Genomic DNA, 113,776 nt, shown 5'->3' with positions numbered 1-113,776 from the left:
GGGACAGCCGGCGGTTACGGCGTGAAAACCTGACCTGCTGACCGCGCGCGGTCCTGGGCCGCTGTGCGGTCGAGTTCCGGCCGATCCCGGGAAGGGAACCGGCCGCAACGCGTCTTCAGCCCTTTTGCTTTCAGCCCTTTTGCTGCGTGCCGAAGATGCGGTCGCCCGCGTCGCCCAGGCCCGGCATGATGTAGCCGTGCTCGTTCAGGCCGTCGTCGATGGACGCGGTGTAGATGTGCACGTCCGGGTGCTTGGCCAGCACGGCGTCAATGCCCACCGGCGCGGCCACCAGCACCAGCGCGCGGATTTCCTTGCAGCCGGCGCGCTTGAGCAGGTCGATGGCGGCGACCATCGAGCCGCCCGTCGCCAGCATGGGGTCAACGATCAGCGCCAGGCGCTGGTCCAGTTCGCCGACCAGGCGTTCCAGATACGTGTGGGCTTCCAGCGTCTCTTCGTTGCGGGCCACGCCCACGACGCTGACCTTGGCGCCCGGAATCAGGCTCAGCACGCCGTCCAGCATGCCGATGCCCGCGCGCAGGATCGGCACGACGGTGACTTTCTTGCCGGCGATCTTCTCGACCTCGACCTGGCCACACCAGCCCTCGACGGTGGCGGGGGCCAGCGGCAGGTCCTTGGACGCTTCATACGTCAGCAACGCGCCCACTTCCTGCGACAGTTCACGGAAGCTCTTGGTACTGAGGTCGGCGCGCCGCATGATCCCGAGCTTATGGCGGATCAGCGGATGGCGGATTTCGTGCACGGGCATGTGCGTAACTCTCCAGAGTATTTGTTGGTCAGAATTCTTTTGGCCTCAGGCGGACCGGGCACGGCGCGGCGCGTCTGCGCCAGCCGGTGGCGGGCCATACGGGAGGATCGTAATCGTTTTAAGCCCGCCCCGCCGCCGGGCCGCCCCAAGGCGGGGCAGCCCCCTCGGGGGGCAGCTAGCGCACAACGTGCGCGCGGCGTGGGGGCCTACATTCATTGTTCGGCGAGCCAGGAGATCAAGGCGTCGTCGAAGGCTCGGACCGCGCCAGCCTGTTCGTGGTTGACGATGCTGACGACGACATAGCGCTTGCCGCTCGCCCCCAGCACGTAACCGGCGATCGAGCGCACGTCGCGCAACGAGCCGGTCTTCAGATGCGCCATGCCGAGCGTGCCGTTGCCCTTCAGGCGGCGGCGCACCGTTCCGTCCACGCCGGCGATGGCAAAGGACGAAATGTATTCCGGCATCACCGGCGAATTCCAGGCCACGGTCAGCATCGACGCCAGGCTATCCGCGGACACACGGGCCTCGCGCGACAGGCCGGCGCCGTTGTCGATGACCAGCTCCGGCATGTCCAGCCCCTGCTTGGCCAGGAGTTGCTTGGCAACCTCTTCGCTGCTGGCCACGGTGGCCGGCCGGCGGCCGCGCTCGGCGCCCAGCGTCAGCAGCAGGGTGCGCGCCATGACGTTGTTGCTGCGCTTGTTGATCTGGCGGATGGCCTCGGCCAGCGTCGGCGAATCATGCGAGGCCAGCACCACCGCGTCCGCCGGCACCATGCCGGACCGGACCTGTCCCTTGAACGTGCCGCCCAGTTCCTTCCAGAGCATGCGGAAGACCTCGGTGGCGTACTCGGGCTGGGACAGCGCCAGGCGATACAGGCTGAACTCCCCGCACGAACCCGCCACCTTGCCGTTGACGCGAATGGTCACGCCCTGCTGGGTAATGACGGGATCGGTCGTGACCACCGGCGGACCCGGGCAGCGGACGTCGCTCCACTCCACCTGGCCTTCGATCTTCAGGCCGGGGAGCGGCGGGTCGATCAGCGGCACCCACTTATTGGCGACCGGGTCCGGCGTGAACAGGAGCCGCAGCGCGCCAAACCCCACCATCAGCGCGTCAGGACTGGCGTTGTAGGCCCGGTCGGGCGCGCCATCGAACGCGCCGGGGTCGATCGACACCTGGCCGAAGATGCTGCGGTCGATCACCAGGTCATTGATCTGCTTGACGCCGCGCAGCCGCAGCTCGCGCAGCAGTGTCCACAGATCCTGCATGAGGAATTGCGGATCGCCCCCGGCCCGCAGGTACAGCGGACCGGTCAGCACGCCCTTGGCGTCGGGGCGCGAGCCGGGCGCCGTCATGAATTCGGTGCGCCAGACGTAATTGGGCCCCAGCTCGGACAGCGCCGCCCAGGTCGTGACCAGTTTCATCACGGACGCGGGATTGCGGCCCTCCTTGGCGTTCAGCGCCACCAGCCGCGGGCCGCCCACCTCCTGCACCACCAGCGACAGCGAACTGTCTGGCAGCTTGCTGGCTTTCCAGGCCTTCACCACGTCGGGCGGCAACCCGGGAACCTGCGCAAAGGCAGCGCACGCGGCCAAGGCCAGGACACCGCCGGCCAGCCACTGCTTCAGTCCGCCCACCCGCCTGATCACTTGTCCCGTCATGCCTCGCCCACCTGGTTGCTCGTCCAGCAAAACCGAGAGCATACAAAACCTGGAACGGTTACGGGCGGCGCGGGACGGCCCTCGGGGCCTTTTGGCGGCGTATTTATCTGAGCGGGACGCCGATCCGCCCCTATTAACCGTCCCCTTTACAATATGGGGTTGCCCCAAGCCCGCCCAACCGGCATGGCTCGTCATTTGCAGGGCCGATCCCATTGCTCCAGATACCCGCGTGACCCAGTCCTTCACCGTTTCCGATTTCGACTACGAACTGCCGCCCGAGCTCATTGCGCAGACGCCGGCCGCCGAGCGCACGGGCAGCCGCCTGCTGCACCTGGACGCCGCCAGCCAGCTGCATGACCGCCAGTTCGCCGACCTGACCTCCCTCTTGCGGCCCAACGATCTGCTGGTGTTCAACGACACCCGCGTCATCAAGGCGCGTCTGCCGGGCCACAAGATCACCGGCGGCAAGATCGAGGTGCTGGTCGAACGCATCACCGAACCCGACCGCGTCCTGGCGCACGTGCGCGCCAGCAAGCCGCCCGGCCCGGGCATGGTGCTGCGCCTGGCCGACGCATTCGAGGCCACGGTGCTGGGCCGCGAAGGCGAACTCTTCGACATCCGCTTCCCCGGCCCCGTGCTCGACCTGCTGGACGCCCACGGCGCGACGCCCCTGCCGCCGTACATCACGCACGCCGCGGACGCGGGCGACGACGACCGCTACCAGACCGTCTACGCGCGCGAACCCGGCGCCGTCGCCGCCCCCACGGCCGGCCTGCATTTCGACCAGCCCACGCTGGAGCGCCTGGAGGGCCTGGGCGTGGCCCGCGCCTTCGTCACCCTGCACGTGGGCGCCGGCACCTTCCAGCCCGTGCGCGTGGACAACCTGGCCGACCACGTCATGCACGCCGAATGGTTCACCGTTCCCCAGGCCACCGTGGACGCGATTGCCGCGGCCCGGGCCAAGGGCGGACGCGTGATCGCTGTCGGCACCACCAGCGTGCGCGCGCTGGAATCGGCCGCCGCGCAGACCGAGGGCCGCACCGCCCCCGGCGTCCCGCTGGCCCCCGCCCAGGGCGACACGCGTCTGTTCATCACCCCCGGTTACCAGTACCGGGTAGTGGACGCGCTGGTCACCAACTTCCATCTGCCCCAGTCGACCCTGCTGATGCTGGTGTCGGCGCTGGCCGGCGTCGAGCCCATCCGCCGCGCCTACGCCCACGCCGTCGCCGCGCGCTACCGCTTCTTCAGCTACGGCGACGCCATGTTCATCGAAACCCCTGCCTCATGACCGGACTCAACTTCGAACTGCTCGCCACCGACGGCGGCGCCCGCCGCGGCCGCATCACGCTGAATCACGGCGTGGTCGAGACCCCCATCTTCATGCCGGTGGGCACCTACGGCAGCGTCAAGGCGATGATGCCGCACGAGCTCAAGGAAATCGGCTCGCAGATCGTGCTGGGCAACACCTTCCACCTGTGGCTGCGCCCCGGCACCGAAATCATGGAAAAGCATGGCGGCCTGCACGGCTTCATGCAGTGGGACAAGCCCATCCTGACCGACTCCGGCGGCTTTCAGGTGTTCAGCCTGCAGGGCATGCGCAAGATCACCGAGGAAGGCGTGAAGTTCGCCTCGCCCATCGACGGCGCGCGTCTGTTCCTGACCCCCGAAGAGTCGATGCGCATCCAGCGCTCGCTCAACTCCGACATCGTCATGGTGTTCGACGAGTGCACGCCCTACGAAATCGACGGGCGCCCCGCCACGGTGGAGGAAGCCGCCCGCTCCATGCGCATGTCGCTGCGCTGGGCGCGCCGCTCGCGCGACGAATTCGATCGCCTGGGCAACCCCAATGCGCTATTCGGCATCGTGCAGGGCGGCATGTACGAGTCGCTGCGCGACGAATCCCTGGCCGGACTGCAGGACATCGGCTTTCATGGCTACGCGATCGGCGGGCTGTCGGTGGGCGAGCCCAAGGAAGACATGATGCGCATCCTGGCGCACGTGACGCCCAAGCTGCCCGTCCAGGCCCCGCGCTACCTGATGGGCGTGGGCACCCCCGAAGACCTGGTCGAGGGCGTGAGCCGCGGCGTCGACATGTTCGACTGCGTCATGCCCACCCGCAACGCCCGCAACGGCTGGCTGTTCACGCGCTTTGGCGACGTGAAGATCCGCAACGCCAAGTACCGCGACGACACCCGCCCGTTGGACCCGAGCTGCAGCTGTCACACCTGCGGCAATTTCTCGCGCGCCTACCTGCACCACCTGCAGCGCGCCAACGAAATCACCGGCGCGCGCCTGAACACGCTTCACAACCTGCACTTCTATCTGACTATCATGCAAGAAATGCGCGAGGCCATTGCGGAAGGCCGCTTTGACGCCTGGCGCGCCCAGTTCGCCGCGGACCGCGCCCGCGGCATCGAGTAGCCGGTTAAAAAAGCCCCGCCAGGGGCTTTTACCGGCAGGTTTCGCCCCCATTTGTCCGGGCAGGTCGGCGCTGCAAGCGGAAGCCGCCTTGACGCCCGGGATGACATCCTGGTTAAAGGCGGGCGATAACCTCTATACAATAGTCGGCTTGCCCTATCCATGGCTCGCGCGGGGATGGGCGCATTAAAAACATAGCGATAAACCCAAACAGACTCAAACGCAGGAGAATTCAATGTCCGTTATCGATACCGCCAGCCTCGTCGTGGCCCAGGCCGCCGCCCCCGAAGGCAATGCGCTGATGGGCATGCTGCCCATCATCCTGATGTTCGTGATCCTCTATTTCCTGATGATCCGTCCGCAGATGAAGCGCCAGAAGGAACACCGCAACCTGATCGCGGCCCTGGCCAAGGGTGACGAAGTCGTCACCGCCGGCGGCCTGCTCGGCAAGGTCACCAAGGTCAACGACAGCTACGTCACCGTCGAAGTCTCCGAACTGGCCGACAAGCCCGTCGAAGTCATCATGCAGAAGTCGTCGGTCTCGACCGTTCTGCCCAAGGGAACCATCAAGGCCCTGTAAGCGTCCCAGAAGAGCCCCAACGGGGCTCTTGTCCTTGAAGGCGCCTACCGCCGCCCGCCGCGCTCACCCGCTCGGGCGGCCCTTTCATCTCTTTACATGAAGTAGCCGGCAATGAACCGCTATCCCCTCTGGAAGTACATTACGGTCCTGGTCGCGGTCCTCATTGGCCTGCTGTACACGCTTCCCAATTTCTACGGCGAATCCCCCGCCGTACAGGTGTCCAGCGCCAAAGCCACGGTCAAGGTCGACACCGCCGTGCTGGCCCGCGTGGAACAGATCCTGGCCGACGCCAAGATCCCCAACGAAGGCGCCTATTTCGAATTGAACGGCACGCTCGGCACCGTGCGCGCCCGCTTCCCGTCGACCGACGTGCAGCTGCAGGCCCGCGACCTGATCGAAAAATCGCTCAATACCGTTCCCGGCGACCCGCAATACACCGTGGCGCTGAACCTGCTGCCGGCCTCGCCGCCCTGGATGCGCGCGCTGGGCTGGTTCGCGCCCAAGCCCATGTACCTGGGTCTGGACCTGCGCGGCGGCGTGCACTTCCTGCTGCAGGTCGACATGCAGGGCGCCCTGACCGCCCGCTACGACTCGTTGTCCGCCGACGTGCGCTCGGTGCTGCGCGACCAGAAGATCCCTGTGGCCGGCGTTGAACGCTCCGGCCAGAGCATCGCCGCCACCTTCGCCAACACCGACGACCGCGACCGCGCCATCTCGACGCTGCGCTCGCGCCTGCCGGACCTGGAGTTCACCGAACGCGAAGAAGGCGGCAAGCAATTGCTGCTGGCCTCCCTGAACCCGGCCGCCGTCACCCGCGTGCAGGATTCCGCGCTCAAGCAGAACATCAACACGCTGCACAACCGCATCAACGAACTGGGCGTGGCCGAACCGGTCATCCAGCAACAGGGTTCGGACCGCATCGTGGTGCAACTGCCTGGCGTGCAGGACGTGGCCAAGGCCAAGGAACTGCTGGGCCGCACCGCCACGCTCGAAATCCGTATGGTCGACGACTCCCCCGCCGCGCAGGCCGCGCTGCTGGGCGGCAGCGTCCCGTTCGGTCTCGAGCGCTACAACGACCGCGACGGCCGTCCCATCCTGGTCCGCCGCCAAGTCATCCTGACCGGCGAAAACCTGCAGGACGCCCAGCCCGGCCGCGATTCGCAGACCCAGCAGGCCGCCGTCCACCTGACGCTGGATTCCAAGGGCGCCCGCATCTTCCGCGACGTCACCCGCGACAACATCAACAAGCGCATGGCCATCCTGCTGTTTGAAAACGGCAAGGGCGAAGTGGTCACCGCGCCTGTCATCCGCGGCGAAATCGCGGGCGGCCAAGTGCAGATCTCGGGCAGCATGTCGTCCGAAGAAGCCGCCGACACCGCACTGCTGCTGCGCGCCGGCGCGCTGGCCGCTCCGATGTCCATCATCGAGGAACGCACCATCGGCCCGAGCCTGGGCGCCGACAACATCTCGAAGGGCTTCTACTCGACGCTGTACGGGTTCCTGGCCATCGCCGCGTTCATCATCATCTACTACCACCTGTTCGGCGTGTTCTCCACGATCGGCCTGACCTTCAACGTGCTGCTGCTGCTGGCCTTGCTGTCCATGCTGCAGGCAACGTTGACGCTGCCCGGTATCGCGGCTATCGCACTGACGCTGGGCATGGCCATTGACTCGAACGTGCTGATCAACGAGCGCATACGGGAAGAGCTGCGCGCGGGGGCCACACCCCAGCAGGCCATCCATCACGGCTTCGAACGCGCGTGGGGCACCATTCTTGACTCGAACCTCACCACGCTGATCGTGGGCCTGGCGCTGCTGGCGTTCGGTTCGGGCCCGATCCGGGGCTTCGCGGTGGTTCACTGCCTGGGCATCCTGACCTCGATGTTCTCGTCTGTCGTGGGCGTGCGCGCGCTGGCCAACCTGTACTACGGCCGCAAGAAGAAGCTCACCTCGATCTCCATCGGCGAAGTCTGGAAGCCGAAGGCAAACTGAAAATAGGGCGGACGGCCCGGGCCGTCCGCCACAGAAAAGAACCGAAGGCGAAAAATGGAATTTTTCCGGATTCACCGCACCATCCCGTTTATGCGCCATGCGCTGGTGCTGAACATCATCAGTCTCGTCACCTTCCTGCTGGCGGTCTTCTTCATCGTCACGCGCGGCTTTCACCTGTCGATCGAGTTCACCGGCGGCACGGTCATGGAAGTCAACTACGCCCAGACCGCACAGCTTGAAAACGTGCGCGGCGTGGTGTCCAAGCTGGGCTACACCGACTTCCAGGTCCAGAACTTCGGCACCTCGCACGACGTCATGATCCGCCTGCCCCTGCAGGAAGGCCAGACGTCCGCCACGCAGAGCGAGACCGTCATGGCCGCACTGAAGGCCGCCGACTCGGGCGTGGAACTGCGCCGCGTCGAGTTCGTGGGCCCGCAGGTCGGGCAAGAACTGCTGCACAACGGTCTGATGGCCCTGCTGGTCGTCGTGATCGGCATCATGATCTATCTCGGCTTCCGCTTCGAATGGAAGTTCGCGGTCGCCGGCGTCATCGCCAACCTGCACGACGTGGTCATCATCCTGGGCTTCTTTGCGTTCTTCCAGTGGGAGTTCTCGCTGGCGGTGCTGGCAGGCGTGCTGGCCGTGCTGGGCTACTCCGTGAACGAATCGGTGGTCATCATGGACCGGATCCGTGAAAACTTCCGCAAATACCGCAAGGCGGACGTGCACGAAGTCATCAACAGCGCCATCACGCAGACCATCTCGCGGACCATCATCACCCACGGTTCGACCCAGATGATGGTGCTGGCCATGCTGTTCTTCGGCGGCCCCACCCTGCACTACTTCGCCATGGCCCTGACCATCGGCATCTGGTTCGGCATCTACTCGTCGGTGTTCGTCGCCGCCGCGCTGGCCATGTGGATGGGCGTCAAGCGCGAAGACCTGGTCAAGCCGGTCAAGAAGGAAGGCGAGGAAGGCGAAGTCGCCTGATTGCCGGCCTGCTGACATGCAAAACCCGTCGCTTGCGACGGGTTTTTCTTTTTGCGTGGGCAGCTGCGTTCAATACTAATAGCCTCGCGCACCTTTGCTGGTTAGCTCGTCTGATTCCCTTGCGGACAGTTGATTTGTGCATCCGAACAGACATCTTGATTTGGCCTGCCAAATTTCGCCTCCATTCGGCGGAATTGAGCCATTGCGTGCTGGCACCAGACTCGGAACTCAACATGACTCGCACTACTACTGTTGGCACGCAGAACGTGCTTTATGACCTTGGCTTTGACGACGCAGCAGAGCTGACGGCCAAGGTCCAATTGGCCATCCGATTGAACGACTTGATCGACGCACGCGCCCTGAACCAGCGGGAGGTCGCCGCGCTGACATGGATGACGCAGCCCAAGGTGTCTCAAATCCGGAGGTACAAGCTCCAGAACATTTCTCTGGAACGGGTCATTAAGGCGCTGGTTGCGCTCAACCAACGCATACAGACGCGCGCGCATTCGTTACCATGCCCCTCATGAAACTCTCCATCGACCACCTCGTCATCGCCGCCGCGGACCTCGCCAGCGGCACCGAATATGTTGCCGGCCTGCTCGGCATCGCGCCGCAGGGCGGCGGGGCGCATCCGCGCATGGGCACCCATAACCGGGTGCTGGGCATGGCGGACGGCGTGTACCTGGAAGTCATTGCCATCGATCCCGACGCGCCGGCGCCTGATCGCCCCCGCTGGTTTGGACTGGACCAGGGTGACGTGCGCGCACGCATCGAACAAGGGCCATTCCTGGCCCATTGGGCCGCGCGCGTGGAGGCGCCGCTGGATCTGACGCGCATGCAGGCCGATCACCCCGACCGGCTGCCGCCCGCCATCGCCATGACGCGCGGCGACCTGCGCTGGCGCCTGACCGTGCCGGATGACGGCAGCCTGCCGGCATGGCGCGAAGCCGGTTACGAGGCCGGCGAAGGCCTGCTTCCCACGCTGATCCAATGGGACGTGGAAAACACGCCGGGCGCGACGCTGCCGCGCCAGCCGCTGCGGCTGCTGCGTCTGACCGGCTGCCACCCCCGCGCCTCGCTGCTGCGCCAGGGGCTCGCCTGGATGGGTGCGGATAGCCTGATCGACGTCGAGCAGGCCGATGGCCCGGCCCGCCTGCGCGCGCAGATCGAAACGCCGTCCGGAATCAAGCTGCTGACGTGACGCCTGCGGTGTAGCCGTGACCTGACGCGCGTTGGGTGCATCCGGGGCCGGACGCCTAGGTTTCATCCATAGCCTGCCGCCATGGAGTATCCGTCCCTGCACGCCATGCCTCGCGACGACGCCTTTCAACGACCGAAAAAAAACCGCGGGGTGATCTGCCTCCCGCGGTCTTCTCTGGCGTCCAGGTGCTGCCTTAGCCTTTCTTCCACCAGCGCCACGGCGCGCGCAGCGGCCATTGATACTTGCTGCACAGCACGCGGGGGGCCAGATAGTGCCCGACCAGCACGGCGATGCCGGCAGCCGTCATCACGTCCGACAGGTAGTGATCAAGGTTCACCAGCCGGCTAATCGCCACCAGCGCCGCCAGCAGCAGGAACACCCAGCGCCAACGGGGCGCCAGAATGCCCAACACCACCGCCACGGAGAAGGCCGCGTAGGTGTGGCTGGACGGAAACGAATTGAACTGCTGAGCGCGCGAAAACGATTCGCCCAGCCCGTAAATGCCTTGCTCGAAGAACAACTCGGGCCGCGCCCGGGCCACGGTGCGTTTTAGCACCAGCACCACCAGCCCGCCGACCGCCATGGTCGACAGCATCAGCAAGCTGCCGCGCGCCATGGCAGCATAGCTGACGCGCAGCGGATTGCGCCATCCGCGCGCCAGGCCCACCAGGCCGGTCACGTAGAACGCCAGCGCCATGACGATGTAATGGCCGCTTTCGCCCAGCTCGCCCACCCACTCAAAGGATTGGTCGACGCCTTCCGACACCGATTTCTGGATCCAGATGGCCAGCGGCAGATCGACCCACAGCGCGCACGCCGCGGCGGCTAGCGCCAGCGCGCCCGCCAGCAGCGCCCACACGGACGCGGGGTACGGATTACGGTATTCGTCCTGGACTGCGGAACCGGTCCCGCCAGCGAGGGACGGAGCGGCTGCCGGAGGCGTAAGGCGATTGGAATTCATCGGTGCCGCTCGGGAGAAAAAAGGGATTTTACCGGCGCCTGCGGGCGCGCGGACCGCTATCGTAACGGCCAACGCGCGCGCGTCCAAGAAACAATTCTTGGGCAAGGGTTAAAATCCGCCCTTTCCCCCTTTCCAGCCCCCGGGATCTACACCCGTCACGGCGACCATCATGCAAGAAACCTCTCTCAAGCGCGCGGGCAATCCCCGCGACGGCGTCTCCGCCGCCCTGCCTTCGGCCACTCCCGGCGCCGGCTCCCCCCGCAAGCTGTACATCCGCACCTTCGGCTGCCAGATGAACGAGTACGACTCGGACAAGATGGCCGACGTGCTGCGCGAGGACCAGGGCGGGCTCGAACTGACCGACAATCCGGAAGAGGCGGACGTCATCCTGTTCAACACCTGTTCCGTGCGCGAAAAGGCGCAGGAAAAGGTGTTTTCGGATCTGGGCCGCGTGCAGCACCTGAAGAAGACCAATCCGAACCTCGTCATCGGCGTGGGCGGCTGTGTCGCCAGCCAGGAAGGCGAGGCCATCGTCAAACGCGCGCCGTATGTCGACGTGGTGTTCGGACCGCAGACCCTGCACCGCCTGCCGGACCTCATCAAGCGCCGCCGCGACGAAGGCCGTTCGCAGGTCGACATCAGCTTTCCCGAGATCGAAAAGTTCGACAACATGCCGCCGCCGCGCGTCGAAGGCGCCACGGCCTTTGTCTCGATCATGGAAGGCTGTAGCAAATACTGCAGCTTCTGCGTCGTGCCCTACACGCGCGGCGAAGAGGTCTCGCGTCCGTTCGACGACGTCCTGATCGAAGTGGCCGACCTGGCGGACCAGGGCGTCAAGGAAGTGACGCTGCTGGGCCAGAACGTGAACGCCTACCGCGGCCGCATGACGGACTCCGACGAGATCGCCGACTTTGCGATGCTGCTGGAATACGTGCATGAAATTCCCGGCATCGAGCGCATCCGCTACACGACCTCGCACCCCAAGGAAATGACCCAGCGCATGGTGGACGCCTACGCCCGCCTGCCCAAGCTGGTGTCGTTCCTGCACCTGCCCGTGCAAGCCGGCAGCGACCGCGTGCTGGCCGGCATGAAGCGCGGCTACACCACGCTGGAATTCAAGTCGGTCGTGCGCCGCCTGCGTGCCGCCCGCCCGAATCTGACGCTGTCCTCGGACTTCATCGTGGGCTTTCCCGGCGAGACCGAGGAAGACTTCGAAAAGACGCTCAAGCTGATCGAGGACGTCGGCTTCGACACCTCGTTCTCGTTCGTGTATTCGCGCCGCCCGGGCACGCCCGCCGCGGACCTCACCGACGACACCCCGCAGGACGTGAAGCTGCGCCGTCTGCAGCGCCTGCAGGCGCTCATCAACGACCAGGCGGCAACGATCGCCCGCAACATGGTGGGCACGCGTCAGCGCCTGCTGGTCGAAGGCCCCTCGCGCCGCGACCCGAACGAACTCATGGGCCGCACCGAGAACAACCGCATCGTCAATTTCCCCGCGCCCGCGCGGCTCATCGGACAAATGGTCGACGTCGTCATCACCGAGGCGCACACGAATTCGCTGCGTGCCCGCGTGGCCGACGTGGACCGCACTTCGCAAGAGGCTGAATGACCACACCCCGCCCCCGCGCGCGTCGCAGCATGCCCGTCATCGTCAACCTGGACGGCGACAACACCCACCTGGCCAATCTCTGCGGCCCCCTGGACGAAAACCTGCGGCAACTGGCCGACGGCATGACCGTCAAGCTGTCGCGCCGCGGCAGCCGCGTCACCATCGAAGGCGAGCGGGCCGAACTGGCGGGCCGCATCCTGCGCCGCTTCCACGAACAGGCCGTGCACCGCGCCCTGTCGATCGACGACATCCAGCTTGGACTGGTCGAGATCGGCGTGGGGCGCCAGGAAGACAAGCTCAAGGAAGAGCAGGCCCGGGAACTGGACGCCCTGCCCGCCCTGGACGATGAAAGCGACGGCATCGCGCTGCGCACCAAGCGCAGCGACCTGCGCCCGCGCACGCCGCGCCAGCGCGACTACCTGAACAACATCCTCAAGCACGACATCACGTTCGGCGTCGGCCCCGCCGGCACGGGCAAGACCTGGCTGGCCGTGGCCTGCGCCATCGACGCCATGGAACGCGACACGGTGCAACGCCTGGTGCTGACCCGCCCCGCCGTCGAAGCCGGCGAACGCCTGGGCTTTCTGCCCGGCGACCTGGCGCAAAAGGTCGACCCGTACCTGCGCCCGCTGTATGACGCGCTGTACGACCTGATGGGCTTCGAAAAGGTCCAGCGCCTGTTCGAGAAGCAGACCATCGAGATCGCCCCGCTGGCCTACATGCGCGGCCGCACGCTGAACCACGCCTTTGTCATCCTCGACGAGGCGCAGAACACGACGCCCGAGCAGATGAAGATGTTCCTGACGCGGATCGGCTTCGGCAGCAAGGCGGTCATCACCGGCGACCCGTCGCAGGTCGACCTGCCGCGCGGCCAGGAAAGCGGGCTGGCGCATGCGGTCAAGGTGCTGCATGACGTGCAGGGCATCGCCACCACCAAGTTCACCAGCCGCGATGTCGTGCGCCACCCCCTGGTCGCCCGCATTGTCGACGCTTACGACCGCGCCGCCGAAGATGAAGCCTGAGCTGTCCCTGTCCGTGCAGTACGGCGTCGAAGAGGCCCGCCTGCCCCGCTGGCGCCTGCGCCGCTGGGCAGAGCGCGCGCTGGGCGCCGCCTTTGAAGACGGTCTGGTCGAATTTTCGGCCGCTGAACTGAGCCTTCGGCTGGTCGGCGCGGCCGAGGGCCGCCGCCTGAACCGCGACTTCCGCGGCCGCGACTACGCCACCAACGTGCTGACCTTCGAGTACGGCGTGGATCCCGTGGGCGTGGCGCGCGGCGACATCGTCATGTGCGTGCCCGTGCTGGTGCGCGAGGCCCGCGAGCAGCGCAAGACGCTTTTGGACCACGCCGCGCACCTCACCATCCACGGCGTGCTGCACTCGCTGGGCTACGACCACATCAAGGCGCGCGAAGCCAAGCGCATGGAAGCGTTGGAAACCGCGACGCTTGCGCAGATGGGCATTGCCGATCCGTACGTGGCCGACTGACCGCCGCCACCCGCGTGCCGGTAGCCTCGGGACAACCCTGAGAAAATGCCGGCAAATGGCGTGCAGCAAGGCGCAGATCGCGTCCATTGCAGCCATTTTCCGGGCCGGCGTTACAAACGATGGGCCAGTATCGGTTATGCTGGCTCCTCCCTAACTTGTCCTCCCGGACGATGTCTGACCCTTACCCTGCTCCCGAAGCGACGCCTGCTCGCTCTACCAAACCCGCCACCAAATCCCTCCTAGACCGCCTGCTTTCCCTTGTGCGCAAAGAGCCCGAGGACCGCGAAGGCATCAAGGCCGTCCTCGAAGCCGCGCACGAACGCCAGTTGCTCGACGCGGAGTCGTACAAGATGATCAAGGGCGCGCTCGCCGTGTCCGAGGGCACTGTCGGCGACATCATGGTCCCGCGCTCGCGCATGGATCTGCTCGATGTCACGCAGCCCATCCCGTACCTGGTGGCTTCGGTGATCGAAACCGCGCATTCGCGGTTCCCCGTCTACGAGGGCGATCGCGACAACATCATCGGCATCCTGCTGGCCAAGGATCTGCTGCGCTGCATGCTCGAGCCCAACATCGAAATGCGCACGCTGGTCCGCCCCGCCGTCTTCATTCCCGAATCCAAACGCTTGAACGTGCTGCTGCACGAGTTCCGCGCCAGCCGCAACCACCAGGCCATCGTCATTGACGAGCATGGCGGCATTTCGGGCCTGGTGACGATGGAAGACGTGCTGGAACAGATCGTCGGCGACATCGAAGACGAGTTCGACGAAACCGAAGAAGATTCCATCTTCCCCGAAGGCGAGAACCAGTGGCGCGTGCTCGCGGCCACCGACATCTCGCACTTCAACGAAGTGTTCGGCTGCCAACTGCCCGACGACGAGTACGACAGCGTGGGCGGCTGGATGGGCGGCCAATTGGGCCGTATTCCGCGCCGCGGCGACCACGCCGATTTCGACGGCCTGCGCCTTGAAGTGGCGCGCGGCGACGCCCGCCGGGCCATCTGGCTGCGCGTCAAGCGCCTGGCCACACCCCAGACCGAAGCACCCGCCACCGACGCATGACCAGCACCCCGCGCGGCCGACTCCTGCGTGGCGCCGCCGGCCTCGTGCTGGCGGGCGCCGTCCACGCCCTGACCTTTGCCCCCGGCCCGCTGCCCGGATGGGCGCTGGCGTTCACCCAGATCGCCGCGCTGGCCGTGCTGGCGCGCGTCACGCTGTATGCGCCGTCGGCGCGTCAGGCGTGGCTACGCGGCTGGCTGTTCAACTTTGCCAGCTACGCGCTCGGGTTGTACTGGATCTTCATCAGCCTGCACCGCTACGGCGATCTTGCCGCACCGCTGGCTGTCGCGGCCGTGCTGGCGCTGTCAGCATTCCTGGCCCTGTTTCCCGCGACCGCCAATGCACTGGCGCGCCGCTACGCGCCGCTGTCCGCCGATTCCGCCCCGTCCCGCATCCTGGCCGCCACGGCGGCCTGGGCTGCGATGTGGGGCGCGTTCGAATGGCTTCGTTCGGTGCTGCTCACCGGCTTTCCGTGGCTGAACATCGGCTATGCGCAGGTCGACAGCCCCATTGCAGGCTGGGCGCCGCTGCTCGGCGTGCACGGCATGGCATTCCTGGCCGCATTCGTCGCGGCGGCGGCCGCAAGCCTGTGGCAGCCTTCGCGCACGGCCGGCATGGGTCCGCGCCACGCGCTGGCCGCTGGCGTCGCGGTGGCGCTTGCTGCGGCGGGCTGGCCACTGTCCCGCATCGACTGGTCGGCGCCGGTTGGCGACCCGCTCAACGTGCGGCTCGTGCAGGGCAACATCGGGCAATCCCAGAAATTCGATCCTGCGCTCCTCGAGCAAAGCCTGCGGCGCCATCTGGAGCTGACAGCCCTGCCCGGGGCGCCCGGCGTGCCCGCGCCGCAATTGGTGATCCTGCCGGAAACCGTGGTGCCCATCTTCCAGGACCAGCTCGATCCGCGCGTCTGGGAAGTCTGGCGCGACCTGGCCGGCCAACGCAACACCGTCATCGCGATGGGCGTGCCGCTGCATGACCGCGTCAACGGCCGCGAGCGCTATACCAACAGTGTCATCGGTTTTGACGGCGCCACGCCCGTTGAACAGCTGGTGCGCGGCAACACCGCCATGCGCTACGACAAGCGCCACCTGGTGCCGTGGGGCGAATACGTGCCGCCCGGCTTTCACTGGTTTGTCGAAATGCTGAACATCCCGCTGGGCGACTTCGATCGCGGCGGCGAACGCCAGACCCCGTTTGCCGTCGGCGGCCAGCACATCGCGTTCAACATCTGCTACGAAGACCTCTTCGGTCCCGACCTGCTGCCCGCCTTGCAGCCCGGCCCCAACGGCGAGCCCGGCGCGACCATCCTGGTCAACGTCAGCAACCTGGGCTGGTTCGGCGATAGCTGGGCGCTGCGGCAACATCTGCAGATCGGCCGGCTGCGCACCATCGAGACCGCACGCCCGATGCTGACCGCCACCAACACCGGCATCACCGCCGCCATCGACGCAAAGGGCCAGGTTGCCGCCCAACTCGCGCCGCTGCAGGCGGGTGTGCTGCCGGTATCGGTGCAGGGCATGACTGGGCTCACGCCCTACGCGCGTTTTGGGGACAAGACCGCGCTGGCGCTGATCGGTCTGGCGCTGATCGCGGCCGTGGGCAGCGCCCGCCGCCCGCGCCGCGGCTGATTCCACGGTTCGGCTGATTCCACGCAGCACCGACGTCCCCGCGCAACTCATTTCCCGGCGCGGCTGACTTCCTTCAGGCAAACAGGTTCGCGGGCAGCGAGCCTGTTTCGTCGGGCGGGCGCAGCGGGCCGTTGCCCGCTCCCGTGACTTCAATCGCGTCTGCAATCGCCTGCATGTCGTCGGCATCCAGCTCCAGCTCGGCCGCGCCGATCAGCCCGTCCACCTGCGATGCGCTGCGCGCCCCCAAAATGGCGCCCGTCACACCCGGCCACGCCAGCGTCCATGCCGCTGCGGCAGCGGCCACGGTGGCGCCGTGCCGCTCCGCAATCGGCTTGAAGGCATCGGCCAGCGCCAGGTTGCGCTCCAGCTCGGGCGACCGGAAATCCGCGTGCCGCGCCCGCCAATCGTCCGGCGGCAAGGCCCGTGCACGCTCGGCGCTGAACTTGCCGGTCAGCAAGCCCGAATTCATGGGGCTATAGACAATCACGCCCGTGCCATTGGCCGCGCACCAGGGAATGAGGTCGATAGCCGCGGCGCGCTGGATCGCCGAGAACGGCGGCTGAAGGGTGTCTACATGCCCCAGGTGTTCCGCGGCCTGCAACTGCGCAAGGTTGTGGTTCGACAATCCCACCGCGCGGACTTTCCCGGCCTGCTTCAGATCCAGCAATTCCTGCCAGTACGCCTCCAGCGGCGTGCCGTCTCCCGCAGGCCAGTGCATCTGATAGAGGTCGATGCGCTCGACGCCTAACCGCCGCAACGACCCTTCAAGCTCTCGGCGAATGCTGGACGGCGCGCCGGTGCGCCGCGGCATCGCCTGTGGCTGCTCGGGCGACCAGGTCAGGCCGCATTTGGTGAACACGTACGGACGCTCGCTGGCGGGCATCTGGCCCAACGCCTGCCGCACGATGTCCTCGGAATGGCCCAGGCCGTAGACCGCGGCGGTGTCGATCCAGTTGATGCCGCGGTCAATCGCGTGCCGGATCGCCTTGATGGATTCGGCGTCGTCCTGCGGCCCCCAGCCCACCGCCCACCCGTTGCCGCCCATGGCCCAAGCGCCCAGGCCGATGCGCGTGATGTTCATGTCCGTGCGCCCCAGAGCGACGGTGGGAAAGCCTGTGCTGCTCATGGAGAAGTGCTCATGTGTCGATTTCCTTGCCGATCCGCGTCAACTTTCCGCGCTGCCTTCGCGTGGAAATTTCCACACGCCGAAAAAATTTTTCCCATCCACGATAGCACCTGCACAAGTCTTTGATTTCATTGATTTCCGCATCAATCGAAGGCTTGCTCGGCAACCTATACAGCGCTAAATCCGCCCTCAGAATGCCCATCCAACCCTCTTTTTTCGCAACTTTTTGCTTTTTGCCATGAAGCGACTTGCACGCCCAATTTAGTTCGTGCATAATCTCGTTTCTTCGCCAACGGCACTAAACAAAACCGGCAACGAAACAGCAAAAAACGCGCTCTAACCGGCGCGTTTCAAGCGAAAACGTTGAAGGAATTGATTAGAGAAACGGGGGTATAGCTCAGCTGGGAGAGCGCTTGCATGGCATGCAAGAGGTCAGCGGTTCGATCCCGCTTACCTCCACCAGTCCAAAGCGAAGAGCAGTACAGCAAGTCCAAGTCCCCTTCGTCTAGAGGCCTAGGACATCACCCTTTCACGGTGAGTACAGGGGTTCGAATCCCCTAGGGGACGCCAGTCTACTGGCATGCAGTATTAGTGATGCAGTTGAAGTGATTATGTAGTTGAGTTAAGCCGCTGCGGAGCGGTAGTTCAGTTGGTTAGAATACCGGCCTGTCACGCCGGGGGTCGCGGGTTCGAGCCCCGTCCGCTCCGCCAAAAGCTCTCTCGCTCAGAGTCTTTCAAGAGCTCCGTTTTCGGGGCTTTTTTGTTTTATAAGTGTGAGACCTTGTTGTTTGAAGTTTGGAACAGCAGGACGCCCTGGGGGTATAGCTCAGCTGGGAGAGCGCTTGCATGGCATGCAAGAGGTCAGCGGTTCGATCCCGCTTACCTCCACCAGTGCAGTTCAGTAGTGACGCAGTACAGTAGTAACGCAGTTCAGTAGTAAACTTGTTGGTTCCAGGTCCCCTTCGTCTAGAGGCCTAGGACATCACCCTTTCACGGTGAGTACAGGGGTTCGAATCCCCTAGGGGACGCCAGCTTCATCTGGCATGTAGTAAAAGCTGTCTTGACACCACAGCCGCAGTAAAGAAGTTGCACTAAAGAAGTTGAAGTCATCAGTAAGCCGCTGCGGAGCGGTAGTTCAGTTGGTTAGAATACCGGCCTGTCACGCCGGGGGTCGCGGGTTCGAGCCCCGTCCGCTCCGCCAAGCACTTTGCGCTTACCGAACGCTGCTCGCAGCACGCATTTGAAGTACACGCATCTCAAGCTCCGGATTCCGGAGCTTTTTGCTTTTGTGCTTTTGATTTCTGCAATTTTGATTTTGCTTTCGCATATGCTTTTGCATGGGCTGTCCGGCGCCGCCATTCGCGCGGTGCAATCCCCTCTCGTTGTACCCCTTCCGCGAGACTCCTCCCTTTTGACCTCTGGACAGCACCGGCGCGCGGCTTCATGCTTGCGCGTACACGCCATGCGAAGAAAAAAGAGGCCTACGTGACCCCCAACGACGCCGCACCCCAAGCACATCGCCAACACCTGCAGAGCATCATCGCGGGCCTCAACGAGGGCATCATCCTGCTTGAGGCCGATGGCTCGATAGCCTGGGCCAACGCCAGCGCACTTGCGCTGCACGGCGCCGAATCAATGGAAGACCTGGGCGGCACGCCCGCGGGCTTTCGCAAGCGATATACGCTCACCTATCGCAACCATCATCGCGTGCCGGCGCGACAGTATCCCTTGGACCGGCTGGCGGCGGGCGAAGAATTCGAAGACCTGCTGCTCGATCTGACCCGTAAAGACGACGACGAATTCACGCGCAACCTGCTTGCGCGCGGCCTCAATCTGGACGATGGCGGCCCCATGCCCTATCGCGTCCTGATCCTGCACGACCAGACCGCGCAGATCAACGCCGAGGAACGCTTTGAACGCACCTTCTCGGCCAATCCGGCTCCCGCGTTGATCTGCCGGCTGTCGGACCTGCGCTACGTCAAGGTGAACCAGGGGTTCCTGGAAATGACCGGCTACTCGCGCGACGCGGTGCTGGGCAAGTCGGCCTATGAAATCGATGTGCTGGACGGGAGCGACGACAAAGAAACGGCGGTGGTTCGGCTCAATGAAGGCGAGACCATTCCGCAGCGCGAGGGCGTGCTGAAGCTGCCCGATGGCACCTCCAAGTTCGTGGTGGTGGCAGGCCAGCCCATCGACATGCACGACGAGCCCTGCATGCTTTTCACGTTCATCGACCTGGAGGGCCGCAAGCGCACCGAAGAGGCCCTGCGCGAAAGCGAAGAGCGCTTCTCCAAAGCCTTCCAGCTTGCCCCTGTGCCGATGGCCGTCTGCGACGGCGTCACCTTGAACGTGCTGAACCTCAATGATGCCTTTGCCGCCGCCACGGGTCTGACGTTGGACGACAAGGCAGAGCAGGACCTCGTCGAACTGGGATTGCGGCCGTACGAAGGCATGCTGGCCGCCCTGAAGCGCGGCGAAAGCGTGCGCAACCGCGAAGCCGTGATGATTGCGCGCGACGGCGGCGAGCTCGACTGCCTGGTGTCCGCCGAGCCCGTCATGATCGGCGGGCTGCGCCGCGTGTTGATCGTGATGCAGGACATCACCGAGCGCAAGCGCTCCGAGACCGAACTGCTGACGGCCATCGAGGCGGTCATGCAGGACACCTCGTGGTTCAGCCGCGGCATCATCGAAAAGCTGGCGCAACTGCGCCAGCCCGCCCCCGCGACGCGCGACGTGGCGGAACTGGCGCAGCTTACGTCGCGCGAGCGCGAGGTGCTGGGCCTGCTCTGCCAGGGTCACGATGACGACGGCATTGCCAAGGCGCTCAAGCTGTCGCGCAACACCGTGCGCAATCACGTGGCCACGATCTACAGCAAGATCGGCGTGCACCGGCGCAGCGCCGCCATCGTGTGGGCTCGTGACCGCGGCATCACCGGTCACGAAAGCGCGCGCAACCGGGACAAGCAGGGCAAGTCCTGAACGGCTTGCTACGTTTTTACAATTTGAATCAAAATATCCTGGATCTTCGCGTCGCCGAAGATGCCGCCGCGTTAGGACGACTGGCCGCTCAAAAGCGGCCATTTTCTTTGAATCGGTTTCCAACCGTGCGCTAAATCCGGCGATGTCGAACGCATTGCGCGAATAGGCCGCCCCTTCTTACGATCCGCCGATCCAGCCCAGGCCATCAGGCCAGCGGCGAGATCCCCGGCACGAACGAAGGAGCCACCGACCATGCAGACTGCGTATATTCCCGTCCCGACATCGCCCAAGCGCCTGCCGGCCTCGGCCTGGAGCGCCGACGCCATCATGGCGCTCTACGAGCTGCCGTTCATGGACTTGATGCACCGGGCGCAGCAGACACATCGCGCCCATTTCGATCCGAACGTCATCCAGTTGTCGAGCCTGCTGTCGATCAAGACTGGCGGCTGTCCCGAAGACTGCGCGTATTGTCCGCAGTCCTCGCACTACGACACCGGCGTGGACGCCGACAAGCTGATGCCGCTGGAAGACGTGGTCGCCGCGGCCTGCGCGGCGCAGGCCGGCGGCGCGCAGCGCTTCTGCATGGGCGCCGCGTGGCGCAGTCCCAAGCCGCATCACCTGGACGCCGTGGCCGAGATGGTCAGCGCGGTCAAGGCGCTGGGCCTGGAGACCTGCGTGACGCTGGGCATGTTGCGGGACGGCCAGGCCGAGCAATTGAAGAACGCGGGCCTGGACTACTACAACCACAACCTGGATACCTCGCCGGAGTTCTACGGCAAGATCATCTCCACGCGCACGTACCAGGACCGCCTGGACACGCTGGACCGCGTGCGCGACGCCGGCATCAGCGTGTGCTGCGGCGGCATCGTGGGCATGGGCGAATCGCGCCGCGAACGCGCCGGCCTGATCGCCCAGCTCGCCAGCATGGAGCCTTATCCCGAGTCCGTGCCGATCAACAACCTGGTGCAGGTGGAAGGCACGCCGTTGTCCGATGTCGAAGCCCTCGATCCCTTCGAGTTCGTGCGCACCATCGCCGTGGCGCGCATTGCAATGCCGCGCGCCGCCGTTCGGCTGTCGGCCGGGCGCGAGACGATGGACGATGCGATGCAGGCGCTGTGCTTTCTGGCGGGCGCCAATTCCATGTTCTACGGCGACGCGCTGCTGACCACCGCCAATCCGCAGATGGCGGCCGACCAGCGCCTGCTCGACCGATTGGGCATGCGGGTCGACGCCGCCGCGCACGACCGCCATGAGGAGGCGGCATGCCGTTGACGCCCGGTCTTCTGTATCTGGCGGCCAGCGTAGCCTGCAGCGTCACGGTCGCCGTGATGCTCAAGCTGGCGCGGCGTTGGCAGATCGACGTGCGCCAGGCGATCGCCATGAACTACGCCGTGGCCGCCCTGCTCTGCTGGCTGGTACTGCGCCCCGATCCGGCGCGCCTGCTGGCGCCGCAAACGCCCTGGCTGGTGCTGGCCGCGCTGGGCGTGCTGCTGCCGAGCGTCTTTTTGGCGATGGCGGCAGCGTTGCGGCATGCCGGCATCGTGCGCAGCGACGCCGCGCAGCGCCTGTCGCTGTTCATTCCGCTGCTGGCCGCGTTCGCGCTGTTCGGCGAACCGGTCACGGGACGCAAATTGGCGGCCATCGCGCTGGCCTTCGCCGCCCTCTTCTGCCTGCTACGCCAACCGCCGCGCATTCGTTTATCCGAAGCCACGGCGGCCGAGGACCGGCGCGCGATGTGGATGTGGCCGCTGGTGGTCTGGGCGGGGTATGGCGTGATCGACATCCTGTTCAAGCAGGTTGCCCGCACGGGGACTGCATTTGCGGGCAGCCTGTTGCTGACGTTCCTGATGGCGGGCGCGCTGATGCTTGCGTATCTGTTGTGGCGCCGCGTGCGCTGGCAGGCGCGGCATCTGGCCGCGGGCGTGGCGCTGGGGCTGGCCAACTTCGGCAATATCCTGACCTACGTGCGCGCGCACCAGTCGCTGCCCGAACACCCCGCGCTGGTTTTCGCGTCGATGAACATGGGAGTGATCACGCTGGGCACCCTGGTGGGCGCCCTGGCGTTCCGTGAACCGCTCACGCGTGTGAACGTGCTGGGCATTGCGCTGGCGTTGTCCGCCATTTTGCTGATGACGCCCTGGTAGGGGCGCTTCAGGTGCCGGTGCGGCGCTGGCGTTCGGGGTGCGCGTCTGATGCGGCGTCCGATGTGGAGTCCGATGTGGCGGTCGATGCGACGGTTGATGCTGCGGTCGATGCAGCGTCCAATGCGGCAGTCGATGCGGAGCCCGATACACGGTCTGGTGTCTGGTCCAACATCGAATCCGGCATCGCGCCTCCCGCTCCCGCAGCCGTATCCGCCGTCTCATCCATTCCGCCCTGCCCCGCCGCCGAATCCACCGATGCGGCCTCGGCCACCGGCTCCGGCGGCGCGGGCGCCGCGGAAGGATCCGGCTGCACCATTTCCATGGCGATGTCGTTCTCGGGATCCACCCGCGGATCCAGCACCGCCGCCGCGGGCGAGCTTTGCAGCGTGTCGGGCATCGGTACGAAATGCGTCGGCGCCTCGTCGACCTGGTGCGCGCCGGTGACGCGTGTGGGCCGCACCTGCCAGACCAGAATCACGGCGCACGCCGAGATGAACACGTAATACATGGCGGGTCCGCCCAGCGACATCATGAAGCCCGCGATCATCGGCCCCACACAGGCGCCCAGGCCATAGGTCATCAGCAACACCGCCGACAGGCTGACACGCCTTTCTGATTCGACGTGGTCATTGGCAAAGGCCGCGCCCAACGGGTACAGCGTGAACTGCAGGATGCCGAAGACGCAGGACATGGCGACCAGCGCCCAGAACGGCAACGCGATCCAGCCCCACATGACGGCAGGCAGCAGGACCAGCAACAACGCGTTGAAGCGGATGAGGCCGGCGCGGTTGATGCGGTCGGACAGCCAGCCCATCGGCCACTGCGACAACAGACCCGCCGTCACGGCGGCGGCGACGAAGATGGCGGCCTGCGATGTGGACAGGCCATTCTTGGCGCCATACACCGCGGCCAGGCCGTAGAACGCGCCGGACAGATTGCCCGCCACGAAGAGCACGGTCATGGACAGCGGCACGCGCCGCATGAAGAACTTTACGTCCAGCGGCGCGGGCAGCGGCGTCGGCGGGTGGGACCGGGCCGTGACGGCAAGCGGCACCAGGCACAGCACGAGGCACATCGCGACCAGGGTAAGCGGGCGCAGGTCCAGCGTGGCGTAGGCAGTGAGGGCCAACTGGCCAAGCACGGTGCCCAGGCCGGAGACGACCATGTAGACGGAGAAAACGCGGCCGCGCTGGTGGTTTTCGGTCTGTTCGTTGAGCCAGCTTTCGATGACCATGAACTCGGTCACCATGACGATGCCGGAGACGATGCGGAACACCAGCCACAGGGGCATGGATTCGACCAGCGTTTGCGCCAGGATCATGCTGGTGGCAATGGCCGCGCAGGCGACGAACGCGCGGATGTGGCCGACGCGGATGATGAGCTTGTGCCCAAGCCGCGCGCCGCACACGAGCCCGAGGTAGTAGCCGGCGATCAAGGTGCCGATCCACACTTCGCTAACGGACTGGGCGGTCAGCCGCAGGCCCATGTAGGTGTTGAAGAGACCCGTGCCGATAAGCATCAGCAAGGTCGCAAAATAAAGCGACGAAAACGATGAGATCGTGGAGAGCATGGCGTCGACAACCGCTGCTGGCTTTCAGCGCCGCGGGCCGCCTGGGCGGCCCGCAACACTGGGGGTAAAACAGGAACCTGCGGGGATCAGGCTTGCGAGAGCATGGTGGCCGCGTCGCTGACTTCAAACTTGCCAGGCGCTTCCACGTTCAGTTGCTTCACAACGCCGTCGACGATCAGGGCGGAGTAGCGCTGCGAGCGCACGCCCATGCCGCGCTGGACGAGGTCCAGTTCCAGGCCGAGTTCCTTGGTCCACAGCGCGGAGCCGTCGGCCAGCATGCGGACTTTGCCGTCGGTCTTCTGTTCGCGTCCCCAGGCGCCCATGACGAAGGCGTCGTTGACGGACACGCACCAGATTTCGTCGATGCCCTTGGCCTTGAGGGCAGCGGCCTGTTCGACGTAGCCGGGCAGATGCTTGGCCGAGCAGGTGGGCGTGAAGGCGCCCGGCACGGCAAACAGCGCAATGGTCTTGCCGCGGGTCAGGTCGGCGACCTGGAACGCGTTGGGACCGAGCGAGCAGCCGGCGGTTTCGGTTTCGATGAATTCGGTCAACGTGCCATCGGGCACGCGGTCGCCGACTTTGATCGTCATGTAGATCTCCAGAATGAAAGGGGGCAATGCATTGAGGCAGGACTGCCTCACAGCCCCCATCATAGTTCGAGCGCGCCCGGCTTGCTGCCTTTGGCGGAAGGCGAAAAGAAGATGAACAGTTCGAAACGACTCCACACGGCGAGTACACGGCGAGGAAACGCGCGATTGCCATAATGCCGTGGTAGACAACGCCCGCCGCAGCCGCGAGAGGCTGACCGCTGCGGAGGGCTTCACCGGGAGACTTTCGATGCGCAAATTCCTTACCGGGCTGGCATTGACGCTAGCCGCTGCTGCCCCGGCGTGGGCGGCTCCCGATGCGGCTGAGCAGGCCCAATACGACTCTTTCGTTATCGCCGCTGGCGCGTCCAATGGCGCGGCGCGTGCTTGCGGGGCTTCAGAGCCTGACCTGGCGCAGCATCAGGAGACGGCTCGGAAGAATCTCACACGCTATGCCGAGGAATATGGATTCCCGACGGGCGGCTTCGATTCTGCGTTTGCAAAGGGGCAGGCCGATGGGACGACGATGATGGAGGAGATGAAGCGGTCTGGGGTGGATGGGTGCCGGGGGGTGCTGGGCGGGTTTCAGAGCGAGCGGGTGATGAAGTATGAGGACATGAAACGGGCGCTGGCGGAGGTTAGTGATGGGCTGCCGGGGGAGAAGGCACGGTAGGGCTTTGGTTCTTGTGCGGCGTGATTTGAGTTCTTTAGACGCCCGGCGCGCCGGCCACCTGGGGTGCGCGGGGCCACGATTGCGGTCCGGAGCCTTCGCTCCGGACTGCCCCGTCGTCATCTTCGTCACCGCCTTCGGCGATTCCTTCAGATTCCCTCGGGCTTATCGACGCCCCGCGCACCCCAGGCGGCCGGCACACCAGGCTGCATCTTTGAATCTTTGCGGTCGTCGGGCCGGGTTGGGTTCTTGAGGTTCTTCTCACGGGTGGTGCGTGATGGAAGATCTTACGGTGCCCGCCCCCGGTCGGCCGCGCGGGCGGCCTTCGGGGGCTTACGCAGTGTCTTGCGTCGGCGTGTTGCCGCTGCGCGTGTAGGGAGCTTTGCCCGCGGGCTTGGGTCTTTTACAGCCCGTTTTGCTTGAACCAGTCCAGCATCCGCGTCCACGCCTGTTCGGCTTCCGCCTTGCGGTACGAAGGACGATAGTCGGCGTGGAACGCATGACCGGCTTCGGGGTAGATGTCGATGCGAGACGCCTTGGCGGCCGCGGAGCCCTTGGCGAGTTCGACGCGCATGCGGTCGACGTCGGCTTGGGAGATGCCGGCGTCCTTGCCGCCGTAGGCGCCAAGCACCGGGGCCTTCAGGTCGTTGACGATGGCCAGGGCCGACTTGGGTTTCAGTTCGGTGGGGTCACCCGCCAACTGGCCGTACCAGGCGGCGCCGGCCTTGAGTTTGGGGTTGTGGGCTGCGTAGAGCCAGACCTGGCGGCCGCCCCAGCAGAAGCCCAGGATGCCCAGACGGTCGGGGTTGCCGCCGTTGGCGGCGGCCCAGGCGGCGGTGGCGTCCAGGTCGGCGATGACCTGTTTGTCGGGGACCTTGCTGACGATTTCGGCCTGCAGTTTGGGGATTTCGGTGTACTTGGACGGGTCGCCCTGGCGCGCATAGAGTTCCGGCGCGATGGCGAGGTAGCCCTGGTGGGCGAGGCGCCGGCAGACGTCCTGGATGTATTCGTGCACGCCGAAGATTTCCTGGACGACGATGATCGTGGGCAGGTTCTTCTTGCCATCCGGCGCGGCGCGGAACGCGGGGATCTTGCCGTCGGAGGTGGGGATTTCGATCCTGCCGGCCACGAGGCCCTTGGCGTCCGTGGTGATGGCGGTTTGCGCCACCACGGGGCCTGCTGCCAGCGAGAAACCTGCCGCCGCGGTGGTGGCAAGGAAGCCTCGCCGGTCCAGCCGCAAGGGCGGGAGCAGGCTGTCGAAATGCGCGTCGTCCTGGTCTTTCATCGAAAATCTCCTGGTAAAAGACGGGCACGGCGGGACGCGCCTCGCGTCCCTGCCCTGGCCTGCCGAGTTCACTTCAGGGAGAAGTCCACGCGTGAGGGTTGCCCCTCGTCCTTGATGTCATCGGCGTCCAGCTGCGGCGCAACGATGAACACGCGATCCGCGAGTCCTTCCTGGGCTTGCAACTTCTCATATACCGCCTGCGCCCGGGCATCAGCCAGTTGGCGCAGTTGATCCTCGCCGACCGGGGCGGCCGCGCGGAGCATTGCTTCCATCTGTGCGGCCGGCACCGACTTGGCCATGCCGATGAAATTGCGCGGTTTGTCCTTGAGGTCTGCGTCATCGTAGACGTCTTCGAGGTACTTGGCACGTTCGGCGGCGGAGACCGTGACACCCTTGGGGTCGGGCTTCTTGCCGCGCGGGGCGACGTCGGCGGCCTTGGCGGCGCGGATCTGGGCGTCGACCCAGGCCTGGCGCAGGCCTTCCGAGTCGGTCTTGGGGTCGGCGCGGCCGCTGATGTCCATCTTGAGGGCCGGGCGGTCGGTGAGCGCCTTGGTAAGGGTATCGATGCGCTGGATCGTGTCTTTGGTGAGAACGGCGCTGCCGGGCGCGAATTCGACGTAGGACAGTTCTTCGCCCCCGCCGAACGCGGACGCGAGCAGGCTGAAGGGCGAGGTCACGGCTTTGACGACCAGGTTCATCAGCACGCGCACGACGATGCCGCCGACCGAGAACTCGGGGTCGTCGAGCGAGCCGGAGATAGGCAGGTTGATGTCGATGTTGCCGCGCGAGTCCTTGAGCAGCGCGACGGCCAGCAGCACGGGTAGCTTGGTGGCGTCGGGGCTGTTGGTCTTGTCGCCGAAGGTGAGCTGGTTGAGCACGACGTGGTTGGTGGCCTGCAAGGCGCGGTTCTTGATCTTGTATTCCAGGTCTACCGAGAGCTTGCCGCGCTTGATGGGGTAGCCGACGTACTTGGCCGAATAAGTGTTGAAGCGTGGCAGGTCGACGCCCTTGGCGGACGCCTTGAGGTCCAGGGTCAGGTATTGGGCGAAGGGCTGCACGACGCCGCTGATGGAGAGCGGCGCGGTGGTGTAGACCCGCCCCGTGACCTTGACCTTGGCGGGCTGCGGGTTGGTGGAAGAGACGGCGGTGATGCCGCCTTCGATGCTGGACAGCTCGGCGACGTAGTTGGGTTTGACGAAGCGGTCGGTGAAGGTCATGCGTCCGCGAGTCAGCGTGACGCTGTTGACCGAGATGTCCGGCATGGCGCTTGCCCGGCTGCCCTTGGCGGACGGCGCAGGCGCCGCGGGTGCAGGCGGCGCGGCGGGTGTATCGGCGCTGCGGCCTGGGGTCTGCGTGTCCTGCGTGATGGAGCCGCCGGCCTGTCCAGGCGCGGCCACCAGGTCCATGACGTTGAGCCGGCCTTGCGCATTGAGCAGGATGCGGCCGTAGAAGTCTTCGAGCGCGATGTCGCCCAGTTTGGCGCCGATCTTGTCGCCCGCCACGGAGATGTCCATGCCGGTGAAGCCCAGGCGCTTCCAGTTCAGGAAGTCGTCCTTGTTGACGCGGTCTTGCAGATCCAGGTCGGTGACGTCGACGGCGCCCTTCCAGACGGCCTTCATCGGGGCGTTGCCGGCGGCGGCGATGAATTCGGCGTTGCCCTTGGCGCCCAGCGTGACGGCGCGGACGGTGGCGTTCAGGCTGGAGGCGAAGTACGGCGCGAAGCTGGCGACGTTCAGGCCGGAGAGGTCGACGGCGGTCTTGAGGGTAAGCGGCTGTGGGGTGAAGACGCCTTTGAGGTCCAGCTTGCCGTCGCCCTGGATGCCTGCAGCGGCCAGGGTGAAGTTGCTTTGGCCGGGGCCCATGGCGAGGCGGTCGGCGGTGATGCGCAAGGACTGCATTGCGATGTCGAGCGCGGGCTTGAGCGATTCGTCACGGGCCTTGAACTGTGTCAGGTCGGCTTGCACGGTGGTGGCGGATGCGTCGATCGCGCCGCCTTTTTCGCGCACGTGGACCTGCGCGGTGGCGCCCAGTCGGCCGTCAAGCAGGCTGATCGGCGCAGCGCTGCGCACGGCGGGCGCCAACGGCGCGAGCGCCACATTGCCCAGGCGCACGTTCATGTCGAGCGACAGCGGATTGATGACGAGCGGCCCTTTGGCGCGCAGCCAGCCGCCATCGGTGCTGTTGTCCATGGTCAGCCACAGGTTGATGGGCCGGTCCGGCTGCTGCGGCAGTTCGACGCCTTCAACAGTGGCGGCCAAGCCGGTCATCACGTAGTCGAGCTTGCTGACCGCGTCGGTGACGTAGACCTCGCCTTCGTGGAGGTTGAAGGCGTCGAGGGTGACTTGCCATTCGGCCGGTGCGGGGGTGGGCGCGCTAGCGGCGGCAGTGTCGGCGGCCGGGGCAGCGCCAGCCGTCGGGGTAGCGCCAGCCGTCGGGGCAGTGCCGGCCGGGTCAGCGGGGCGTGGCGCGCCTGACGCTGGTCCGGTGGGCGCTTGCGCCGTTGACCCCGTCCCCGCGTCTGCCTTGGCGACGGGGGCCGGGGTCGAAGGCGATTGCGTACCCGGCGCCTGCGCACCTGCCGCGGCAGGTGTCCCCGCCGACGCGGGCGCCCCGCCCGCAGCCAGCGGCTTCAGCCCGCTGGCCTTGCGCATTTCATCGCGGACAGGCGTGGCGGTCGGCTCCACGCCGCCCAGCGCCTTCAGCCCGGCGACGACATCCTGCCAGTTCAAGTGCTCATTCGCATGACGCCGCACATGGATCTGCGGCGCCCACAGCCCGACCTCGCCGATATACACCTGCCGCGCGATCGGCTCCAGTTCCAGCCGGCTGACGGTCAGGGCGCTCCATGCGGCCAGATTGCCGCCGGACGGATCGCGCACGTCCAGACGGCGCAGTCCCAGGTCGCCAACGACGCGGATCTTGGGCGGCGCGTCCTTGGGTTGTTCGAAAACGACCTGCAGGTTCGAATCCAGCAGCGCGCTCTCGACCTTGAACGGCAGCGGCATGGGCCAGACGTCCGCCCACTTTTCCAGTTGCAGGCCGTCAAAGGCCACGCGCAAGGTGGATGAAGGCACCACGTCGAACGGACGCGCCACGCCGGTCAGGTCGAACGGACTGCCATTGATGCGCAGGTGCAGGCGCGGCTGCACGTCGATGTCGGTGGCATAGCCGAAGGTCGAGATGAACGGGATGCCGATGGCGAACTCGTCGACAACCTGCTTGCGGCCGGTAACCTTGTCGTCCAGCGTGATCGTGCCGTTCTCGATCACCATGTTGTTCAGTGAAAAACGCGGCAGGCCTTCGTCCGGCTTGGGCGGCTCGTCAGGCTTGGCGGCGGCCAATTCGGCGACGCGTTGTTCTATGTCAGAGAAATTGAAGCGCAGGACGTCTTCGCGAACGATGGCGATGGTAGGCTGCCGCAGCGTCAGACGATCGACCACCGGTGCAAACCAGAACAGCGATGTCCACGATGCGCTGGCATCCAGTTCGGCCAAGGTCAGCAACGGCGTCTGCGCGCCGGGCTGCGCCACGGCCAGGTCTTGCGCGCGGACGGTCAGCGTGAAGGGATTGAAGGTGATCTTGCCGACGGAAACGTCGCGGCCGATCATCTTCGAGACATCGTCAGTCAGGACGCCGTGCAGCACCTTTGGCACTTGCCAGGCCGCAACGCCAAACAGAATCAGCACGAACGCCACAATACCCAGGAGAATCTTGCCGGCGCGTCGGGTGAACCGTAGCTTGGGCATCCGCACGGGCATTGAAAGTCTCCTGATACATATTGAAGGCGATCCAACCTTCCACTGACTGCAGGCGCGATTATCGCGCCCCCTTTACTGCTCGTCTATCATAGGCGGAACAGCGGACCCGGCCGGCTTGCCCGGCCCCGCTCTTTTCATTCATTAACAATTCTTGATCCCGATTTCCATGTCCGAGACCACCCCCACCTTGAGTCACCTGGACGAAGCCGGCCAGGTCCGCATGGTCGACGTCATCGCCAAGACGGACACCGAGCGCGTGGCGGTCGCCGCCGCCAGCATCCGCATGAACGCCGTGGCCTATGGCCTGCTGACCCAGCCGGGCCAAGGCAAGGGAGAGGTCCTGAACACGGCGCGCGTGGCCGCCATCCTGGCCGCCAAACGCTGCGCCGACATGATCCCTCTGTGTCACAGCCTGCCGCTGTCGTTCGTCGGCGTGGAATTCGCCCTGAACGACGCCGAGCATCGCATCGACATCCTGTCCACCTGCCGCACCAGCTACAAGACGGGCGTCGAGATGGAAGCCATGATGGCGTGCAGCGTGGCCGCGCTGACCATCTACGACATGTGCAAGGCGGCCGACAAAGGCATCGTGATCGAACAAGTTCGCCTTAAGTACAAGGCGGGAGGTAAAAGCGGTGAATGGCGCAACGATTAATCTGCTGTACTTCGCGCGCGTGGCCGAACTGGTCGGCAAGCGCACCGAAACCTGGCCCGTGCAGGGCGAATCCACCGGCGCGCAATTGCTGGCCGAGCTGGGCCAACGCTATCCCCAGCTGGAACCGGCCACGCGCCTGAAGCTGGCCATCAACCAGACGCACGCCAAGCCCACCGCCGCTATCCGCGCCGGCGACGAAGTCGCGGTGTTCGAACCGGTCACCGGAGGCTGACGCCATGATCCGCGTCCAGGAAGCCGACTTTGACAGCGCGGCGCTTACCGCCGCGCTGCGGGAATCCGCCGGCCCCGGCGTGGGCGGCATCGTCACATTCGTGGGCTACGTGCGCGACTATGCGCCGGACACGCCCACCGACACGCTGTTTCTTGAACACTATCCGGGCATGTGCGAGCGCGAGCTCGAAGACATTGCCGCCACCGCCCGCGCGCGCTGGAATCTGGCCGGCACGGTCATCGTCCACCGCGTCGGCGCGCTGCACCGCAACGCGCAGATCGTGTACGTGGCGGCGGCCAGCGCCCATCGCGGCGACGCCTTCCGCGGCTGCGAATTCATCATCGACGCGCTCAAGACGCGCGCACCCTTCTGGAAGCGCGAAACCCTGGCGGGCGGCGACAGCTTCTGGGTGGAACAGCGCCAATCCGACCAGGACCGCACGGACGCCTGGGACGAAGACACTCCCGACAAAAAGGAGAATCCATGAGCGAAGCCATCCCGGTCCCGTTGGGCTGCGGCGTACTGACGATCAGCGACACCCGCAGCGCGGGCGATGACACGTCCGGCAACCTGCTGGCGAACAGCCTGGCGCAGGCCGGTCATCAGTGCGTGCGGCGCGACATCGTGCGCGACGACATCTACCAGATCCGCCGCGTCATCAGCGACTGGATCGCCGACCCGGAAGTGCAGGTCATTCTGACCACCGGCGGCACGGGCTTTTCGCATCGCGATCACACGCCGCAGGCCATCCTGCCGCTGCTGGACCGCGAGATTCCGGGTTTCGGCGAACTCTTCCGCCAGATCTCCTACACCGAGATCGGCAGCTCCACGATCCAGTCGCGCGCGTTCGCGGGGTCGGCCAACCAGACGCTGATCTTCTGCCTGCCCGGCTCGAACAACGCTTGCGAGACCGCCTGGACGAAGATCCTGCGCGAGCAGCTCGACAGTGGCCACCGCCCCTGCAATTTCGCCTCGCAATTCAAGAATCACGAAGAAGAAGCCTGACACCCATGCTGGATTTCGATCAAGCTCAGACCCTGCTGGCCAACGCCGCCGCCCCCCTCCAACGCACCGAGCACGTCGACCTGGCGAATGCCAGCGGCCGGGTGCTCGCCACCCATCTTGACGCCACGGTGGACATTCCGCCGGCCGACAACAGCGCCATGGACGGCTATGCGCTGCGCCTGGCCGACTGGAGTCCGGAAGCGCGACTGCCGATCCAGCAGCGCTGCTACGCCGGCGACGTGCCCGAGCCGCTCAAGCCCGGCCAAGCCATTCGCCTGTTCACCGGCAGCGTGATTCCCGCGGGCGCCGATGTAGTCGTCATGCAGGAAGACACGACCGAAGCCGACAACCATGTGCAGATTTCGCGCGAGCCGCGCCCGGGCCAGCACATCCGCCGCCGCGGCGAGGACACGATGGCAGGCGCCGCGTTGCTGCCGGCAGGTACGCTGCTGCAGGCCGCGCACGTTGCACTGCTGGCCTCGCAAGGCATGGCCACCGTGCCCGTTTACGGTCAGCTTCGCGTCGGCATCCTGACCACCGGCGACGAACTCGTCCTGCCGGGGCAGCCGCGCGCCACGGAACAGATCTACAACTCCAACGGCCCCATGCTGGCGGCGATGGTGCGCGGCATGAGCGCGCTGCCCGTCCACGTGCTGCATGCGCGCGATACCGAGGCCGACCTGCTGGCCGCTTTCAAGACGCTGCTGGCCGATTGCGATCTGGTGCTGAGCGTGGGCGGCGTGTCGGTTGGCGAGCGCGATCTGGTCAAGCCGGCGCTGGCCGCGCTGGGCGGCGAGCTGTCGTTGTGGAAGGTGCGCATGAAGCCCGGCAAACCGGTGGCGCTGGCGCAAATCGACGGCAAGCCCGTGGTCAGCCTGCCGGGCAATCCGGTGTCGGCCTATGCCGTCTTTGCCACGCTGGTGACGCCGCTGATGCGCCGCATGCAGGGCCGCGAAGAAATCTTCCCGCCGGTCAGCCAACTGCCGCTGCGCACCGCGCAGCCGCGCCAGGATGGCCGCGAGGAATTCCTGCGCGTGCAGTGCCGCGTGGCGGACGAAGGCGGCAGCGAGCTCGTGCCTTACGGCCATCAGGGGTCGGGCGTGATCAGCTCATTGCCGTGGTCCACTGGCTTGGCGCGCCTCCCGGCGGATGTGCTCGTGCAGGACAGGGATACGGTCTCGTACTACGACCTGCGTCACTGGCTGGCGTAGCGTTCCGCCAGCGCCAGATCTTCTGGCGTGTTGACGTTCATGAAGGCATGCGGCGGCGCGTCGTCGAAATTCGCTTCAACCGCGCCCGCCCTCGCCTGCCACAGCCCGACCTTGCGGTCACCACCGCGCAGGTAGGTCAGCAATTCAGGTAGCAGCGCCGTGCGCAGCGCCATGCAGGCGGAATGCCGCTGGCCGTGGGCGACGGCATAGGCCATTGGCGCATCTGCGGCGAGTGCCGTGCCGATCAGGCGCTGTGCCAGATCGGCTGGCACGAAAGGGGTGTCGCACGGAGATACGACCAGCCACTGCGGCGCGGCCGTATCTTGCACGGAAACCGACGACAGCGCCGCCGCAATTCCCATCAACGGCCCTTGCCAGTCGCCCAGTTCAGACGCACCGTCCGCCACCACCTCGCCGTATTGCGCATACGCCGGCGCATGCCGGTTTGCGCTGATGATCAAGCGTCCGACCTGCGGCGCCAGACGACGCGCCACGTGAGCCGCCATCGGATCGCCGCGCAAGATGACCAACCCCTTGTCCTGCCCGTTCATGCGGGAGCCCTGGCCGCCAGCCAGGATCAATCCGGCCACGTCGTCACGCGCCATTGACGATTCAGCCACCGATGTAGCTCATCTCGATCTTGCGCGACGGGTCAGCCATGTTCTGGCCGCGCAGTTCGGAATAGTTGTCGCCGCGCGCGGACCAGATGCCCGCCAGGATGCGCGCCATTTCCTCGTCCGACGCGCCGTCGCGCAACGGGGCGCGCAGGTCGTGGCCTTCGTGGGCGAAGAGGCACATGTAGAGCTTGCCTTCGGGTGACAGGCGGGCCCGCGTACAGCCGCCACAGAAGGCGTGCGTGACGCTGGAGATGACCCCGACCTCGCCGCCACCGTCCACGTAGCGCCAGCGTTCGGCCACGCGGCCCATTTCGACGGATTCCACGGGTTCCAGCGGATAGACCGCGCCGATGCGGTCCAGGACTTCGCGCGACGGCACCACTTCGTCGAGGTTCCAGCCGTTGCTGTTGCCCACGTCCATGTATTCGATGAAGCGCAGGATGTGGCCGCTGTGGCGGAAGCGCTCGGCCATCGGCAGGATCTGCCCGTCGTTCAGCCCCTTGCGCACCACCATGTTGACCTTGACGGGCGCCAAGCCCGCCTCTGCCGCGGCATCGATGCCGCGCAGCACGTCGTCCGGCGTGAAGCCGCTGTCGCTCATGCCCTGGAACATGGCCGCATCCAGCGCATCCAGGCTGACCGTCACGCGGGTGAGTCCGGCGCTTTTCAGTGCGGCGGCCTTGCGCGCGAGGACGCTGCCGTTGGTGGTGAGCGTCAGGTCCAGCGGCCGGCCCTGCGGCGTGCGCAGGTCGGCCAGCATGCCAACCAGGTTTTCGATGTGCTTGCGCAGCAGCGGCTCGCCGCCGGTCAGGCGGATTTTTTCGACGCCCAACTGCGTGAAGATGCCGGCCAGCCGGCTGATTTCCTCGAAGGACAGCAGCGCCGAATGCGGCATGAAGCTGTAGCTGCTGTCGAAGACCTCGCGCGGCATGCAGTAGGTGCAGCGGAAGTTGCAGCGGTCGGTGACGGAAATGCGCAGGTCGCGCAGCGGACGCGCGCGCTGGTCCAACGCGGGCTGTCCGGGCGGCGGCAGTTCCCCGGGCGGCACGGAAAGCGGCGCGCCGCGGTGATCGGCAAGGAAAATCACTTTGCTCATTGGCACATCATATCCCGGCGGATCGCGGTGCGCGTTCACGGGGGAACGCCTCGTCCAGGGTCTGCAGCCGGCCGGTATCGCGGGCGTCGTAACCGATGAGCTGGCCCACGTAACCGACATAGTCCGGCCCGCGCATGATGGATAGCAGATCCTGCATGGCCGGCGTGTCCAACGACGCCTTGCGGATGGCGAAGAAATACCGCTCGCGCACCAAGGGGATGAAGTCCAGTCCGAATCGGCAGGCCGCCGTCTCCACGCCGACCCCGGTGTCGGCCATGCCGCTGGCAATGTGCGCGGCGATCGCCATGTGGGTGAATTCGTTGGTTTCGTAGCCCTGCACTTCGCCGATCGATACGCCGGCGCGCTGCAGCATCAGGCCGACCAGATAGCGCGTGCTGGAACCGATCTGCCGGTTCACGAAGCGCACGTCGCGGCGCGCCAGGTCCGCCATGCCGCGTATTTGCTTGGGATTGCCGGCGGTGACGAACAGCCCCGTGTTGCGCACGGCCAGATGGATCAGCATGTAATCGTCCGCATGCAGCCACTGCGCGTAGCGTTCCATGATGGGGGATTCGAAATCGCCCAGCGGCACCTGGAAACCCGCCAGGTCGCATTCGTGCCGTTCCAGCGACGCCAGCGCCTCGATCGCAGTGCGATAGCGCAGCTCCAGCCCGGGCGTGCGGCCGCTCATGTGCTGCATCAGCGATTCCACTGCAAAGCCGTGGCTGGCATGCAGGCGCAGGTGAGGACCGCTTTCGGGCAGCAGGCGTTCAAGTTCCTCTTGCAGTTCGGACGCCATGCTGTCCAGCGTGGGCATCAGCCGCGCCTCGATCCGCCGGTTGGCCCACAGCAGGCGCTCCGCAAAGGGCGACAACTGCGTGCCCTGGCGGCGATTGGTGATGAGAAGTTGCGTGCCAAAGAGCGTCTCGAAGCGCCGCAACACGCCCCAGGCGTGCCGGTACGACAGCCCGCACGCGCGACAGGCGCCGGCGATGTTGCCAGTGGCGTCGATGGCCGCCAGCAGCGCAAGCATGTCCTGCAACGGCACGGGGGTCGCCTCGTCGTCTCCGCCCAATGTCCATTGCGGCCGCAGGCCGATTCGGAACTTATATGTCATTTATTTCTTATTGAAGGCGTTCAAGTACCTCGTTAGAGTACACAAATAACGCGGCGGATGGATGTTTTATATGTTTTTTTAAACATATTAATTTGCTTTTGTCCGACCGCCACATAAGCCCCCGTTGACGGGGTCACGCAACACAGGAGGAGACCGACGTGCACCTGCGCGAGGCAAAATCCGATCTGGCATCCAGCGGTGGGGCCCGGGGCGGCAAGCTGGCCCTGGACGCCGCCCAGGCATCCACCACCCCGGCCATCGCGGCCACGGCCCGCATCCTTGCCCGGCTGCAAGACCAGCCCGGCCCGCTGCTCCCGGTGCTGCACGCGGTCCAGCACGAACTGGGCTGTATTCCGGCCGAGGCGGTGCAAACCATCGCCGAGGCCCTGAACCTCTCCCGCGCCGAAGTCCACGGCGTCATCACGTTCTACCCCCATTTCCGCACCGAGCCGGCCGCGCGCCACACGCTCGAGGTCTGCCGCGCCGAAGCCTGTCAGTCCATGGGCGGCGAACGCCTGGCCGCCCACGCGCGCACCGCGCTGGGCTGTGACTTCCACGGCAGCACGTCAGACGGCAACTTCACGCTGGAGCCGGTGTATTGCCTGGGCCTGTGTGCGCAGTCGCCCGCCGTCATGATCGACGGCCAGCCCCACGCCCGCGTCACCGAAGCCAAGCTTGATCGCCTGCTGGCCCGCACGCTGGAGGACACGCCATGAGCGCCCCGGTCGTCATCTACGTGCCGCGCGACGCCGCGGCGCTGGCCATGGACGCCGACACCGTGGCCCGCGACATCGAACGCATGGCCGACCAGCGCGGCCTGTCCGTGCAGGTGGTGCGCAACGGCTCGCGCGGCCTGCTGTGGCTGGAACCGCTGGTCGAAATCGCCACGCCGCAAGGCCGCGTCGCCTACGGCCCGGTGCAGCCGGAAGACGTGGCGTCGCTGTTCGACGCCGGCTGGCTCACGGGCGGCGACCACGCGCTGCGCCTGGGATTGACCGAGGAAATTCCCTACCTCAAGCATCAAGAGCGCCTGACGTTCGCCCGCGTCGGCGTGATCGATCCGCTGTCCTTGCAGGACTACGCCGCGCATGGCGGGCTGCAAGGCCTGAAGCGCGCGCTGGCCATGGCGCCCGCCCAGATCGTCGACGAAATGGTCGAATCCGGTCTGCGCGGCCGCGGCGGCGCAGCGTTCCCCACCGGCATCAAATGGAAGACCGTGGCGGGCACGCCCGGCGACACCAAGTACATCGTCTGCAACGCCGACGAAGGCGACTCGGGCACGTTTGCCGACCGCCTGCTGATGGAAGGCGATCCGTACGTCCTGATCGAAGGCATGACCATCGCCGGGCTGGCGGTGGGTGCGACATACGGCTACATCTACGTCCGGTCCGAATACCCGCACGCCATCGCCACGCTCGAAGCCGCCATCGAACGCGCCCGCAGCGTCGGCTGGCTGGGCAACGACGTGCATGGCAGCGGCCGCCGCTTCGACCTGGAAGTGCGCAAGGGCGCCGGCGCCTACATCTGCGGCGAAGAAACCTCGCTGCTGGAAAGCCTGGAAGGCAAGCGCGGCGTGGTGCGAGCCAAACCGCCGCTACCGGCCATTTCCGGTCTGTTCGGCAAGCCCACCGTCATCAACAACGTGATTTCGCTGGCCACCGTGCCGATCATCCTGGCCAAAGGCGCGGCGTACTACCGCGACTATGGCGTGGGCCGTTCGCACGGCACGCTGCCGTTCCAGTTGGCGGGCAACCTGAAGCAAGGCGGGCTGGTGGAAAAGGCATTTGGCCTCAGCCTGCGCGATCTGCTGTATGAATTCGGCGGCGGCAGCGCGTCCGGCAGGCCGCTGCGGGCGGTGCAGGTGGGCGGTCCGCTGGGGGCCTATCTGCCCGAATCGCAATGGGACGTGCCGCTGGACTACGAAGCCTATATCCAGATCTCGGCCATGATCGGCCACGGCGGCCTCGTCGCCTTCGACGACACCGTGGACATGGCGCGCATGGCGCGCTACGCCATGGAGTTCTGCGCCATCGAGTCCTGTGGCAAGTGCACGCCCTGTCGCATCGGTTCGACGCGCGGCATGGAAACCATCGACAAGATCGCCGCTGGCGGTCAAAGCCGCGACCAGCGCGAGCAGCAGGTGCATCTGCTTCGCGACCTGTGCGACACGATGCTTGGCGGTTCGCTGTGCGCGCTGGGGGGCATGGCGCCCTACCCGGTGCTGTCCGCGCTGAACCATTTTCCGCAGGACTTCGGCATCGAGTCCTCCCAGTCTGCCGCCCACGCGGCCTGAACCCGAGACCGCCATGCTAGAAACCGTCATCAAGCGCGATCGCGACATGGGCACGCCGGCGCGCGTGTCCGAAAAGACCGTCACCCTGACCATCGACGGCCAGGAGATCACCGTCCCCGAAGGCACGTCGCTGATGCGCGCGGCCGCGGATGCGGGCATCAACATCCCCAAGCTCTGCGCCACCGACAGCCTTGAACCTTTCGGCTCCTGCCGCCTGTGCCTGGTGCAGATCGAAGGCCGCCGCGGCTATCCGGCGTCCTGTACGACGCCCGCCGAGAACGGCATGGTGGTCTTTACCGAAACCCCCAAGCTGCACGACCTGCGGCGCGGCGTGATGGAACTGTACATTTCGGACCATCCGCTCGACTGCCTGACCTGTCCGGCCAACGGCGACTGCGAACTGCAGGACATGGCGGGCGTGGTGGGCCTGCGCAATGTGCGCTACGGCTACGAGGGCACCAACCACCTGAAGGCCGAAAAAGACGAATCCAACCCGTACTTCACCTTCGACGCGTCCAAATGCATCGTCTGCAACCGCTGCGTGCGCGCCTGCGAAGAAACCCAGGGCACCTTCGCGCTCACGATCTCCGGCAAGGGGTTCGATTCGCATGTGTCGGCCGGGCAGGACCAGCCCTTCCTCGATAGCGAATGCGTGTCCTGCGGCGCCTGCGTGCAGGCCTGCCCCACGTCCACCCTGCAGGAAAAGACCGTCATCATGATGGGCCAGGCCGAGCACTCGGTCGTCACCACCTGCGCCTACTGCGGCGTGGGTTGCGGCTTCAAGGCCGAAATGAAGGGCCAGGAAGTCGTGCGCATGGTCCCCTGGAAGGACGGCCAGGCCAACCGCGGCCATTCCTGCGTGAAGGGACGATTTGCCTGGGGCTACGCCACGCACAAGGAACGCGTGCTCAAGCCCATGATCCGCAAGCACATCACGGATTCCTGGAAGGAAGTGTCCTGGGACGAAGCCATCAACTACGCGGCCTCGGAGTTCCGCCGCATCCAGAGCCAGTACGGACGCGACGCGGTGGGCGGCATCACGTCCTCGCGCTGCACCAACGAAGAAACGTGGCTGGTGCAAAAGCTGGTGCGCGCCGCCTTCGGCACGAACAACGTCGACACCTGCGCGCGCGTTTGCCATTCGCCCACCGGCTACGGCCTGAAGCAGACGCTGGGCGAATCGGCGGGCACGCAGACCTTTGACTCCGTCATGCATACCGACGTGGTCATCGTCATGGGCGCCAACCCCAGCAGCGGGCACCCGGTGTTCGCCTCGCGCCTGAAGCGGCGGCTGCGCGAAGGCGCGCGGCTCATCGTCATCGATCCGCGCCGCATCGAGCTGGTCAGCTCGCCTCACATCAAGGCCGACTTCCACCTGCAGGTGCGGCCCGGCACCAACACCGCGTTGCTGTCCTCGCTGGCGCACGTCATCGACACCGAGGGCCTGATCGCCGAAGACTTTGTCGCCGAGCGCTGCGAGGAAAAGGCATTCCGGGAATGGCGCGATTTCGTCTCGCTGCCCGAGAACTCGCCGGAAGCCATGGAAGAAATCACCGGCGTGCCGGCGCAGGCGGTGCGCGGCGCGGCGCGCCTGTTTGCCACCGGCGGCAACGGCTCCATCTATTACGGCCTGGGCGTCACGGAGCACAGCCAGGGTTCGACCACCGTCATGGCGATCGCCAACCTGGCGATGGCCACCGGCAACATCGGCCGCGAAGGTGTGGGGGTCAATCCGCTGCGCGGCCAGAACAACGTGCAGGGCTCGTGCGACATGGGCTCGTTCCCGCACGAACTGCCCGGCTACCGCCACATCTCCGACAACACCGTGCGCGCGCAATTCGAAAAGGACTGGGGCGTCACGCTGCAGCCCGAGCCCGGCCTGCGCATCCCCAACATGTTCGAAGCCGCGCTGGGCGGGTCGTTCAAGGGCCTGTACTGCCAGGGCGAGGACATCGTGCAGTCCGATCCCAACACGCAGCACGTGGCGGCGTCGCTGGCGGCGATGGAGTGCATCGTCGTGCAGGACCTGTTCCTGAACGAGACCGCGAAGTACGCGCACGTGTTCCTGCCGGGTTCCTCGTTCCTGGAAAAGGACGGCACCTTCACCAATGCCGAGCGCCGCATTTCCCGGGTGCGCAAGGTGATGGAACCCAAGAACGGCAAGTCCGACTGGGAAGTGACCGTGGCGCTGTCCAACGCGCTGGGTTACCCCATGAACTACAAGCACCCGCGCGAGATCATGGAAGAGATCGCGCGGCTGACGCCCACGTTCGCCGGCGTCACGTACGACAAGCTCGACAAGCTGGGCAGCCTGCAATGGCCGTGCAACGACGACGCGCCGGACGGCACGCCCATCATGCACATCGACCAGTTCGTGCGCGGCAAGGGCCGCTTCATGATCACCAAGTACGTGCCCACCGATGAACGCAGCACGCGCCGCTTCCCGCTGCTGTTGACCACCGGCCGCATCCTGTCGCAGTACAACGTGGGCGCGCAGACCCGCCGCACGCCCAATGTCATGTGGCACGGCGAGGACGTGCTGGAAATCCATCCGCAGGACGCCGAAGACAGAGGCGTGGCCGAGGGCGACTGGGTCGGCATCCAGAGCCGCGCGGGTGAAACCGTGCTGCGCGCCACGCTGACCGACCGCGTGCAGCCGGGCGTGGTATACACCACGTTCCACTTTCCCGAGTCCGGCGCCAACGTCGTCACCACCGACAGCTCCGACTGGGCGACCAACTGCCCCGAGTACAAGGTCACGGCCGTGCAGGTGACGCGCGTGTCGCAGCCGTCGGAATGGCAGCGGCAATGGTCGCGATTTGCGGATATCCAGCAAAAGCTCCTGCGCGAACGCTCGCGCGAGTCCGAGGCGGCGCTGACCGGGAAGTAACCGACAGCCAGCACGCCAGGGATCCCATGCCTACGCCGACCACCGCCCGCCCCGACTGCACGCCGACCCAGGTCATCCGCGTGCGGTCGGGGGCCATCGCCCCCGACGCCGAGACTGACTACGTCGCCGAGGAAACGCCGGTGGCGCTGGAATACAACGGCATCAGCCACGCCACCATGCTGGCCACGCCGGCGGACCTGGAAGACTTTGCCGTGGGGTTCTCGCTGTCCGAAGGCATCATCGGCAGCGTCAGCGACGTGCGCGGCATCGACCTGCTGCCGCAATGCGGCGGCATCGTCGTGCAGCTGGAGATCTCGTCCGCCTGTGAAATGCAGCTGAAGACGCGGCGCCGCGCCATGGCCGGACGCACCGGCTGCGGCCTGTGCGGTGTCGAAACCCTGCCCGAAGTGCTGCGGCCGGTGGCCCCGGTGACCAACGGCGCACCCGTGCGCATCGAGGCCGTGCTGGCCGCCATGCGCGACATGCGCGCGCGCCAGACGCTGCACGACATCACCGGCGCCACGCACGCGGCGGGCTGGGCGGGCGCTGATGGCGCCGTCGCTCTTGTACGCGAAGACGTGGGCCGCCACAACGCGCTGGACAAGCTGGCCGGCGCGTTGGCGCGCCAGGCGGTCAACGGCAGCGACGGCATCGTCGTGGTGTCCAGCCGGGCCAGCTTCGAGATGGTGCAGAAAACCGCTGCCGCCGGCGTCGCCGTGCTGGCCTCGGTCTCCGCCCCCACCGCCCTGGCCATCCGCCTGGCCACTGACGCCAACGTGACGCTCTTGGGCTTCACGCGCGATGGCGACGCCGCCATCTACACCCACCCCGAACGCATTCTTACCTGAACCGGACGGCAGACAGCATGGAAATCGTCAACCTGATCCGCATGGCCAACCGCATCGGCCAGTTCTTCGACGCCATGCCGGACCGGCCCGAGGCGCTGGAAGGCGTCACCAATCACATTCAGAAATTCTGGGAACCGCGCATGCGCAACGAGTTGCTGGACTTCCTGGCGCGCAGCCCCGACGGCGACGCCGGCGAAGAACAGCTGCATCCGCTGGTGCTGCAGGCGGTCACCCAGCATCGCGAGCGTCTCACCCCGCTTGCGCGCGTCGCATAGCGCACCCCGGGCCGCCGCATGACGGCCCGTCCCGAAGTGGCAGGACAGCAACAGATCCATAAAAGAGGCGGCGTCTCCGGGCTTTTCCGGGCTACGCACGCTATAAAGCCGCACCCCTGAGGAGACATCATGGAAAGTAGCGCCACCCTGGACCTGCCCGGCTCAAGGCCGGGTTTTTTCGACAAAGAACGCACCATCGCGGGGCCGGGCTTCTCGCGCTGGCTGGTGCCGCCGGCCGCCCTGGCCATCCACCTGTGCATCGGCATGGCCTACGGCTTTTCCGTGTTCTGGCTGCCGTTGTCCAAGGTGGTGGGCGGCGCGAAGCCGCTGGCCTGCCCGCCGGACATGAGCCTCGTGGCCGAGCTCTTCACCACGAGCTGTGACTGGAAGATCTCGACGATGGGGTGGATGTACACCCTGTTCTTCGTGCTGCTGGGATGTTCGGCCGCGCTGTGGGGCGGCTGGCTGGAACGCGCGGGCCCGCGCAAGGCAGGCGTCGTGTCGGCGCTGTGCTGGTGCGGCGGCCTGGTCATTTCGGCCATCGGCATCTACCTGCACCAGATGTGGATGCTGTGGCTGGGGTCGGGCGTGATCGGGGGCATCGGGCTGGGGCTGGGGTATATCTCGCCGGTGAGCACGCTGATCAAGTGGTTCCCGGACCGCCGCGGCATGGCGACCGGCATGGCCATCATGGGCTTTGGCGGCGGCGCCATGATCGGCGCGCCGCTGGCCGACCTGCTGATGCGTCACTTCGCCACGCCGACCTCGCCGGGCGTCTGGCAGACATTCCTGACCATGGCGCTGGTGTACTTCATCTTCATGATGTCGGGCGCCCTGGGCTACCGCGTGCCGCCCACCGGCTGGAAACCCGCCGGCTGGACGCCGCCCGCCAAGCAGGTCAATAACGTGATGATCACGCAGCGTCACGTCCACGTGAAGCGCGTGTGGGGCGTGCCGCAGTTCTGGCTGGTCTGGTGGGCGCTGTGCCTGAACGTCACCGCGGGCATCGGCATTCTGGGGATGGCCTCGCCGCTGCTGCAAGAAGTGTTCGGCGGCGGGCTCATCGACAAGCCTGAACTGGGGTTTGGCCAGCTCGACAAGGACCAGCTCGCGGCCATCGCCGCCATTGCCGCCGGTTTCACGGGCCTGCTCAGCCTCTTCAACATCGGCGGCCGCTTCTTCTGGGCCAGCCTGTCGGACAAGCTGGGCCGCAAGATGACGTACTTCGTCTTCTTCGTGCTGGGCTTCTTTTTGTACGCCGCCATCCCCTGGACCGCGCACATCGGCGCCCTGGCGCTCTTCGTGGCGGCCTTCTGCGTCATCCTGTCGATGTACGGCGGCGGCTTTGCCACGGTCCCGGCCTACCTGGCCGACCTGTTCGGCACCCAGATGGTGGGCGCCATCCACGGCCGGCTGCTGACCGCGTGGTCGGCGGCGGGCATCTTCGGCCCGGTTCTCGTCAACTACATCCGCGAGTACCAGTTGTCCATCGGCGTGCCGCGCGCCCAGGTGTACGACATCACCATGTACATCCTGGCCGGTATGCTGGTTGTGGGCTTTTTGTGCAACCTGGCCATCCGCCCGGTCAACGCCAAGTACTTCATGACCGACGAGGAACTGGCCAAGGAAAAGGCGCTGGCGCACGAGCGCGCCGTCGCCTCCGAAACCCACGGCGTGGGCAAGTCCAACTTCCGCACGCCGCCCGCGCTGATCGCCTTTGCGTGGGCGTGCGTCGGCATCCCGCTCGCCTGGGGCATCTGGATCACGCTGCAAAAGGCCGTCGTCCTGTTCCATTGACCCCATCCTGCCGCGGCGCCGCATGCGCCGCGCGGCAGTTCCAGGGCGCGAAGCTGCTACATTGGCAGCCCGCGCCCTTATCTTTTATGTGCCATTTCCCATGATCCTGCCCTTCCCCCTTTTCCCCACCGGAGCGACCTCTTGAACGCGCCTGAACTGCATTGGGAAGAAAACGGCGTCGCCCGCTCGGCCCGCTGGCACTCGGAAACCGGCGCCACGCCGCCCAAGCGCGTCATCGTCGCCGACGACACGCTGACCGCCGACATGGCCTACCGCCACGCCTGCGAAGGCGTCGGCCTGCTGTGGCGCGGCGACTTCCAGAACGCGCGCCAGCTGTTGCAGGCCATCACGCGCCGCGTCGACAAGCGCCCGCGCAAGCCGGTCGAAACCCAGCTCGAAGCCTTCAACCAGCATCGGCAGGTCCAGTCGCAGCGCGCCCGCATCCTGGGCATGCTGCTGATTCCCTTCGATGCCGGCCACACGATCCCCCTGCGCCGCGCGCCCGACGCGCATCCGGCCTGCGAAGCCGCGAACGTGCCGGGCGATGCGCCATTCGTGGCGTCGCTGCGAGAGCTGCTGGGCCTGATCGGCGCCTATGAATGGCGCAGGAAGGGCGTGGAGATTGCCGCGCTGAACAACCGCATCCACCCGCACTACGGCGTGTTCTCGCCCGTGCGCGGCGAATACGTGGACCTGGTCGCCAACACCCCCATGCCGCGCGGCAGCGTGGCGTTTGATATCGGCACGGGCACCGGTGTTCTGGCCGCAGTGATTGCCCGCCGTGGCGGCAAGCGCGTCATCGCCACTGACACGGATGCCCGCGCCATCGCCTGCGCGCACGAGAACCTGGAACGTCTGGGCCTGTCGGGACAGGTCGAGGTCGAACAGACCGACCTGTTCCCCGAAGGCCGCGTGTCGCTGATCGTCTGCAACCCGCCGTGGCTGCCCGCGCGGCCCAGCTCGCCGCTGGAACATGCTGTGTATGACCCGGACAACCGCATGCTGCGCGGGTTTCTGAATGGATTGAAGGATCATCTGACACCGAACGGCGAAGGCTGGTTGATTCTGTCGGACCTGGCCGAGCACCTGGGGTTGCGCACGCGCGAGCAGTTGCTGGAGATGATCGAAACCGCCGGGCTGCGCGTGATCGACAAGCTGGATACGCGGCCGGTGCACGGCAAGGCGCGGGACGCGTCGGATCCGCTGTTTGCGGCGCGGTCTAAGGAAATGACGTCGCTGTGGAGATTGGGCGCAGCCGACGCCTGAAGGGCTTGAGGGTGCGGGGCTTTCGACGCCGGGCGGGAGCCCCTTTCAACCCCAGATAGCGGAAGGCCGCGACCGCGGCTTGGGCGCAGCGGGAATGGGCGGGCGTGAAAAGAAATAGCCACGCGCCGCTGATTGGCTACAATTAGCAATCATTCCCATTAGCATCTGACCAGCAGACCCGTGCCGCCCGCCCCTTTTGCGTCCTCCGCCGAATTCGTCAGTCTGTACCGCGAGCACCATGGCTGGCTTGTGCAGATGCTGCGCCGCCGGCTTGCCGGCAATGCCGACAATGCCGCCGATCTGGCGCACGACACGTTCGAACGCGTCATGCGCAGCGAGTCTCGCGCCGCGTTTGCCGAGCCGCGCGGCTTTTTGACCACGGTCGCCAAGCGTCTGCTGATCGACCAATCGCGCCGCCGGGCGATCGAACAAGCCTATCTTGAGACGCTCGCCGCGCGCAGCGAAGACGTGGCGCCCAGTCCCGAGACGCATGCGTTGGTGGTCGAGGCGCTGGATGCCGTGTGCCGCATGATGGAGCAGTTGCCGGCGCGGGTGCGCCGGGTTTTCGTGCTGGCACAGGTGGAAGGCCTGCCCTATCTGGACGTGGCGCGCGAACTGGGCATTTCGGTGGCGGCCGTGCAGCGCGACATGATCAAGGCGTGGGAACACTGCTACACGGTGCTGTACGCATGAGCGCCGCGCACACCGAGCGGGTGCATCCCGACATCATCCGGCAGGCGGCGCAGTGGATGATGCGCGCCGGCGACACCCCGGACGCCGCCACGCAGGCCGCCTGTACGCAATGGCGCGAAGCAGACGCGCGCCACGAACTGGCCTGGCAGCGCCTGCAGGGCATCAGCCAGGATCTGAAGGCTGCCACCACCGGCAACGTGTCGACCGCCGCCGCGGGGCAGACCATCCTGCGCTATTGCGACCAACGCTCGCGCCGCGGCGCCCTCAAATGGATGGCGGCCGGCGTCGGCCTGGGCGCGCTGGGCTGGATGGGCGCGCGCGAAGGGTTGTGGGACGGCAGCACGGTCTATCGCACCGCGACGGGCGAGCAGCGCGTCGTGCACCTGCCCGACGGCACCGTGCTGACCCTGAACACCGATTCGGCCGTGGCGATGCGCTATGACGCGCACCAGCGCCGCATCGAACTGCGCAGCGGCGAGATCCTGATCGCTACAGGCACCGACGACGCAGGCCGGCCTTTCGGCGTAAGAACGCCAAACGGCCTGCTGACACCGCTGGGCACGCGCTTTTCCGTGCGCCAGATGGACGACAGCCGGGGCGCCACGCACGTCGCGGTATTCGAAGGCGCCGTGCAGGTGGAGCCGGACGCGCAAGTGCAGGCGCGCCGGGTCGTGCATGCGGGCGAGCAGGCCGAGTTCGACCGCCGCAGCCTGTCGCCCGTGACCGCGGTGGACGAAACGGCGCCGGCCTGGACCGGCGGCATGCTGGTCGCGAACCGCATGCGGCTGGACCGGTTTGTGGCCGAGCTGGGCCGCTATCGCACCGGCATCGTGCGCTGCGACGCCGACGTGGCGCACCGCGAAGTCACCGGCGCGTTCCGGATCGACGACACCGACAAGGCGCTCGAGGTGCTTGCCGGCGTATTGGACCTGAGGCTGCGCTATCGCACGCGCTACTGGGTCAGCGTGGGCCGAGCATGAAGGCGCTGATTCGCGCCGATTCGTCGCCCGATTTCCCGCCCGATTTCGCCGCCCACCCACGGCGCATCCCGACTATTTTGTAACAACGCCGCAGATTTTCATTTCTGGTTCGTTAGACCAAGAGAAGGCCCCGAGGCGCCCGCGGGCCGCGCTTTTCAATCGACGAATCAGGAACCCCCAGCCATGGCACGACGCCATTCCCCTTCTCCCATCGCCTTGTCATCGTCCCCGCGCATGCGCTTGCGCCTTGCCGTCCACCTTGCCCTGACGGCGGCCGCCACATTCGCCGTCCCCGCCGCGTCGTGGGCGCAGGCCGCGTCGTCCGGCGAAGTCGCCTTTGCCATCGCACCCACCACGCTGGATGTGGCGCTGGGCCAGTTCGGCGTGGCCGCCAAGGTCACAGTGGCCGCTTCGCCCGCCCTGACGCGCGGCGTGCAGACGCAAGGCTTGTCGGGCCGGTACACGGCGGAACAGGGCCTGTCCCGGTTGCTGGCCGGCACCGGCCTGCAGGCGGTCCCCAACGCCAACGGCGAGGGTTATCACCTGCGGCGCATCCCGCAGGACACGCCGGGCGTGTCCACGCTGGCGCCGGTGACGGTGACCGGCATGACCAACGATCCCGTCACCGAAGGCACCGGCAGCTACACCAGCCGTGTCGTCACCATCGGCAAGGGCCGCCAGACGCTGAAGGAAATTCCCCAGTCGGTCACCGTTGTGACCCGCCAGCGCATGGACGACCAGAACGCCAACACGCTGGACGAGGTGCTGGCCAACAGCACCGGCATGACGCTCTACAAGAGCCCGATGGGCGGCAGCTACGTGTATTCGCGCGGCTTTCGCGTGGACAGCTACCAGTTCGACGGCGTGAACCGCGCCTTCTACTATCCCCAGGCCGACAGCTTCACCACCGAAACCGTGACGCTGGACCGCGTGGAGATCATCCGCGGCGCCACCGGGCTGCTGCAAGGCGCCGGCTCGCCAAGCGCGGCCGTCAACCTGGTGCGCAAGCGCCCGCTGGCCGAGACCCAGGTGCAGATGCTGGCCAGCGGCGGCTCGTGGAACAACTATCGCGCCGACATCGACGCCAGCGCGCCGCTCAACGAAGCCGGCACGCTGCGCGCCCGCGGCGTGGCCAGCTACAACGACCGCGAATACTTCTACGACAGCGCGAAAAGCCGCACCGGCGTGCTGTACGGCGTGCTGAGCTATGACTTCACACCGGACACCACCCTGACCGGCGGCGTCAGCTACGAGGAACTGCGCTCCACGCCCTTCTTCCACGGCCTGCCGCATTACAGCAACGGCGACGACATCGGTTTGAAGCGGTCAACCTCGCTGGGCCAGGACTGGAACCGCTGGAACGGCAAGCAGACCACCGTCTTTGCCGAGCTGGCGCATCGCTTCAACAAGGACTGGTCGCTCAAGCTGACCGGCACGTCCACCCAGGAATCCAACGATTCGAAGTACGCGTTCACGGAAGGCGCCGTAAATCCCGTGACCGGCCTGGGGCCCATGCTGTACGCGGGCCTGTTCGACATGTCCACGCACAACAAGGCGTTGAACCTGGATGTGGACGGCGCCTTCGAGGCGCTGGGCCGCAAGCACTCGGTGACCTTCGGCGCCAGCATCAACGAACTGACCAGCAAAAACGATTTCGCGCTGAACCGCCTGAACCGCGCCGTGAACGTGTGGAGCCCGGATCACCATGTGCCGGAACCCACCGACGACTGGATGCGCGAGAACGCCTACCGCAGCGCCGCGACCATCGTGAAGATGAAGCAGACCGGCGTGTACGGCGTCGGCCGCTTCAGCCTGGCCGACCCGCTGACGCTGGTGGCCGGCGCGCGGGTGAGCTGGTACGAGAACACCAGCCGCTACCGCGACAGCGGCGAGCAGTACGTCGATCCCTACAAGGACAACGGCGTCGTCACGCCCTATGGCGGCCTGATCTACGCGTTCAATCCGCAGTGGTCCGGTTATGTCAGCTACGCGCAGATCTTCGAACCGCAGAACGCGGTGGACGCATCGGGCAAGGTGCTGGACCCCATCGTGGGCAAGAACTACGAGATCGGCCTGAAGGGCGAACTGATGGATGGGCGCCTGAACACGTCCATCGCGCTCTTCCGCGTCGATCAGAAGAACCGCGCGCAAGAGGATCTGACCAGCGTGTGCTCGACGGGCGACATCTGCTACCTGGCGAGCGGCAAGGTGCGCAGCCAGGGTCTGGACGCCGAGATCAGCGGCGAAGTGGCCCCGGGCTGGCAACTGTTTGCGGGCTACACGTTCAACACGCTGAAGTTCCTGGACGACACCTCGGTCACCAACACCAACTTCGCGCGCACCGTTACGCCCAAGCACATCCTGCGCCTGTGGTCCGACTACCGGCTGCCGGGTGAATTGTCGGCATGGTCGCTGGGCGGCGGCGTGAACTACCAGACGGGCAGCTACACGGAAACGCGCTCGGTGCGGGTCTCGCAGGGGTCTTACGCGGTGTGGAATGCGCGCGTCGCGTACCAGATCAACAAGAACTGGTCGGCGGCGTTGAATGTGAACAACATCTTCGACAAGACCTACTACCAGACCATCGGCGCGCCGGGCTGGGGCAGCTTCTATGGCGATCCGCGCAACGCGACGCTGACGGTCCGCGGCACGTTCTGACGCGGGACCGGAAAGGCGCGCGGCGCGCTGGCCATCGCCAGGCCGGCGCCGCGCGCCGCGTCAATTCAAGACGTGCGGCGTCAACTGAAGACGTGCAGCGCGCCCAACGCCAGAATCAACGCAGGCGGCATTACCAAGACGCCCAGCCGCAGAAAGCTCAGCGCGCTGATGTGCATGCCTTCGCGGCGGACGGCCAGCAGCCACAGCAAGGTGGCGAGCGAGCCGCTGACCGACAGATTGGGACCCAGGTCGATACCGATCAGCAGCGCGGCATTAGCCGTGCTGGACAGGTCGGCCATGCGCGCCAGCGTGCCCGCCATCAACCCCGCGGGCAGATTGTTGATGACGTTGCCCGACAGCGCGGCGCCCACGCCGCCAGCCCAAAGCGCGGCGTCCGCAGACAGGCCGCGCATCAGGTCCGCCAGATCCTGCAGCACGCCGCTGGCGGCCATGCCTTCGACCAATACGAACAGCCCGGCCACCAGGGGCAGCACGCCCCACGCGACACCCTTGATGAGCCGCAGCGGCCCCGACCGCGTCACCGCCAGCACCAGCGCCGCCGACACGCAGCCGGCGATCAGCGTCGGCAAGCCCAGGCGATGGCCGAGCGCCGACGTGATCAGCAGCGTCCCCGCCGTGATGGCCACGCCCAGCGCGGCCATGCGTAGCGGCCATGTCATGGGCGGCAACGGCGGCGAAGCTTTCAACGGCTGTCGCAGATCATCCCGAAACACCAGCCGAAGCGTCACGTATGTGGAGCCGATGGCCAAGACGGAAGGCAGCGCAAAGTGCGCCAGCCATGGCCCCAGCGCGGGCATGCGGTCGCCGAACACGACCAGATTGGCCGGATTGGAGATCGGCAGGACGAAGCTGGCCGCGTTGGCGATGAAGGCGCAGACGTACAGGTACGGCAACGGCGGCGCGCCGACCACCCGCGCCACCGCATAGACGGCGGGCGTCAGCACGACCGCGGTGGCATCGTTGGACAGCAGCACGGTGACCGCCGTGCCCACCAGGAACACCAGATCGAAGAGCCGCCGGGCGGACCCGGCCGCGTGATCGGCAGCCGCCACCGCCACCCAGTCGAACAGGCCTGCCTGCCGGGCGACCTCGGCCACCAGCATCATGCCGATCAGGAACAGATAGACGTCGGTGCCTTCCAGAATGGCGCTGCCCGCCTTGGCGGCCGGCAGCAAGCCCAGCGCCACCAGCGCGACCGCGCCGGCGGTGGCCCAAACGTACTCGGGGAGCCGCCACGGACGAAAAAGGATGGCCATGGTGGTCGCGGCGGCAATCAACCAGATCACGGCGTTGGATAGCGACATGCTTTCAGAAGAGGATCAAGGAAGGGAATTGGAAGCCGACGCGGCGGTCGCCGGAGCGGCCACGCGCGTTTCCGGCAACACCAGCAAGGTCATGCAAGCCAGGCCGGCAATGCCTGCCAGCGCCAGAAACGCTGCACTGTAACCCGCGTGCTGCACGATCAGGCCGGCGAGCCCGTTGCTGAGCGCCGCGCCGATACCGAACACCGTGGTGACGGCGCCCAGGCTGGCGTTGAACCGGCCGCTGCCCTGGGTCAGGTCCAGCACCATCAGGGGCAGGACAGCGCCGAAGATGCCCGCGCCGATGCCGTCGAGCAACTGCACGCCCACCAGCCACGCCGTGTCATCCGAAAACGTGTAGAGCACGCCGCGCAGCGGCAGGATGAGGAAACCGAACAGCAGCAGCGGTTTGCGCCCCCACTGGTCCGCATAGCGCCCCACGGCCATGGCGGCGGGAATCATGACGAACTGCGCGGCGACGATGCAGACCGCCGTCAGCGGCGTGGCGAGCGCGGGGTTCGCCAGGGCAAGCTTCTGCCCGACCAGCGGCAGCATGGCCGCGTTGGCCAGGTGGAACAGCGCGCAGCTCAGCGCCAGCAGCACGAGCGGCCGGTTGGACAGCAACTGGCGCAGCGGCACGGGCTGCGCATGCGCGGCGGCATCGTGGCCGGGCTCCAACCCGCGCGCCTTGTCCAGATCGATATGCGCGGGAAGACGCATCGTGGCGGCCAGGCTGGCCAGCGCCATCGCCGCCATCAGGTAGAACACCGCGACCGGCCCCCACACATACGCCAGCCCGCCCGCGAGCAGCGCCGCGAAACCGTTGCCCGCGTGGTTGAACGACTCGTTGCGCGCGATGCGTGCCGTGAAGGCGTGCGCAGTGGTCAGTCCCAAGGTGATGCCCGCAATTGCGGGCGCGAACACCGATGACGCGACGCCTGCCACCGCCTGCGTCAGCGTGACCCAGACAAAGTTCGGGCTGGCCAGGACCGCCATGCACGCCACCGTCACGAGCACGGCGGCGGCGATCAGCAACGCGCGCTTGTTGGAGGCGCGGTCCACCAGCGCGCCGGCCGGCGTCTGGGCTGCCAGCGCCGCCAGCCCGGATATCGTCATGACGAGCCCGATGCTGTCAGGGCGCCAGTGATGGACGGCAAGCAGATAGATGGCGAGATAGGGGCCAAGCCCGTCCCGCACATCGGCCACGAAGAAGTTCAGCCAATCGAGAGGACGCGTTGCGGGCGATGGAGAGTGCAAGGCAGACGTGGAAAGCGTGGATGTCGATCGGTGTCGGCCTGAAATCGGCGCGAGGCTTGCCTCGATGTGCCGGATTCGCCGGGGCCGCGCCAGGCATGCGCCAGCGTTCGGATGGCGCATCTTAGATCACAACGATCCGAGCGTCAGCGACAATGCGCTACAGCGGCGCGGCGTTCAACGCCCTGTCAGTTTCAGGTCTGCAATGAGGCGTCATGCGCCGGCAGGTTGCACCCCGCGCCTCACTTCGCTTGGGGGCTGGCCGTACGCGCGCAGGAACGCCCGCCGCATGCGATTGCGGTCCGCGAAGCCGGTATCGCGCGCCACGACATCCAGGGAATGCCGCCCTTCTTCCAGCATCGCGCGGGCCGCTTCCAGCCGCAGCAGTTCCACCACCTTGGCGGGGGAATGCCCGGTCTCGTCACGGAACACCCGGCTGAACTGGCGTGGGGACAAGCTGGCCGCCTCGGCCAGTTCCTCCACTGTCAACGGATTGCGCAGATGCTCCTTGGCATAGACCAGCGCCCGTTGCACGCGGTCGGAGCGCGGTTCCAGTTCGAGCAAGGCGGAGAACTGCGATTGGCCGCCCGGCCTGCGGTGATAGACCACCAGCCGGCGCGCGACGTCGCGGGCCAGTGCCGCGCCGTGGTCGTCTTCGATCAAGGCAAGCGCCAGGTCGATGGCGGCCGACATGCCGGCCGACGTCCAGATGTTGCCGTCGCGCACGAAGATGCGGTCAGGGTCGACGCGCACTTCGGGAAAGCGTTCCTGCAGGCTGCGTGCATGTGCCCAGTGGGTCGTGGCGGTGCGGCCGTTCAACAGGCCGGCCTGCGCGAGGACGAACGCGCCCGTGCAGACGCCTGCGACACGGCGCGCTTCGGTGGCGGCGCGCGCCACGTAGCGGGCAAGGCCGGGCGAGATTGGCCCTGGCATCAGTTCGCCCGCCACGATCAGGGTGTCAGGCATCACGCCGAGAGCAACCGTCTCGATGCCGGCGTTCATGGTGGACCGGATGAGGCCGCCGCCTTCCGACAGGATGGTGACGCGGTAGCCGTCGCGGTCCAAGGCGATGTTGGCGAATTCGAATGCCGCCAGCGCAGCCAGGCCCATCACCTGGAAACCGTCTTCGAGAATGAGGCCGATCTGGCGCATGTTTAAAACCCGTGTCTGTAAATGACGCGTACAGGCTATTGAAGCCATTGGCGATAGTCAACGGAAATTCGCGTCCTCCTCCAGAAAGACGCACCTATCCGCCGGATTTTGCGCACCCATCCTGTCGACTCCGGCAGGACATGGAAAAGCCAATGTCCTAAAACGACGCTTTATTGGCATTTGAGACAAACTCGAACTGCCTCATAGTGACCACACCGCGATCTGAAACGAACCCAGACGCTTACAACCGACCGAGGCACCGACATGCAACTGACCCAAAACACCATCTTCATCACCGGCGGCACTTCCGGCATCGGCCGCGCGCTGGCCGTTGCTTTCCACGACCTGGGCAACAAGGTCATCATCGCCGGCCGCCGGCAGGCGCTGCTGGACGAAATCGCCGCGGCGCATCCGGGCATCGAAGGCATCCAGCTCGACATCTCAGACGCTCAGGACATCGACCGCGTCGCCAAGACCCTGATCGCCAAGTACCCGTCGCTGAACGTGCTGATCAACAATGCGGGCATCATGCCGTTCGATGACCCGTCGGCCACGATCGACGACGCCGTGTCGCAGCAGATCCTGGAAACGAACCTGCTGGGTCCGATCCGCCTCACGTCCGCCTTGATCGGTCATTTGAAGGCGCAGCCTCGCGCGACGATCATCCATAACACGTCGATCCTTGCCTACGTGCCGATCGCCTCGAACGCCGTCTATTCCGCATCCAAGGCCGCACTGCATTCGTACGCGTTGTCGCAGCGGTTCATGCTGCGCGACACCAACGTGACGGTCCAGGAAATCGCGCCGCCGTGGGTCGACACGGACCTCATCAAGAAAAGCGGCGATCCGCGCGCCATGCCGCTGGATGCGTTCATCGCCGAGACGATGCAGAAGCTGGCGACGGACGCGCCCGAGGTGCTGGTCGACGCCATCCGCGATCTGCGCGACAACCCCGGCTCGAACGAGCATGGGTTCGTGAATGCCTTCAATCAAAGCCTGGTCGACAATCCGATCCCGGTCTGAGGCAACGAAAACGCGGCGCCCTGCGGGCGCCGTCTCACTTTGGATAGACGTCATGACAACGAACGCTGACACGGCAGGCGCGGCGCCTGCCCGTGCATCCACGGCGGCAAGCGGTGACGCCGGACTGCTGCCCGCCGGCTTCCTGGCGCTGGGCACCTTCGCCATCGGCACGGAAGGCTTCATGATTGCGCCGCTGCTGCCGACGATGGCGGCGGACTTCGGGATGACCGTGCCGCAGATGGCATCGCTCATCGTGGTATTCACGCTGACGCTGGCGTTGAGTTCGCCGGTCATGACGGTCCTGACCGCGCGCTGGAATCGCCGCGCCGCCCTGCAGCTTGCCATGGGGTTGTTTGCGCTGGGCAACGTGCTGGCGGCCTGGTCTCCCGCTTTCTGGACATTGATGGCGGCGCGTGTCGTCATGGCGGTGGCGGCGGGCTTGTATGTGCCCAACGCCAACGCCCTGGCAGGCGTGATCGTGGCGCCCGAGCGGCGAGGCAAGGCGCTGGCCGTCGTCAGCGCCGGCATGACGCTGGCGATCGCGCTCGGCCTGCCGCTGGGCGCGGTGACCGGTCACTTCTTCGGCTGGCGCGCCACGTTTTCGATTGTCGCGGTGATGAGCCTTGTGGCCATCGCCGGCGTCCGGGCCGGCATCGCAGCGGACGCGGGCGCCGGAATTCCGGTGGCGACGCTTCGGCAACGGCTTGCCGTCGTGCGACAACCGGCGATTGTCCGGCTGCTGTCGGTCAGCCTGTTCTGGGCGATCGGGGCGTTCACGGCCTACCCTTTTCTCGCGCCATATCTGGCGAGCGTGCTGGGGTTTGGCGAGACCGGCATCAGCGCGACGGTATCCCTCTGGGGCGTTGCGGCCGCGCTTGGCGTGACGACGGGCGGCGCCTTGTCCGACAGGCTGGGCGCGAACCGCGTCGTGCGCATGTCGCTGACCGTGCTGGGGCTGGCGTTCCTGGGCTTGTCACTGGCGACGGCGCTGGCCGCATCGAACGCCTTGGCGCCCGTGCTGTGCGCCGTGTTCCTGTGGGGCTTTACCGTCTGGTCGTTCTTTCCCGCACAAATGGCCCGCCTCATCGGGGCCGGTTCGCCGGGACAGGCGCCGGTGGCGCTGGCGCTGAACACGTCGACCATGTACTTCGGTTTTTCGGTCGGCAGCGCGCTGGGCGCCGCGATCCTGGGCGCGGGCGCGATTTGGGGCATCGGACTCGCGGCCGCGATCGCGCAGGCAGCCGCGTTCGGACTGGACCGGCGCGTCCGGACGCAGGGCTAGTTGCGCCCCCGCCCTGTCCTACGCCCGCCCCGCCGCCACGTTGACGCTGATCGCGATGATGAACACGTTGAAGAAGAACGCGATGACGCCATGCGTCATCGCCATCCGCCGCAGCCGCCGGTTGACGATCTGCACGTCCGACACCTGGAACGTCATGCCCAGCACCAGCGAGAAATACGCGAAGTCCCAGTAGTCGGGGTCGTCCGTACCCGGAAAATCCAGGCCCTTGCGCATGGCGTTCTTATGGCCGTAGTACCCGTGGGCATAGTGCAGCGCGAAGATCATGTTCATGTAAAGCCACGACAGCACGATGGTCACGGCGGCGGCCAGCGTGTCCACCAGGGCGCCGACGCTGCTTTGCGCATGCAGCTCCACCCACAACGCGACCAGCACCATGCAGGACAGCGCGACGCTGCTCCACAGGACGCCGGTGCGGCCCACATCGTGCTGGCGGGCGTGCAGGCGCATGGAAGCGGCGCTGGTGCGGCTGAACACGCGCACGGTCAGGATCAGGAAGACCAGAGCCCCGGCGTCAAAGCCGAGCAGGAGGGCGAGGCTGGGCGTCAGGCCGGCGGCGTATAGCCCGCCCGCGACGACGAGCAGCAGGCCGGCGCACAGCATCAGCCGGCGATGGGCGTCGAAGAACGGCAGCGGCTCGGCAATCGACGCCGCGCCGGCGCCGGCATCGCGGGGTGTGTCTTGCTCGGCGCGGTCATCCCGGGCGCTGCGGCCCCGGGCGCTTTCATCTGAAGCGTTTTCGTCTGAAGCGTTCTCGTCTGAAGCGTTTTCGTCTGTGAGCGGCTGCATGGCGGGCTCCTGTCCGCAGTGCGCACCCGTGGCGCGTATCGCGCGCCGGGCTCGCAAGAGTCCCCTACGCTAACTGATACCAAGCAAACCGGCCAGCGCGCCCGCGAAAAGCAGCCACAGCGGGTGAATCCGCGTGACGCTGCCCAGGATCGCCACGATGGCGGCGATGGCGCCCAGCAACCACGTATGGACAGACGCCTCGGTGATGAGCGAGGCGCTGGCCGCGACCAGGCCGACGGTCATCGGGAAGATGCCCGCCTGAATGACCCCGCGCCAAGGGCGGTCCTTGAATCTTTCCCACAGGCCCAGCGCGATGACGGTGATGATCGACGACGGGCCGAATTTGGCGATGGTCGTGGCAAGCACGCCCGGCAATCCCGCGACGTGCCAGCCGACCAGCGTGACGACCATCAGATTGGGCCCCGGCGCGGCCTGGCCCAGCGCGAAGAGCGCGGAAAAGTCGGCGGCGGTCATCCAGCCGTGCACTTCCACGACCTGGCGCTGCATCTCGGGCAGGATGGTGTTGCCGCCGCCGAAGGCCAGCACGGACAGCTGGGTGAAGATCAGGACGAGCGCGATCAGTGTGTGGATCATCGACGTTGCCTCCAGACCATCAGGATGCTGAGCGGCGTCAGGACCGCCATGGTGGGCAGCAACGGAATGCGCAACACGGCTATCGCAATGAAACAGGCGGTGGCGACCACGCCCGCCAGCCAGTCGCGGCGCTTGATGACCGGCATGCCGATCTTCACCGCCATCGAGATCAGCAACCCGGCCGCGGCGGCGGCCAGACCGGCGAACAGGTGCTGGATGTCGGGATCGTTCTGGAACCGGTCGTAGACCATGCCCAGCATGATGACGATGATGGACGGCGCCAGGATCAGGCCCATCAGCGCGGCAAAGGTGCCGCGCGGACCGCGGAATTTCATGCCCAGGGCGACGGACAGGTTGATGATGTTGCCGCCCGGCAGGAATTGGCACAGGCCCAGCAATTCGGTGAATTCGGCGCCGGTCAGCCAGCGGTGCTTTTCGACGACCATGCGCCGGGCCAGGGGCAACGCGCCGCCAAAGGCGGTCAGGCCCAGCACGAGGAATCCGTAGAACAACTGGCCGCAAGTAGGGGGAGGCCGTACGCCGGCCTCGTCAATGGGAAGTGCTGCGTTCATCTTTTTGGTGGCCGGCGCAAGCCCAGCGATGGGAACTGGCGGGGGGCCGCGCCAGAGGTGGATAACGAACTTGCAGCGTACGCTTCGCCTTGAATAATGTCTAATATATGACAAGTTCAAAACTCATATCGAACACATATGGCAAGCGTAGATTTACGGCTCCTGCGTTATTTCCTGGCGGTCGCCGAGGAATCCCACCTGACCAAGGCTGCCGCCCGGCTCGGCATTCGCCAGCCCCCACTCAGCCAGCAGATCCGGGTGCTGGAGGCCGAGTTGGGCGTGCCCCTGTTCCACCGCCTGCCGCGCGGCATGGAACTCACGGAAAGCGGCCGCGCGCTGCTGGACGACGCGCGCAACATCATCGCGATGGTGGACCAGGCCGTGGACGGTGTGCGGCGGGTGTCGCAGGGCGAGGCGGGCCGCTTGACGGTGGGGTTCACGGGGTCGGCGGCATTTCATCCGTTCGTGCCGTCGGTCATCCGCCGTTTCCGCGAAAGCGCGCCGCACGTGCATCTGGTGCTGGAAGAAAGCAGCACCGGGGAACTGCGCGAGGCCGTGGCCGAAGGACGCATCGATGTCGCCTTCATCCGCGGCGCGCACGCGGACCCGGGCGTGCAGATGGAAACCGTGCTTGAAGAGGCCATGCTGGCGGCCTTTCCGGCCGACCATCCCGCCGTCAAGGGCCGCACGCGCAAGCGCATCGCGCTGTCGGAACTGGCGGACGAATCGCTGATCCTGTACCGGCGTCACAGCGGCCCGGGTCTGTACGACGCGATCATTGCGGCCTGCAGTGCCGAAGGCTTCAGCCCGCGCGTCACGCAGGAAGCGCCGCGCATGCTGTCCACGCTGAGTTTTGTTGCCGCGGGGCTGGGCGTGTCGCTGGTGCCGGCGTCGCTGCGCCGCGTGAACATCGAAGGCGTGGTGTACGTCAGCGTGACGCACCCGAAAGCCCTGCGCGCGCCGCTGAACCTGATCTGGCGCGATGCGCCGCTGTCGGGCGCCGCGCGCAAGCTGATCGACGAGGCACGGCGGCAGCGGGACGCATCGCCGGCGGCGGAAAGCCAATAGACCCGCCAGTAAACCCGCCAGTAAACCCGCCCGTAAACCCGCCGGTAAACCCGCCGCTGGACCCGCCGCTGAACCCCGCCGGCAGAACGCCAGCAGGGCCCGGCGCTACACTTGCCGCCACCGCATCCTGCATAGACCAACGTCTTTCCATGCTTTCCGAATCCCCCATCGGCGTGTACGACTCTGGCGTCGGCGGGCTGAGCGTCCTGCGCGCGATCCGCGACGCGCTGCCCAACGAGTCCCTGCTCTACGTCGCCGACTCCGCGCATGTGCCCTACGGGGAAAAGACCCAGGCGTTCGTCGAGCGCCGCGCCTGCGCCATCGCCGACTACTTCGTGTCGCAGGGCGCCCGCGCCATGGTGGTGGCCTGCAATACCGCCACCGCCGCGGCGATCGCGCTGCTGCGCCAGCGTCATCCCGATCTCATCATCATCGGCGTCGAACCTGCCATCAAACCCGCCGCGCACCTGACGCACACGGGCGTGGTGGGCGTCTTTGCCACGACAGGGACGCTGGCCAGCCCCAAGTTCGCCGCGCTCGTGCAGCGCGAGGCGCCCGAGGTGCGCATCCTGCTGCGGCCCTGCCCGGAGTGGGTGCGGCTGGTGGAACAAGGGGTGGTGTCCGGCCCGAAGGCCGCGCAAGCCGTGCGCGCACCGGTGGCCGAATTGCGCGAGGCCGGCGCCGACGTGCTGGTGCTGGGCTGCACGCACTTTCCCTTTCTGCGCGACGTGATCCAGGACGCCGCCGGCCCTGGCGTGCCGCTGCTGGAAACGGGCGCGCCGGTGGCGCGCTGGCTGCGCCACCAGCTGCAGGAACGCGGCCTGCTGAGGGATCGCGGTCCGGGCGGACTGCGCTTGCAGACCACCGGCGAAGCGCCCGCGCTGGCGCAGCAGGCCAGCCTGCTGCTGGGCACCGCAATGACGGCGGAGACGGTGCCCGACGCGTGGCGGGGAACGCCCTCCCCTTGATCCGACGCATCGCCGGGGCGCCGCCGGCGGGGCGAATGTGGGATACAGTGGAACGCATGCCCCCCTACGGTTCGCAAGGAGACGCTCATGAAACGCATCCTGATTCCCGTCGACGGTTCGGAACCCGCCCTGAACGCGGTCAAGGCGCTGCTCGACGCGCGCCGCTACGATCCCGTCGAACGCGTGGACCTGCTGACAGTCCAGATTCCCTTGAAGGCCGGCGCGTTCGGCAGCGGCCTGTCGCAGGAAGAGATCGACGCCTATCACCAGGAAGAAGGCGAGGCCGCGGTTGAGTCCGCCCGCGCACTGCTGACGCAGGCCGGCGTACCGTTCGAGACCCACATCCAGGGCGGCGCGGCCGCCGAGACGATCGTACGCGTGGCCGAAGAAACCGGCGCAAACGAAATCTTCATGGGGACACGCGGCCTGGGGTCCGTGTCGGCGCTTTTCATGGGGTCGGTCGCCACGGGCGTGCTGTCCCTGACCGAACTGCCGGTCACGCTGGTCAAGTAAGGAGCTGCGATGCTGAATATCCTTGTTCCCGTCGACGGCTCCGAAAACGCCGACCGCGCCGTCGTGTACGCCCGCCGCCTCGCGCAGGGCGCCAAATCGGCGCGCATCCATCTCATCAACATCCAGACCCCGCCACGCGGACGCGCCGGGGTGTCGCGCCTGATCACGCAGGACATGATCAATGACTTCTACGCCCGCGAAGGCCGCGAAGCGTCAGAAGAGGCGCGCAAGCAGCTGGATTCGGCCGGCGTGGACTATGTCAGTCATGTGGTCTTTGGCAACGCGCCGGCGGAAATCGCGGGTTATGCGCAGGACCATGGCTGCGCGCGCATCGTCATGGGCACGCGCGGCAATGGCAAGCTGACCAACATCCTGATCGGGTCGGTCGCCAATCAGGTCGTGCAGTTGGCGCACGTGCCGGTCACGCTGGTGAAGTAGGCGCGCGTCATGCCTACCCTGCGCATCCTGCCGGCGGCCGTCCTGGGGTTGACGCTGCTCGGCGCCTGCGGCGAGGTTGCCAAGCTGCCCGTCGAAGCGGGCATGGGTCCTGATCCCCAACTGCCGCCGCCCAACACCACGCTCATTCCCACGGTGAACACGGCCAAGGCCGTGGGCTGGCAGGACGGCGCGCAGCCGACGCCCGCCGCCGGCCTAGCCGTCACCGCCTACGCCAGCGGACTGGACCATCCGCGCTGGCTGTACGTGCTGCCCAACGGCGATGTGCTGGTCGCCGAGACCAACGCCCCGCCTAAGCCCGAGGACGCGCCGGGCGGCATCAAGGCGTGGGCCACGGGGTTGGTGATGAAGCGGGCCGGCGCCAAGACCGTCAGCGCAAACCGCATCACGTTGCTGCGCGATGCCGACCACGACGGCGTCGCCGAAACGCGGACCGTCTTGCTGCAAGACCTGAATTCACCGTTCGGCATGGCGCTCGTTGGCAACCATCTTTATGTCGCGAATGCGGATGCAGTCGTGCGCTTTCCCTTTACGCCGGGGCAGACGCACATCACCGCCCCCGCCGAGAAGGTCACCGACCTGCCTGCGGACCTGAACCATCACTGGACCAAGAACCTCATCGCCAGCCCGGACGGGTCGCGGCTGTACGTGTCTGTCGGCTCGAACAGCAACGTGGGCGAAAACGGCATGGACATCGAGGAGGGCCGCGCCGCCATCTGGGAGCTGGACGTGGCCAGCGGCCAGAAGCGCCTCTTTGCAACGGGGTTGCGCAATCCGGTCGGCATGGCGTGGGGGCCGGACGGCAAGACGCTGTGGACGGCGGTCAACGAGCGCGATGAACTGGGCAGCGACCTTGTACCCGACTACATGACCTCTGTGCGCGACGGCGGCTTCTATGGCTGGCCGTACAGTTATTTCGGCCAGCACGTCGATACGCGTGTGACGCCGCCGCGGCCGGATCTCGTGGCGCAGGCCATCGTGCCCGATTACGCGCTGGGCCCGCACACCGCCTCGTTGGGCCTCGCGTGGTCGGGCGGCGCCAAGCTGCCGGCGCCCTTCGTCCACGGCATGTTCGTCGGCCAGCACGGGTCTTGGAACCGCGATCCGCGCAGCGGCTACAAAGTGATCTTCGTGCCCTTCGACCAGAACCAGCCCGCCGGTCCGGCCCTGGACGTGCTGACCGGATTTCTCAATGACGCCGGCCAGGCGCAGGGCCGTCCGGTGGGCGTGGCCATCGACGCGCAGGGCAGCCTGCTGGTGGCGGACGACGTGGGCAACGTGATCTGGCGCGTGGGGTCCAAGCCGTAGCCGTCCGCGTCCGGCGTCTTGGGCCGCACGCCCACCCGCCCCTACAATGGCCGCTCCCGAATTCCAGACTGGAGCGAGCATGAGCACGGAAAAAGTGGCGATCCTCACGGCGGCCGGCAGCGGCATGGGTGCGGCGGCGGCGCGCAAGCTGGCGGCGGACGGCTACCGCGTGGCCATCCTGTCCTCGTCCGGCAAGGGCGCGGCGCTGGCGCAGGAACTGGGCGGCCTGGGCGTCACCGGCTCAAACCGCTCGACCGAAGACCTGTCCCGCCTGGTTGAAGCCACCCTGCAGAAGTGGGGCCGCGTCGACGCGGTGGTCAACAGCGCCGGCCACGGTCCCAAGGGCCCGCTGCTGGAGATCAGCGACGACGACTGGCACCTGGGCATGGAGTTCTACCTGCTGAACGTCGTGCGCATCACCCGCCTGGTCGCGCCGGTGATGAAGCAGCAGCAGTCCGGCGCCATCGTCAACATTTCCACCTACGCCACCTTCGAGCCGGAAGCGCTGTTTCCGACGTCGGGCGTGTTCCGCGCCGGCCTGGCCGCCTTCACCAAAGTGTTCACCGACGAATACGCGCAGCACAACGTGCGCATGAACAACGTGCTGCCCGGCTTCATCGACAGCCTGCCCGAAAAGGAAGACCGCCGCGTGCGCATTCCGATGGGCCGCTACGGCACGGCGCAGGAAGTGGCGGACCTGATCGCGTTCCTGGCCTCCGATGCGTCGTCCTACATCACCGGCCAGAACATCCGCATCGACGGCGGCATCACGCGCTCCGTGTGACGCGCGCGGTATGACGCGCGCGCGACGCGTCATATCCGCCTCATCTCATGCGTTTGGTGTAGTCCCTCGTCCGAATGACGGTATTGAAGGCCCCGCCGGGCTTTTAGTACCGTAAGTTTTTGCATTCGATGAGGTGCCCGGCGCATGACCGCTACGCCGTCAGCGGCTGCGCAGCAGTCCGCATCCCCCACTCCCGGCCAGGCCTCGCGCTTTCTGGCGCAGGCGACGTTCGGCCCCACGCCGGCCGACATCGATGCCGTCGTGCGCGGCGGCTACGCGGCGTGGCTGGACGCGCAGCTGGCGATGCCGCCGTCGCAGACGCACTTCGACTGGCTGCTGCAAAAGAACCGGAATACCGAGGCCTTCAAGGGCAACGGCATCAACGCGCCGCTGGAATCGACGTTGTGGCGCAAGTTCATCAGTGCGCCCGATCAGGTGCGCACGCGGGTTGCGTTCTCGCTGTCGGAGATCTTTGTCGTCGGCGTTTCGTCCATCACGGCGTCGTGGCCGCTTTTTGGCGCGGCGGGCTTCATGGACCTCTTGGCCAAGCACGCGCTGGGCAACTACCAGGACCTGCTGACCGCCGTGACGCAGAACCTGTCGATGGGCTGCATGCTGACCTATCGCGGCAACCGCAAGGAAGATCCCAAGACCGGCCGCCACCCCGACGAAAACTATGCGCGCGAGGTGATGCAGCTGTTCAGCATCGGCCTGCTGGTGCTGAACCAGGACGGCACGGTGAAGATGGTGAACGGCGCGCCCGTCGAAACCTACACCAATGCGGACGTGCAGGGGCTGGCCAAGGTCTTCACGGGCTGGGACATCAACGGTCCGGAGACGAACGTGGAGTTTCATCGCCGTCCCATGGCGCTGAACAACGCGTTGCACTCGATGTCGGAAAAGCGCTTCCTGGGCGCGGTCATCCCGCCCGGCACCGACGGCCACCTGTCGCTCAAGCGCGCCATGGAGGTCATCAGCGCCCATCCCAATGTCGGGCCTTTCATCGGCATGCAGCTCATCCAGCGCATGGTGACCAGCAATCCCAGTCCCGCGTACGTGGGGCGCGTCTCGGCCGTGTTCAACGACGACGGCACGGGCCAGCGCGGCAATTTGAAGGCCGTGGTGCGCGCCATTCTGCTGGACCCCGAGGCGCGCCAGCCGGACCTGTCTTCGCCCCATTGGGGCAAGGTGCGCGAGCCCATCCTGCGTTTTTCGGGCTGGGCCCGCGCATTCGGGGCCACGTCCACCAATGGCGAATGGGCCATGCCGGACACCACGGACAACACGATCAGGTTGGCGCAAAGCCCCATGCGGTCGGCCACGGTGTTCAACTTCTTCCGGCCCCGCTACGTGCCGCCGGTCACCGAACTGGCCCGCCGCCATCTGGTCGCCCCGGAACTGCAGATCACGGACGAGACCAGCATTGCGGGCTACCTGAACTTCCTGGCGATCTACGCGGACCGCGGCTGGGAGGATCTGCAGACGAGCTATACGCCCGAGATCGCGCTGGCCAAGGATCCTGAAGCACTCGTGGCGCGCGTCGTGCTGCTGCTGGCGGGCGACGCCTTCAGCGCACGCACGGCGGCGTCCATCGCCAAGGCCGTGGCCACGCTGCCGCCGGACCGCCCGCGCGACCGGGTTCGCGCCGCGATCATGCTGGTGGCCGCCACGCCCGAATACCTGGTGCAGAAATGACAGACCGCCGCGACCTCGACCGCCGTGCCTTCCTGCTGCGCGCCTTTGCGCTGGGCGCGACCCGCGCGGCCGCCCCGCTGGCGCTGAACCTGGCCGCCATCGGCGCCGCTGCCGCGCAATCCGCCCCGCCCTCGTACAAGGCGCTGGTGTGCGTCTTCCTGTACGGCGGCAACGATCCCTACAACACGCTGGTCCCGTACGATCCGTCGTCGTACCGCGCGTATTCCACGGCCCGCAGCGACATCGCGCTGCCCCGCGACGCGCTGCGCGCCACCCTGCTGCGCGGCAAGGCCGACACGCAGGGCGGCATGCAGTTTGCGCTGGCCCCCGCGCTGGCGCCGCTGGCCCCGCTGTACGAGCGCGGCGACATGGCGGCGCTGCTCAACGTGGGACCGCTGATCGTGCCCACGACCAAGGCCGAATACATCGGGGCGCGCGTGCCGCTGCCGCCCAAGCTGTTCTCGCACAATGACCAGCAATCGGTCTGGCAGGCATTGGCGCCGGAGGGCGCATCGTCGGGTTGGGCCGGCCGCCTGACGGATCTGTTCGCGGGCGCCAACGCGCAGCGCACCTTCACCGGCATCACGGCGGGCGGCAGCACGGTGCTGCTGGCCGGGCGCAAGGTGGCCGGTTATCGCGTGGGCATCAACGGCTCGACACAGATCGACCTGCTGCATCGCGACATGTACGGTTCCAGCGCCTGCACCGCGCTGCTGCGAGACCTGATCACCGAGCCGCGCGAACACCTGATGGAACGCGAGATGTCGCGCATCGCCGCGCAATCCATCTCGGCCGACACGCGCCTGCGGGCCGCCTTGGCGGACGTCGCCGTGCCGGGGGATTTTTCCACGCCGCTCGCACAGCAACTGCGGATCGTGGCGCGCATCATCGCCGCCCGCGACACGCTGGGCGCGCGGCGTCAGGTGTTCTTTGTGTCGCAGAACGGCTATGACAACCACACCGGACTGAACGACACGCACCCGGCACTGCTGAAGGAGATGGGCCAGGCGCTGGCGGTGTTCCAGAGCGCGCTGGCAGAGATGGGCGTGGCGGATCAGGTCACCACCTTCACGGCCTCCGAGTTCGGCCGCACGCTGGGTTCCAACGGCAACGGCTCGGATCACGGTTGGGGCTCGCATCACTTTGTGCTTGGCGGCGCGGTCAACGGCGGCCGCTGCTACGGCGCCCACCCGGAAATCGCGCTGAATGGGCCTGGATTCGTCGACAACGGCCGGCTGCTGCCCACTACGTCGGTGGATCAGTTGGGCGCAGACCTGGGCGCGTGGTTCGGCGCCAGCCGGGACGATCTGCGGACGGTGTTCCCGAATCTGCGGCATTTCGGGCCGGAGCCGTTGGGGATGTTGAAGGGTTAGGCACTGGCGCCCACCGCGCAACCGATCTATAACGTCAGGCAACCCGCCCGCCATCCGGCGGCGCCCGCGTTCCCCCCTTCCCTTCGCACCGCAACATGTGCCTCACCCCCGATCTGGCGTTGCAGCCCGCCACCGAAGAAGACGTGCCGTTCCTGCTGTCCCTGCGCAAGCGCACGATGACGGCGTATCTGGAGCGCGCCGGCATTCCGGTGGACGATGCCGAGCACCTGGCGCGCATCCACTACCACTTTGACGACGCCCAGATCGTCTGGCTGGCCGGCCGTCCTGCCGGCCTGTTCAAGCATTACCGCGATCCAGCGGGCTGGCGCATCGTGCAGATCCAGATCGATCCCGACTTCCAGGGTCAGGGGCTGGGCCGCCGGCTGCTCGCCAAGGTGCTGGACCGGGCGGACAAGGAAGGCGCGCCAGTCACCCTGAGCGTCCTGAAAGGCAATCCCGCCCGGCGGCTGTACGAGGCGCTGGGCTTCACTTCCGTGGAGGAGACCGAGCTGGAGCATGAAATGCGGTATGACCCCGGCGCGGTCCGGCCGGGCGCTTGAACCCTTCGCGGCAGCTTTTTTCCGGACCGCTGGAATAAAGCGGCCCCGGCCGGCGTCCGTAGAGGGCAGTCCCCCAATCCTTTCCCTCTACGAGGCACACCATGCGCAAACACACCGCCGCGGCCCTGGCTCTTGCCTGCGCCGCCCTGTTCTCGGCCGGCGCCCACGCCCAGGCCGTCAAGACCCAGAACGGCATTCTGGTCGATAGCGCCGGCATGACGCTGTACACCTTCGACAAGGACACCGCGGGCAAGAGCGCCTGCGTCGACCAGTGCGCCAAGGCCTGGCCGCCCGCCATGGCCACCGGCGACGCCAAGCCGATGGGCGACCTGACGGTCATCACCCGCCCCGACGGTAGCAAGCAATGGGCCTACAAGAACAAGCCGCTGTACCTGTTCGCCAAGGACACCAAGCCGGGTGACAAGACCGGCGACAACTTCAAGGAAATCTGGCACGTCGTCAAACCCTGATCCGGACTGCTGCCCGATCAGACCATGCGCGCCGAAGACGAAGCCCAGATCCTGGCCTGCATCCCCAGCCTGCGGCGTTACGCGCGTGGGCTGACGGGTGACCCCGACCGGGCCGACGACCTCGTTCAGGACACGCTGGAGCGCGCATGGAGCCGCTATTCCCGCTGGCAGCGGCGCGGCGAACTGCGCGCCTGGATGTTCGGCATCATGCACAACCATTTCATCGACGGTGTGCGCGCCGCCAGCCGGCGCACCGACCAGACGGCGCCGGGCGACCTGCCCGACGCGCCGGTGCGCGCCACCCAGACCGATCAGCTTGAAGTGCGCGACCTGGACCGCTGCCTGCAGGCCCTGCCGGCCGAGCAGCGCGAGGTCCTGCTGCTGATTGCGGTCGAAGACCTTTCCTATCAGGAGACCGCACGCATCCTGTCGGTGCCCATCGGCACCGTCATGTCGCGCCTGTCGCGCGCCCGCGAGAAGCTCGGCGCACTGATGCGCGGCCGCGATGCCGCACCGCGCCTGCGGCCCGTTCCCACCCCGCGTGAAATGCCATGAACGACAAACGCCTCCACCCGGTTCCCGCCGCGGGCACGCCGATCACCGAAGCCGATCTGCATGGCTACGCGGACGGCCAACTCTCCGCCGCGCGTCATGCCGAGGTGGCCGCCTTTCTGGCCGCGCATCCGCAGGACCAGACGCGCGTGGACGACTGGCAGGCGCAACGGCGCGCGCTGCATGCCTTGCTGGACCCCGTGCTGGACGAACCGCTGCCGCTGCGCCTGCCGCTGCGCGCCCCGGCACGGACGTGGCCGTGGCGCGCGATGGCGGCCAGCGTGGCGATTGCCGCGGTCAGCGCCAGCCTGGCGTGGTTCGCGCGCGGCGCCGTCGACGCGCGTCATCTGCAAGCCGCGCTGGCCACCGCCAGTCCCGAGCGCGCGGCGGGCGGCTACGCCCAGCGCGCCGCCATCGCCCACGCCGTGTTTGCGCCCGACATGGGCCGGCCCGTTGAAGTCAGCGGCGAGAACGAGAAGGCGCTGGTGACCTGGCTGACCAAACGCATGGGCGCGCCGATGCGCGCACCGTCGCTGTCGAAAACGGGTTACGAACTGATCGGCGGACGCCTCCTGCCCGGCGGCGCGGGCCCCGTCGCGCAGTTCATGTACGGCGCTGCCGATGGTCAGCGCCTCACGCTGTACGTCACGCGGGAAGCGGCAGGCGGGCAGACCGCCTTCCAGTTCACGCAGGAAGGGCCCGTCCGCGTGTTCTATTGGGTCGAAGGCGAGTTCGGCTACGCGCTGTCCGGCGCGGTCAGCCGCGATGAGTTGCAGCGCGTGTCGCAGGAAGTCTACCGGCAGCTTCAGGGCTGAAGACAGCGGCTGGGAACCGAAACCCGCCAACTGCCCTCGACCTGTCAACCGGCGCTGGCGCGCGCCTCGTGCAGCATGTGCAGCGTGATCTTGCGCACCTCGGCCTTGCTCATGTCGATATGGGATCGCAGCAAGCGCGCGGCCTCATCGGTGCGGCGCGCCAGCACCGCACGCAGGATGGCCGCGTGTTCGTCGTACGTGGCATCCACCCGGAAGTCCTTCGTGAAATCCAGCCGCCGCACGATGCGGATCTTTTCCGTCACGTCGCGGTGGATCTGCGCCATCTCGGGGTTGCCGGCCGCGGCGACCAGCGCGCAATGAAACGCCTCGTCCAGCTGCCCCACCAGCCGGCCGTCCAGGATGCGCTGCGGCGGCGGCACCAGCCACACGTCGGTCAGCGCGCCCAGCATCCCGGCCCGATCCATGTCCTGCCGCGCGCACAGCTTATCCACCGCCGCCAGCTCCAGCACCACGCGCACGTCGTACAGCGCCTCGAAGCGCTCGAAATCAAAGGGCCGCACCTGCCAGCCGCTGCGCGGCCGCGCCAGCACGAAGCCTTCGCGTTCCAGCCGCGCCAGACCCAGCCGCACCGGCGTGCGGCTCACGCCAAGCCGCGCCACCAGGTCGGCCTCCGTGAAGCGTTCGCCGGGCAGCATCCGGAAGCCGAACAGGTCGTCCTTGATGCGCTGGTAGACCTGATCGGCCAGCGAGCCCGCCAGCGCCGGCGACTGGCGGATGGCCGGACCGGCCTGGACGGCTTCCAGCCGCATCATCCGGTCACGACGCACGTGGCGTCTTCGGTGATCACGACGAGCGGATCGCCCGCGTTGACGGGCTTGCCGGGCACGCATCGGATGGCGGACACCGTGCCGGACGCCGGCGCGATGACGGACAGTTCCATCTTCATGGCCTCGACCACCACCAGCGTGTCGCCGGCCGACACGCTCTGCCCCACCTGGACCGGAATCTTCCAGATGTTGCCGCACATATCCGCGCTGACCAGGCGTTCGCCCTCGCGCAGCACGGTCTCGGCCTCGGGCTGCGCGGCGGGGGGCTCGGCAGCCACATCCTCGTTCTTCCACAGCGCCACCTCGGCATCGAAGGCCGTCTTCTGGCGCGCCTGGAACGCGGCAATGCTGTCCGCCTGCTCGGCCACGAAACGCTGATGCGCCGCGAAGTCGAACATCTCTTCTTCGATGCGGACCGTCGCGCGGCCTTCGCGGAAGTCTTCGCGCAGCACGTCCAGTTCGGCTTCGGTGACCGGATAGAACCGCACCTGATCGAAGAAACGCAGCAGCCAGGGCTTGCCGTCCTGGAACACGGGATTCTTCAGGAACTTGTTCCAGATGGGCAGCGTGCGTCCCACCAGCTGATAACCGCCGGGCGAATCCATGCCGTAGATGCACATGTAGACGCCGCCGATGCCCACCGTGCCCTCGGCGGTGAAGGTGCGCGCCGGGTTGTACTTGGACGTCAGCAGGCGGTGGCGCGGATCGATCGGCACCGCGCACGGCGCGCCCAGATAGACGTCGCCCAGGCCCATGATGAGATAGCTGGCGTCAAAGACGATGCGGCGCACCTCGTCGCGCGAATCCAGGCCGTTGATGCGCTGGATGAAGTCCACGTTGTTCGGCAGCCAGGGCGCGCTGGCGCGCACGGTTTCCTGATAGCGCTGCACCGCGCCCAGCGTGGCGCTGTCTTCGAAGGCCATGGGCAGGTAAACGACGCGCGTCGGCACCTTCAGCGTCGCGACGTCGGCCAGTCCTTCCTCGATCTTCAGCAGCCTGGCGATGAGCGCGCCCTGCAGGATCACCCGGCTGTCGTAGCGGATCTGCAGCGAGCGCACGCCCGGCGACAGCTCCAGCACGCCCGCCACCGGGTTCGCGTTCAACGCTTCCATCAACAGGTGGATGCGCATGCGCAGCGCCAGGTCCAGCACGTTGTCGCCGTATTCCAGCAGCAGGTAGCCGTCGCCCGCCTGCCGGTACGACACCGAGGGGCGCGATCCTTCAGGGGGCAGCGCGGCCACGATCGTCTCAGAGACGGTGGCCGGCGCCGGCGCCGGTTCGGTCGCAGCGGGAACCGCCGGCGCCAGATCGGCAATGCGTCGGTCCTGCGCGGCTTCCAGCGCCACGGCCTGCGGGTAGTCGATGCGCACGAAGCGGATGCGGTCGCCGGGCTTGACCTGCCCGACCTTCCACAGTTCGGCGCGGGCAATGGTGACGGGGCACACGAAGCCGCCCAGGCTGGGGCCGTCGCGCGTCAGGATGACGGGGCTGTCGCCCGTGAAGTTGATGCTGCCGATCGCATACTCGCAATCGTGGATGTTGGACGGGTGCAGGCCCGCCTCGCCGCCGTTCTCACGCGCCCACGTCGGCTTGGGCCCGATCAGGCGCACGCCCAGGCGGTTGGAGTTGTAGTGCACCTCCCAGTCGGCCGCGAAGAACGCGTCGATGGCTTCCGGCTGAAAAAAGTCCGGCGCGCCGTGCGGGCCGTATAGCACGCCGATCTCCCAGGTGCTGCCGTATTCGGGGATCAGCGCCGCAGGCGCGGCCTGTGGCAGCGTCTCGGGCGGCGCGGCCGTGGCGCCCGCCAATTCGGGCCGCACCACGGGCAACATGTCGCCCACCCGCAGCGTGCGGCCGGCATGGCCGCCGAATTGGCCCAGCGCAAACGTGGAGCGGCTGCCCAGATACAGCGGCACGTCCAGACCGTTGCGCACCGCCAGGTAGCTGCGGCAGCCGGACAGCGCACGGCCGGTGGCCAGCACCTGACCCGACGTCACGAAGATCGGCTGCCACATCGGCACAGGTTCGCCGTCCAGCGTGGCGGCGCACGAGGCGCCGGTCAGCGCCACGACGGCGTCGCCGTGAAAGCGCAGCGTGGGTCCGACCAACGTGGTCTCGATGCCGGCCGCGTCCGGCGCGTTGCCGACGATGCGATTCGCGACGCGAAACGCGTAGTCGTCCATGGGACCGGACGGCGGCACGCCGATGTCCCAGTAGCCCGCGCGGCCGGGATAGTCCTGCACGCTGGTGTAGGTGCCGGCTTCCACAACCTCGATCGCCGACGGGCGATACGCAAAGCTTTCCAGAAAGCGCGTGGACAGATCACCCGCGCGGAAGCGCGCATCGGCCACGATCTGGCGCAGGTAATCCAGGTTGGTCGCAATGCCGTGCAGCCGCGTGCGCGCCAGCGCGTCGGCCAGCTTGGCCAGCGCGGCCTCGCGCGTGTCCGCATGCACGATCAGCTTGGCCAGCATCGGGTCATAGAACGCAGGCACGTCCGTGCCGGTCTCGACCCAGCCATCGACGCGCACGCCTTCCGGGAACGCCACCTCGGTCAACACGCCTGGCGACGGCTGGAACTGGCGCAGCGGATCCTCCGCATACAGACGCACTTCAATGGATGCCCCTTGCGGCGCGCGCGACATGGCTGCGAAATCCAGCGGCTCGCCCGCGGCGACGCGTAGCATGCATTCCACCAGGTCCAGGCCGGTGACGGCCTCGGTCACCGGATGCTCGACCTGCAGGCGCGTGTTGACCTCCAGAAAATAGAAGGCGTCGCGCGCCGGATCGTAGATGAACTCCACCGTGCCGGCAGAGCGGTAGTTCACCGATTCGCCCAGCTTGACGGCGGCATCCAGCAGCGCGGCGCGCGTGGCGGCCGGCAGCAACGGCGCGGGGGTTTCCTCGATGACCTTCTGGTTGCGGCGCTGCACCGAGCAGTCGCGTTCGCCCAGTGCCAGCACGCGGCCCGCGCCGTCGCCAAAGATCTGCACCTCAACGTGCCGCGCGTTATCCACGTAGCGTTCGATGAACGCGCCGCCATCGCGAAAGAAGTGCTCGCCCATGCGCTGCACGCTGTCGAACGCCACGGTCAGTTCCGCCTCGTTCTCGCAGCGCGAGAGCCCAATGCCGCCGCCGCCCGCCGTGCTCTTGAGCATGACGGGATAGCCGATGCGCTCGGCCTGCGACAGCGCCTCACCCAGGCTGGACAGAAGACCGGTGCCCGGCGTCATCGGCACGCCGGCTTCCGCAGCCAGTTCGCGCGAGCGGTGCTTCAGCCCGAACTCGCGGATCTGCAGCGGCGTGGGGCCCACAAAGGCGATGCCCGCGGCCTCGCAGGCGTCCGCAAACTCAGCGCTTTCCGACAGAAAGCCGTAGCCGGGATAGATCGCCTGCGCACCCTGTTCGCGTGCGGCGGCCAGCAGCAGGTCCATGCGCAGGTAGCTGTCGGCCGCCTTCTCGCCACCCAGCGCCACGGCCACATCGGCCTCGCGCACGTGCGCGGCATTGCGGTCCGGGTCGGAATAGACGGCCACGCTGCGGATGCCCAGCCGCTTGAGGGTGCGGATGGCGCGGACGGCGATTTCGCCGCGGTTTGCAATCAGAACGGTATCGAACACGGTGCGACTCCCTGAGGTGAGGGCGGGGTTATCGAGTGGGTAGCGGGTAGTCAGCGGGTGGCGGCATTCAGGCTGGCCAGATAGGCCCGCCAGCCGCCGAACGCGGTGATGTCGCGCGCGCCCTCCAGGCCGCGCGGTTCGCAGATGAAGCCCTTGACCAGCCGGCCGTCGGCCAGCTCCAGCGTGCCGATGCCCAGCGGCGCGGGAATCTCGGCCACGAACGCGCCGAAGGCCGTCACCGGCACGTCCCACAGCTCGACCTCGATGGCGGCGCCGCTGTCCATCTTCACCAGCCCGGGCTTGGGCGGTGTGGTGTTGGCCAGGGCGAAGAGGCGGTAGTCGCCCGCCGTCGCCGTCTTCTCGACAAACACCGCGTGGCGCGACGTCAGTTGGTGGTTGAGCGGCATGCCGGTTAGATGCGCGCCCACGACGGCGACGCGCACGGTGTCCGCGGACGGTGCGCCATCCGCCGCCAGCGTGGGCAGCGGCATCCCGGTTGCGCCCAGCGGCAGCCCGCGCCGCGCCTGCCATTGCCTGCCGAACTGCACCAGCGCGCGGTCCTGCCACGCCAGTCCGATCAGCGTGATGCCGGACGGCAGCCCATCGGCTCGCATGCCGGCCGGCACTGCCAGCGCGGACAGATCGGCCAGATTGGCGAAGTTGGTGTAGACACCCAGGCGGGAATTGAGCGTGACGGGGTCCGCTTCAAGCTGGGCGATGGTGTAGATGGACGGCGAGGTCGGCACGACCAGCGCGTCAAAGCCTTCCAGCGCGCGATGGATCTGGCGGGTGAGCTCGGCGCGCCGGTACTCGGCCTTGAACGCGTCCAGCGCGGTGTAGTTCGCGGCCTGTTCGACAATGCCGCGCACCACCGGGTTGATGGCGCCGGGGTTCTCTTTCCACAACGATTCCACGGCCGCAAAGCGTTCGGCGACCCATGGCCCTTGATACAGCAGCGCGGCCAGTTCGCTGAACGGCGCGAAGTCGATCGGTTCTACCTGGGCGCCCTCGGCACGCAGTGCGCGCACCGCGTCGTCGAACACGGCGGCGGCCTGCGTGTCGCCAAAGAATTCCAGCGATGCGGGCACGGCCAACCGAGGCGCCTTCGGCCACGGCAGCGACGCGCCAACCGGCATGGGGCGTGAATACGGATCGGCATCGTCGTACCCGCCGGCCACTTGCGCCACCTTGTCGGCGTCGTCCACCGTCAGCGCAAAGATCGATACGCAGTCCAGCGTGCGGCACGCCGGCACCACGCCTGCGGTGCTGAGCCAACCCTTGGTGGGCTTAAGCCCGACGATATTGTTGAAGCCGGCCGGCACGCGGCCGGAGCCCGCGGTATCGGTGCCCAGCGAAAACGCCGCGATGCCGCGCGCGACCACCGATGCCGAACCGGAGCTGGAACCGCCGCTGACGTAGGCGGGGTCGAACGTGTTGGCCACGGCGCCATGCGGCGATCGCGTGCCCACCAGGCCGGTCGCGAACTGGTCCAGATTCGTCTTGCCGATGAGGATGGCGCCGGCCGCGCGCAGACGGCGCACGACGGTGGCGTCTTCCTGCGGCGTGTAGGCGAACTCGGGGCACGCCGCGGTCGTGGGCCAGCCGGCCGCATCGATGTTGTCCTTGATCGCGAAGGGAACGCCATACAGCGGCAGGCGCGAGATGTCGCCGCCCGCCGCGGCCAGCAAGAGCCGCAGGCCGTCGAGCTGTTCGTCGAGCTGCGCGCGGTCCACGCGCCGGATCCAGGCATTGTCTTCGACGTCATCCGGCGCGGCCACATGGCCGGCCAACAAGCCTTCAGGCTGCGCACCGTCGCGGTAGGCGGCCTGCCATTGCGCGATCGTCCAACCGGCGGGGTGCTTCTGCGTTGCTGCGGCATTCATGCTGGAATCCTTTCTTGTATACAAGTACGGATTCCCAAGCAAAGTGCGTGCCATGTTGGCCGCGCACGCCGCTTTCCCTCTGACGCGCGGCAAGACCGCGGGCCTGCCGCTTTCGCATGCCATGGCATCGGCATGCACGCCGCACCGTCATCGCGCGCAACACGCACCGATTCTGTGCAGACGGCACCGTTCTGATCCCCGCCGCACGGCGCCGCCATCACCACGCGCCTTCGCGTAAACCCGCCCGCTTCATACAGCAGCCGCATGCCTGCCAAAACTTGGCACGCGTTTTGCTTTTGAGTCCCTGTGCGACTGCATTTTCAGAACGTTCTCTCGCCGGCCAGGCCGGCACCTTCCATCCAGGAGTCACCATGAAACGCAGACTAGCCCTTAAGCAACTGACCGCCGTGAGCCTGTTGGCCATGACAGGATGGATGCCGCAGGTCCATGCCGCCGAGGACACCATCAAGGTCGGCATCCTGCATTCGCTGTCGGGCACCATGGCCATCTCGGAAACGTCGCTCAAGGACGTGGCCCTGATGACCATCGACGAGATCAACGCCAACGGCGGCGTGATGGGCAAGAAGCTGGAAGCCGTGGTGGTGGACCCCGCCTCGAACTGGCCGCTGTTTGCCGAGAAGTCGCGCCAGCTGCTCGCGCAGGACAAGGTGGCGGTGGTCTTCGGCTGCTGGACCTCGGTGTCGCGCAAGTCGGTGCTGCCGGTGTTCAAGGAACTGAACGGTCTGCTGTTCTACCCCGTGCAGTACGAAGGCGAAGAGCTGGAGAAGAACGTGTTCTACACGGGCGCCGCGCCCAACCAGCAGGCCATTCCCGCCGTGGAATACCTGATGAGCGAAGACGGCGGCGGCGCCAAGCGCTTCGTGCTGCTGGGCACCGACTACGTCTATCCCCGCACCACCAACAAGATCCTGCGCGCCTTCCTGCATTCCAAGGGCGTGAAGGACAGCGACATCGACGAGGTCTACACCCCGTTCGGCCACTCCGACTACCAGACCATCGTCGCGAACATCAAGAAGTTCGCCACGGGCGGCAAGACCGCGGTGATCTCGACCATCAATGGCGACTCGAACGTGCCCTTCTACAAGGAACTGGGCAACGCCGGCCTGAAGGCCACCGACGTGCCGGTTGTGGCGTTCAGCGTGGGCGAAGAGGAACTGCGCGGCGTCGACACCAAGCCGCTGGTCGGCCACCTGGCTGCGTGGAACTACTTCCAGTCCGTCAAGAACCCCGTCAACGATGCGTTCATCGCGAAGTGGAAGGCCTACGCCAAGGCCAAGAATCTGCCCAACGCCAACACCGTCGTGACGAACGATCCGATGGAAGCCACCTACATCGGCATCCACATGTGGAAGCAGGCGGTTGAACAGGCCAAGACCACCGACGTGGACAAGGTCATCGCGGCGATGGGTGGGCAGAAGTTCAACGCGCCGGACGGCTACACGATCGAGATGGACAAGACCAACCACCACCTGCACAAGCCCGTCTACATCGGCGAGATCAAGGCGGACGGCCAGTTCAGCGTGGTGTGGAAGAGCAAGGGTCCGATCCGCGCCCAGCCGTGGAGCCCGTACATCCCGGGCAACGAAGGCAAGCAAGGCCTGTAGTCTCAACCCCAAGGAAAAGGCAGCCATGCGCATCGCGGCAATCGCACACTTCTTGCGTCGTTTCCTCCTGGCATGGCTGATCGCCGTGCCGGCGCTGGCCGCGCCCGCGGCCGCCGCCGGCGTGGACCAGGCCCTGCTTGCGCCGCTGGCCGGCGACGACACCGACGCCAGGCTGCAGGCGATTGCCGCGCTGGGCCAACTGCCCGATCCCGCTGCGGCCGCGGTGCTGCAGGCGCTGGGCAGCGACCAGCTCTACGCCACTGCCGACGGCCGCGTGCTGATCGGCGCCGGCGGGTCGCGCGCCACTGACCCCTCCACGGGCGCTGCCGTGGACCTGCCCGCGGACGCGGGCACGATTTCCATCAACAACCGCCTGCGCCGCGCCATCGAGGCCGCGCTGGCGGGATCCCGCCTGTTCTCCGACAACGCCAACGAGCGTCTGGACGCGGCCCGGCGGCTGCAGCAGACCGGCGACCCGGCGCGCCTGCCGATGCTGGAAAAGGCGCTGGCAGCGGAGAAGAACGAGGCCGTGCGCGGCGCGCTCCTGATCGCGCAGGCCAACCTGGAACTGAAAAGCGAAGACCCCGCCAAGCGCCGCCACGCGGTGCAGGTGTTGGGCGACACGAAGAATGCGGCCTTCCGGCCCACGCTGGCGGCCCTGACGCAGGAGCGCGACGGGACGTACACCGAACCCGACGCCGGCGTCCGCGAGGCGGCGGCCAATGCGCTCAAGCAGATCGACCGGCACCTGGCCACGATCGAATGGGCCGGCAATCTCTTTTACGGCGTGAGCCTTGGCAGCGTGCTGCTGCTGGCCGCGCTGGGCCTGGCCATCACCTTCGGCCTGATGGGCGTCATCAACATGGCGCACGGCGAACTGCTGATGATCGGCGCGTATGTGACGTACGTGGTGCAGACGGTGTTTCGCGCCTGGCTGCCGGGCTGGCTGGACTGGTATGTCGTGGCCGCGTTGCCGCTTGCCTTCGTGGTGACGGCGCTGGTGGGCATGGCGCTGGAACGCACCGTGATCCGCTGGCTGTATGGCCGTCCGCTTGAAACGCTGCTGGCGACCTGGGGCATCAGCCTGATGCTCATGCAGGGCGTGCGGTCGCTCTTCGGCGCGCAGAACGTGGAGGTCGGCAACCCCAGCTGGATGTCGGGCGGCGTGACCGTGCTGGGCGGGCTGGTGCTCACCTACAACCGGCTCGTCATCATCGGCTTTGCCTTCTTTGTGGTGTTTCTGGTGTGGGCCCTGCTGAACCACACGCGGCTCGGCCTCTTCGTGCGCGCCATCACGCAGAACCGGCGCATGGCGGACTGCGTGGGCGTGCCCACCGGCCGCGTTGACATGCTGGCCTTCGGCCTGGGCTCGGGCATCGCGGGGCTGGCGGGCGTGGCGCTGTCCCAGCTGGGCAACGTGGGGCCGGACCTGGGCCGCGGCTACATCGTCGACTCGTTCATGGTCGTGGTGCTGGGCGGCGTGGGCCAGCTTGCCGGCACCGTCATCGCCGCGCTCGGTCTGGGCGGCGTGAATAAATTCCTGGAGCCTTACGCGGGAGCTGTCATGGCCAAGATCACCATCCTGGTGCTCATCGTGCTGTTCGTCCAAAAGCGGCCACAAGGCCTGTTCGCCCCCAAGGGCCGGAGCGTCGAATGAAACAGACCGCGCTGACCGACCTGAACCTGCTGGCGCGCCGCCCGATCTTCTCGGGCCGCGTGTGGGCGGCGCTGGCCGCGGGCGTCGTCCTGCTGGCGCTGTTGCCGCTGATGAATCTGGTGTTTCCGCCCGGCCATGCACTGCATGTGTCGGCCTACGCCGTGGCCTTGATGGGCAAGTTCATGTGCTACGCCATGGCGGCGCTGGCGCTGGACCTGGTGTGGGGCTATGCGGGCATCCTGTCGCTGGGCCATGGCCTGTTCTTTGCGCTGGGCGGCTACGCGCACGGCATGTACCTGATGCGCGCCATCGGCCGCGACGGCGTCTACCAGAGCGACCTGCCCGACTTCATGGTGTTCCTGGACTGGAAGACCTACCCCTGGTACTGGTCGTTCACGGAACACTTCTGGTACGCGATGCTGCTGGTGGTGCTGGTGCCCGGCGTGCTGGCCTTCGTCTTCGGCTACTTTGCCTTCCGCTCACGCATCAAGGGCGTGTACTTCTCGATCATCACGCAGGCGCTGACCTTTGCCGCGATGCTCCTGTTCTTTCGCAATGACACGGGGTTTGGCGGCAACAACGGCTTTACGGACTTCAAGCGCATCCTGGGCTTTGACATCACCGCGCCCGGCACGCGCGCCACGTTGTACTGGGTGACGCTGGCGGCGCTGGCCGGCGCGCTGATTCTTGCGCGCATGGTCACGCAGAGCAAGCTGGGACGCGTGCTGACCGCCGTGCGCGATGCTGAAAGCCGCGTGCGCTTCATCGGCTACGACCCGCTGGGCTTCAAGCTGTTCGTGTGGACGCTGTCGGCCGTGCTGTGCGGCATCGCCGGGGCGCTGTACGTGCCGCAGGTCGGCATCATCAATCCAGGTGAAATGTCCACCGAGAACTCCATCGAGATGGTCATCTGGGTGGCGACGGGCGGGCGCGGCACGCTGATCGGCCCCATCATCGGCGCGGGCGCCGTCAACGGCCTGAAGACCTGGTTCACCAGCGTGCTGCCGGAATACTGGCTGTACGCGCTGGGCCTCATCTTCGTGCTGGTGACCCTGTTCCTGCCCACCGGCATCGTCGGTCTTGCCCGCCGCATCGCGGCCCGCGTCCAGGAGAAAAAGGCATGACCACCACGCACATCGAATCTGCCACGCTGGACGGCGGCCCGAGCGGCGACGCCGGCTATGGCCGGGTCAGCCCCAAGGGCCTGGACACCAGCCACGGCGCCATCCTGTACCTGGAAGGCATCACGGTCAGCTTCGACGGCTTCAAGGCGTTGAACGACCTGACGCTGGATATCGGCGTGGGCGAACTGCGCTGCATCATCGGCCCCAACGGCGCCGGCAAGACCACCATGATGGACGTCATCACCGGCAAGACGCGGCCCACTGCTGGCACGGCCTACTTCGGCCAGAGCATCGACCTGACGACACTGAGCGAGGCGCAGATCGCGCACGCGGGCATCGGCCGCAAGTTCCAGCGCCCCACGGTGTTCGAACAGCACACCGTGTTCGAGAACCTGGAATTGGCGATGAAGACGGACAAGCGCGTGCGCCCCACCCTGTTCTCGCGGCTGTCCAGCGAACAGGCCGACCGGATCGGCGAGACGCTGGACCTGATCCGGCTGCGGCCCGAGGTATGGCGGCCCGCGGGCCTCTTGTCGCACGGCCAGAAGCAGTGGCTGGAGATCGGCATGCTGCTGATGCAGGAGCCGCAGTTGCTGCTGCTGGACGAACCCGTGGCCGGCATGACCGACGCCGAGACCGAACGCACCGGCGAACTCTTGAATGAACTGCGCGGCCGGCATTCCCTGATGGTGGTGGAACACGACATGGACTTCGTGAACCAGATCGCGGGCGATGGCAAGGTGACGGTGCTGCACGAAGGCTCGGTGCTGGCCGAAGGCCCGATGAGCCGTGTGCAGGCCGACCCGCGCGTGATCGAAGTCTACTTGGGGCGCTGAACATGCTGGACGTAAGCACGATCGACCAATACTACGGCGGCAGCCATACCCTGCGCGGCGTGTCGCTGTCGGTGCGGCAAGGCGAATGCCTGGCGCTCCTGGGCCGCAATGGCGTGGGCAAGACAACGCTGCTCAAGTGCGTCATGGGCGTGCTGCCCGTGGCGCGCGGCGGCATCGCCTTCGACGGAGCCGACATCACGCGCCTGGCGCCGCACCAACGCGCCGCGCGCGGCATGGCTTATGTGCCCCAGGGCCGCGACATCTTCGCGCGGCTGACGGTCGAAGAAAACATCCTGATGGGCATGGCGACCAAACCCGCGGCCCGCGCCCGCCGCATCAAGGAGGAAGTCTTTGAACTGTTCCCGGTGCTGAAAAGCATGCTGTCGCGGCGCGGCGGCGATCTGTCTGGCGGGCAACAGCAGCAGTTGGCCATCGCGCGGGCGCTGGTGGCCGAGCCCAAGCTCATCATTCTGGACGAGCCCACCGAAGGCATCCAGCCGTCCATCATCAAGGACATCGCGCGGGTGATCCACATGCTGCGCCAGCGCGGCGACATCGCGATCCTGCTGTGCGAACAGTATTTTGATTTTGCGCGCGAGCTGGCGGACCAGTTTGTCGTGCTGTCGCGCGGCGAGGTGGTGGCAAGCGGCGGGCGCGATGCCATCGACGGCGAGGACGTGCGGCGGCATCTGTCGGTGTGACGGCGGCGCGGCGCCGGACTGCGGCGCGGTAGATGAACTATGCTCCGGGTCTTGCCTTGCTCAATGGCATGGCGCAGTTGCATTGTGCAGATTCATCGCGCATCACCCGAAGGAGGAGCCCTCATGTCCGACGTCATCATCTATCACAACCCCAAGTGCGGCACCTCGCGCAACACGCTGGGCCTGATCCGCAACGCCGGCATCGAGCCGCAGGTCGTCCTGTACCTGGAAACGCCGCCCTCGCGCGACACGCTGAAAGCGCTGTTCAAGAAGGCCGGCGTCAGCGTGCGTGATGCCCTGCGCGAAAAGGGCACGCCCTACGCGGAACTGGGTCTGGACGACACGTCGCTGTCGGATGACGCGTTGCTGGACGCGATCGAGCAGCACCCGATCCTGCTGAACCGTCCCTTTGTGTCGACGCCGCTGGGCGCGAAGCTGTGCCGGCCGTGCGAACTGGTGCTGGACATTCTTCCGTCGCCGCAGAAGGGCGCTTTCTCGAAGGAAAGCGGCGAGCCGGTTGTCGATGCGCAGGGCAATCGCATCCAGAAGTAAAAGCGGCCGTATCGAAGCGCGTTGTAAGGGAACTGACGGGTACGGTCATTACCATCGCGGCAACCGATTTATTACGCCGCGATGACGTGTCATGGATTTCCTGGAAAGCTTCAACCAGTCCCTTTTTCTTCTGATCAACGCCGACCCCGCCACGCCCGCGTGGCGGATCCATGCGGCCATGCTGGTGGCGAACAAGCTCATCCTGCTGGTGCCGGGCGTCATGGCCGCCGTGTGGCTGTGGGGCAAGGAAGCCCAGCGCAGCCTGATGCTCAAGGCGCTGGCCAGCGTCGCCGTGGCGTTGGCCGCCAGCTATTTATGCGGCGTGCTGTGGCCGCATCCACGGCCCTTCGTGATCGGCCTTGGGCAGGCCTTCTTCACGCACAAGGCGACCTCGTCGTTTCCCAGCAATCACACGATCATCATCGCGGCCTTCGCCTTTGCGCTGATCCTGGATCGCCGCTGGGCGGGATGGGGCTGGCTGGCATTGGCGGGCGCGTTGTTCGTGGGGACGTCGCGCGTGTACCTGGGCGTGCATTTTCCGCTGGATATCGCGGGTGGGTTGCTGCTGGCGCCCATGGCCGCGGCGGTCACGATTCCCATGTGGCGCCGCGCGGGCGCGCCGGTGACGGCGGCGGTACAGGGGCTGTATCGCAAGGTGCTGGCCCTGCCGATTTCGCGTGGATGGATCCGCGCATGACGGGGGGCATGACGGCCGGCGCGGCAGCGGCCGCAATGGCCGCTCCCGCCCTGCCCCTCAATTCACTGCAACTTTCGCTTCCTTGACCAGCTTCGCGTAGTTCGCGGTGTCCGCGCCGATGCGCGCCTTCATTTCCGCGGGCGTGTCGCCGATCGGCACCGCGCCGATTTCCGCCATGCGGCGCGTGAAATCGGGTGATCGGATGATCTTCACCATCTCGGCATTCAGCCGGTCCACCACCTCCTTGGGCGCCGCCGCTGGCGCCAGAACGCCGAACCACGTACCCATGTTGAAGGGCTTCAGACCGGCCTCCTCCATCGTTGGCACATCCGGCAGCGCCGCGGAGCGCTGGTTGGTGGTGACCGCCAGCGCACGCAGCTTGCCGCTCTGAATGTGCGCCAGCACCGGCGTGATCGTGTCGAACGACATGTCGATCTGACCGCCCAGCAGATCGGTCGTCAGCGGACCACTGCCCTTGTACGGCACATGCAGCAACTGAACATGGCCCGCGCGCTCGAACTGTGCGCCGATCAGATGCTGGCCCGTGCCCATGCCGTTGGAACCATAGGTCAGCTTGCCGGGCGACGCCTGCGCCAGTTTCAACAGCGACGCCACATCCTTGGCCTGCAGCTTCGGATTGACGACCAGCACGTTGGGCACCAACGCCACCGTGGTGACCGGCGCGAAGTCCTTCTGGAAGTCGTAATGCAGGCTTTTGTAGACACTGGTGGCGATGGTGTGATGCACCGCGCCCATCAGCAACGTGTAGCCGTCCGGCGCCGCCTTGGCGACGTAGTCCGCGCCCAGCGTCGACCCTGCGCCCGGCTTGTTCTCGACCACCACCGGCTGGCCGAGGCTCTTGGCCAGCTCTTGCCCCAACGCGCGCGCCAGCACGTCCGTCGTGCCGCCCGCCGGGAACGGCACGATCAGGCTCACGGGACGCGCCGGGTAGGACTGCGCCTGCGCGCCGCCCGCGAATGAAACGCCGATCAGGCAGGCGAACGCCAGGGCGCGCGCGGTCATCGCTTTCTTATGCATGATTTGTCTCCTGACTACGAATGAACTTCGCTTGTTGTTGTGTTGCCGGGCGCAGGGGTCGGATCTGATGTCCTCTTACCTGACCGGATGTCCTGAAGCCGTAAGACAGATTCAGGTGTCTGACACCGGAATCGGTCCTACATCCGGAAGCCGTCTACGCTGCCTTGGCTTGCGCCGATTCCGCCAGCTTTGCGCAGACCGCCTTGGTCACCTGCTCGGTCGTGGCGCGGCCGCCCAGGTCGCCGGTGTGCAGCGCGGGGTCGGCGGTGACGCTTTCAATGGCCTGCATCAGCCGTGCCGCCGCCTCGGCTTCGCCCAGGTGTTCCAGCAGCATCACCACCGACCAGAACGTCCCGACCGGATTGGCGAGTCCCTTGCCCATGATGTCGAAGGCAGAACCGTGGATGGGTTCGAACATGGACGGGTAGCGGCGCTCGGGGTCGATGTTGCCGGTGGGCGCGATGCCCAGGCTGCCGGCCAGGGCGGCCGCCAGGTCGCTCAGGATGTCGGCGTGCAGGTTGGTGGCGACGATGGTGTCCAGGGTCGCGGGCCGGTTGACCATGCGGGCGGTGGCGGCGTCGACCAGTTCCTTGTCCCAGGTCACGTCGGGAAATTCGCGGCTGACCTGCACGGCGATCTCGTCCCACATCACCATGGCATGGCGCTGGGCGTTGGACTTGGTGACAACGGTCAGCAGCTTGCGCGGCCGCGATTGCGCCAGCTTGAACGCAAAGCGCAGGATGCGCTCGACGCCGGCGCGCGTCATGATCGACACGTCGGTCGCGGCTTCGATGGGATGGCCTTGATGCACGCGGCCGCCAACGCCCGAGTACTCGCCTTCGGAGTTCTCGCGCACGATCACCCAGTTCAGCTGTTCGGGCGTGCAGCGCTTGAGCGGGGCGTCGATGCCCGGCAGGATGCGCGTGGGACGCACGTTGGCATATTGGTCAAAGCCCTGGCAGATCTTCAGGCGCAGGCCCCACAAGGTGATGTGGTCCGCGATGTCGGGATCGCCGGCCGAGCCGAACAGGATCGCGTCCTTGTCGCGCAGCGCATCCAGCCCGTCGGCGGGCATCATGACGCCATGCTTGCGGTAGTAGTCGCCCCCCCAGTCGAAGTCTTCAAATTCGAACCGCAGACCGCCCTGGGCCGCGAGTTCCTGCATGACGCGCTGGCCGGCGGGAATCACTTCCTTGCCGATGCCGTCGCCGGGGATGGTTGCAATGCGATAGGTCTTCATGGTGCCAGCGCTCCGTGCGGATGAGTCTGCTGGCACTGTACCGAGCGCGGCGCGTGGCGGACGCGCCGAAATTCACAACATTTTCAACTTGAAGTTGAAAGTACCGCCTCGGTACGGCGCTGCGGCTGCGCGCTGCGCCAGGCGGCCTCGTGCGCCAGCAGCCAGCGCTTGCGGTGCAGGCCGCCGCCGTAGCCCGTCAGCGCGGCGTTGGCGCCGATCACGCGATGGCAAGGAATGACGATGCCCACGGGATTGGCGCCGTTGGCCAGCCCGACCGCGCGCACGGCCGTGGGACGGGCGATTCGCGTCGCCAGCGTGCCGTAGCTGATGGTGCTGCCACCTTCGATGCCGCGCAGCGCGTGCCAGACCTGCTGCTGGAAGCGCGTGCCGCCCAAGGCGACCGGAAGATCCGAGATGGCGTCCACGTCGCCATCGAAATACGCTTGCAGCGCGCGGCTTGCCTGCGAAGGCTGCGCGGCGTCCTGCAGTTGCACCGCGCCCCGGCCGTACTGGCGCTGTAACAGCAGGTGCATGCGGGATTCGTAGTCTTCCCAGTCCACGGCGCGCAGGTGGGCTTGGGCATCGGTCAGCACGAGCATCCGGCCAATGGGGGTGGGAACCCGTTCCAGCAGAAAGGTGTGTACCGGCATGATGTCGCTCCGGATAGGTGTGCAAGCCGCCAATATAGACCCGCCGCCGGACCGGGCGCTGGCGGTTTTCGGACAGCAGTGTGACATTCACAACCCTGTCCGAAATCCGCTAGATCTTGCCCGCCCGGCGGCGTTAGCATCGCTTCATGAACCTGAACCACGAAGCCTGCTACAGCGCCATCCAGGTGCGCGACGCCCGTTACGACGGCCGCTTCTTCACGGCCGTCAAGACCACGCGCATCTATTGCCGTCCGGTCTGTCCGGCGCGCACGCCGCTGTCGAAAAACGTCACGTTCTTTTCGACGGCCGCGGCCGCGCAGGAAGCCGGGTTTCACCCTTGCCTGCGCTGCCGCCCGGAAACGGCGCCCGAAGTCGGCCCCGGCCACGAGTTGCCGCCCACCGTGTCGCGCGCATTGCAGCGTATCGAGCTGGGCGCGCTGGACGAGGCCGGCGTCGACGCGCTGGCGCTGCGCCTGGGCGTGGGCGAGCGGCAGTTGCGGCGCCAGTTCCGCCGGCACCTGGGCGCCTCGCCCGTCGCATTCGCGCAGACGCGCCGCGTGCTGCTGGCCAAGCAGCTCATCCATGAAACGCAGTTGCCGATGGCCGAGATCGCCTTCGCGTCGGGATTCGGCAGCATCCGCCGTTTCAACGAGGTGTTCCTCGACCTGTTCGGCCGGGCCCCCGGCGAACTGCGGCGTTCAGGCAAGCCGGAGGTCCCGGTGGGCCAGGATGGGGAAATCAAGCTGCTGCTGCGCTACCGTCCGCCCTACGACTGGGACGCCATGCTGGCGTTCCTGCGGCTGCGCGCCATTCCCGGCGTCGAGTCCGTGACGGGCGACACCTATGCGCGCACCGTCAGCCTGGATGGCGCGCAAGGCACGGTCACGGTGCGGCCGGGCGCGGGCGACGCGCTGCAGGTGGCGGTGCGCTTTCCTCATCTGCCGTCGCTGCCGGCCATCATCGCGCGCCTGCGCCGCGTGTTCGACCTGGCCAGCGACCCGGCGGCAATCGCTGCGCAGTTTGCCGCCGATCCGGTCATGACGGCGCTGATGCAGGCGCGGCCGGGGCTGCGCGTGCCGGGCGCGTGGGACGGCTTTGAACTGGCCATGCGGGCAGTGCTGGGACAACAGATAACGGTGGCCGCCGCCATCCGGCTGGCGGGCAAGCTGGTGGCGGCGCATGGCAAGCCGCTAGCGCAGCCGGACGGCGCGCTGACGCACGTGTTTCCCGAGCCGGACGTGGTGGCCGCCGCCGAACTGGCCTCGCTGGGCATGCCGCGCAGCCGGGCGGCGACGCTGTCCGCGGTGGCCGCGGCAGCGGTCGCGGACCCGCATCTCTTTGACGCCGCCGTCGACCTGGAAGACGCCGTGCGGCGGTTGCGCACGATACGCGGCGTGGGGGAATGGACGGCGCAATACATCGCGCTGCGGCAACTGCGTGAGCCGGATGCGTTTCCGCATGCGGATATCGGCCTGATCCGCGCGCTGGAAAAACTGGAATCGCGGGCCTACACACCCGCGCAACTGCTGGCGCGGTCCGAGGCCTGGCGGCCATGGCGCGCCTACGCGGCGCAGCACCTGTGGACAGCGTGATCGAGGTTGAAGGAATCACGCGCAACGGGATCTCGCACAAAGGAACAGCGCTTCACCACCGCCCCTCCGACCCTTCGCCGAAATACGCCACCAGAAAATCCACGAACACCCGCACCTTGGCGGACAGGTGGTGCCTTTCCGGGAAAACAGCGTAGATATCCGCCTGCGGCAGCGCATAGTCCTCCAGCACCTGCACCAGCCGGCCGCTGCGCAGGTAGCGCGCCAGGTCCCATTCCGCGCGTTGCAGGATGCCCAGGCCGGCCAGGCCCCAGGTCAGGGTGACCTCGCCATCGTTGCTGCTGAGATTGCCGCGCACCTTCACGGTTTCGCTGCGCCGGCCTTTCGTGAAACGCCACAGCCCATAGGCAGCGTCGTTCTGGCGCAGCACGATGCACTGGTGCCGCGCCAGATCGTGCGGCGTGGCCGGCGTGCCGTGTTTTTTCAGGTAACCGGGCGACGCGCACACGAGGCGCCGGTTGGGCGCGATCTTGCGCGCGATGAGACTCGTGTCGGGTAGATCGCCAAAGCGCACCGCAACGTCAAAGGCCTCGCGCACGAAGTCGGCGGGCCGGTCGGTCAGCTGCAATTGCAGCGAGACTTCGGGATACTGCTGCGCGAATTCCGCGATGGCCGGCGCGATATAGCTGCGCCCGAAACCCAGCGGCGCATTGACCTTGAGCAGGCCGCGCGGGGCGGCCTGACGGCTGGCGATGAGCGCGTCCAGGTCGTCGATCTCGCCCAGGATGCGGCGGGCGTTTTCCAGATACACCTCGCCCTCGGCGGTAAGACTGAGGCGCCGCGTGCTGCGGTTGAAGAGCCGCACGCCCAGCCGCGCCTCGATCTGCGCCAGCCGCTTGCTGACTGCGGCAGGGGTGACATCGAGCTCGCGCGCCGCGGCCGACATGCCGCCCGCGCGCGCAAGCTCAACGACAAGGAGCAGTTCGCTGGAATGCCCCATCGGTGCGGCCCGCGCGGCTTAGTCGCGGAAGTTTTCGAACTGCAGCGGCAGCTCGACGTCGGTCTTTTTCAGCAATGCAATAGCGGTCTGCAGGTCGTCGCGCTTCTTGCCCGAGATGCGCAGCTTGTCGCCATTGATCTGCGATTCGACCTTGAGCTTGGCGTTCTTGATGGCGGCGATGAGCTTCTTGGCGACGGGCTGTTCGATGCCCTGCTTAATGGTGACCTTCTGGCGGGCGCCGCCCAGGTTTTCGAGCGGGTCGGCCACGTCCAGGCAGCGCACGTCGATGCCGCGGGCAGACAGGCGGCCGCGCAGGATGTCCAGCATCTGCTTGAGCTGGAACGCGCTGGAAGCGACCTGGGTCACGACATAGCCCTCGAGTTCGAACTTGGCTTCAGTGCCCTTGAAGTCGAAGCGCGTGGACAGTTCGCGGTTGGCTTGGTCGACGGCGTTGGTCAGTTCGTGTTTGTCGACTTCGGAGACGACGTCAAAAGTAGGCATGACACGGGGTCCTGTGAAAATTGGCGGGAAAGTGCAATGCCCGCCATTTTACCGGCCCCGCGTCCGGCGTCACGCCGTCATGTCGTGACCACCAGCAGGCGCTCGGGCTGCAGGGGATGCGGCATGACATGGGCGTCGATGCCGTAGGCCAGGAACAGGTTCTTCGGCGTCAGCACCTCGGCCGGCGTGCCCGACGCGATGGCCCGGCCGCCGCACAGCAGGAGCAAGCGGTCGCACCAGCGCGCCGCCAGGTTCATGTCGTGCAGGATCACCAGTACGCCGGTATCGCCGTCATGGGCCAGGCCTGCAGCGACGCGCAAGAGGTCGCCCTGGTGCTTGGGGTCCAGACTGGCGGTGGGCTCGTCCAGCAGCAGATAGCGCGGCTCACCCTGCCCCCGGGCCGCCTTGCACTGCACCAGCACGCGCGCAAACTGCACCCGCTGCTGCTCGCCCCCGGACAGCTCGGGATAGCGGCGCGCATTCAGATGCGACACGTCGGCCCAGCCCAGCGCCTGATCCACCAGCGTGTCCACCTGCGCGGGCGACAGTTCGGGAAACGGGTACGCCCCCATTGCCACCACGTCACGCACGTCCAGGTCGAAGCTCAACCCGGGCTTTTGCGGCAGCACGGCGCGCAGGCGGGCCTGTTGGCGATGCGCCAATTGCTGCACGTCGGCATCGCCCAGGCGGACCGAGCCAGCTTCCGGCGCCAATTCGGCGGACATCGCGCCCAGCAGCGTCGACTTGCCCGCGCCGTTCGCGCCCAGCAGGCCGACCACTTCGCCGGGCCGCACCGCCAACGACACCTTGTCCAGAATGCGGTTGCCGCCCCGCGTCAATACGAGATCGTCGGCTGCAAGCATCAACCGTGCCTCCGGCCGCGCGCCAGCAGCCACAAGAAAAAGGGTCCGCCCACCAGACTGGTCACCAGCCCGATCGGCAGCTCGGCCGGCACGACGGCGACACGCGACAGCCAGTCGGCCAGCGTCAGCGCCAGCGCGCCGCCCAGCACGCAGGCCGGCAGCAGCCAGCGGTGATTCGCGCCCAGCGTCATGCGCACCAGATGCGGCACCACCAGGCCGACAAAGCCGATGCCGCCCGTGGCGGCGACCAGCGGGCCGACGATCAGCGCGCACGCCAGCACCAGCTGCGCGCGCACGCGCTTGAGCGCGTAACCCAGGTGCTGCGCTTCGCGCTCGCCCAGCAGCAGGGCATTCATGACGCGCCACTGGCGCATCAGCCACCAGGACATCAGCAGCACCCACGGGCCCAGGAACGCCAGCAACGTCCACTTGGCACCGGCCAGGCTGCCCATGGTCCAGAACGTGAGGTCGCGCAACTGCGCGTCATTGGCCACGAACGTGAACAGGCCGATCATGGCGCCCGCCACCGCGTTGATGGCGATGCCCGCGAGCAGCAGTCCCGCCATGCCGGGCACGCGCCGGCCCAGCGCGTATGCGCAGAAGGTGGCAAGCAGGCTGCCGGCGAACGCGGCCGGCGCCAGCACCCAGAAGCCGCCCGAGGTCAGCACGATGGCGGCCACCGCGCCCAGCGAGCCCCCCGCCGAAATGCCGATAAGGCCGGGCTCGGCCAACGGATTGCGAAACAGCGCCTGCATCGCCGCACCGGATATGGCCAGCGCGGCGCCCGCCACCATCGCAAACAACACCCGGGGCAGCCGGATGTCGATCAGGACGTTGCGCCACAGCGCATCGCCCGACGCGGGGTCGCCAAACAGCAGCGTGGGCATGTCGCGCAACGGAATCTGGACCGCGCCGCTGCTGCTGGCGGCCAGCGCCACCAGCGCCAGCACGGCGCCCAGCACTGCCAGCGCCAGCGGCGCGGAGACGCGCTTTGCGCTAGCGCCCCATGACACCGGCCGCCTCCCGCTTGAGTTCGGTCAGCGCCAATGGCAGGCGCGGGCCCATGCCCAAGAGGAGCAGGTCGTCCATGACGATGACGCGCTTGTGCGCGGCGGCGGGCGTGGAAGCCAGGCCCGGCAGCGCCAGCAGCTTGTCCACGCCGCCGGAAGCTTCCAGCGAAGTGCGCGTCACCACGATGACGTCGGGCGCCAGCGCGCTGACCGCTTCGGCCGAGAGCGGCTTGTAGCCCTGCTGGTCCTTGAGCACATTGGCCAACCCCGCCATCGTCATGACTTCGTTGGCCGCCGTGCCGCCGCCCGCGCCTTGCAGCGTGCCGGTGCGGTTCATCACCAGGATGGCGCGCGCGCCAGTGCCCGGAATCGCCTCGACCGCCTTCAGGTCGCGGGTGATCTCGGTCACCAGCGCTTCACCCGCCGGGGCCACGTCCAGCGCCTCGGCGATGTTGCGGATGCGCGCTTTCAGCGAATCCACCGACGGGGCGTCCGGCACGGTGACGATGCGCACGCCGACGTCGCCCAGGCGCTTGAGCGCGTCGGGCGGACCGGCCTGCTCGGACGCCAGCACCAGATCCGGCTTGAGCGCCAGCACGCCTTCCACCGGCACCGCTCGGTAATAGCCGACGCGCGGCAGCTTGGTCGCGGCCTCCGGGTACAGGCTGGAGAGATCGTCCCCCACCAGCTTGCCGCCCTGCCCGAGCTGATACACGATCTCGGTCACGGTGCCGCCCAAGGTCACCACCCGTTCGGGCGGCGCCGCCTGCGCGCCTGCCGCCAACAACCAGGCCGCCACTGCCAACCATTTCTTCATCGCTCTCGTTTCCTTATGCGCTCAAGCGGCCAGCGGCGCGCTGCACAGGCTGACCATCAGGTCGCGCCATTGCGGGATTTCCCGCTGACCGGGTTTGCGTTCACCGAAGAACTGCACGATCAGGTCGCCCGTGCTGGCGTACACCTCCAGCGAGGTGACCCAGCCGTCGGTCGTCGGCTTGTTGACCACCCAGGCCGACGCGATGGCCGTGGTGTCCAGGTGCAGGTTGAACCTGGGATCCAGCACGTTGAACCACGGGCCCGTGCGGCGCAGCGACTGCACCGGACCGGAGTGGATCTGGATCATGCCGCGGTTGCCCACGAAGCACATGATGCGCAGGCCCGATTCGGCCGCCGATTGCAGCATGCGCTCCACGGCGTCGGCAGGCACCGGCTGCGCCAGGTCTTCGCCGGCCGCCGTCAGGGCCGCCAGGCGCGACACCTTGAACTTGCGCAGCAGCGGGAAGAATTCGTGCGTGTCCTTCATGCCCAGCCACGCTTCGCGCCACGCGGAAGCGTCTTCGACCTGCTCGGCGTCGGCGGACGGCGCGTAGGCCTGGGCCACGGGCCATTGCGACTCGCCCGCGAACCGCGCGACCAGCGCGTCCCATGCGGCGGCATCCGTGCCGTCGGTGCGGTAGACCTTGTGCACGGCCACGCCCGCGCCGTCGAAGAATTGCAGGCTCTGGCGTCCATCCTGCTCGACCGCCCAGGCCGACTTCCATGCAGTGAAGAACACGCGCAGGTCGATGTCCGGTCCCAGCACCAGACCTACCGGACCGTCGGCCTGGATGTCCTCATACACGCCATGGCGCTCGTGCACACACCAGTCGTTGCGCGTCAGCGCCATCACTTCGCCCAGCGTGCCCAGTTCGCGGAAGATCTCTTGCGGCGCGCCATGCAGCGCCGTCGCCTTCACGCCGCCACAGCCGGCGGCCACCCACTCGGCCTCGGACACGCCCAACGCTTGGGCCAGATTGCGGGCGCGCAGCCCGGGTTGCGACGCCGCCAGCGCCTCATTGCGGGCACGCAGTTCTTCAGCGCGGGTCGAGAAATCATTATTCGTCATCGTAGGCCCTCCGGCCGGTGCAAAAAAACACTGCAGAAAACCGCCGCCGGTCCGGTCAGCGCCGAATGGCGGCGGACCGAACTCAATATTGATAAGTCAGTGAGACGCGCACGCTGCGTCCCGGTTCCGTGTACCAATCCACCGCACGCGGGATCGCGGTGGCGCCCGCGGTCGGCACGTTGATAGCCTCCCAGTACTTCTTGTCGAACAGGTTGAACACGCCCGCCTGCACCTGCAAGCCCTTCACCGCAGCCGGGCGCCAGTAGCCCATCAGGTCCACCACGCCATAGCCCGGCGCCTTGAAGTCGGGATTGGGCGCGTCGGGCGACGCATCGGGATACTCGACTTTGTTGCGCTGCATGGCTGTGGTGAGCATGGCGTCCACGCCCCACACGTCGCGGCCATACCCGACGCCCAGTATCGCCTTGAGCGGCGCGACGGAGTTCAGGTACTGCCCCGTGCCCTCGTCCTTGCCCACCGCCCAAGCCAGCGAGCCCCACGTGCGCCAACCCGGCGCAAACTTCCAGTGCGCGCTGGCCTCGGCGCCGTAGATGCGGACCTTGGCGCGGTTGACGTTGCCGGTCACGCCCAGCGGATACTGCCCCGCCCAACCCGGCTGCCACTGCGGCGAATTGGGATTCAGCGGCACATCGCCATCGATAAAGTTCTGATAACGATTATCAAAGAACGATACCGCACCGCCGAGGTCGTCGGTACCGAGCTTGGCGCCCAGTTCCCAGCCCTTGCTGGTTTCGGGTTTCAGGTACGGGTTGCCCACGCGCAGATAGGTGCCGGGGCCGCCGTAGTTGGTGTAGAGCTGCGTGGCGCTGGGCGCCTTGAAGCCGTAGGCGTATTGCGCATAGAGGCTGAGCTGCTCGGCCGCCCGCCACGTGCCCAGCAGCTTGGGCGAGAAGCGGCTGCCGCTGTTGCTGGGCGGCAGCGCGGCCGCGTTGGGGTTGCTTTCATAGCCGGCGGTGGACTGCGGCCGTTGCTCGTAGTGGTCGTAGCGCAAGGCCGGCGCCAGCGTATATTTGCCATCTGCAAAGCTGAACTCGTCCTGCACCCACAGCGCCCATTGATTGCCCTTGGACTGCGGCACGTCGGCCTGGTTGGTGTGCAGCATGTCGCACGCGCGCGGGCCGAACGGCGCGGGCGTGCCGGGTCGGATCACCGGGCAGTTGTCGTAGCCGCTGGAATTCTGCTCGGTCTTGTTGCCGTACCACTCGCCGCCGAACGACCACAGCTGGGACACCGACGCGCCCGCGATGCGCTTGGTGAACTCCGTGCTGGCGCCGAAGAGCGTCTGCTGGATCGAATTGCTGCGGCCGTAGGGGCCGTTGGGAAAGCCGTAACGGAATGGGTCGCCCGGAATGATGCGGGCGCGCGCGTCCACGCCGCGGATGCCGTCCAGCGAGTTGTCCAGGCGAACGCGCTGCCAGTACACCACCGCGTTGGCCGTGTCGATCAGGCCGCCCGAATCCGGCGCCGTGTACGTGTAGTCGAACGACACGCGCTCGCGCTCGGTTTCCTTGCGGGTGCTGTTTTCGCCGATGAGGTAGCTGGTGCCGGGGCCCTGCTCCCACTTGTTGTCGATGTCGGCATTGCGCTTGAAGTATTCGCCCGTCAGGCCGAACAGATGCGCGCCGTCCACGCGCTGTTGCAGCTTCATGAGGAAGCTGCGCTGGTCGTAGTCTTCGGGGCTGGGTTTGCTGCGGCTGGCGCCGTAGCCGCCGACGTCGCCGCGGTTGTCCAGTTCGTGGCCGTTGCGCACGCCGGCCTGCACCAGCCAGAACGTGTTGCTGTGGATCTGGCCCGCCAGCGCGGCGTTGGCGCCCCAGCTGTTGTCGGCGGAGTCGTAATCGGTCTTGGCCAGCGCGCCAAAGGTCTTGCCGCCGCCCAGCAGATCCGCCGGATTCAGGGTGTGCAGGTCGGCAATGCCCGAAATCGCGCTCGAGCCGCCGCCGGTGGCGTCCGCCCCGCGCACGATGTCCAGGCGCGACAGGCTGTTGAAGTCCACGGCTTCCAGGCCGCCCTTCACGCCGCGCGCGCCGTCGTCCAGCCACGGCAGGCGGATGCCGTCCACCCGCGTCAGCACACGGTCCTGATCCAGGCCGCGGATGTTGATGCTGTTGGTCGTGCGATTGAAGTTCACGCCCGGTTCGGCGCGCCGGCTCAGGTCGGTCCAGTTGCGGATCTGCAGATTGTCCAGGCGGCGGCGATCGGTGCTGGTTTCCCAGGCCGGCGTGACGACGGCCGCTTCGCCGTCGATCTGCACCGGCGCAAGCTGCGTCACGCTGCCCTGCGGCAACGCCTGCAGCACGAAGACGCCCGCGCTGCGTTCCTGCACGCCCAGCCCGCTGCCCGCCAGAAGACGCGCGAACCCTTCATGCACGGAGTACGCCCCCTGCAGTCCGGCGGTGCGGCGCTGGCCCACCAGCGCCGCATCGAACAGCACCGTCACGCCGGCGCTGTCCGCAAAACGCGGCAGCGCGTCCGCCAGCGATCCCGCCGGGATGCTGTAGCCGCGCGCCCCGGCCTGCGTCACCGCGGCGCCTTGCGCCTGCGCGGCGGAGGCCGGCAGCATCGCGGCGGATGCAGCGGTCAGGGCCAGCGCCGCATGCACGGCAGCGGTAAGACGGGTCAGCCGGCATTGCGCGCCTTGGGCTGCTCGGGAGCCGCTTGCGCGGCCGGCGGGGTAGTAAGCCATGGTCGTCCTTTGGATCCAACAGGTATCGGCATCCGTGTGCCTATACAGACCATGACCCGCGTGAAATCAAAACCGGACAGCATTTTCAAAAATATTTTCAGCGCGCCGGAAAAAGGCGGGGCAACGCCGTGAACGTGATCCGCCATGCCGACCCCGCGCCTCACGCCGAGGTGTCGCGAGGCACGATCGTTACCCAATACGGCGTGCGGTAGCGCACCTGCACGGGCAAGGTGGCGGGCAGCGCCGCCAGCACCGCGTCCGTGTCGTGCAACTGGAAGGCGCCGGAGATGCGCAGGTGCGCGATCTCCGGCGCGCAGCGCAGGATGCCCTGCCGGTAGCGGCCAAGCTCGGCCGCGAAGGTGTCCAGCCGCAGTGCGCTGGCGTACAGCACGCCGCGCAGCCAGTCGCTGGCATGCGGATCGGCGGGCGTCGCTGGGCCGGCGCCATCCGGCGACAGGCTGCTCTGCTCACCGGCCGCCACGTCCACGTAGCGCCCCGGCTGCCCGGCGCTGCTGACGCGCACGCGTCCTTCCTGCACGCTGAGCTGACAACGCCCGCTCTCTTCGCGCACACAGAAGCGCGAGGCCTGCGCCTCGATATCGCCCAGCCGCGTGCGCACGATGAAGGGACGCGGATGACTGGCGGGGTCCGCCACCGCATGGACGGCGATCTCGCCGGCGCGCAGGCGCAAAAGGCGCGTCGCGTCGTCGAACAACACGTCGACGGCGCTGGAGGTATTCAGGTGCAGCGTCGAGCCGTCGGCCAGGATCACGTCGCGCCGCTCGCCGGCGGCGCTCCGGTAATCGGCGCTCCAGTCGAGAGGATCGGCCCGCCAGGCAGCCCAGCCGACCGGCGCGGCCACAATCAGGGCAACCAGCGTCTTGAGCGCGGCGCGGCGGCTCTTGAGGTCCGGTCGATTCAGCGTTGCCATGCCCAGCGCCGACGGAATGAGGCCGAAGCGCGCATTCACGCGCTGCGCCCGCTGCCAGGCATGTTCGTGCTCGGCCTTGCTGGCGCGCCATTGGTCGCAGGCATGGACGTCCGCGTCGGTAGCCCGGCCTGAGCTCAGCCGCATCAGCCACCGCGCAGCCTCGCGTGCGACGTTGCGCTCGACGGCGGGCAGCTCGGCTGCCGGTTCCGCTGGCGCGCTCACATCACCGCCATGATGCATTGCTCGTATCCCTTGGTGATGTAGCGGTGCACGGTGCGCAGCGACACGTTGAGCTTGTCGGCGATCTCGCCATGGCTCAGGCCTTCCAGTTGCGCCATCAGGAACGCCTGGCGGGCGGGCAGCGACAGGCCGGCCAGCATTTCTTCAATCTCCTGCAGCGTCTCCAGGATGATGAAGCGCTGTTCGGGGGAAGGAGCAAGCGCCTCGGGCATCAACGCCAACGCTTCCATGTAGGCCTGCTCGACCGATCGGCGGCGATGGTGGTTCAGCAGCAGGCGCTTGGCGATGGTGGTCAGGTACGCGCGCGGCTCGCGCAGCGCGTCCAGTTCGTGCCGGTGCCGCAGCACGCGCACGAAGGTGTCCTGCGCAAGATCGGCGGCATCGAAGCTGTTGCCCAGCTTGGCGCGCAGCCAGCCGTGCAGCCATCCGTGATGGGTGCGGTACAGCATGTTGACGGCGTCGCCCGAGGCGAGCACGGAATTCGGCACGGACGGCTCCCTGACTCACTAACTACAAAATTCATAACTACAAATAACAATCGTTCTCATTCTAAATGCAAAACCATGATCTTGGTCAAGTCCGCGCGTCGGGTTTGCGGAGATATCATCCGTACGACGTCCGCCGCCTCCCGCGGCGGCGCTTTCCACAGGCTGATCCCATGCTCTACGCCGTCCTGCAGTTTCTCCACGTCATGGCCGTGATCCTCTGGGTGGGCGGCATGCTGTTCGCCCACTGTTTTCTGCGGCCGGCGGCCGCGAAACTGGATCCGCCCGTGCGGTTGCCGCTCTTGGCCTCGGTGCTGGGCCCCTTTCTCAATGCCGTGCTGGCGGCCATCGTGCTGATTCTCGTGACCGGCGCCTGGATGATCGGCTCGTCGGCCAGCCAGGCCGCGCAGACGGGCGGCTCGTTCTTCATGCCCCGCAACTGGACGCTGATGGCCAGCGGCGGCATCGTCATGATGGCGATCTTCGGCCACATCCGGTTTGCGCTGTTCAAGCGGCTGGCCGCTGCCGTGGCGGCGTCCGACTGGCCCAGGGGCGGCCAGGCGATGGCCGGCATCCGGCGCTGGGTCGGTGTGAACCTGCTGCTCGGCATCGCCATCGTGGCGGTCATGTTCCTGGGCTAGCGAATGACTGGCGGCCGCCAGGACCAATCGGATAAACGCCGGTTGGTATCGGAAATCTTGGCCTTGGTGCAATACGGCGTACATCCGCGCTGGCCACACTGCGGATGACTCTCGCGGGTCACGTCCACGACAACAGGGAAATCCCATGATCAAACGTGCATTGCATCTGACCATATTCGGCCTGTTCGCCACCGCCGGCGCCGCCCAGGCCGCCGCTATCGACAACAGCGCCATCGGCCAGCCCGAGTTCCGCGCGCACAAGGCCACCTACGGCGTGGTCTACCGCTTGCCGGCAGACGTGAACGCCGTGCTCGACGCCAAAGTCACCGGCGTCCTCAAGGAAGATCTGATCAAACTCGGCCTGAAGACCGAAGCCGACACGCCCAACCTGCCGCACGTCACCGTTGTCCACATCCACAACGCCGATCCGCAGACGCCCGCGCGCATGCTGAAAGCGTTGCCCAAGCCGCCGGCGCCGCTGCGCGTCACGCTCAAGACCTTCTATCCGACCGAGGCCGCCAAGGGCGCGGGACATCCGTGGTGGCTGGACCTGGGTGTGGTCAAGAGCGGCCAGGGCTTCGAGGACATGATGCGCTACAACACCGTGGCCACCGCCGCCCTCGCCCCGCTGCGCGACGGCCCGCTGCCGCGCGTGACCGGCCCGGTCTACGCCAAGATGGGCGATGCCGGCAAGGAACTGGTCAAGACGCTGGGCGTGAGCGGCGTGAACGTCATGCAGGACGGCAAGGAAGTGCGCGCGCACAACCCGCACACCACGCTGGTCTACAGCATGACGCCGTACGACGCGCGGCTGCAGGACGCCATGAAGGCGGAATCCGACAAGTTCAACGCCGTGCTGCCCGATGGGATTGAGACGACCTTCAAGGACGTGTCCATTGTCGAGATCGGGTTTGCGGGCAATGTCGTGCGCGAGATCTACCGCGTGAGCCTGGAAGACGGGTCGGTGCTGGACGTGGCGTCGGGCAAGCCGGCCGCCAAGTAAGACTGCGGATCCGGGGCTCAAATCCCGGGCAGGACATTCGCCGCCTGCTGCCAATCCATGGCAGTATTGCGCCGTCTGCCCTTCCCCCGCCCCCATGTCCCGCACCGAACGCCTCCTGGAGCTGCTCCAGACCCTGCGCCGCCACCGCCTGCCCGTCAGCGGCCATCGGCTTGCGGCCGAGATGGGCATCAGCCTTCGCACGCTGTATCGCGACATCGCCACGCTGCAATGCCAGGGCGCCGAGATCGAGGGAGAACCGGGCGTGGGCTATGTGCTGCGGCCCGGCTTCATGCTGCCGCCGCTGATGTTCAGCACCGAAGAAATCGAGGCGCTGGTGCTGGGCACGCGCTGGGTGGCCCGCCGCTCGGACGAACGCCTGGGGCTGGCCGCGCGCAATGCGCTGGCCAAGATCGGTGCGGTGCTGCCGCAGGAACTGCGCGACGAGCTTGACGCCATTCCGCTGCTGGTTGCGCCCAGCGCCGTAGCCGTCACGGACCGTGTCGACGTGGCGCTGATCCGCCAGGCCATCCGCGGCGAACAGAAACTGGAAATCACCTATCGCGACGACAAGGGAGCCGATTCCAGCCGGATCATCTGGCCGTTCGCGCTGGGCTTTTTCGACAGCGTGCGGCTGGTGATGGCCTGGTGTGAATTGCGGGGCGACTTCCGGCATTTCCGCACCGACCGCATCGCCACGCTGGCCATCGGCGCCAGGTATCCCAAACGGCGGCACATCCTGCTCAAGGCGTGGCGCGCGCTGGATCACGAGGCGCGCAAGGACTGATGTTCACTACTGCCAAAAACTGACAGTACCCCTGCCTATCATGAGCGCATCCAACCCCCGGAGCGCATCATGTCAGACACCAATTTCGTCATTCTGTATGTGGAAAAGCCGCAGGCCAGCGCCGCGTTCTACAGCGCGCTGCTGCAACGCCCGCCCATCGAATCGTCGCCCACGTTTGCGCTGTTTGCGCTGGACTCGGGGCTGATGCTGGGCTTGTGGTCGCGCTACACGGTGGCGCCGGCAGCCGCCGGACGCGGCGGAGCGTCCGAACTGGCGTTCACCGTGGCCGATGCCGATGCGGTCAACCAGCGTCACGTGGACTGGAGCCTGCGCGGCCTGCCCATCCTGCAGGCGCCGACCGACATGGATTTCGGCCGCACCTTTGTGGCGCTCGACCCCGACGGCCATCGACTGCGCGTGTTCGCCCCGGCCCCCGCGCCGGCGCCAGCCGCGCCCCGCACCGAGCGCGCCGTCGCGGCCGTCTGATGACAAACGGCCGCGCCAAAAAGCGCGGCCGTTGACGACCCATCACGCACGCTGCCGCGTATTCATGGCGACCGCTTCGCCGCGCTTCTTGAACAGCAGGTAGTACGCCGCGGCGAGCAGCACCAGGAACGGCACGCCAAACACCAGCGTCAGCTTGAAGACGCTGGTGAAGTACGTGGTCACCAGAATCGCCAGCATCGCTCCCGCGCCCAGCAGCGTCAGCACCGGAAAGCCCGGCATGCGGAACGACAGCTTTGCGCCGCCTTCGCGCACCCAGCGGCGGCGGAAGAAATAGTGCGTGACGAAGATCATCATCCAGGTAAAGAGCGCGCCGAACATCGAGATGGCCATCATCAGCGTGAAGGCCGTTTCGGGGTACAGCACGTTCAGCACTGTGGCGATGGCGATGCCGCTGGTCGACAGCAACAGCGCGTTCAGCGGCGTGCCGTTGCTGGACAGCCGGCCCAACGCCGACGGCGCATGGCCCGCGCGCGACAGGCTGAACATCATGCGCGTGGTGATGTAGAGCTGGCTGTTCATGGCCGACAGCGCGGCCACCAGGACGATGAAGTTGATGACACCTGCCGCGCCCGGAATATCAAGCACCTCCATCACCTGCACGAAGGGGCTGCCGCCCTTGCCGGCATCATCCCACGGCACGATGGCCAGGATGAGCGCCAGTGTCAGCAGGTAGAACACGACAAGCCGGACAATGGTGGCGCGAAACGCCTGCTTGACCGCGCGTTCCGGATCCTCGGCTTCACCGGCTGCCACGGCGATCATCTCGACGCTCAGATAACTGAAGATCGAAATCACGACCGCGATCCACATGCCCCACACGCCGTTCGGAAAGAACCCGCCGTGCGCGGTGTAGTTCGCCGTGCCGTACTGCGGATTGCCCCAGACCACGTAGGCGCCCAGGATGATGAAGCCGATGATGGCGCTGATCTTGATGGTCGAGAACCAGTATTCGATCGTGCCGAAGGCCTTGACGCTCAGGGCATTGATGAGAATGAGCGCCCCGGAAAAAATGCACACCCATAACCATCCGGGCACGCCGGGAAACCAGAAAGCCATGTACTTGGCCACCGCCGTGACTTCCGTGCCCACGGCCAGCACCACGCAGGACCAGTACGCATAGCGCACCAGAAAGCCCGCGAGCGGGCCGATGTAGTGTTCGGCATAGGCGCCGAACGAGCCGGACGTGGAATGCGCGACCGTCATTTCGGCCAGGCAGGCCATGAGCAGCAGCGTGATCACGCCGCCGATGGCATAGCTGATGAGCACGCTGGGCCCGGCGAAACCGATGGCGAATTTACTGCCCAGGAACAGGCCCGTGCCGATGGCTCCGCCGATGGCGATCATGCTCATCTGGCCGGACGTCAGCCGGCGCTTGAGCCCCTGTTCGCGTTCGGCAATCTGGCCGAACCCTTTCTGTTGTTGCATTGTCTCCTCCTGTACTGCGCATTTTTGTGTGATGTACGGCCCGCGAGGCCGGCGCGACGAGGCCCGATACCGGAATCAGGTCACGGCGGAACGCTGCTTGAACTCGGGCTTGTTCCACGCGCGGGTATCCAGCACGTCCTTCAGGATGTCGACCGCGTCCCAGACGTCGGCGTAGCCGAAATACAGCGGCGTCAGGCCGAAACGCAGGACCTCGGGTTCACGGTAATCACCGATCACGCCGCGCGCGATCAGGGCCTGCATGACCTCGAAGCCGTTGGGATGGCGGAAGCTGACGTGGCTGCCGCGGTCGGCGTGCGTGCGCGGCGTCACCAGCGTCAGCGGATGCCCGGCGCAACGCGATTCCACCAGCTGGATGAACAGGTCGCTCAGCGCCAGCGACTTCTTGCGCACTTCGTCCATGCCGGCGGCATGCGCGACATCGAGACCGCATTCGACCATCGACAGCGACACGATGGGCTGCGTTCCGCACAGGTAGCGGCGGATGCCGCCCGCGGGCTCGTAGGCCACGGCCATGTCGAACGGGCGGCTGTGGCCCCACCAGCCGGACAGCGGCTGCCAGAAATCCTTGGTGTGACGCGGGGCGACCCAGATGAACGCGGGCGAACCGGGGCCGCCGTTCAGATACTTGTAGGTGCAGCCCACGGCGAAGTCGGCATTGGCGCCATTCAGGTCGACGGGCACCGCGCCCGCGGCGTGCGCCAGATCCCAGATGGCCAGCGCGCCGTGTTCGTGCGCCTGCGCCGTGACCGCGGCCATGTCGTGCATCTGGCCGCTGCGGTAATTGACGTGGGACAGCAGCATGACGGCAACGGAGTCGTCCAGCGCCTTGTCCAGCGGCAGGTCGTCGTCGATCAGGCGCATTTCGTAGCCCTGCTGCAGCAGGTCGATCATGCCCTGGATCATGTAGAGGTCGGTGGGGAAGTTGTCGCGCTCGGACAGGATGACGCGGCGCGCGGGGTGCTTGTGCTGCTGGATCCGCAGCGCGGCGGCCAGCGCCTTGAAGATGTTGAGCGACGTGGTGTCGGTGACGACCAGCTCGCCCTCGCGCGCGCCCAGCAGGCGGCCCAGCTTGTCGCCCAGGCGCGCAGGCAGATCGAACCAGCCCGCGGTGTTCCAGCTGCGGATCAGGCCCGTGCCCCATTCTTCGGTAATGACCTGCGCGGCGCGGGCCGCGGCGGTCTTGGGCAGCACGCCCAGCGAATTGCCGTCCAGGTAGAGCACGCCGGGCGGCAGGTCGAATTGTTCTTTCACGTGGGCCAGGGGATCCTGGCGGTCGGCGTTGACGCAGGCTTCACGAGTGTTCATGTTCCATTCCTTCAGCAAATTTCCGGATACATGCTATCAGCGCAGTCAGTCCGAAAAATTGCAAATCCCGTCGTGACTTACCCGCGTTTTCCGCATTAAATTGCATTCATCATCATTTTTTCGAACTGGATTGCGCCATGCAGATTGACGTCATAGACCAGCGCATTCTGGCCCGCCTGCAGGAAGACGGCCACCTCAGCAATCAGGACCTGGCGGAACAGGTGGCGCTGTCGCCCTCCGCCTGCCTGCGCCGTGTGCGCGCGCTGGAAGAAGCCGGGCTCATCCGCGGCTACCGTGCGCTGCTGGACGCCGAGAAGCTGGGCTTCGAGCTGGAGGCCATCGTGCATGTGTCGCTGGACCAGTCGCGCGCGGGATGGCACGAGGAGTTTCTGGCGGGCATCGCGCTGCACGACGAGATCACCGAGGCGGCCATCGTCACTGGCGCGTCCAACTACATCCTCACCGTGCGTACGCGCAACCTGTCGGCATTTTCGAATTTTGTCGAGGACAAGCTCAGCAAGATCCCGGGCGTGCGCGATCTCTGTTCGCATATCGTCATGCGCAAAGTGAAAGACCGCGAAGGCATGCTGCCGCTGGCGGCCTGGCGCTGAGGTGACCTCGCCGTCGGCGTGAAGCAAGGCGCGCTAGGTTGGCGCGTGCTCCAGAAAGCCGAAGACCGTCACGAAATGGCAGGCCGTGCCGCCCATGACGAACAGATGCCAGATGCCGTGCGCATGGCGCCAGCGTTTGTCGTTGGCATAGAACAGCGTCCCGATCGTGTAGATGGCGGCGCCCGCCAACAGCCACGTCAGCCCCGCCGTCGACAGCGCGCCGGCGATCGGCGCGGCAAAGGCCACACCCAGCCATCCCATCAGCAAATAGAGCGGCAAGGCCGGCGGCGCGTTGCGCGCCCACCAGAGTTCGCGGGTGATGCCCACCAAGGCCAGCAGCCAGATCGCCACCCCCATCGCGGCGCCCCACCGATGATCCACGGGGCCGTACGCCAGCGGCGTGTACGTACCGGCTATCAGCAGGTAGATCGCGCAGTGGTCCGCCTTGGCCCACATCGCCTTGCGGCGCCCCTGCGAACAGTGGAACAGCGAAGACGACGCATACACCGCGATCATCGACGCCGCGAACACCGCGCAACTGACGATCTGCCGCGTGTCCACGCGCAGCTCGGCGGCGCGCGTGATCAAGGCGCCGGAAGCCAGCACCGCCAGCGCCAGCCCGGCCAGATGCGTCACGCCGTTTAGTCGTTCGCCTTCCTGCATGTGCGCCCCCGCCCCGGCGTCGTGCCGGCGCTTGTCATCATGGCGGGCTTGTGTGACAGGCGCGGGTCAGCGGCATCACCCCACGAAATCCACCGCGGCCGGATAGCCGTCAATGGCGCGCGCGGCCAGGATCGCGCGCTGCACCGCGATCGCCATGACCTCGGCGGCCATGACACCCAGCAGCATCACGTTGGCGGATTTGCCCGACGCGCCCGTGCCCAGCGCGAAGATCGTGTCGCCGTCGAGCATGGTGTGGATGGGGTTGATCGTGCGCGCCAGGCCGTCGTGCGCCATGCCGGCGATCTTTTGGGCTTCGGCCTTGGTGATCCGCGCATCGGTGGCCACGGCGCCGATGGTGGTGGCCGCGCCCGCGCGCATCGACTTGGGCAGGTCGCCCGCCAGGATGGCCGCGCGCGTGTCGAACAGCATCTTGCCGTCTTCGGTGCGCGCGCCGGCCAGGATGCGCCCGGTGGCCGGGTCCAGCACATCGCCCACGGCATTGACCGCAACGATGGCGCCCACCGTCACGCCCGCCACCGTCAGCGACGCGCTGCCGATGCCGCCCTTCATGGCGCGCTTGGGGCCATACAGCTTGCCCACCGTCGCCCCCGCGCCCGCGCCCACGTTGCCTTCCTGCGGCGCGTCGGCTGTCGCCGACCGGCAGGCCTGGTAACCGGCGGCGGCATCGGGCCGCACCGACGCGTCGCCCACGCCCAGGTCGAACAACACCGCGCTTGGCACGATGGGCACGAAGGCCACGCCTACGTCAAAGCCGATCTTCTTTTCTTCCAGATAGCGCATCACGCCCGACGCCGCGTCCAGGCCGAACGCGCTGCCGCCCGTCAACACCACCGCGTGCACCTTGTCGACCATGTTGATGGGGTTGAGCAGGTCGGTCTCGCGCGTACCGGGCGCCGCGCCGCGCACATCCACCCCGCCCGTCGCGCCGGCCTCGGCAATGATGACCGTGCAACCGGTGGGCCGGCGCGTCTCGGTGTAATGCCCCACCCGCAAGCCCGCCACATCGGTGATGCTGCCGCCGCCCGGCATGGGCGCCGCGCCGCCAGCGGCCTGCGTGGGCATCGCCCCCGCCGCGGCAGCGCCCGCTGCCGCCACCATGAACGCACGCCTGTTCCATTGCTGTTCCACACCCGTCTCCGTCAACGTAAAGCCAGAAGGTCCCGGACCGACTGCCCCGGGCAATCGGTAAAAGCTATATGACTTGCAGCTATATTTTTACTATTCCATATGCTTTGTGGAAAAATAGGCCGGTTGTTAGAGTGCCGCTACGCCGGAGGGCATTGCAGGCCCACATGCTCTCCACAGTGATCATCCGTGGAGCATTGCCATGAAACTCTTCCGTACGCTGTTCATCGCCGGCCTCGTGCAGGTCGCCGCCCTGTCCGCCGCCCATGCCCAGTCCGAACTGGACCAGATCAAATCCGCGGGCGTCTTCAAGATCGGCACCGAAGGCACCTACGCGCCTTTCACCTTCCACGATGCATCGGGCAAGCTTACCGGCTTTGACGTGGACATTGGCCGCGCCATCGCCGAGCGCCTGGGCGTGAAGGCGCAATTCGTCGAAGGCAAGTGGGACGGCCTGATCGCCGGGCTGGACGCCAAGCGCTACGACGCCGTCATCAACCAGGTGGGCATCACGGATGCGCGCCGCGCCAAGTACGACTTCTCCGATCCCTACATCTCGTCCGCCGCCGTGCTGATCGTGCGCGACGACAACACCAGCATCAAATCCTTCGCGGACCTGAAGGGCAAGAAGTCCGCCAACACGCTGACCAGCAACTTCGGCAAGCTGGCGCAGAACCACGGCGCGGAAGTGGTCGCCGTGCAGGGCTTCAATGAAGCCATCGACCTCCTGACCTCGGGCCGCGTCGAAGCCACCGTCAATGACAACCTGTCGTTCCTGGACTTCAAGAAGCAGAAGCCCAACGCCCGCGTGAAGATTGCGGCCACCGACAAGACGGCGGAGTTCAGCAATTCGGGCGTCCTGATCCGCAAGAACAACCCCGAGCTGCAGGCCGCCATCAACAAGGCGCTGGCCGACATCAAGGCTGACGGCACGTACAAGACCATCTCGGTCAAGTACTTCGGCACGGACCTGTCCGCGCAATAAACCACTGGAGCGCCCATGACGCTGCCCCCCTGGCTGCACGCCGTCCTGCCCGACTGGCTGCTGGCAAAAATAGGCGAATGGTCGGTGCCGGCCTGGGTGCAGCTGATGGCGGACTCGTTCTGGCCGCTGCTGCACGCGGGGCTGGTCTTCACGGTTCCGCTGACGTTGATGTCGTTTGCGCTGGGGCTGGCGCTGGCGTTCGTGGTGGCGCTGATCCGGCTGTTCGGGCCCGCGCCGCTGGTGGCGGTGGTGCGCTTCTACGTCTGGCTCATCCGCGGCACGCCGCTGCTGGTGCAGCTGTTCGTGATCTTCTATGGCCTGCCCAGCGTGGGCATCGTGCTGGACCCGTTGCCCGCGGCGCTGATCGGCTTCACGCTGAACGTCGGCGCGTACAACTCCGAAGTGATCCGGGGCGCGATCGAGTCGATCACCAAGGGGCAGTGGGAAGCGGCCTATTCGCTCAGCATGATGCGCGGCCAGGCCTTGCGCCGCACGATCCTGCCCCAGGCGGCCCGCGTGGCCGTGCCGCCGCTGTCCAATTCGTTCATCGCGCTGGTCAAGGACACGTCGCTCGCGGCGGTGCTGACGGTGCCGGAAATCTTCCAGGCCGCGCAGCGCATCGCGGCCGTCACGTATGAGCCGCTGATTCTCTATACGGAAGCGGCGCTGATCTACCTTGCGTTCAGTTCCGTCCTGTCCGCCGCGCAAGTGCGGCTGGAACGGCGCTTTGGCCAGCATGCGATGTTTAGCGAGAAGACCCGATGATCCGCCTTGAAAAAATCGAAAAGTCCTTCGGCGGCAATCCCGTGCTCAAGCAGGTGGATGTCCAGATCGACGAAGGCAGCGTCACGGCTTTGATCGGCCCGTCGGGCAGCGGCAAGAGCACGCTGCTGCGCTGCGTGAACCTGCTGGAAGTGCCGGATCGCGGGCGGCTGGAGATCGGTCCGGAAACGGTCGACTTTGAACCCGGCCGCAAGCTGGCGCGCGAACAGGTCCAGGCGGTGCGCAAGCAGACCGGCATGGTGTTCCAGAACTTTCAGCTCTTTCCGCATCAGACCGTGATCGGCAATGTGATGGAAGGGTTGGTGACGGTGCAGAAGTGGCCCGCCGACCGTGCACGCGCGCGGGCGGAGGAATTGCTGCGCAAGGTGGGGATGCTGGAAAAGGCGGAAGCCTGGCCGGCGAATCTATCGGGCGGCCAGCAGCAGCGCGTGGCGATCGCCCGCGCGCTGGCGCCGGCGCCGCGGGTCCTGCTGTGCGACGAGCCGACCTCGGCGCTGGATCCGGGATTGGCGGCGGAAGTGGTGGATGTGCTGCGTCAGTTGGCCGCGGAAGGCATGACGATGCTGATGGCCACGCATGATCTGCGGCTGGCGGCCAGCGTGTCGCGGGAAGTGGTGTTTCTGCTGGATGGCGTGGTGGTGGAGGCCGGGGATTCGCGGTCGGTGTTCACGAATCCGAGTGATTCACGCACGGCGGCGTTTGTATCGACGTTGACGCAGGAAGCGCCGTAGATCCGGGTGTCTGACACCCGATGAAAGAACTCGGTGTCTGACACCCTCCGAGACGCTGCGGCGTATTGGCGATCGTCTCACCATGGTGTCAGACACCTGCCGCAAGTTGGAGACTGTTTTACTTGGCGCAAAGCCGCCGTCTGCTACTTCGGCGGTAGGGAGCCCGCCGGGTCGACCGCCTGACCGTCGTAGCGCAGTTCGAAATACAACCCGACCTGCTTGCTGTCGCTGTTGCCCATCTCGGCGATCTTCTGGCCCTGCGACACGCGTTGCCCTTCCTTGACCAGCAGCTTGCTGTTGTGCGCGTAGATGCTGAGGAAGCTGGCGTTGTGCTTGACGATGACCAGATGCCCGTAGCCGCGCAAGCCGCTGCCCGAGTAAGCCACCGTGCCGGGCGCGGCGGACACGACGGGCGTGCCGGCGGAATTGCTGATGACGATGCCGTTTGAATGGGAGCCGTCGTAGCCGCGCGTGACCTTGCCCTGCGCGGGCCAGACCAGCGAGATCGCGCCCGGCGGCGCCGTGCGCCGCTTGCCGGATGACGCGGTGGCGCGCGGCGCGGGTTTGGGTTTGGTGCTGGCCTTGCTGGGCGGCGAAGTGCGCGCCTGGCCGGCGGGCGGCTCGACCCGCAGGACCTGGCCGACTTCGATCGAATTGGAGTTCGACAGCTTGTTCCACCGGACCAGGTTGCTGACGGTCGTGCCTTCCTTGCGCGCAATCTGGTACAGCGTGTCGCCCGACTGGACCCGGTAATAGCCCGGCTGGACCTTGGTCGTTCCGCAGGCGGTCAGCAATACCAGCAGCGCCGCCATCAGCGCGCCCAGCCATAGACGGGAATATGAGCCCGCGCGTCCCGGCCCGGCGGACGGGTCGGCATTGGACAAACTGGCGGCGGACAAAGTCGAAACGGACAAGGAAAGCTCTGAAACCTGGGGCACGGGGTCGCGTGTCGCAAAGAAGTGCGTTCAAGGGTACCAAGAAATCGGGAACGCTTGGCATAGAATGCCTGCATGCCTTCGTCGACCCGCCTCCTGTGCACGCTGCGCGCCCTGCGCGCCGACGCCGTGCTTTGGCTGGCGATCCTGGCATTGGCGCTGCGGGCGCTGATTCCCGCTGGCTACATGCCGGACGCCCGCGCGCTGCACGATGGCCGGCTCGAGGTCACATTCTGCTCGGCGGCGGGCAACGTGTCGTCATTCAGCGTGGCGCTGCCGGCCGATGACGGCGGCAAGGCCCCGCACGACAACGCCAACACCGGCGCGCAATGTCCCTTCGGCCTGCTTGTCCACGCCACGCCCGCCACGGCGCCGGCCATGACGACGCTGCTGCTGACGGCCGCCGGACATCCTGTCTTCCCTCCTGCGCATCGCGCCCTGCCCGCGCAGCCCGCCCACGGTCCGCCGCTGGGTTCGCGCGCGCCGCCGCCGCTGGCATGACTTCGTCCAGGATCGTCCACGCCCCTTACTAATTAGTAAGGCGCTGCGGACGGCACTTGCCGCGCGGCCAGACCGCGTGGCCGACTCGTCAATCCAGAGGTTTCAATGAATTCCCTTTTTTCTCGCACGCCCGCCGGCGTGACGCGCGCCGCCCCCACGCCGGGCGCGCCCGACCCGCGTCGCCGTCTGCTGCTGTCGACACTGGCGCTGCTGCCGCTGGCGGGCTGCGGTCCCGACGCCCCGCCGCTGCACGGCATGGACCTGTCCGGCATGACCACCGGCGATTTCCAGTTGCAGGACACCGATGGCAAAACCCGCACCCTGGCCGACTACCGCGGGCATCCGGTCATGTTGTTCTTCGGCTTCACCCAATGCCCGGACATCTGCCCGACGGCGCTGACCCGCGCCGTCGAGATCAAGACGCTGCTGGGCAAGGATGCCGACAAGCTGCGCGTTCTCTTCATTACCGTGGACCCCGAGCGCGACACGCCTGAGATCCTGCGCGCCTACACCCAGGCCTTCGATCCCGGCTTCGTCGGTCTGCGCGGCACGGCGGAACAGACCCGCGCCGCCGCCCAGGCCTTCAAGGTGTTCTACCAGAAGGTCCCGACCGGCTCGTCCTACACCATGGACCACACCGCGCTGACGTACCTCATCGACGCCGAAGGCAAGCTGCGCGTGGCGCTGCGCCATCAGCAGAGCGCGCAGGAATGCGCGCAAGACCTGCGCACCGTCCTCTGACCCAATAAAGGAACCCCTCATGAAGAAGCTTTCGATCAAACCGCTGGCCGCCGTCTTCGCGTTGGCCCTGGCCGGATTCAGCCATGTTGCGCTGGCGCAGGACGCCGGCCTGTCCGTGCAGGACGCCTGGGTGCGCGCGACCGTGCCCAACCAGCACGCGACCGGCGTGTTCATGCAACTGACTTCCAAGGAAGCCGGCCGGCTGGTCGGCGTGGAATCGCAGGCGGCCAAGCACGTGGAAGTGCACGAGATGGCGATGCAGGACAACGTCATGAAGATGCGCCAGGTGGCCAGCATCGACCTGCCCGCCGGCCAGGCGGTGGACCTGAAACCCGGCGGCTACCACGTCATGCTGATCGACCTGGCCAAGCAGATCGTGCCGGGCGATCACGTCGCGCTGACGCTGATCGTGGAAGACGCGGCCCGTCAGCAGCGGCGCGTGCCGATCGACGCAGTGGCCCGGCCGCTGAATGCGACCGCCGCGCCAGCGGCCGGTCACGGCCACTGATGACGGGCGGCAGGCGCTCATCGCGCGCCTGCCGCGTGGCGGGGTCGCTCCGCGATCTCGCCATTTGAACGCCTATCGCCGGCGCTCCATGCTCGCATGTTCACCTATCGGCGGCCACATATCAGGGACACATCGCCCCGCCGCCGCGACAGCGCCGCCCTCCGATTCACCATACAATGCCTGCACGTCCGAATCCCGCGCCTTCCGGCCCGGGCAGCAGCCGGCCACCGCCGCCGCGCTCCGGATGCCAGCGTTCCGCGCAGCCGGGCGCCCGTAACTGCCGGCAGGCTGGCCGGCCCTCTGTATCTGGATATGCCCGGTAGTTCCGCCTTTTCCTTCCTGCGTACCCTCTGCAGCCTGCGCTGGCTCGCCATCGCGGGCCAGGCCGCCACCGTCCTCGTCGCCAGCAGCGTGCTGGGCCTGGATCTGCCGCTGGAACCGCTGTGGCTGGGCGTGGGCATGCTGATCGGCTTCAACGTCTACGCCAGCCTGCGCCTGCGCCATCCGCGCGACCTCTCCCACGCCACTGCCTTCGGCCACCTGTTCATCGACATGGCGGTGCTGGCCTGGATGGTGGGCTGGAGCGGCGGCATCAGCAATCCGTTCGGCACGATGTTCCTGATCCTGACCGCCCTGGCCGCGCTGGCGCTGCCGCGCAACTGGGCGCTGGCCGCGGCGCTGGCCGGCGTGCTGGGCTATGGCGCCGCCGCCATCTTCGGGCAGCCCCTGCGCGGCGACGTCGACCCCCACACCCTGCTGCTATGGGGTCTGGGCGCCAATTTCCTGATTTCGGTCGTGGTGGTGCTGGTGTTCTCGACCCGCCTGGCCGCCGACATGCGCGCCCGCGAGCGCGAACTGGCCCGCCTGCGCGAACGCTTCACGCGCAACGAAGGCATCGTCGCCCTGGCCACCCACGCCGCCGCGATGGCGCACGAGCTGAACACGCCGCTCGCCACGATGACGCTCCTGACCGACGAGATCGCCGCCGAGGTCCAGGACGACGAAGACCTGCGGGAAGACGTCACCACCCTTAGCCAGCTTCTGGCTCTGTGCCGGGAACGCATCCGCAATCTGGCGGTCCCAACCGCCGTGGATCTGGTTCGCGTCGTGGGGCAGTGGCGTCTGATCCGGCCGACCATCGACCTGCAACGCTCGGGCACGCTGCCCACCAGCCTGCGCGTCGATCCCGCCATCGCCCACCTGCTGCAGGCCTTGCTGAACAACGCCGCGGACGCGGGGGAATCCGCCGACGCGCCCCGCGTGGACCTGCATCTGGAATACGGTTACGGCGCCCTGCGCGGCGAAGTCCGGGACTACGGACGGGGTTTCGATCCCGATCATGCCGTGCTGCCGGCGACCAGCCTGTTCAACAGCGGCAAGCCGGGAGGACTGGGCGTGGGCCTGGCCCTGTCGCACGCCACCGTGGAACAGATGGGCGGCGAAATGACCATGACCGCGGCCGAAGGCGGCGGCACCCGCATCCGCTTTTATTTGCCTCTCGGCAACCCCGGGACCTGAATGTGATGAATGCAAACGATCTTGGCCTGCTGATCGACGACGACGAACTCTACGTGCGCACCCTGCAGCGCAGCCTGTCGCGCCGCGGCCTGGAAACCCGAACCGCCACCGGCATCGCCGAGGCGCTGCGCGTGGCCGAGGAAATCCGTCCGGCCTTTGCCCTGGTCGACCTGCGCCTGGGTGAAGACTCCGGCCTGACCCTGATCCGCCCGCTGCGCGCGCTGCGCGAAGACATGCGCATCCTGCTGGTCACCGGCTACGCCAGCGTGGCCACCGCCGTGGAAGCCATCAAGCGCGGCGCCGACGACTATCTGCCCAAGCCGGCCACGGCGCCCATGATCCTGCGCACGCTGGGTCTGGTGAAGCCAGAAACAGTTACGATCGAAACGACCATGACGCCGTTGCACCGCCTAGAATGGGAGCACATTCACCAGGCGCTGCACGAGACGGGCGGCAATGTTTCCGCCGCGGCGCGCCTCCTGGGCATGCACCGGCGCTCGCTGCAACGCAAGCTGGCGAAAAAACCGGGGCCGGAACGCGAGGTGCTTCCGGAATGAGTTGTGCGGGGCGACACATCTTTACAACACCCCCATGTGCACGTGCGACATATCGTCGCACCCCCTCCCTCCCCTCGGGGCTTCTGCTCCCCTAGGAAAACCCTGAATCCGCCGCCATTGGGCCGGATTTCTCCCAGGCAATGCGACCTTTCGTCGCAGGCTTGACCCAGATCAAACCGATAGGATGGACGTTGCTGCCTAGCAGCATTCCAGTCTGCTGCTTTGCAGCATTTCCCACCTTCCATCCAAGGCTGTACGTGAAACACCCCCTCCTTGCGACCCTTACGCGCATATTTGGCGTCGGCGCGGTCATGCTGCTTGGCGGCTGCAACATGGAAATCCTCTCCCCCAAGGGAGATATCGGCATCCAGGAAAAGACGTTGCTGCTGACGGCGACCGGGCTCATGCTCATCGTCGTGATCCCGGTCCTCATCATGATCGTGGCGTTTGCCTGGAAGTACCGCGCTTCCAACACCAAAGCTGACTACCAGCCCAAGTGGGCCCACTCCACGGCAATCGAAGCCGTCGTCTGGACCGTCCCTTGTATCATCGTGGCGATTCTTGCCGTGATCACCTGGCGCTCCACGCACGCGCTGGATCCCTACAAGCCGCTCGTGTCCGAACACAAGCCGGTGACCATCGAGGTGGTTTCACTGGATTGGAAGTGGCTCTTCATCTACCCCGAGTACGACATCGCCACGGTCAACGAGATCGCGTTCCCCGTGGACGTTCCGGTCAACTTCCGGATCACGTCGGCTTCGGTCATGAACTCGTTCTTCATTCCCCAGCTCGGCAGCCAGATCTATTCGATGGCCGGCATGGAGACCAAGCTGCACCTGAACGCGCGCGAAATCGGCACCTACGCCGGCATTTCGGCCAACTACAGCGGCGGCGGTTTCTCGGGCATGCGCTTCAAGGCGCACGCCATGTCGCAGGAAGGGTTCGACAACTGGATCAAGGAAGCGAAGGCTGCTCCCACCGCGCTGACCCCCGAGGTCTATGCGGAACTGACCAAGCGCAGCGAGCGCAACCCGGTCGTGAAGTATTCGTCGGCGCCGCCCGCCATGTTTGATTTCATTCTGGGCAGCACGATGACCAAGATGGCCGGCGTGGACTCCGCCACGTGCACCTCCACGTCGAATAATCTGATCGCAGGAATCAACTAACAATGCTCGGGAAACTTACCCTCGAGGCCATTCCGTACCATGACCCCATCGTCATGGTTACGCTGGCCGCCGTGTGCCTGGGAGGCCTAGCGGTCTTCGGCGCCATCACCTACTTCAAGAAGTGGAAGTACCTCTGGACGGAGTGGCTCACCACCGTCGACCACAAGCGCATCGGCGTGATGTACATCATCGTTGCGCTGATCATGCTGCTGCGCGGCTTTGCCGACGCCATCATGATGCGCACGCAGCTTGCCGTCGCGTCCGCGGACTCGGCCGGCTTCCTGCCGCCGCACCACTACGACCAGATCTTCACCGCCCACGGCGTCATCATGATTTTCTTCATGGCGATGCCCTTCATCACCGGGCTGATGAACATTGTCGTGCCGCTGCAGATCGGCGCCCGCGACGTGGCGTACCCGTTCCTGAACTCGCTGAGCTTCTGGCTGTTCGCCGCCGGCGTCGTGCTGATGATGCTGTCGCTGTTCGTGGGCGAATTCGCCGCGACCGGCTGGCTCGCGTATCCGCCGTTGTCCGGGCTGGACTACAGTCCAAGCGTGGGGGTGGATTACTACCTCTGGGCACTGCAGATATCAGGGCTGGGGACAACACTTAGCGGCATCAACTTCATCGTCACCATCCTGCGCATGCGTGCGCCTGGCATGACCCTGATGAAGATGCCGATCTTCACGTGGACCTCGCTGGTCACCAACGTCCTGATCGTCGCCGCCTTCCCCGTGCTGGCCGCGACCCTGGCGCTGCTGACGATGGACCGCTACCTGGGCACGCACTTCTTCACGAACGACGGTGGCGGCAACGTCATGATGTACGTGAACCTGATCTGGATCTGGGGCCACCCCGAGGTCTACATCCTGGTGCTGCCGGCCTTCGGCGTGTACTCGGAAATCGTTGCCACGTTCGCCCGCAAGACCCTGTTCGGCTACAAGTCCATGGTTTACGCCACGGCCGCCATCGGCGTGCTGTCGTTCCTGG

Annotated in this window: 107 protein-coding genes and 6 tRNA genes (2 of these 113 cut by a window edge); 75 read left to right on the top strand and 38 right to left on the bottom strand. The window is 66.8% G+C overall.

Features of this window, described 5'->3' with window-relative positions; all coding sequences use genetic code 11:
• A protein-coding gene (gene cysG, locus KW836_RS09870; RefSeq protein ID WP_218343117.1) for a siroheme synthase CysG crosses the window boundary here: on the top strand, positions 1-25 show its 3' end. The gene continues 1,385 nt to the left of window position 1, outside the view; only the last 25 of its 1,410 coding nucleotides appear in the window; its start codon lies off the left edge, out of view; its stop codon occupies positions 23-25.
• A gap of 105 nt (positions 26-130) precedes the next feature.
• Here the strand turns inward: cysG and upp are convergent, their stop codons facing one another.
• Together upp and dacB are read right to left on the bottom strand one after the other, a co-directional pair.
• Positions 131-766 carry a uracil phosphoribosyltransferase gene (gene upp / locus KW836_RS09865; RefSeq protein WP_175124539.1) on the bottom strand — a complete coding sequence of 212 codons (636 nt, stop codon included), beginning with the start codon at positions 764-766 and terminating at the stop codon, positions 131-133.
• Positions 767-978: 212 nt separating this feature from the next.
• Positions 979-2,427: a D-alanyl-D-alanine carboxypeptidase/D-alanyl-D-alanine-endopeptidase gene (gene dacB / locus KW836_RS09860; RefSeq protein WP_218343116.1), complete on the bottom strand. Its 1,449-nt coding sequence runs from the start codon at positions 2,425-2,427 to the stop codon at positions 979-981.
• 229 nt (positions 2,428-2,656) lie between these two features.
• Here dacB and queA point away from each other — a divergent pair, with 229 nt between their 5' ends.
• From queA to KW836_RS09825, 7 genes are all read left to right on the top strand, one after another.
• Positions 2,657-3,715: a tRNA preQ1(34) S-adenosylmethionine ribosyltransferase-isomerase QueA gene (queA, locus tag KW836_RS09855; RefSeq protein WP_218343115.1), complete on the top strand. Its 1,059-nt coding sequence runs from the start codon at positions 2,657-2,659 to the stop codon at positions 3,713-3,715.
• The gene (tgt, locus tag KW836_RS09850; protein ID WP_218343114.1) at positions 3,712-4,848 is read left to right on the top strand and encodes a tRNA guanosine(34) transglycosylase Tgt; all 1,137 of its coding nucleotides are present in this window, start codon (positions 3,712-3,714) and stop codon (positions 4,846-4,848) included. The genes queA and tgt overlap by 4 nt, the downstream gene beginning before the upstream one ends.
• Positions 4,849-5,080: 232 nt before the next feature.
• Complete coding sequence (gene yajC, locus KW836_RS09845) at positions 5,081-5,425, top strand: preprotein translocase subunit YajC (protein ID WP_042794815.1); 345 nt, start codon at positions 5,081-5,083, stop codon at positions 5,423-5,425.
• 111 nt (positions 5,426-5,536) lie between these two features.
• Positions 5,537-7,417, top strand: coding sequence for a protein translocase subunit SecD (gene secD / locus KW836_RS09840; protein ID WP_175124535.1), 1,881 nt, complete (start codon positions 5,537-5,539; stop codon positions 7,415-7,417).
• Positions 7,418-7,471: 54 nt separating this feature from the next.
• A complete protein-coding gene (gene secF, locus KW836_RS09835; RefSeq protein WP_175124534.1) occupies positions 7,472-8,407 on the top strand; it encodes a protein translocase subunit SecF in 936 nt (311 codons plus the stop codon).
• Positions 8,408-8,640: 233 nt separating this feature from the next.
• Complete coding sequence (locus tag KW836_RS09830) at positions 8,641-8,934, top strand: helix-turn-helix domain-containing protein (protein ID WP_218343113.1); 294 nt, start codon at positions 8,641-8,643, stop codon at positions 8,932-8,934.
• Entirely contained in the window at positions 8,931-9,608 is a 678-nt protein-coding gene (locus tag KW836_RS09825; RefSeq protein ID WP_218343112.1) for a VOC family protein, read from the top strand. Before KW836_RS09830 ends, KW836_RS09825 begins: the two co-directional genes overlap by 4 nt.
• 193 nt (positions 9,609-9,801) lie before the next feature.
• Here KW836_RS09825 and KW836_RS09820 read toward each other — a convergent pair whose 3' ends face one another.
• Positions 9,802-10,569, bottom strand: coding sequence for a phosphatase PAP2 family protein (locus tag KW836_RS09820; protein ID WP_175124533.1), 768 nt, complete (start codon positions 10,567-10,569; stop codon positions 9,802-9,804).
• Between the two features lie 169 nt (positions 10,570-10,738).
• Between KW836_RS09820 and miaB the strand changes: the two genes are divergently transcribed.
• The 5 genes from miaB to lnt all read left to right on the top strand — a co-directional run bounded on the left by miaB (position 10,739) and on the right by lnt (position 16,352).
• Positions 10,739-12,181 carry a tRNA (N6-isopentenyl adenosine(37)-C2)-methylthiotransferase MiaB gene (miaB, locus tag KW836_RS09815; protein ID WP_218343111.1) on the top strand — a complete coding sequence of 481 codons (1,443 nt, stop codon included), beginning with the start codon at positions 10,739-10,741 and terminating at the stop codon, positions 12,179-12,181.
• A complete protein-coding gene (locus KW836_RS09810) occupies positions 12,178-13,203 on the top strand; it encodes a PhoH family protein (protein ID WP_175138175.1) in 1,026 nt (341 codons plus the stop codon). Before miaB ends, KW836_RS09810 begins: the two co-directional genes overlap by 4 nt.
• Positions 13,193-13,666, top strand: a complete 474-nt coding sequence (gene ybeY, locus KW836_RS09805) for an rRNA maturation RNase YbeY (protein WP_175124530.1) — start codon at positions 13,193-13,195, stop codon at positions 13,664-13,666. The genes KW836_RS09810 and ybeY overlap by 11 nt, the downstream gene beginning before the upstream one ends.
• Before the next feature lie 170 nt (positions 13,667-13,836).
• A complete protein-coding gene (locus KW836_RS09800; RefSeq protein WP_175124529.1) occupies positions 13,837-14,727 on the top strand; it encodes an HlyC/CorC family transporter in 891 nt (296 codons plus the stop codon).
• Positions 14,724-16,352, top strand: coding sequence for an apolipoprotein N-acyltransferase (lnt, locus tag KW836_RS09795; protein WP_218343110.1), 1,629 nt, complete (start codon positions 14,724-14,726; stop codon positions 16,350-16,352). The genes KW836_RS09800 and lnt overlap by 4 nt, the downstream gene beginning before the upstream one ends.
• Before the next feature lie 73 nt (positions 16,353-16,425).
• Here the strand turns inward: lnt and KW836_RS09790 are convergent, their stop codons facing one another.
• On the bottom strand, positions 16,426-17,433 hold the full coding sequence (locus KW836_RS09790; protein WP_175186273.1) for an aldo/keto reductase: 1,008 nt from the start codon (positions 17,431-17,433) through the stop codon (positions 16,426-16,428).
• A 55-nt stretch (positions 17,434-17,488) separates the two neighbouring features.
• The gene (locus tag KW836_RS09785; RefSeq protein ID WP_218343109.1) at positions 17,489-17,752 is read right to left on the bottom strand and encodes a hypothetical protein; all 264 of its coding nucleotides are present in this window, start codon (positions 17,750-17,752) and stop codon (positions 17,489-17,491) included.
• A 112-nt stretch (positions 17,753-17,864) separates the two neighbouring features.
• Here KW836_RS09785 and KW836_RS09780 point away from each other — a divergent pair.
• The 9 genes from KW836_RS09780 (at position 17,865) to KW836_RS09740 (ending at position 22,601) form a co-directional block, all read left to right on the top strand.
• Positions 17,865-17,940, top strand: a tRNA-Ala gene (locus KW836_RS09780).
• A gap of 32 nt (positions 17,941-17,972) precedes the next feature.
• A tRNA-Glu gene (locus tag KW836_RS09775) sits at positions 17,973-18,048 on the top strand.
• Between the two features lie 64 nt (positions 18,049-18,112).
• Positions 18,113-18,189: transfer RNA gene (locus KW836_RS09770), tRNA-Asp, on the top strand.
• A 104-nt stretch (positions 18,190-18,293) separates the two neighbouring features.
• Positions 18,294-18,369: transfer RNA gene (locus KW836_RS09765), tRNA-Ala, on the top strand.
• A 64-nt stretch (positions 18,370-18,433) separates the two neighbouring features.
• Positions 18,434-18,509: transfer RNA gene (locus KW836_RS09760), tRNA-Glu, on the top strand.
• Positions 18,510-18,602: 93 nt separating this feature from the next.
• Positions 18,603-18,679 (top strand) — tRNA-Asp (locus KW836_RS09755).
• Between the two features lie 242 nt (positions 18,680-18,921).
• Positions 18,922-20,457: a helix-turn-helix transcriptional regulator gene (locus KW836_RS09750; RefSeq protein ID WP_218343108.1), complete on the top strand. Its 1,536-nt coding sequence runs from the start codon at positions 18,922-18,924 to the stop codon at positions 20,455-20,457.
• A gap of 252 nt (positions 20,458-20,709) precedes the next feature.
• Positions 20,710-21,729 (top strand): biotin synthase BioB, encoded by a 1,020-nt coding sequence (bioB, locus tag KW836_RS09745; RefSeq protein ID WP_175138169.1) that lies wholly within the window; start codon positions 20,710-20,712, stop codon positions 21,727-21,729.
• Positions 21,726-22,601: a DMT family transporter gene (locus KW836_RS09740; RefSeq protein WP_175138304.1), complete on the top strand. Its 876-nt coding sequence runs from the start codon at positions 21,726-21,728 to the stop codon at positions 22,599-22,601. The genes bioB and KW836_RS09740 overlap by 4 nt, the downstream gene beginning before the upstream one ends.
• A gap of 7 nt (positions 22,602-22,608) precedes the next feature.
• Here the strand turns inward: KW836_RS09740 and KW836_RS09735 are convergent, their stop codons facing one another.
• Entirely contained in the window at positions 22,609-24,171 is a 1,563-nt protein-coding gene (locus KW836_RS09735; RefSeq protein WP_218343107.1) for an MFS transporter, read from the bottom strand.
• A gap of 86 nt (positions 24,172-24,257) precedes the next feature.
• A complete protein-coding gene (locus KW836_RS09730) occupies positions 24,258-24,761 on the bottom strand; it encodes a peroxiredoxin (protein WP_056326595.1) in 504 nt (167 codons plus the stop codon).
• Between the two features lie 247 nt (positions 24,762-25,008).
• On the opposite strand from KW836_RS09730, the gene KW836_RS09725 reads away from it, so the two are divergent.
• Entirely contained in the window at positions 25,009-25,431 is a 423-nt protein-coding gene (locus KW836_RS09725) for a hypothetical protein (protein WP_218343106.1), read from the top strand.
• A 400-nt stretch (positions 25,432-25,831) separates the two neighbouring features.
• Here the strand turns inward: KW836_RS09725 and KW836_RS09720 are convergent, their stop codons facing one another.
• Both KW836_RS09720 and KW836_RS09715 read right to left on the bottom strand, forming a co-directional pair.
• Positions 25,832-26,713, bottom strand: coding sequence for a dienelactone hydrolase family protein (locus KW836_RS09720; protein ID WP_191576051.1), 882 nt, complete (start codon positions 26,711-26,713; stop codon positions 25,832-25,834).
• A 68-nt stretch (positions 26,714-26,781) separates the two neighbouring features.
• Positions 26,782-30,471, bottom strand: a complete 3,690-nt coding sequence (locus KW836_RS09715; protein WP_218343105.1) for a DUF748 domain-containing protein — start codon at positions 30,469-30,471, stop codon at positions 26,782-26,784.
• A gap of 166 nt (positions 30,472-30,637) precedes the next feature.
• Here KW836_RS09715 and moaC point away from each other — a divergent pair, with 166 nt between their 5' ends.
• Genes moaC through glp form a run of 5 tightly spaced genes read left to right on the top strand, consistent with a single transcriptional unit; the run spans position 30,638 to position 33,574 of the window.
• Complete coding sequence (gene moaC, locus KW836_RS09710; protein ID WP_175124515.1) at positions 30,638-31,126, top strand: cyclic pyranopterin monophosphate synthase MoaC; 489 nt, start codon at positions 30,638-30,640, stop codon at positions 31,124-31,126.
• Positions 31,107-31,358 carry a MoaD/ThiS family protein gene (locus KW836_RS09705; protein ID WP_218343104.1) on the top strand — a complete coding sequence of 84 codons (252 nt, stop codon included), beginning with the start codon at positions 31,107-31,109 and terminating at the stop codon, positions 31,356-31,358. Before moaC ends, KW836_RS09705 begins: the two co-directional genes overlap by 20 nt.
• Before the next feature lie 4 nt (positions 31,359-31,362).
• On the top strand, positions 31,363-31,845 hold the full coding sequence (locus tag KW836_RS09700; RefSeq protein ID WP_218343103.1) for a molybdenum cofactor biosynthesis protein MoaE: 483 nt from the start codon (positions 31,363-31,365) through the stop codon (positions 31,843-31,845).
• Entirely contained in the window at positions 31,842-32,363 is a 522-nt protein-coding gene (gene moaB / locus KW836_RS09695; RefSeq protein WP_175137751.1) for a molybdenum cofactor biosynthesis protein B, read from the top strand. The genes KW836_RS09700 and moaB overlap by 4 nt, the downstream gene beginning before the upstream one ends.
• A gap of 5 nt (positions 32,364-32,368) precedes the next feature.
• Positions 32,369-33,574 carry a gephyrin-like molybdotransferase Glp gene (gene glp / locus KW836_RS09690; RefSeq protein ID WP_175124511.1) on the top strand — a complete coding sequence of 402 codons (1,206 nt, stop codon included), beginning with the start codon at positions 32,369-32,371 and terminating at the stop codon, positions 33,572-33,574.
• Here the strand turns inward: glp and mobA are convergent.
• Genes mobA through KW836_RS09675 form a run of 3 tightly spaced genes read right to left on the bottom strand, consistent with a single transcriptional unit; the run spans position 33,559 to position 36,404 of the window.
• Positions 33,559-34,179 carry a molybdenum cofactor guanylyltransferase MobA gene (gene mobA, locus KW836_RS09685; RefSeq protein ID WP_218343315.1) on the bottom strand — a complete coding sequence of 207 codons (621 nt, stop codon included), beginning with the start codon at positions 34,177-34,179 and terminating at the stop codon, positions 33,559-33,561. The two genes, glp and mobA, sit on opposite strands and share 16 nt — an antisense overlap.
• 7 nt (positions 34,180-34,186) lie before the next feature.
• Entirely contained in the window at positions 34,187-35,287 is a 1,101-nt protein-coding gene (moaA, locus tag KW836_RS09680; RefSeq protein ID WP_218343102.1) for a GTP 3',8-cyclase MoaA, read from the bottom strand.
• Between the two features lie 7 nt (positions 35,288-35,294).
• Positions 35,295-36,404, bottom strand: coding sequence for a substrate-binding domain-containing protein (locus tag KW836_RS09675; RefSeq protein WP_175124509.1), 1,110 nt, complete (start codon positions 36,402-36,404; stop codon positions 35,295-35,297).
• A 158-nt stretch (positions 36,405-36,562) separates the two neighbouring features.
• Between KW836_RS09675 and KW836_RS09670 the strand changes: the two genes are divergently transcribed.
• From KW836_RS09670 to KW836_RS09625, 10 genes are all read left to right on the top strand, one after another.
• On the top strand, positions 36,563-37,120 hold the full coding sequence (locus tag KW836_RS09670) for a formate dehydrogenase subunit gamma (RefSeq protein ID WP_218343101.1): 558 nt from the start codon (positions 36,563-36,565) through the stop codon (positions 37,118-37,120).
• Positions 37,117-38,697, top strand: a complete 1,581-nt coding sequence (locus tag KW836_RS09665; RefSeq protein WP_218343100.1) for an NADH-quinone oxidoreductase subunit NuoF — start codon at positions 37,117-37,119, stop codon at positions 38,695-38,697. Before KW836_RS09670 ends, KW836_RS09665 begins: the two co-directional genes overlap by 4 nt.
• A gap of 13 nt (positions 38,698-38,710) precedes the next feature.
• Positions 38,711-41,587 (top strand): formate dehydrogenase subunit alpha, encoded by a 2,877-nt coding sequence (gene fdhF, locus KW836_RS09660; RefSeq protein ID WP_218343099.1) that lies wholly within the window; start codon positions 38,711-38,713, stop codon positions 41,585-41,587.
• Positions 41,588-41,613: 26 nt separating this feature from the next.
• Complete coding sequence (fdhD, locus tag KW836_RS09655) at positions 41,614-42,435, top strand: formate dehydrogenase accessory sulfurtransferase FdhD (RefSeq protein WP_218343098.1); 822 nt, start codon at positions 41,614-41,616, stop codon at positions 42,433-42,435.
• A gap of 17 nt (positions 42,436-42,452) precedes the next feature.
• The gene (locus tag KW836_RS09650; RefSeq protein ID WP_105240256.1) at positions 42,453-42,710 is read left to right on the top strand and encodes a formate dehydrogenase subunit delta; all 258 of its coding nucleotides are present in this window, start codon (positions 42,453-42,455) and stop codon (positions 42,708-42,710) included.
• A gap of 129 nt (positions 42,711-42,839) precedes the next feature.
• Positions 42,840-44,507, top strand: coding sequence for an OFA family MFS transporter (locus tag KW836_RS09645; protein ID WP_191576062.1), 1,668 nt, complete (start codon positions 42,840-42,842; stop codon positions 44,505-44,507).
• 141 nt (positions 44,508-44,648) lie between these two features.
• On the top strand, positions 44,649-45,773 hold the full coding sequence (locus KW836_RS09640) for a class I SAM-dependent methyltransferase (RefSeq protein ID WP_218343097.1): 1,125 nt from the start codon (positions 44,649-44,651) through the stop codon (positions 45,771-45,773).
• A 180-nt stretch (positions 45,774-45,953) separates the two neighbouring features.
• Positions 45,954-46,466 carry a sigma-70 family RNA polymerase sigma factor gene (locus tag KW836_RS09635; RefSeq protein WP_175124502.1) on the top strand — a complete coding sequence of 171 codons (513 nt, stop codon included), beginning with the start codon at positions 45,954-45,956 and terminating at the stop codon, positions 46,464-46,466.
• Positions 46,463-47,446: a FecR domain-containing protein gene (locus KW836_RS09630; RefSeq protein WP_218343096.1), complete on the top strand. Its 984-nt coding sequence runs from the start codon at positions 46,463-46,465 to the stop codon at positions 47,444-47,446. The genes KW836_RS09635 and KW836_RS09630 overlap by 4 nt, the downstream gene beginning before the upstream one ends.
• 183 nt (positions 47,447-47,629) lie before the next feature.
• Complete coding sequence (locus KW836_RS09625) at positions 47,630-50,104, top strand: TonB-dependent receptor (protein ID WP_218343095.1); 2,475 nt, start codon at positions 47,630-47,632, stop codon at positions 50,102-50,104.
• 80 nt (positions 50,105-50,184) lie between these two features.
• Here the strand turns inward: KW836_RS09625 and KW836_RS09620 are convergent, their stop codons facing one another.
• The 3 genes from KW836_RS09620 to KW836_RS09610 all read right to left on the bottom strand — a co-directional run bounded on the left by KW836_RS09620 (position 50,185) and on the right by KW836_RS09610 (position 53,832).
• Positions 50,185-51,429 (bottom strand): arsenic transporter, encoded by a 1,245-nt coding sequence (locus KW836_RS09620; RefSeq protein ID WP_175137741.1) that lies wholly within the window; start codon positions 51,427-51,429, stop codon positions 50,185-50,187.
• Between the two features lie 15 nt (positions 51,430-51,444).
• The gene (locus KW836_RS09615; RefSeq protein WP_218343094.1) at positions 51,445-52,683 is read right to left on the bottom strand and encodes an MFS transporter; all 1,239 of its coding nucleotides are present in this window, start codon (positions 52,681-52,683) and stop codon (positions 51,445-51,447) included.
• A 210-nt stretch (positions 52,684-52,893) separates the two neighbouring features.
• Entirely contained in the window at positions 52,894-53,832 is a 939-nt protein-coding gene (locus tag KW836_RS09610) for a GlxA family transcriptional regulator (RefSeq protein WP_218343093.1), read from the bottom strand.
• A gap of 264 nt (positions 53,833-54,096) precedes the next feature.
• Between KW836_RS09610 and KW836_RS09605 the strand changes: the two genes are divergently transcribed.
• Both KW836_RS09605 and KW836_RS09600 read left to right on the top strand, forming a co-directional pair.
• Positions 54,097-54,855 (top strand): SDR family oxidoreductase, encoded by a 759-nt coding sequence (locus KW836_RS09605; RefSeq protein WP_218343092.1) that lies wholly within the window; start codon positions 54,097-54,099, stop codon positions 54,853-54,855.
• Positions 54,856-54,907: 52 nt separating this feature from the next.
• Positions 54,908-56,137: an MFS transporter gene (locus KW836_RS09600; protein WP_218343091.1), complete on the top strand. Its 1,230-nt coding sequence runs from the start codon at positions 54,908-54,910 to the stop codon at positions 56,135-56,137.
• An 18-nt stretch (positions 56,138-56,155) separates the two neighbouring features.
• On the opposite strand, the gene KW836_RS09595 is transcribed toward KW836_RS09600, so the two are convergent.
• The 3 genes from KW836_RS09595 to KW836_RS09585 form a co-directional block, all read right to left on the bottom strand.
• Positions 56,156-56,944, bottom strand: a complete 789-nt coding sequence (locus KW836_RS09595; RefSeq protein WP_218343090.1) for a DUF1345 domain-containing protein — start codon at positions 56,942-56,944, stop codon at positions 56,156-56,158.
• A gap of 69 nt (positions 56,945-57,013) precedes the next feature.
• A complete protein-coding gene (locus tag KW836_RS09590; protein ID WP_218343089.1) occupies positions 57,014-57,538 on the bottom strand; it encodes a chromate transporter in 525 nt (174 codons plus the stop codon).
• A complete protein-coding gene (locus KW836_RS09585) occupies positions 57,535-58,110 on the bottom strand; it encodes a chromate transporter (protein WP_218343088.1) in 576 nt (191 codons plus the stop codon). Before KW836_RS09585 ends, KW836_RS09590 begins: the two co-directional genes overlap by 4 nt.
• Positions 58,111-58,248: 138 nt before the next feature.
• On the opposite strand from KW836_RS09585, the gene KW836_RS09580 reads away from it, so the two are divergent.
• From KW836_RS09580 to KW836_RS09525, 12 genes are all read left to right on the top strand, one after another.
• The gene (locus tag KW836_RS09580; RefSeq protein WP_218343087.1) at positions 58,249-59,178 is read left to right on the top strand and encodes a LysR substrate-binding domain-containing protein; all 930 of its coding nucleotides are present in this window, start codon (positions 58,249-58,251) and stop codon (positions 59,176-59,178) included.
• A 149-nt stretch (positions 59,179-59,327) separates the two neighbouring features.
• Positions 59,328-60,146, top strand: coding sequence for a glutamate racemase (gene murI / locus KW836_RS09575; RefSeq protein WP_218343086.1), 819 nt, complete (start codon positions 59,328-59,330; stop codon positions 60,144-60,146).
• A gap of 87 nt (positions 60,147-60,233) precedes the next feature.
• Positions 60,234-60,659: a universal stress protein gene (locus tag KW836_RS09570; protein WP_218343085.1), complete on the top strand. Its 426-nt coding sequence runs from the start codon at positions 60,234-60,236 to the stop codon at positions 60,657-60,659.
• Between the two features lie 9 nt (positions 60,660-60,668).
• Complete coding sequence (locus KW836_RS09565; protein ID WP_175137734.1) at positions 60,669-61,097, top strand: universal stress protein; 429 nt, start codon at positions 60,669-60,671, stop codon at positions 61,095-61,097.
• Between the two features lie 9 nt (positions 61,098-61,106).
• The gene (locus KW836_RS09560) at positions 61,107-62,423 is read left to right on the top strand and encodes a sorbosone dehydrogenase family protein (RefSeq protein WP_218343084.1); all 1,317 of its coding nucleotides are present in this window, start codon (positions 61,107-61,109) and stop codon (positions 62,421-62,423) included.
• A gap of 79 nt (positions 62,424-62,502) precedes the next feature.
• Positions 62,503-63,207, top strand: coding sequence for an SDR family oxidoreductase (locus tag KW836_RS09555; protein WP_175124487.1), 705 nt, complete (start codon positions 62,503-62,505; stop codon positions 63,205-63,207).
• Positions 63,208-63,351: 144 nt separating this feature from the next.
• Positions 63,352-64,902, top strand: a complete 1,551-nt coding sequence (locus tag KW836_RS09550; RefSeq protein ID WP_175137731.1) for a DUF1800 family protein — start codon at positions 63,352-63,354, stop codon at positions 64,900-64,902.
• On the top strand, positions 64,899-66,275 hold the full coding sequence (locus KW836_RS09545; protein ID WP_175137730.1) for a DUF1501 domain-containing protein: 1,377 nt from the start codon (positions 64,899-64,901) through the stop codon (positions 66,273-66,275). The genes KW836_RS09550 and KW836_RS09545 overlap by 4 nt, the downstream gene beginning before the upstream one ends.
• A gap of 95 nt (positions 66,276-66,370) precedes the next feature.
• Entirely contained in the window at positions 66,371-66,835 is a 465-nt protein-coding gene (locus KW836_RS09540) for a GNAT family N-acetyltransferase (RefSeq protein WP_218343083.1), read from the top strand.
• Positions 66,836-66,936: 101 nt separating this feature from the next.
• Positions 66,937-67,305 carry a hypothetical protein gene (locus tag KW836_RS09535; RefSeq protein WP_175137728.1) on the top strand — a complete coding sequence of 123 codons (369 nt, stop codon included), beginning with the start codon at positions 66,937-66,939 and terminating at the stop codon, positions 67,303-67,305.
• A 24-nt stretch (positions 67,306-67,329) separates the two neighbouring features.
• On the top strand, positions 67,330-67,860 hold the full coding sequence (locus KW836_RS09530; RefSeq protein WP_175124480.1) for an RNA polymerase sigma factor: 531 nt from the start codon (positions 67,330-67,332) through the stop codon (positions 67,858-67,860).
• Positions 67,857-68,672 carry an anti-sigma factor gene (locus KW836_RS09525; protein WP_218343082.1) on the top strand — a complete coding sequence of 272 codons (816 nt, stop codon included), beginning with the start codon at positions 67,857-67,859 and terminating at the stop codon, positions 68,670-68,672. Before KW836_RS09530 ends, KW836_RS09525 begins: the two co-directional genes overlap by 4 nt.
• Before the next feature lie 44 nt (positions 68,673-68,716).
• Here the strand turns inward: KW836_RS09525 and KW836_RS09520 are convergent, their stop codons facing one another.
• Genes KW836_RS09520 through atzF form a run of 3 tightly spaced genes read right to left on the bottom strand, consistent with a single transcriptional unit; the run spans position 68,717 to position 74,963 of the window.
• Positions 68,717-69,445, bottom strand: coding sequence for a GntR family transcriptional regulator (locus KW836_RS09520; RefSeq protein WP_218343314.1), 729 nt, complete (start codon positions 69,443-69,445; stop codon positions 68,717-68,719).
• Positions 69,442-73,080: an urea carboxylase gene (gene uca, locus KW836_RS09515; protein ID WP_218343081.1), complete on the bottom strand. Its 3,639-nt coding sequence runs from the start codon at positions 73,078-73,080 to the stop codon at positions 69,442-69,444. The genes KW836_RS09520 and uca overlap by 4 nt, the downstream gene beginning before the upstream one ends.
• Before the next feature lie 50 nt (positions 73,081-73,130).
• Positions 73,131-74,963, bottom strand: coding sequence for an allophanate hydrolase (atzF, locus tag KW836_RS09510; protein ID WP_218343080.1), 1,833 nt, complete (start codon positions 74,961-74,963; stop codon positions 73,131-73,133).
• Positions 74,964-75,334: 371 nt separating this feature from the next.
• On the opposite strand from atzF, the gene urtA reads away from it, so the two are divergent.
• The 7 genes from urtA to KW836_RS09475 all read left to right on the top strand — a co-directional run bounded on the left by urtA (position 75,335) and on the right by KW836_RS09475 (position 82,155).
• Positions 75,335-76,588 (top strand): urea ABC transporter substrate-binding protein, encoded by a 1,254-nt coding sequence (gene urtA, locus KW836_RS09505; RefSeq protein WP_128827272.1) that lies wholly within the window; start codon positions 75,335-75,337, stop codon positions 76,586-76,588.
• Between the two features lie 25 nt (positions 76,589-76,613).
• Positions 76,614-78,245: an urea ABC transporter permease subunit UrtB gene (urtB, locus tag KW836_RS09500; RefSeq protein ID WP_175137723.1), complete on the top strand. Its 1,632-nt coding sequence runs from the start codon at positions 76,614-76,616 to the stop codon at positions 78,243-78,245.
• Positions 78,242-79,369 (top strand): urea ABC transporter permease subunit UrtC, encoded by a 1,128-nt coding sequence (urtC, locus tag KW836_RS09495; protein ID WP_175137722.1) that lies wholly within the window; start codon positions 78,242-78,244, stop codon positions 79,367-79,369. Before urtB ends, urtC begins: the two co-directional genes overlap by 4 nt.
• On the top strand, positions 79,366-80,205 hold the full coding sequence (urtD, locus tag KW836_RS09490; RefSeq protein WP_218343079.1) for an urea ABC transporter ATP-binding protein UrtD: 840 nt from the start codon (positions 79,366-79,368) through the stop codon (positions 80,203-80,205). The genes urtC and urtD overlap by 4 nt, the downstream gene beginning before the upstream one ends.
• 2 nt (positions 80,206-80,207) lie before the next feature.
• The gene (urtE, locus tag KW836_RS09485) at positions 80,208-80,906 is read left to right on the top strand and encodes an urea ABC transporter ATP-binding subunit UrtE (protein ID WP_056571844.1); all 699 of its coding nucleotides are present in this window, start codon (positions 80,208-80,210) and stop codon (positions 80,904-80,906) included.
• Between the two features lie 123 nt (positions 80,907-81,029).
• On the top strand, positions 81,030-81,458 hold the full coding sequence (arsC, locus tag KW836_RS09480) for an arsenate reductase (glutaredoxin) (RefSeq protein WP_175124473.1): 429 nt from the start codon (positions 81,030-81,032) through the stop codon (positions 81,456-81,458).
• A gap of 91 nt (positions 81,459-81,549) precedes the next feature.
• On the top strand, positions 81,550-82,155 hold the full coding sequence (locus tag KW836_RS09475; protein ID WP_218343078.1) for a phosphatase PAP2 family protein: 606 nt from the start codon (positions 81,550-81,552) through the stop codon (positions 82,153-82,155).
• Positions 82,156-82,212: 57 nt separating this feature from the next.
• Here KW836_RS09475 and KW836_RS09470 read toward each other — a convergent pair whose 3' ends face one another.
• The 3 genes from KW836_RS09470 to KW836_RS09460 form a co-directional block, all read right to left on the bottom strand.
• A complete protein-coding gene (locus tag KW836_RS09470; RefSeq protein WP_218343077.1) occupies positions 82,213-83,193 on the bottom strand; it encodes a tripartite tricarboxylate transporter substrate binding protein in 981 nt (326 codons plus the stop codon).
• Between the two features lie 154 nt (positions 83,194-83,347).
• The gene (locus tag KW836_RS09465; protein WP_218343076.1) at positions 83,348-84,433 is read right to left on the bottom strand and encodes a tartrate dehydrogenase; all 1,086 of its coding nucleotides are present in this window, start codon (positions 84,431-84,433) and stop codon (positions 83,348-83,350) included.
• Between the two features lie 83 nt (positions 84,434-84,516).
• Complete coding sequence (locus KW836_RS09460) at positions 84,517-85,083, bottom strand: methylated-DNA--[protein]-cysteine S-methyltransferase (RefSeq protein WP_218343075.1); 567 nt, start codon at positions 85,081-85,083, stop codon at positions 84,517-84,519.
• A 146-nt stretch (positions 85,084-85,229) separates the two neighbouring features.
• Here KW836_RS09460 and KW836_RS09455 point away from each other — a divergent pair, with 146 nt between their 5' ends.
• Positions 85,230-86,675, top strand: coding sequence for an AlkA N-terminal domain-containing protein (locus KW836_RS09455; RefSeq protein WP_218343074.1), 1,446 nt, complete (start codon positions 85,230-85,232; stop codon positions 86,673-86,675).
• Positions 86,676-86,727: 52 nt separating this feature from the next.
• Here KW836_RS09455 and KW836_RS09450 read toward each other — a convergent pair whose 3' ends face one another.
• The 9 genes from KW836_RS09450 to KW836_RS09410 form a co-directional block, all read right to left on the bottom strand.
• Positions 86,728-87,633: a LysR family transcriptional regulator gene (locus KW836_RS09450; RefSeq protein WP_218343073.1), complete on the bottom strand. Its 906-nt coding sequence runs from the start codon at positions 87,631-87,633 to the stop codon at positions 86,728-86,730.
• An 18-nt stretch (positions 87,634-87,651) separates the two neighbouring features.
• Positions 87,652-88,134, bottom strand: a complete 483-nt coding sequence (locus KW836_RS09445) for a YajQ family cyclic di-GMP-binding protein (protein WP_056571865.1) — start codon at positions 88,132-88,134, stop codon at positions 87,652-87,654.
• A 77-nt stretch (positions 88,135-88,211) separates the two neighbouring features.
• On the bottom strand, positions 88,212-88,997 hold the full coding sequence (locus KW836_RS09440) for a heme ABC transporter ATP-binding protein (protein ID WP_370632997.1): 786 nt from the start codon (positions 88,995-88,997) through the stop codon (positions 88,212-88,214).
• Positions 88,997-89,959, bottom strand: coding sequence for a FecCD family ABC transporter permease (locus tag KW836_RS09435; protein WP_370633015.1), 963 nt, complete (start codon positions 89,957-89,959; stop codon positions 88,997-88,999). Before KW836_RS09435 ends, KW836_RS09440 begins: the two co-directional genes overlap by 1 nt.
• A 34-nt stretch (positions 89,960-89,993) precedes the next feature.
• Positions 89,994-90,824, bottom strand: coding sequence for a hemin ABC transporter substrate-binding protein (locus tag KW836_RS09430; RefSeq protein ID WP_218343071.1), 831 nt, complete (start codon positions 90,822-90,824; stop codon positions 89,994-89,996).
• 21 nt (positions 90,825-90,845) lie between these two features.
• Positions 90,846-91,892, bottom strand: a complete 1,047-nt coding sequence (locus KW836_RS09425) for a hemin-degrading factor (RefSeq protein WP_218343070.1) — start codon at positions 91,890-91,892, stop codon at positions 90,846-90,848.
• An 82-nt stretch (positions 91,893-91,974) separates the two neighbouring features.
• Complete coding sequence (locus KW836_RS09420; protein WP_218343069.1) at positions 91,975-94,599, bottom strand: TonB-dependent receptor; 2,625 nt, start codon at positions 94,597-94,599, stop codon at positions 91,975-91,977.
• Between the two features lie 160 nt (positions 94,600-94,759).
• Positions 94,760-95,770, bottom strand: a complete 1,011-nt coding sequence (locus KW836_RS09415; protein ID WP_218343068.1) for a FecR domain-containing protein — start codon at positions 95,768-95,770, stop codon at positions 94,760-94,762.
• Complete coding sequence (locus KW836_RS09410) at positions 95,749-96,258, bottom strand: sigma-70 family RNA polymerase sigma factor (RefSeq protein WP_175124461.1); 510 nt, start codon at positions 96,256-96,258, stop codon at positions 95,749-95,751. The genes KW836_RS09415 and KW836_RS09410 overlap by 22 nt, the downstream gene beginning before the upstream one ends.
• A gap of 170 nt (positions 96,259-96,428) precedes the next feature.
• Between KW836_RS09410 and KW836_RS09405 the strand changes: the two genes are divergently transcribed.
• From KW836_RS09405 to KW836_RS09390, 4 genes are all read left to right on the top strand, one after another.
• On the top strand, positions 96,429-96,896 hold the full coding sequence (locus KW836_RS09405; RefSeq protein ID WP_218343067.1) for a CopD family protein: 468 nt from the start codon (positions 96,429-96,431) through the stop codon (positions 96,894-96,896).
• Positions 96,897-97,041: 145 nt separating this feature from the next.
• Positions 97,042-97,899, top strand: coding sequence for a hypothetical protein (locus KW836_RS09400; protein ID WP_218343066.1), 858 nt, complete (start codon positions 97,042-97,044; stop codon positions 97,897-97,899).
• 94 nt (positions 97,900-97,993) lie between these two features.
• Positions 97,994-98,683: a YafY family protein gene (locus tag KW836_RS09395; protein WP_218343065.1), complete on the top strand. Its 690-nt coding sequence runs from the start codon at positions 97,994-97,996 to the stop codon at positions 98,681-98,683.
• Positions 98,684-98,752: 69 nt separating this feature from the next.
• Positions 98,753-99,169 (top strand): VOC family protein, encoded by a 417-nt coding sequence (locus tag KW836_RS09390; protein WP_175124455.1) that lies wholly within the window; start codon positions 98,753-98,755, stop codon positions 99,167-99,169.
• A 42-nt stretch (positions 99,170-99,211) separates the two neighbouring features.
• Here the strand turns inward: KW836_RS09390 and KW836_RS09385 are convergent, their stop codons facing one another.
• Entirely contained in the window at positions 99,212-100,615 is a 1,404-nt protein-coding gene (locus tag KW836_RS09385) for an amino acid permease (RefSeq protein ID WP_218343064.1), read from the bottom strand.
• 75 nt (positions 100,616-100,690) lie between these two features.
• Positions 100,691-101,941 (bottom strand): kynureninase, encoded by a 1,251-nt coding sequence (kynU, locus tag KW836_RS09380; RefSeq protein WP_218343063.1) that lies wholly within the window; start codon positions 101,939-101,941, stop codon positions 100,691-100,693.
• Positions 101,942-102,078: 137 nt separating this feature from the next.
• Between kynU and KW836_RS09375 the strand changes: the two genes are divergently transcribed.
• Complete coding sequence (locus tag KW836_RS09375) at positions 102,079-102,552, top strand: Lrp/AsnC family transcriptional regulator (protein WP_175124452.1); 474 nt, start codon at positions 102,079-102,081, stop codon at positions 102,550-102,552.
• Between the two features lie 33 nt (positions 102,553-102,585).
• Here KW836_RS09375 and KW836_RS09370 read toward each other — a convergent pair whose 3' ends face one another.
• Positions 102,586-103,215 carry a hemolysin III family protein gene (locus tag KW836_RS09370; protein WP_218343062.1) on the bottom strand — a complete coding sequence of 210 codons (630 nt, stop codon included), beginning with the start codon at positions 103,213-103,215 and terminating at the stop codon, positions 102,586-102,588.
• 75 nt (positions 103,216-103,290) lie between these two features.
• Positions 103,291-104,334 carry a P1 family peptidase gene (locus KW836_RS09365; protein WP_218343312.1) on the bottom strand — a complete coding sequence of 348 codons (1,044 nt, stop codon included), beginning with the start codon at positions 104,332-104,334 and terminating at the stop codon, positions 103,291-103,293.
• 229 nt (positions 104,335-104,563) lie between these two features.
• Between KW836_RS09365 and KW836_RS09360 the strand changes: the two genes are divergently transcribed.
• The 3 genes from KW836_RS09360 to KW836_RS09350 all read left to right on the top strand — a co-directional run bounded on the left by KW836_RS09360 (position 104,564) and on the right by KW836_RS09350 (position 106,860).
• The gene (locus tag KW836_RS09360; protein WP_105240302.1) at positions 104,564-105,346 is read left to right on the top strand and encodes an amino acid ABC transporter substrate-binding protein; all 783 of its coding nucleotides are present in this window, start codon (positions 104,564-104,566) and stop codon (positions 105,344-105,346) included.
• 84 nt (positions 105,347-105,430) lie between these two features.
• Positions 105,431-106,111, top strand: coding sequence for an ABC transporter permease subunit (locus tag KW836_RS09355; protein WP_218343311.1), 681 nt, complete (start codon positions 105,431-105,433; stop codon positions 106,109-106,111).
• Positions 106,108-106,860, top strand: a complete 753-nt coding sequence (locus tag KW836_RS09350; RefSeq protein ID WP_218343061.1) for an amino acid ABC transporter ATP-binding protein — start codon at positions 106,108-106,110, stop codon at positions 106,858-106,860. Before KW836_RS09355 ends, KW836_RS09350 begins: the two co-directional genes overlap by 4 nt.
• 143 nt (positions 106,861-107,003) lie before the next feature.
• Here the strand turns inward: KW836_RS09350 and KW836_RS09345 are convergent, their stop codons facing one another.
• Entirely contained in the window at positions 107,004-107,672 is a 669-nt protein-coding gene (locus tag KW836_RS09345; protein WP_175124570.1) for a peptidoglycan DD-metalloendopeptidase family protein, read from the bottom strand.
• A 198-nt stretch (positions 107,673-107,870) separates the two neighbouring features.
• On the opposite strand from KW836_RS09345, the gene KW836_RS09340 reads away from it, so the two are divergent.
• From KW836_RS09340 to cyoB, 7 genes are all read left to right on the top strand, one after another.
• Positions 107,871-108,296 (top strand): DUF2946 family protein, encoded by a 426-nt coding sequence (locus tag KW836_RS09340; RefSeq protein ID WP_218343060.1) that lies wholly within the window; start codon positions 107,871-107,873, stop codon positions 108,294-108,296.
• Positions 108,297-108,401: 105 nt separating this feature from the next.
• Positions 108,402-109,037, top strand: a complete 636-nt coding sequence (locus KW836_RS09335) for an SCO family protein (protein ID WP_175124448.1) — start codon at positions 108,402-108,404, stop codon at positions 109,035-109,037.
• A gap of 19 nt (positions 109,038-109,056) precedes the next feature.
• A complete protein-coding gene (locus tag KW836_RS09330) occupies positions 109,057-109,545 on the top strand; it encodes a copper chaperone PCu(A)C (RefSeq protein WP_218343059.1) in 489 nt (162 codons plus the stop codon).
• 312 nt (positions 109,546-109,857) lie between these two features.
• Positions 109,858-111,063 carry an ATP-binding protein gene (locus KW836_RS09325; protein ID WP_175124446.1) on the top strand — a complete coding sequence of 402 codons (1,206 nt, stop codon included), beginning with the start codon at positions 109,858-109,860 and terminating at the stop codon, positions 111,061-111,063.
• A 5-nt stretch (positions 111,064-111,068) separates the two neighbouring features.
• On the top strand, positions 111,069-111,620 hold the full coding sequence (locus KW836_RS09320) for a response regulator transcription factor (protein ID WP_056558235.1): 552 nt from the start codon (positions 111,069-111,071) through the stop codon (positions 111,618-111,620).
• Positions 111,621-111,877: 257 nt separating this feature from the next.
• Positions 111,878-112,786: a ubiquinol oxidase subunit II gene (gene cyoA, locus KW836_RS09315; RefSeq protein ID WP_175124445.1), complete on the top strand. Its 909-nt coding sequence runs from the start codon at positions 111,878-111,880 to the stop codon at positions 112,784-112,786.
• Positions 112,787-112,788: 2 nt separating this feature from the next.
• Positions 112,789-113,776, top strand: partial view of a cytochrome o ubiquinol oxidase subunit I gene (gene cyoB / locus KW836_RS09310; protein WP_175186325.1) — the 5' portion only. 989 nt of this gene lie beyond the right edge of the window; 988 of the gene's 1,977 nt are visible here — the first part of the coding sequence; it begins with the start codon at positions 112,789-112,791; the stop codon falls past the right edge of the window.

Source organism: Achromobacter sp. ACM05 (genome assembly GCF_019218915.1).
Classification (GTDB): Bacteria; Pseudomonadota; Gammaproteobacteria; order Burkholderiales; family Burkholderiaceae_B; genus Achromobacter; species Achromobacter animicus.
The sequence above is the reverse complement of the archived record's forward strand: the minus strand, read 5'-3'. Positions and strand labels throughout refer to the sequence as shown.

Coding starts and splice junctions, on each gene's coding strand:
- KW836_RS09555 (WP_175124487.1), top strand. CDS start 62,503: ATGAGCACGGAAAAAGTGGCGATCCTCACGGCGGCCGGCAGCGGCATG.
- KW836_RS09425 (WP_218343070.1), bottom strand. CDS start 91,892: ATGACGAATAATGATTTCTCGACCCGCGCTGAAGAACTGCGTGCCCGC.
- KW836_RS09405 (WP_218343067.1), top strand. CDS start 96,429: ATGCTCTACGCCGTCCTGCAGTTTCTCCACGTCATGGCCGTGATCCTC.
- KW836_RS09400 (WP_218343066.1), top strand. CDS start 97,042: ATGATCAAACGTGCATTGCATCTGACCATATTCGGCCTGTTCGCCACC.
- KW836_RS09360 (WP_105240302.1), top strand. CDS start 104,564: ATGAAACTCTTCCGTACGCTGTTCATCGCCGGCCTCGTGCAGGTCGCC.
- KW836_RS09335 (WP_175124448.1), top strand. CDS start 108,402: ATGAATTCCCTTTTTTCTCGCACGCCCGCCGGCGTGACGCGCGCCGCC.
- mobA (WP_218343315.1), bottom strand. CDS start 34,179: ATGGCGCGTGACGACGTGGCCGGATTGATCCTGGCTGGCGGCCAGGGC.
- glp (WP_175124511.1), top strand. CDS start 32,369: ATGCTGGATTTCGATCAAGCTCAGACCCTGCTGGCCAACGCCGCCGCC.
- moaB (WP_175137751.1), top strand. CDS start 31,842: ATGAGCGAAGCCATCCCGGTCCCGTTGGGCTGCGGCGTACTGACGATC.
- KW836_RS09330 (WP_218343059.1), top strand. CDS start 109,057: ATGAAGAAGCTTTCGATCAAACCGCTGGCCGCCGTCTTCGCGTTGGCC.
- KW836_RS09420 (WP_218343069.1), bottom strand. CDS start 94,599: ATGGCTTACTACCCCGCCGGCCGCGCAAGCGGCTCCCGAGCAGCCCAA.
- moaA (WP_218343102.1), bottom strand. CDS start 35,287: ATGAGCAAAGTGATTTTCCTTGCCGATCACCGCGGCGCGCCGCTTTCC.
- KW836_RS09625 (WP_218343095.1), top strand. CDS start 47,630: ATGGCACGACGCCATTCCCCTTCTCCCATCGCCTTGTCATCGTCCCCG.
- urtA (WP_128827272.1), top strand. CDS start 75,335: ATGAAACGCAGACTAGCCCTTAAGCAACTGACCGCCGTGAGCCTGTTG.
- KW836_RS09620 (WP_175137741.1), bottom strand. CDS start 51,429: ATGTCGCTATCCAACGCCGTGATCTGGTTGATTGCCGCCGCGACCACC.
- KW836_RS09785 (WP_218343109.1), bottom strand. CDS start 17,752: ATGCACGAACTAAATTGGGCGTGCAAGTCGCTTCATGGCAAAAAGCAA.
- KW836_RS09450 (WP_218343073.1), bottom strand. CDS start 87,633: ATGGGGCATTCCAGCGAACTGCTCCTTGTCGTTGAGCTTGCGCGCGCG.
- tgt (WP_218343114.1), top strand. CDS start 3,712: ATGACCGGACTCAACTTCGAACTGCTCGCCACCGACGGCGGCGCCCGC.
- KW836_RS09800 (WP_175124529.1), top strand. CDS start 13,837: ATGTCTGACCCTTACCCTGCTCCCGAAGCGACGCCTGCTCGCTCTACC.
- KW836_RS09415 (WP_218343068.1), bottom strand. CDS start 95,770: ATGCATCATGGCGGTGATGTGAGCGCGCCAGCGGAACCGGCAGCCGAG.
- KW836_RS09385 (WP_218343064.1), bottom strand. CDS start 100,615: ATGCAACAACAGAAAGGGTTCGGCCAGATTGCCGAACGCGAACAGGGG.
- KW836_RS09430 (WP_218343071.1), bottom strand. CDS start 90,824: ATGAAGAAATGGTTGGCAGTGGCGGCCTGGTTGTTGGCGGCAGGCGCG.
- KW836_RS09535 (WP_175137728.1), top strand. CDS start 66,937: ATGCGCAAACACACCGCCGCGGCCCTGGCTCTTGCCTGCGCCGCCCTG.
- KW836_RS09725 (WP_218343106.1), top strand. CDS start 25,009: ATGCGCAAATTCCTTACCGGGCTGGCATTGACGCTAGCCGCTGCTGCC.
- KW836_RS09445 (WP_056571865.1), bottom strand. CDS start 88,134: ATGCCTACTTTTGACGTCGTCTCCGAAGTCGACAAACACGAACTGACC.
- KW836_RS09675 (WP_175124509.1), bottom strand. CDS start 36,404: ATGACATATAAGTTCCGAATCGGCCTGCGGCCGCAATGGACATTGGGC.
- KW836_RS09460 (WP_218343075.1), bottom strand. CDS start 85,083: ATGCCGGTACACACCTTTCTGCTGGAACGGGTTCCCACCCCCATTGGC.
- KW836_RS09560 (WP_218343084.1), top strand. CDS start 61,107: ATGCCTACCCTGCGCATCCTGCCGGCGGCCGTCCTGGGGTTGACGCTG.
- KW836_RS09735 (WP_218343107.1), bottom strand. CDS start 24,171: ATGCTCTCCACGATCTCATCGTTTTCGTCGCTTTATTTTGCGACCTTG.
- KW836_RS09345 (WP_175124570.1), bottom strand. CDS start 107,672: ATGGCGGCGCTGCTGGTATTGCTGACCGCCTGCGGAACGACCAAGGTC.
- KW836_RS09820 (WP_175124533.1), bottom strand. CDS start 10,569: ATGAATTCCAATCGCCTTACGCCTCCGGCAGCCGCTCCGTCCCTCGCT.
- KW836_RS09665 (WP_218343100.1), top strand. CDS start 37,117: ATGAGCGCCCCGGTCGTCATCTACGTGCCGCGCGACGCCGCGGCGCTG.
- secD (WP_175124535.1), top strand. CDS start 5,537: ATGAACCGCTATCCCCTCTGGAAGTACATTACGGTCCTGGTCGCGGTC.
- KW836_RS09465 (WP_218343076.1), bottom strand. CDS start 84,433: ATGAAGACCTATCGCATTGCAACCATCCCCGGCGACGGCATCGGCAAG.
- arsC (WP_175124473.1), top strand. CDS start 81,030: ATGTCCGACGTCATCATCTATCACAACCCCAAGTGCGGCACCTCGCGC.
- KW836_RS09750 (WP_218343108.1), top strand. CDS start 18,922: ATGCTTGCGCGTACACGCCATGCGAAGAAAAAAGAGGCCTACGTGACC.
- fdhF (WP_218343099.1), top strand. CDS start 38,711: ATGCTAGAAACCGTCATCAAGCGCGATCGCGACATGGGCACGCCGGCG.
- murI (WP_218343086.1), top strand. CDS start 59,328: ATGCTTTCCGAATCCCCCATCGGCGTGTACGACTCTGGCGTCGGCGGG.
- KW836_RS09570 (WP_218343085.1), top strand. CDS start 60,234: ATGAAACGCATCCTGATTCCCGTCGACGGTTCGGAACCCGCCCTGAAC.
- KW836_RS09585 (WP_218343088.1), bottom strand. CDS start 58,110: ATGAACGCAGCACTTCCCATTGACGAGGCCGGCGTACGGCCTCCCCCT.
- dacB (WP_218343116.1), bottom strand. CDS start 2,427: ATGACGGGACAAGTGATCAGGCGGGTGGGCGGACTGAAGCAGTGGCTG.
- KW836_RS09730 (WP_056326595.1), bottom strand. CDS start 24,761: ATGACGATCAAAGTCGGCGACCGCGTGCCCGATGGCACGTTGACCGAA.
- KW836_RS09320 (WP_056558235.1), top strand. CDS start 111,069: ATGAATGCAAACGATCTTGGCCTGCTGATCGACGACGACGAACTCTAC.
- KW836_RS09325 (WP_175124446.1), top strand. CDS start 109,858: ATGCCCGGTAGTTCCGCCTTTTCCTTCCTGCGTACCCTCTGCAGCCTG.
- KW836_RS09455 (WP_218343074.1), top strand. CDS start 85,230: ATGAACCTGAACCACGAAGCCTGCTACAGCGCCATCCAGGTGCGCGAC.
- urtC (WP_175137722.1), top strand. CDS start 78,242: ATGAAACAGACCGCGCTGACCGACCTGAACCTGCTGGCGCGCCGCCCG.
- KW836_RS09595 (WP_218343090.1), bottom strand. CDS start 56,944: ATGCAGCCGCTCACAGACGAAAACGCTTCAGACGAGAACGCTTCAGAC.
- atzF (WP_218343080.1), bottom strand. CDS start 74,963: ATGAATGCCGCAGCAACGCAGAAGCACCCCGCCGGTTGGACGATCGCG.
- KW836_RS09720 (WP_191576051.1), bottom strand. CDS start 26,713: ATGAAAGACCAGGACGACGCGCATTTCGACAGCCTGCTCCCGCCCTTG.
- KW836_RS09610 (WP_218343093.1), bottom strand. CDS start 53,832: ATGCGCCAGATCGGCCTCATTCTCGAAGACGGTTTCCAGGTGATGGGC.
- fdhD (WP_218343098.1), top strand. CDS start 41,614: ATGCCTACGCCGACCACCGCCCGCCCCGACTGCACGCCGACCCAGGTC.
- KW836_RS09590 (WP_218343089.1), bottom strand. CDS start 57,538: ATGATCCACACACTGATCGCGCTCGTCCTGATCTTCACCCAGCTGTCC.
- KW836_RS09580 (WP_218343087.1), top strand. CDS start 58,249: ATGGCAAGCGTAGATTTACGGCTCCTGCGTTATTTCCTGGCGGTCGCC.
- KW836_RS09470 (WP_218343077.1), bottom strand. CDS start 83,193: ATGCATAAGAAAGCGATGACCGCGCGCGCCCTGGCGTTCGCCTGCCTG.
- KW836_RS09390 (WP_175124455.1), top strand. CDS start 98,753: ATGTCAGACACCAATTTCGTCATTCTGTATGTGGAAAAGCCGCAGGCC.
- KW836_RS09605 (WP_218343092.1), top strand. CDS start 54,097: ATGCAACTGACCCAAAACACCATCTTCATCACCGGCGGCACTTCCGGC.
- KW836_RS09790 (WP_175186273.1), bottom strand. CDS start 17,433: ATGAACATCACGCGCATCGGCCTGGGCGCTTGGGCCATGGGCGGCAAC.
- secF (WP_175124534.1), top strand. CDS start 7,472: ATGGAATTTTTCCGGATTCACCGCACCATCCCGTTTATGCGCCATGCG.
- KW836_RS09810 (WP_175138175.1), top strand. CDS start 12,178: ATGACCACACCCCGCCCCCGCGCGCGTCGCAGCATGCCCGTCATCGTC.
- ybeY (WP_175124530.1), top strand. CDS start 13,193: ATGAAGCCTGAGCTGTCCCTGTCCGTGCAGTACGGCGTCGAAGAGGCC.
- urtD (WP_218343079.1), top strand. CDS start 79,366: ATGACCACCACGCACATCGAATCTGCCACGCTGGACGGCGGCCCGAGC.
- KW836_RS09365 (WP_218343312.1), bottom strand. CDS start 104,334: ATGGTGGCGGCAGCGGGCGCTGCCGCGGCGGGGGCGATGCCCACGCAG.
- KW836_RS09630 (WP_218343096.1), top strand. CDS start 46,463: ATGAGCGCCGCGCACACCGAGCGGGTGCATCCCGACATCATCCGGCAG.
- KW836_RS09650 (WP_105240256.1), top strand. CDS start 42,453: ATGGAAATCGTCAACCTGATCCGCATGGCCAACCGCATCGGCCAGTTC.
- KW836_RS09475 (WP_218343078.1), top strand. CDS start 81,550: ATGGATTTCCTGGAAAGCTTCAACCAGTCCCTTTTTCTTCTGATCAAC.
- KW836_RS09375 (WP_175124452.1), top strand. CDS start 102,079: ATGCAGATTGACGTCATAGACCAGCGCATTCTGGCCCGCCTGCAGGAA.
- KW836_RS09700 (WP_218343103.1), top strand. CDS start 31,363: ATGATCCGCGTCCAGGAAGCCGACTTTGACAGCGCGGCGCTTACCGCC.
- urtE (WP_056571844.1), top strand. CDS start 80,208: ATGCTGGACGTAAGCACGATCGACCAATACTACGGCGGCAGCCATACC.
- bioB (WP_175138169.1), top strand. CDS start 20,710: ATGCAGACTGCGTATATTCCCGTCCCGACATCGCCCAAGCGCCTGCCG.
- KW836_RS09550 (WP_175137731.1), top strand. CDS start 63,352: ATGACCGCTACGCCGTCAGCGGCTGCGCAGCAGTCCGCATCCCCCACT.
- yajC (WP_042794815.1), top strand. CDS start 5,081: ATGTCCGTTATCGATACCGCCAGCCTCGTCGTGGCCCAGGCCGCCGCC.
- KW836_RS09645 (WP_191576062.1), top strand. CDS start 42,840: ATGGAAAGTAGCGCCACCCTGGACCTGCCCGGCTCAAGGCCGGGTTTT.
- KW836_RS09525 (WP_218343082.1), top strand. CDS start 67,857: ATGAACGACAAACGCCTCCACCCGGTTCCCGCCGCGGGCACGCCGATC.
- KW836_RS09370 (WP_218343062.1), bottom strand. CDS start 103,215: ATGCAGGAAGGCGAACGACTAAACGGCGTGACGCATCTGGCCGGGCTG.
- KW836_RS09545 (WP_175137730.1), top strand. CDS start 64,899: ATGACAGACCGCCGCGACCTCGACCGCCGTGCCTTCCTGCTGCGCGCC.
- KW836_RS09520 (WP_218343314.1), bottom strand. CDS start 69,445: ATGATGCGGCTGGAAGCCGTCCAGGCCGGTCCGGCCATCCGCCAGTCG.
- urtB (WP_175137723.1), top strand. CDS start 76,614: ATGCGCATCGCGGCAATCGCACACTTCTTGCGTCGTTTCCTCCTGGCA.
- KW836_RS09530 (WP_175124480.1), top strand. CDS start 67,330: ATGCGCGCCGAAGACGAAGCCCAGATCCTGGCCTGCATCCCCAGCCTG.
- KW836_RS09565 (WP_175137734.1), top strand. CDS start 60,669: ATGCTGAATATCCTTGTTCCCGTCGACGGCTCCGAAAACGCCGACCGC.
- miaB (WP_218343111.1), top strand. CDS start 10,739: ATGCAAGAAACCTCTCTCAAGCGCGCGGGCAATCCCCGCGACGGCGTC.
- KW836_RS09715 (WP_218343105.1), bottom strand. CDS start 30,471: ATGCCCGTGCGGATGCCCAAGCTACGGTTCACCCGACGCGCCGGCAAG.
- KW836_RS09600 (WP_218343091.1), top strand. CDS start 54,908: ATGACAACGAACGCTGACACGGCAGGCGCGGCGCCTGCCCGTGCATCC.
- upp (WP_175124539.1), bottom strand. CDS start 766: ATGCCCGTGCACGAAATCCGCCATCCGCTGATCCGCCATAAGCTCGGG.
- lnt (WP_218343110.1), top strand. CDS start 14,724: ATGACCAGCACCCCGCGCGGCCGACTCCTGCGTGGCGCCGCCGGCCTC.
- KW836_RS09395 (WP_218343065.1), top strand. CDS start 97,994: ATGTCCCGCACCGAACGCCTCCTGGAGCTGCTCCAGACCCTGCGCCGC.
- KW836_RS09350 (WP_218343061.1), top strand. CDS start 106,108: ATGATCCGCCTTGAAAAAATCGAAAAGTCCTTCGGCGGCAATCCCGTG.
- kynU (WP_218343063.1), bottom strand. CDS start 101,941: ATGAACACTCGTGAAGCCTGCGTCAACGCCGACCGCCAGGATCCCCTG.
- moaC (WP_175124515.1), top strand. CDS start 30,638: ATGTCCGAGACCACCCCCACCTTGAGTCACCTGGACGAAGCCGGCCAG.
- KW836_RS09540 (WP_218343083.1), top strand. CDS start 66,371: ATGTGCCTCACCCCCGATCTGGCGTTGCAGCCCGCCACCGAAGAAGAC.
- KW836_RS09830 (WP_218343113.1), top strand. CDS start 8,641: ATGACTCGCACTACTACTGTTGGCACGCAGAACGTGCTTTATGACCTT.
- KW836_RS09825 (WP_218343112.1), top strand. CDS start 8,931: ATGAAACTCTCCATCGACCACCTCGTCATCGCCGCCGCGGACCTCGCC.
- KW836_RS09340 (WP_218343060.1), top strand. CDS start 107,871: ATGCCTTCGTCGACCCGCCTCCTGTGCACGCTGCGCGCCCTGCGCGCC.
- KW836_RS09440 (WP_370632997.1), bottom strand. CDS start 88,997: ATGCTTGCAGCCGACGATCTCGTATTGACGCGGGGCGGCAACCGCATT.